The following is a 115343-nucleotide window of genomic DNA, read 5'->3' as shown; positions in this document are numbered from 1 at the left end:
GGCTGCAAGGCGCCGACATGAAGGGCCGTAGTGTTCGAACGGCTTCACCGCCAAGCACAGCCGCTGCGAACACCCTCAGTGGTCGTCACGATCGCCGGTTTGGCTAACCGGCGATCGTGGTCCATGTTGTGCGCCCCCACAGGTAGATTCACGGACGATTGCCAACGGCTGTCCCGTAACTGCCGGGGGGTGACAGCCGGGCTCAGACTGCGTCGTGGTCTGCTGCGGCGGCCCATCGACGGATGTGCTGGTCGGGATGGGCCTGGGCGGACGCGAGTGTACTTTCAAGTAATTTGTGCAGGCGTGGCGGGTATGCCGCGCGGGAGGTCGGCAGGCCCAGCAGGACACGGTGGCGCATCCGCAGATCGGTGGCCTCGGCGAACACCCGCATTGAGGCCTCCAGCCAGGTGTCCTTGATGTCTTGCGACTCGTCCAGAGCGGGATCACGTACCCCACCGGGTCCGTACGCTGGGGACCGATCTGCATGCAAAGGCACATGGGCGCAGTACCAGGCCCGCACGGCACCCGCTCGCTCGGCATCCGTGCCGATCCGTAGATAGTCGACCAATGCTGCCATCACACGGCGGCGTCCGAATGCGTAGACCGCTGGCTCGACGAACCAGCGGCAGAAGCTGGGATCTGGGTCGTATACGGCTGCCGCCATCAACGGGGAGAACAACTCCGCGGGCAGACTTGCACGTTCGAGCAGTGGCTTACGCACCGCATGGGCGAGGTGGCGGGCATGCCGGTCCTTCGGCTTGATGGCGACGTCTTCGACACCCAGCAGCCGAGCCACCTCCGTCGCGCACATCAGGAATGAACACGGTTCTATGCCGCTCTGTTCGTCTTCGGCCACGACAACATTCTGGACTGGCCACATCGGCAGGCACAGCACCGTTGGCCACTGACCCTTGCACGAAGGGCACTCGCTCGGCGTGCTTCCTGGGGTGGAACGATCACGGTGTGGCTGGTGTGATCACGGCGTCGGCGCCGTCCTGGATAGCTCCCTTCACCGGGCTGAGCCCGCGCCGCTTTAGCGAGTTGGTGACCGCGATACGGCGCGAGCAGGCCACCGACCCGCATCCCGGTCGCCCGTGGAGCCTGTCGCTTGAGGACCGCGTCTTGCTGGTCACGGCCTACTGGCGAACGAACTTGACGATGCGGCAGCTTGCCCCGTTGTTCGGGATCTCCAAGTCGTCCGCGGACCGGATCATTGACCACCTCGGACCGATGCTCGCTCTCCAGCCGCGGAAGCGGTTCCGCAAGGACACCCTGCTCATCGTGGATGGCACCCTGGTGCCCACCCGCGACCATACGGTTGCCGAGCAGTCGAAGAACTATCGGTATTCCACTGCTCATCAGGTGGTCATCGACGCCGATACCCGCCGCGTCGTCGTGGTTGGCCGGCCGCTGCCCGGCAATCGGCACGACTCCCGAGGGTGGGAGGAGTCCGGTGCCAAAGCCGCCGTCGGCAACACGATGACGATTGCCGACGGTGGCTATCAGGGCACCGGTCTGGTCATTCCACACCGTCGCCGCAAGGGCGAAAAACTCCCGTCCTGGAAGGTGGAACACAACCGCTCCCACAAGCAGGTTCGCGCCCGAGTCGTGCACACCTTCGCCCGCATGAAGACCTGGCAGATCCTCCGCGACTGCCGACTCAAAGGAGAAGGAGTCCACCATGGCATCCTCGGCGTTGCCCGCCTGCACAACCTCGCCCTCGCTGGATAGATGCGCGCCCGGATGGACGATGAGCCGTGTCCCCACCCGTTCGAAGATCACTTACGGGACAAGCCTTGGCCGCGACCTGTTGCAAGGCGCAGGTGAATCACCGTATTGTCTCGCAGGCGATGATGATCGCGACGGGGATTCCGCCGGCGGGCACCGCAAGGTCCTCGGGCTGATGGTCGGCGACAGCGAGTCGAAGCCGTTTTGCACCGAGTTCCTGCGCCGTCTGCGGGCCCGCGGCCTGGACCACGTCCAGCTGGTGATCTGCGACTCGCACAGCGGCCTGGTGGCCGCGGCCATCCGCACGATCTTCGCCCAGGCCGTCCGCAATCAGCTGGACGTGGTGGTCGACATGCTCACACGGCAGTTTTCCCCTCGGTCAAGGCCATGCTGCTGGAGGCAGCCGGAGACATCACAACGTTCGCGTACTTCCCAACCGCGCGCTGGAAGATCTGGTCGACGAATCCACTGGAGCGCCTGAACCGGGAGATCAAACGACGGACCGACGTCGTCCAGGTCTTCCCCAACCCCGCCGCCCCTGGACCGGCTCGCCGCCGTCCTGATCGAAACAGCTGCCGTGACTACACCGCCCAGCGGGACGTGACCGTTGAGTCGGCAGGTCAAGCCCGTACCGGGGGCTCAGCGCCGGCAGGACAGAGTACGTCGTGTCGAGAGCTGTTCCGGAAGGGCGTGCTGGTCACTTCGCACACCGAACAAGGAGAGATCTTGCCCACCCATCCGCTCACGTCAGACGGCAGTGAACTCAGCTCGCTTCAGCATGATTTGCCGTTCGACCCCACCTACGGCTACGACCTGCCGCGCCTCCTTGCGGTGGGGGCTCCGCCAGGCCCGGACGGCTTCGCCGACTTCTGGCAGGAGCGCTACGCGAGTGCGCTACGCGTCGACCCGGCGCCTCGAATCGAGGGACCTTGGGCCACGGTGGACGGCGTGCGGGTCGCCGACGTCTCGTACACATCCGCCGACGGCGTCCGTATCGGCGGGTGGCTGACCGTCCCTGCCGATGGCCGCGTTACGCAGGGCTGTGTGGCGACACACGGATACGGAGGCCGGGCGGCCCCGGCCCCCTGGCAACCCCCGCCGGGGACTGCGACCATCTGGCCCTGCCTGCGCGGGCTCGGAACGCGAAGCCTGCTGCCCGGCGTTCCCTCGCACTCGGCGGGGCACGTTCTGCACGGCATCGGCGCCCGGGAGTCGTACCTCATCGGCGGGTGCGTGGCGGATGTCTGGTGTGCGGCCACCGCACTGCTGCGGCTGGTGCCGGAGGCTGCCGGGCGGCTGACGTACCTGGGCACGAGTTTCGGCGGCGGCATCGGGGCGTTGGCGCTCCCCTGGGACGACCGTTTCCATGCCGCCGGCCTTACGGTGCCGACCTTCGGAAACCATCCGCTCCGGGTGACACTGCCGTGCACGGGCAGCGGAGAGTCGGTGCGTACGCGGCTCGCCGAGGAGCCCTCGGTGCTGGACGTCCTGGCGTACTTCGACGCCGCGACAGCGGCCCGGCACCTTCACATCCCAGTGCATGTGGGTGCTGCCCTGTTCGATCCGGCGGTACCCCCACCGGGGCAGTTCGCGGTGCACAACGCACTGGCCGGGCCGCGCGAACTCTTCGTTCTGCGGGCGGGGCACTTCGACCACCCGGACGAGCGGGCCGAAACGGCGGCCCTGGAAGAGGTCCAGCGACGCTTTCTGTCGGGGGCGGACTGAGTGGTGGTATCGCGCCCTACCGCTTGACCGCCTCCCGCGCGGACGCGGTTACGGGGCTCAGCACGGTCGGCGTGACAGCGGTGAGGAACAGCTCGCGTCTTCCCGGGGGAAAGGGCCCGCCGGACGGGCAGATGGGAGAGCACAGGTCCGATGCCTGCACCACGGAAGTACCCCGACGGGCTGCGCGAGCGGGCCATCCGCGAGGTCCAGGCCTCCGGCCCTCCGGCCCTCCGGTCGCCCATGTCGCGAAGGACCTGGGCATCCACAAGGAGACCCCGCGCGGCTGGGTTCACCAGGCCGAGGCGCTCAACGGTTCCTTCAAGGCCACGAAACTCGGGGCAGCTCAGACTGCCCGGTGAATGCCGGCAGTTCCGCGACGTCACCCGCGTCTGGCCCGGGTGACGTCGCGGAACTGCCACTGTCGCTGATTTCAGGTACGGGCGTCGATCACGCGCGATATGCTGATGCAGATTGTGCAAGCGATTTGCAAAACGAGGAGGGTCATGGCTACGCGGGCGACTGATGTCGGGACGAACCAGAGCGTCGAACGAGCGGTCTCGGTGCTGCGCGCACTCGACTCCGGTCGGGCCGAACTCCGTGTCTCCGACGTCGCCGAGCTCACCGGACTGGGCTCGTCGACCACCTCTCGCCTGCTGTCCACCCTGGAACGCCTCGACATGGTCGAACGCGATCCGGTCAGCAACCTCTACCGGCTCAGCCTCGGCCTCCTTCCCCTCGCCGCCACCGCCACCAACCGCCACCCCGTGCACCGGGCCGCCCGCATGGTGCTCCAGGACCTCGCCACCCGCACCGGGCTCGGGGCCAACGTGGCCGTACGCCGCGGTACCGAGCTGATGTTCCTGTGCAATTTCGAGGGCCCGCGCGCGCCCAAGTCCTATACGCAGGCCGGACACACCGCCCCGCTGCATGCCACGAGCATCGGCAAGTGTCTGCTCACCGGTCTCGCCCCCAAAGAGCGTCGCAAACTGCTGGGAGAACCTCTCGACGCGCACACCGAGTACACGACCACCAGTCACGACCTCCTCGACACCGAGATCGACACCGTCCGGCGCACCGGTTACGCCGTCGAAGCCGAGGAGCGCGCCCTGGGCCGCGCGTCCCTGGCCGCGCCCGTCCGCGACGCTTCGGGGGACGTCGTCGCCGCCATCTCCCTGTGGGGCCCGACCTCGCTGCTCGGGGACCGCTCCGATACCGAGGGGCAGCGCCTCGCCCTCGTACGCGAGGTCATCGAGGCCGCCGACGCCATCAGTCAGGCACTTGGCGCGCTCTGACGTACATGGCGAAGGGGTCCGGTGGAGGCTGATCAGCCTCCACCGGACCCCTTCGCCATGTGGCTATGCGCCGTACGCCTTGAAGGCGATCACGTGCGCGTGCCGTGCCCCGTGCGTCGCGTCGACCACGAGCCGTAGTGCGTCGGTGCGTACGGGGCTGCCGTCCGCGGCCTTCAGTTCGTGTACACGGTGGCGGCGTCGGTTGTCCGTCACCGTCAGGAGTGTGTGCCAGGTACCGGCGGCGTCGCGGCTCTGGATGCGGTAGTCGCGTACGAGTTCCGGCATGACCTCGTACGGGGTGCGGTGGCGGTGCAGGTTGTTGAGGTATTCGTCGACGTCGTCGTCGAACACCAGGCGCGTTTCTGCGAGTTCTTGCTCGTTGTGCCAGTCGAGACGGAGCCACTCAGCGGCGTCCTCCGGCGCGGAGGACCACATGTGCGGGCCGCCGTAGGGACGTTGGTATCCGCCTACGGCCCGTTCGGGGTGGAATGCCGTGGTGTCGGGGGCTGCCCGAAAGGCGAAGGTCTGGCGGCGCAGGCCGCGGGCCTGCCATTCCAGGACCAGTTGTCCGTCTTCTTCCGGGATGTCGTGGTCGACGGCCGCGTCTCCCTCGGCCTTCCTGCGCAGGGCGAGGACACCGTCGGTGCGTTCGGGGAGGAGGATCAGGGCCGTGTCCGCGCAGGCTCGGACGATGAGGATCGCGTTCTGGGGGGTGTCGGGGTGATGGTCCAGGCGGGCCGTGACCCAGTGGGGGCCGTCGGACGGGACGGTGACAGTGGTCGTGAGGAGGTGATCGGCGGGGACCGCGTTTTCGGGGTGGCCCGTGCTCCACAGTTCCACGGTGAGTTCGCGGGACTGGCCGTTCGGGGCGCCGTGGACGAGGAGGTCGACCGTGTCGAGTGCGGGGTCGACCGGAAGCAGGAGGGCCAGGTCGCGGGTGAGGGGGTACGGGGTGCCGGGCGCGGCCGGTGTGGGTTCGGCGGCCAGACGGGTCAGGTGGGAGGAGGCGGTGACGCGGGCCGTGCGCGCCAGGTTGTCGGGGTCGTCGTCGGCGAGGCCGATCACGGAGGCGTCCTGGCGCAGCAGGGTGCTGCGTACCAGTTCCGGTCGTCTGGTGGCGAGTTCGCGCGGCGTGAGGCCCTCGGCGACGCACAGGGCCGCGGCGGTGCCCGCGGCCTCGCCGAGTGTCGCGCAGGTGGCCATGACGCGGGTGGCCCCGAAGGCGATGTGGGTGGCGGAGATGTTGCGCCCGGCGAAGTGCAGGTTCGTGACGTTCGCCGAGTACAGGGAGCGCAGCGGAATGTGGAAGATGCCGTCCGCGTATCGTTGGCGGGCGCCGGGCTCGTCGGCGTACATGCCCTGTACGGGGTGGAGGTCGACGGACCAGCCGCCGAAGGCGATCCGGTCGGCGAACTGGCGCTGCTGAAGGATGTCCTGCTGAGTGAGGACGTAGTCGCCGAGGAAGCGACGGTACTCGCGCTTGCCGGGGAGACTGCCGACCCATTCCAGGGTGAGGTTCGCCGCGTCGGGGAACTGGCCGGAGTTCTTGATGTGGTCCCAGATGCCCATGATCACGGCCTGGAGCTCGTCGCGGATGCGCTCGTTGTCGTGGACGGTGTCGAGTTCGCCGCCCCACTCGATCCACCAGTAGTCGCAGCCGTTGTCCCCGGTGCTCAGGATGCGGTTGTGCAGGATGGGCGTGGTCGACAGGTCCTTGGCGTAGGCGGGCGGTACGAACTTCGTCGGCCGGCCCGTGTCCCTGGTGTGGAAGAGGATCGTCGAGCCGAGCAGCGCCTGGTCCGCCTCGGCCGGCGCCCAGGGCTCGTCGAACTCGGTCCGTGCTTCGCGGCCTATGCGGTAGCGGGCGCCGGCGAGGTGGCCGAGCAGGCCGTCACCGGTGCAGTCGAGGAACTGGCGCGCATGGAAGGTGATGCGGCGCTCCGAGCCCACCATCCAGCCGGTGCAGGAGTGCACCTCGCGGCTGTCGTCGGGGCCGCTCGCGTCGACCTCGCGTACGTCGGTGTTGAGGTAGAGGTCGATGTTCGGTTCGGCACGGACGGCGTCGAGGACGACCTGGTCCCAGTAGTAGGGGTTGCCCTCGGGGTTGCGGTACTGGTTCTCGGTGTACAGCTCGCCCATGATTCCGGTCTCGCGGGCCCAGCGGTGCACGCCGTGTGCGGTGGCGCCGCAGACCCAGACGCGGATCTCGCTGCTGGCGTTGCCGCCCAGGACGGGCCGGTTGTTGACCAGGGCGACGCGTCGGCCGAGCCGGGCCGCGGCGATGGCCGCGCAGGTCCCCGCCAATCCGCCGCCGATCACGGCGATGTCGTAATGGACCTCTTCTTCCCGCACGGTGCGGCCTCCTTGGTGTGAAGCTCGGATACTCCCCGCCGCAGCGGAGCGCCTTGAACGTACATCACATCCATATTGTGCAACCACTGTTCAGACAGTGGGATTCGTTGTAAGTTCCGGTTACGGTGACCGACCTGGCTGTCGCGAGCCGAAGTTCAAGTTCCGGGCAGGTGGGGCGAGTTCGCCGGTCCTGCACAGAACCGGCGATTCACCGACCTAAAGGGTTGACGCCATCGCACGATATGGAGAACGATCCCGCATGCTGCAACTTGTATTCACTGGAGCATGGATGGCGTTCACACAGGGCCCCGGCGCTCCCGCCCCGTTTGAGAGGACACACCCATGAGTACGGCCGCACCTCCCCAGAAGGCGCCCCCGCCCCGTCAGCAGACCGGCGGACGGCTCTCCAACGGTGCGTTCGCCCTGCTGCTGACCGCACCGGGACTCGCCCTGTTCGCGGCGATCATCTTCTACCCGCTGCTGTCGGCGCTGTTCACCGGCTTCTTCAAGCAGGATCTGCGGCTGCCGGGCCGGGAGTTCGTCGGCCTGGAAAACTTCACATACTGGCTGGACGGCGAGTTCCTCACGATCCTCGAGCAGACGCTGGTCTTCACCGTCGGCGCGACGCTCGTCCCCTTCGCGCTCGGCTTCGCGCTCGCGCTCGCGCTGAACACCGGCCTCAAGGGCAGCGGCTTCCTGCGCGGCCTGTTCCTGTTCCCCTGGGTGATCCCGGGCGTGGTGGTCTCCTTCCTCTGGATGTGGATCTTCAACGCAAACTACGGGGTGCTCAACGGCGTCCTCATGAAGACCGGATTCATCGACGAGTCCGTCGCCTGGCTCGGTCAGCCCGGCACCGCGATGCTCGCCGTCATCGTCACCAAGACCTGGGCCAGCTTCCCCTGGATGATGGTGATGCTCCTGGCCGGTCTGCAGACCGTGCCCAGGGAGCTGCACGAGGCGGCCTCGATGGACGGGGCGGGCTCGATCCGGCGCTTCTTCGCCGTCACCTGGCCGCAGGTCCGCGGTGTCGCCTCGATCGTGCTCCTGCTGGAGTTCATCTGGAACTTCCAGCACTTCGACACCATCTACGTCCTCACCGGCGGCGGACCGGCCGGCACCACCGAGACGTTCGCGACCGCCGTGTACCAGACCGCCTTCAAGGGCTTCGACATCGGCCGGGCCACCGCGCTGGGCGGACTGTGGATGCTGCTCCTGCTCCTCCTCGTCGCCGTCTACCTCAGGATCACCGAGCGGAAGGGCGACGCCTGATGACCTCCACCACCTCCACCGCGCTGTCCGCCGTCGACCGGCCGCGGCCGTCCGCCACGCGGGCTGGGCGCAGCGCTCGGCGCCGTATACGCAAGGACCTGCTGCGCTCGCGGATCGCCGCCTGGAGTGCGGTCGTCGTCATCGGCGCCTTCGGTCTGCTGCCGGTCTACTGGCTGCTCGCCACCGCGCTGAGCACCCCCGAGTCGACCTTCCGGTTCCCGCCGAAGCTGATACCCACCGATCTCACCCTCAGCAACTTCACGGCCCTCGCCGAGAACGACCAGCTGATCAAGTACATGATCAACTCGCTCATCGTGGCCTCGATCACCGCCGTGCTGAGCGTGGTCGTCGCCACGTACATGGGCTACTCGTTCTCCAAGTTCCGCTACCGCGGGCGCCGGTCGCTGATGCACCTGGTGCTGGCCTCCCAGATGTTCCCCCAGGCGCTCCTGCTGGTGACGCTGTACACCGTCTTCTCCAGCTTCGGCATGCTCAACACGTACACCGCCCTGGTGCTCTCCTTCACCACGTTCACCATGCCGCTGTGCGTCTGGATGCTGAAGGGCATCTTCGACACCATCCCGGACGCCCTGCTGGAGGCGGCGTCCATCGACGGCGCGTCCCGGTGGCGGACGCTGCACTCCATCGTGGCGCCGCTGGCCGCGCCCGGGATGATCGCCGCCGGGCTCTTCGCCTTCGTACGCGGCTGGAACGACTTCATCTTCGCGCTGACCCTGGCCGACAAGGAGAAGCAGACCCTGCCTCCCGGCCTCGTCTCCACCTACATCGGCGAATTCCAGACCGCCTGGCCCCAGTTGATGGCGGCCTCGCTCATCGTGTCCATCCCGGTGGTCGTCGCCTTCATGTTCCTGCAGCGCTACCTCGTCGGCGGCATGACCGCCGGTTCGGTCAAGAGCTGAACCCGCGGGATCAACCCGCACCCTCACGTACCTCCCCTCCCGCTCACTCCCCCATGGAGAGATCATGACCACCTCTGGCATCAGCCGGCGCGGCGCGCTGCGCATGTTCGGCATCGGCGCGCTCGGTGTGGCCGGCGCCGGTGTGCTCGGCGCCTGTGCACCGTCCGGCGCCGGCAGCGCCTCCAACGGCGGCGACCCGAAGTCCAAGAACTTCGACTTCACCTCCTGGTCGCTCAACGAGGAGGCCGCCAAGCCCTCGATCGAGAAGATCATCGCGGCATGGGAGAAGGCCGAGAAGTCCACGATCCGCGCGGTCTCGTACCCGTACAACGAGTACCTGAGCCAGCTCACCCTCAAGCTGGGCGGCGGGGAGACGACGGGTGCGGTGCACCTCGACATCGCCTGGCTCGCCGCGATAGCGCAGATGGGCAAGCTGGCCGACCTCGGATCGGTGGCCGGCAAGGGCGGCTACACCGACGTGGCGCTGAACAGCGGCACGTACGACGGCAAGCAGTACGGGCTGCCGTGGAACACCGGATCGATCGGTGTGATCGCCAACTCCCAGCTCCTGGAGAAGGCCGGGATCAAGAAGCACCCCACCACCGTTGAGGAGTTCGAGGCCGCACTGCGGGAGCTGAAGGGGCTCGGCGGCGGTGTCGTGCCGTATGCCGCTGCCACCAAGGTCGCGCAGCTCAAGGACATCTTCCCGTGGATGCAGACCTTCGGCTGCAAGCTGCTCGACGGTGGGAAGGTCACGATAGGCGACGACGCCTCGATCGACGCGGTCACCTGGTACAAGAAGCTGCACGACGAGAAGCTGATCGCCGCCGACGTGGACCGCTTCGACGCGCGCGCCCTGTTCGGGCAGGGCAAGGCCGCCTTCTACGACGACGCGATCATCGGCAAGGGCGTGACCTCCGCCCAGTCCAAGGACAAGACGCTGGCCAACGCCATGCAGCCGATGGAGCGTCCGGTGCTCAAGGCCGGGGACACGCCGCAGGCGCTGCTGTGGGGCGGCGTGATCGCGATCGTGAAGGGCAAGGGGCAGGACGCGGCGACCGAGTTCGCGCTGCACACCACCACCGACCAGGCCACCACCTCCGAGTACTTCGCCGCGCGCGCACTGCCGCCGTCCACCACCGCGGGTCTGGCCGCCCCGGAGGTCGCCAAGGACACCTTCACCACGGAGTGGACCGAGAAGATCACCAAGACGGCGACCGGCAGCCCGTTCTGGCAGTTCGCGCAGAATGCCCAGATCGAGGAGGCCGTCGCCAAGCAGGTGCAGGCCGTCCTCGTCGGCAAGTCGAAGCCGAAGGACGCGATGAAGCAGGCCGGCGAGGAGGCCGCCGCGCTCATCAAGCGCTGAGGCCGAGCGCCGTAGTCCGGGCCGGGCGAACGTCGCACGACCCTCGCCTGGCCCTGCTCCGTACCCCGCACGACGACCGCGCCGGCCGGCCCTCGGGCCGCTGCCGTCCGCGTCACCTCCACGCCCGCGCACGCACCCGCGAAGGAGCTCATCTTGCGACGTCCCACGGTACGCACGTACACCGCCTCGGCCACGGCCCTGGCCGCCCTGCTCCTGCCCGTCCCGGCCGCCCGGGCCGACACCGCGCAGAGCACGGCAGCCGCGGCGACGGTGATCGAGAAGGTCCCGTACGCGATGGACTCGTCGAACCAGGCCGCTTGGTGGACGCCGGTCGCCACGTACAAGGGCCGCGGCCAGTACACGTACTTCGCCTTCAACGAGCCGGGCTCGACGGCCGCCACGCACCGGCCCGCCATCGCGCGGCGCGACCCGGACGGGGTCTGGAGCCTGCTGCCGCTACTCGACCGGAGCGGGACGCAGGCGGAGTTCCCTGACGACAACGGCCACAACCAGCCGTCCGTCGCGCGGGACGGCAACGGACGTCTGCATGTGTTCGCCTCCATGCACGCCGACGCCTGGCGCTACTTCCGTACCGAGGCTCCCGGCGGGGACGTCACCGACCATGCGGCCGAACTGCCCGACCAGGGCCAGGGCATCACCTATCCGATCGTCGCCACGGCGCCCAACGGCGATCTGTACCTGGCCGCCCGTGTCGGCGCCGGCGCCGATCAGCGCCCCGGCAAGCTCTACCGCTGGGACAACGCAGCGGCGCGCTGGAGCGTGGTTGCCACGTTCGCCGGCGCGCTGAACCGCTCCGTGTACCCCGACGACCTGACGGTCGACGGCGAGGGGCGTGTGCACCTGCTGTACGAGTGGGCCAAGGCACCGGCGACCGGGTTCCGCCACCAGCTCTCCTACCTGCGCTTCGACCCGGCGACCGGCGACTTCGCCGACAGTAAGGGTGCGGCGCTCACCGTCCCGGTGACGCCCGACACCTCCGACGTGATCCAGCAGCTGACCACCGGCGAGGAGTGGAGCATCGACAACGCGTACGCCGGTCCTGCGGTGCAGAGCGCCAAGCTCACCCTCGACGGCTCCACCCCGAAGGTCGCCTACCGCTACCGCTCGGCCGACAGCGGCGGCAACTTCCGCGTGTACTACGCCTATCCGAGCGGCGGCGACTGGGTCAGCAAGACCGTGTACGCCGGCGGACAGACCGCGGCCGCCCTCGGCATCACCTGGGACGAGACGGACACCAAGCGGATCTACTACGTGACCACCTCGGGCACCGACCGGGTCTTTGCCGCGACGCAGTCGGCGGACGGGGCCTGGACCGCGCAGTCCGCCGCGCCGGGCGTGAGCGCGGACCGGCTCGCGGTGCGGCGGGACTCGGACGGTCACGATGTGCTCTATCTTCCGGACACCGTGCACAACTCCCTCTACTACGGCTTCCGTTGAGGCCGGTGCGCCGCCCGCGCCATCTGTACGGGGACGAAGCCGTCCCCGTACAGAACCCGCAAGTGGTCAGGTCGCGGACTTGCTCGCCAGGTACTCGTCCAGCCCTTCACCGGTGAGCGGGTAGTAGTCGGAGAGCAGGCCACCCTCGTCGAGGCGGCGGCGTGCGAACGCCTCACGGTCCTGGTGCAGGAGCGAGTCCTCGGCCAGCGGAACCGCGCGGTCCTGCGGTACGACCACGGCGCCGTCCTCGTCGGCCACGATCAGGTCCCCCGGCGTGACCAGTGTGCCGCCGACACCCACCGGCACATTGAACGCGGAGGGGAAGAGCTCCGTCTGCGAGGCGTAGTGCGGGGTGACTCCGGTACACCAGATCGGCACGCCGAGGGCCCGGATCCGGGCCGCGTCCCGCACCCGCCCGTCCACGACGATCCCGGCGCCACCGCGCAGCTTGAAGTAGCGCACCAGCATGTCGCCAAGACAGCCGGTGAAGTGGCTCGCCTGCGCCGAGATCACCAGCACGTCGCCGGGTGTGATCGACTCCAGCACCCCCCACAGCGGGGTCTTGCGCTCGATGTCCTCCTGTGCGGCGCCGTTGAAGACGTCCTCGCGCTGCGGCAGGAACTGCAGGGTCACCGCACCTCCGGTGATCTTGATGTCCGGTTCCCGGTGCAGCGGCACGGGCCCGTCGATGAAGGTCCGGGTGATGCCCATCTGGTGCAGCTTCGCGCAGGCGGTCGCCGCGCTCACGTCCTCAAGTGCCTCCACCATCCGCCGTGTCGGCCGCCGGAAGGACGAGGTGTGGACCGGCGACCGCATCGACTCGTAGGTCAGGGTCTCCCCCGCCGTCGACGTTCCTTGATCCCTGCTCGGGTTCATTCACGTGCCTCTCCGCGCGCTCCCCGCACGCAACGCCAGTGACATCATCGTCTATCGATGGTAGATAACCTCCTATCGATTAGTGCTGTCAATCCGTCAGGAGTCTTCCGTGCCCACTGCATCCAGCGGGTGGTTCGAGACCGCGCGCTTCGGACTGTTCGTCCACTTCGGCCTGTACAGCCTCGCCGCGCGGCACGAATGGGTACGCAGCCGGGAGGCCATGTCCCAGGCGGCATACGACCGTTACCTGGAGCGGTTCGACCCCGACCTCTTCGATGCACGGGAACTCGCCCGGGCGGCAAGGGAAGCAGGGATGCGCTATGCCGTGCTCACCGCCAAGCACCACGACGGATTCTGCCTCTTCGACTCGTCGCTGACCGACTACACCTCGGTGCGCGCGGCCGGCCGGGACCTGGTGGCCGAGTTCGCGGAGGCGATGCGCGCCGAGGGCCTGCGGGTCGGGCTCTACTACTCACTCCTCGACTGGCACCACCCCGGCTTCCCGGTCGACGAGCACCATCCGCTGCGCGGCTCGGAGGGCGGGCGGGAGGCGGAGGACTTGGCGCGCTACCGGTCGTACATGCAGGGCCAGATACGTGAGTTGCTCACCGGCTACGGACAGGTCGACCTGCTCTTCTTCGACTTCACGTATCCAGGTATGGGGCCGGAGCAGTGGGGGGCGAAAGAGCTCATCGAAACGGTCCGTGAGCTGCGGCCCGACATCCTCGTGAACGACCGGCTGGGCGTACCCGGTGACTATGTGACGCCCGAGCAGTACCAGCCCGACCGGCCGCTGGAGCGCGACGGCGTGCCCGTGCTGTGGGAGGCGTGCCATACGCTCAACGGGTCCTGGGGCTACGACCGCGACAACCACGACCACAAGGACCCGTCCCAGTTGGTCCGCATGCTGGTCCAGTCCGTTTCCTGCGGCGGAAATCTGATCCTCAACGTCGGCCCCACCGGAAGGGGTTCACTCGATCAGCGGGCGCGCGACACCCTGCGGGCCATCGGAGAGTGGAGCGCCCTGCACGCCCGCGCCGTACACGGTGCGGGACCTTCTCCCTTCCGGCCGCCGGCGAGCGCCCTGTACACGCAGCGCGGCCGCCGCCTGTATCTGCACCTGCTCGCCTGGCCGTTCAATCACCTTCATCTTCCTGGCCTGGCCGGGCGGGTGCGCTATGCCCAACTGCTGCACGACGGCTCGGAGATCGCCTTCCACCATGTCGACGGCGCCCGCCACGAACACAACAACCTGGCCCCGCCGAGCCAGCCGCCGGGCACCCTGACCCTGACCCTGCCCACCTCGCGGCCCGACGTACTGCTTCCGGTGGTCGAACTCTTTCTGGACGACGAGGAGTTGCATCCATGACAGGGCCGCTGAGTGAACGCCTGGCCCCCGTGAGGGAATCGCCTGCTGGTGGGTGGGGGCCTGCCGCGTCCTGGCGATCCTGGACCTCCTCGCGCAGACCGGCGGCGACGCGCTCGACGCGCGTGACCTGCCGCTGGGGTGCGCGGCTCGGGGAGGACGGGAGCAAGCGGTTTCGGCAGCACCCTTGAACATGCGAGATGCCGCCCATAGCATCAGTAATCGATAGGCGATTATTGCGAGCGCCTACCGGGACCGACCGCACCGTTCGGACGCGGCACCCCTTCCCCCTCTTGCCGAACTCGAACGAACGCCTGCACTTGCACGTCAGCTATCGATTATTCACGACTATGCAATGGAGCGTGTCCGATGAGAACCATGTGGCATCGAGCCTCCGCACTCGCCGTGGCTCCGCTCGTGATGGCATCCGCCGTCGCCTGCGGGGGAAGCGGGTCCGACGGGGCCGCGGAGGGTACGACTCTCCGCATCATCGTCAACATCTCGCCGAACCTGACGGAGCAGTACTGGAAAGGCCTCTTCGCGAAGTACGAGAAGAGCCATCCCGGCGTGAAGGTGAAGCTGGAGCTGACGGGGACGATCTCGGCCAACGCCAAGCTCACCCAGGACCTCGCCGCCGGCGACCCGCCCGACATCGCCCAGCAGATCATCCCGGCCCCCGACACGACCAAGCTCTTCGCCGACCTGTCCGACCAGGCCTGGACGAAGGACACACCGCTGGTCGACCAGTACACCGTCGGCGGCAAGACATACATGGTCGGCGTGGGCGAGCAGATCCAGTCGCTGGTCTTCTACAACAAGGCGGCCTTCGCGAAGGCCGGCGTGGACGCGTCGAAGATCCAGACGCTGGATCAGTTCACTGCCGCCATGGGCAGTCTGAAGTCCGCGGGCTACAAGCCGCTGCAGACCGCGGGCCAGTGGGTGACGGGCGGGCAGTTCTCGATGATGGCCGACGCCGGTGTGCTCACCGAGAACCCCCAGTGGATCAAGCAGCGCAACGACGGCAAGGTCTCCTTCGCCGACAGCGGCTATGTGCCGTACCTGAAGCGCTACGGGCAGTGGATCGACAAGGGGTACCTCGAGAAGAGCGCGCTGGGGCTGACGTACGCCGACGGGCAGACGGCCTTCCTCAACGGCAAGTCGGCGATGTACATGATGGGTTCCTTCTTCGTGCCCGCGGCGGACGCGGCGAATAAGAGCGACGAGATCGGTGTCTTCACGATGCCGACCGACGGCGCCTACCCGTCCGGCCAGTTCGGCAACGTCTCGAACCCCTACGCCGTGGTCAACCAGTCGCACCACAAGGACGAGGCGATCGAATTCGTGAAGTGGCTGGTCACCGACAAGGAAGCGATCAAGAGCCAGCTCGCCGCTGACGGCAATCTGCGCACGGGCTTCAGCTACCCGATGTCCAGCCTCAGCACCGCGGTCCAGAAGATCCTCGACAAGACGCCGTCGGTGCTCGTGAAGTCCGGTGAGAACCAGCCGATCGCCGGGTTCAGCGACGAGCTCAACAAGCAGATCCAGTCCCTGTACACGGGCACCTCCGCGAAGGATGCCGCGGGCGGATTGGACAAGTGGTGGAACTCGCAGAACTGACGCAGCCGGGGCGGCGCTCCGTCGCCGCCCCGGCGGCCCCCGGCTCCGGCCGCAGGCGAGCCCGCTTCCGTGAGGCGGCCGTCACGTTCGGCATGATGGGCCCGGCCGTGCTCCTGTACACGGTGCTGACGATCGTGCCCGTGGGCGTGGCGATCTACCTCAGCTTCACGGACTGGGACGGCTTCTCCACCGCGAACCTCATCGGGTGGGAGAACTACAAGCACCTCTTCGACGACCCGAGCTCGACGGACGCCTGGTACGTGACCGCGCTGATCACCTTGGTCGGCACCGCCCTGATGGTCGGCGCGGGCCTGGTGTACGCACTGATCCTCAAGGGCCGGTCGCGTACGAACTCGTTCTTCCGCGCCGTCGCCTACTTCCCGCACGTGATCAGCGCGTTGATCCTCGGCTATCTGTGGGCGGCGATCCTCGGCACGAACGGGGCGGTCAACAACACCCTCGCCAAGTTCGGCATGGAGCCGATCGGCTTTCTCTTCGACGAAAAGTTCGCGCTGTACACGCTGATCGGTGTCATCGTGTGGGCCGGATTCGGCTTCAACGTCGTCCTGTTCGTGGCCGCCCTGCAGACCGTCCCGGCCGAGCTCCTGGAGGCCGCGGCGATCGACGGCGCCAGCAGGCGGCAGATCAATCTGCGCATCGTGATCCCGATGATCGCGCCCGTGGTCACCGTGGCGACCGTACTGAACCTGGTCGGCCTGCTGAGGGCGTACGACATCGTGGTCAGCCTCACCGGCGGCGGTCCGGCCGGCTCGACGCAGACCTTCACCTATCTCATTCTCGCCCGGTCCTTCGAGGGCACCAAGGTCGGTTACGCAACGGCCCAGGCGGTCTTCCTGATGGTCGTCTCCGCCGTGCTCGCCCTCGTCGTGACCGCGCTGCGCAACCGCCAAGACCAAGCTGCGACCGGTTAGGAGCCGATGGTGGTCGCCACTGAACCAAAGGTCCACGACAGACCGCGGATCGCACCGGTTCCCGCCCCGGAGGTCTCTCTGACGGAACAGCGGGAGTCCCGCTCGCCCCTGCGCTGGGTGCTCCTCGGCCCGCTGTTCGTCGTCATGATCGTGCCGGTGTACCTGCTCGTCGTGAACGCCTTCAAGTCACAGCAGGACATCCTCGACAGCCCGTTCTCGATCCCCCTGAGCGGTCTGACCTTCGAGCACATGTCCGCCGCCATCAGCAATCCGCAGTACAACGTCATCGGCGGCTACGGCTTCACGCTGTTCCTCGTCGTCACCGTGGACGTACTGTGCATCGCGCTGGCGGGACCGGCGGCGTACGCGATCGCGCGCAGCCTCAAGAAGCGGACGCAGCTGGTGCTGCTGTACTTCCTGGCCGGCACGTTCATCCCCGGCGCAGCCGTGATCATCCCGGTGATCTACGTACTGCGCGAGGTCGGCCTCGCCAACACCGTGACCGGTCTGGTCGCGCACGACGTGGCCTCGACGCTGCCGGTCAGCATCTTCCTGTTCGTGGGCTTCATCCGCACGATCCCGGTGGACATCGACCATGCGGCGACGATCGACGGCGCGGGCCGCTACCGGACGTTCTGGACCATCATCTTCCCGCTGATGCGTCCGGCGGTCGTCACCGTCCTGATCCTCAACTCCATCGGGATCTGGAACGACTTCATCTCGCCCCAGATCCTGCTCAGCCCGTCGTCCGGTCACTACACGGTGACGACGGCGATCTACGCAGGCATCAGCCAGTACTCCACCGATCTGACGAAGGTGTTCCCCAACCTTCTGCTCGCCGTCGCGCCCGTGATCGTCTTCTTCATCTACATGCAGCGCCACATCATCAGCGGTCTGACGGTGGGCGCGGTGAAGGGATGAGCGGGCGGATCGTTCCCCTCCAGAGAAGAAAGGACCATCCAGTGTCGAGGAGATGGTGGCCACGCCCCGGTAAGGGGTCGTGGTCCGCAGCCGCCCTGCTCGCTTCGCTGTCCGTGGTGGCGGCCGCCGTTCCGGCCGCCGCGCACCCGCACAAGCCCCAGGCGGGCGCGGTCTATTACGTCGCTCCGTCGGGCCGGGACTCCAACAAGGGCACCACCACGGGTCAGGCATTCCAGCACATCCAGCGGTGTGCCGACGTCATGGAGCCCAAAGACACCTGTCTGATCCAGTCCGGTACGTACGCCGAGACCGTCGCGCCGGCCCGGTCGGGCACCGCCGGGCTGCCGATCACCTACCGGGCGGCGCCAGGGGCGAAGGTGACGCTGAGCGGGACCGCGCCGGTGCGCGGCTTCTCACCCGTCACCGGCGCGGACGTCATGGAGATCGCTAAGAGTGATCCGTACGCCCAGAACTCGGCGTTCAGCGACGCCGTGGCGGCCGGACACGTCTACAGCACCTCCGTCGACCTGGGCTCCGATGTGACGACCGTGCAGGTCTTCACCGACAAGAAGGCGGGCGTCGAGGCGCAATGGCCCTACCCGGGGCTCGACCTGCTCGACCCCACGCTGCAGTACGCGGGTGCGGGGAGCGCGGAGGCGACGATCGCGGACGAGGCCCTGACTCGGCCCGCCGGGTACTGGGACGGCGCGCGGGCCCTGACCGGCTACTGGTACATCTCGGCGACCGGCACGGTGAAGAGCTCCGCCGTCGGCTCGGTGACGCTCGACGTGGCGCCCCCGTGCGTGCACAAGGTCGTACCGAAGGAGACGCGGTACGCCCTCGCCGGAAAGATCGGTGAACTCTCCCGCCCCGGCGAGTGGTTCTACGACCCGGTCGCCAAGCGTCTGTACCTCTACAGCGAGGACAGCCCCGCCGCGCACACCATCGAGGCGAAGACCCGGGCGCTGGCCTTCGACCTGACGGCCGCGAGCCACACCACGGTGGCGGGCGTCGGACTGTTCGCCTCCACCATCAAGACGGGCCCGACCAGCACGGGCGTGACGCTGGACGGGATCAGCGGTACGTATCTGTCGCACTACACCGACATCACGCGCGGCGCGACGGACTGCGGCAGCACGGTGACGCGCGGCGTCGGCGACACGGGCATCGTCCTCGACGGAACGTTCAACAAAATCGTGAACAGCAATCTGTCGCTGAGCGCGGGCAACGGCATCGCGCTGCGCGGACAGAACAACACCGCCACGAACAACGTGATCCACGATGTCGACTACATGGGGACGTACGCGGCGGGCGTCGCCGTACAGGGCAACAGCCAGACGGTCACGCACAACACGATCAGCCGCGTCGGCCGAAGCGGCATCAACCTCCAGTGGAACACCGTGGAGGGCCTCACCCCGGGCAAGGACCTGATCGCGTACAACGACATCTCGGGGTACGCCCGCCTCAGCCTCGACGTCGCCGCGATCTACACCTGCTGCAGCGCCTCCATGATGGGGACGTCCATCGATCACAATGTGCTGCACGATCCGGAGCCGGCCACGACGCTCACCACGTTCGGGATCTCGGGTGTCTACGCCGACAACGGGCAGAGCGACCTGGTGATCGCGAACAACGTGGGCTGGGGCAACCGGGAGGGCACGGTGATGCTCAACGGTCTGGGCACCGGCTCGCACAACAACGGTGTGTACAACAACACCGGCGGAATGACGCTGTTCTACGTCAAGGAGCCGGGACAGTCGACCGGCACAAAGATCTACAACAACATCGGCACCATTCGCGGTCTGACCGGTGCCACCGATGGCGGGCTCGTGCTCTCGAACAATCTGCCCGCCGAAACCGATCCGCTCTTCGTCGACGCGGCCGGGCACGACTACCGGCTGACCGCCGACTCTCCTGCGCGCAACCGGGCGATCGCGCTGCCGGGCATCAATGACGGCTCGACGGATGCGACGCCGAGCCTCGGCGCCTACCAGTACGGGGCACCGAAGTGGACAGCGGGCGCACGCCGTTAGCCACGACCGCTTCCCCGCAAGAAGGCCCGAGCCGGATGTCCGGCTCGGGCCTGTGGCTCTGGGGTGGTGCTCACTTCTTGGCTGCGGCCTTGCGCGGCTTCCTCTTCACCTCGCGCGCGTCCGGGACCGGTCCGCGGCCGGCCGCGTGGTCTGCGAACGCCGTGGCCGCCAGCTCGGCGTCCCCGGACCGCAGCAGTCCGACGAGCCGGCCGTGCTCCTCGGCCATGGCGCTCCAGTCCCCCTCGAAGAGGGGGTCGGAGATGGCCCGCAGGGTCCGCAGGCTCGGCTCGATGACCTCCCACATCCGGGCCAGGAACGGATTGCCCGCGATCTGGCTGACCACGGTGTGGAACTCGATGTCGGCGTCGCGGAACAGGCTCACATCATTCGCGGCGACGGCTTCCCGCATCCGCTCGACCAGCGCGTCGAGCTCGCGGAGGTGGTCGTCGGTGAGGTGTTCGGTGGCGAGCTGCGCGGCGAGTCGCTCCAGCGGTTCGCGTACCTGTCGGGCGTACTCGGCGTCCTGCGCGGAGATCTCGACGACGAAGTGGCCGCGGCGCGGGACGTGCATGAGCAGGCCCTCACGGGCCAGGCGCTTGACCGCCTCCCGCACCGGGGCCTGGCTCACCCCCAGGCGCCGGGCGATCTCCGACTCGACCACGCGCTCGTTCGGTGCGAGATCACCGTCGACGACGGCCTGGCGGAGCAGCTCGTAGACCTGGTCGGAGATCAGGGTCTTGCGGAACCGGTCCTTGTTGGTGGCCAGCGTGGAGACGAATCCAGACGACGCATTCGATGCCATGAATTCTCAATCCTGCGATGGGAGGGCCAGTTGTGTCATGGTACGCGCTCATCGTCTATCGATGGAATCTCGGTGGGGGCGCAGGAGGAAAGGATCCCGAAAAATATCAGGCCGCGCTGTTCAGCTGCTTGGCCAGCCACTCCAATTTCACGACCTCATGGGTGGGGCCGCCGCCTTCGTGATCATTGAACGGATAGGCGCGTATGTGCTTGTCGGCCTGGTCCACCTCGCCTTCGGCGCCGTAGTGGTTGAACGCCGCATACCCCGTCGAGGGCGGGCAGATGCGGTCCATGAGTCCGACCGAGAACAGGGTCGGCGCATTCGCCCTGCGGGCCAGGCTGACGCCGTCGAAGTACGCCATCGTGCGGGCGACCGTGCCCGCGTGCGCCCTGTGCAGCTTCACGAACTGCGTGACTTCGGCGTACGGCGGCTTGTCGGTGATCGTGGTGGCGCGCGGGAAGTGGCACAGGAACGGCACGTCCGGCATGACGGCGACGAGGTCGGGGACCAGGCCCGCCGCGGCCAGCGCGACGCCGCCGCCTTGGCTGGTGCCGGTGACCGCGACGCGCGTGGGGTCGACCGCGGGGTGGGTGCGTACGGCGGCGACGGCGCGTACGGCGTCGGTGTACAGGCGGCGGTAGAAGTAGCGCCGCGGGTCGAGCACGCCGCGGGTCAGGAAGCCGGGCGAGGCGATGTCGCCGGAGGCCGGATCGAGGTCGGGTGTCTCGGCGCCCTGCCCCCGGGTGTCCATCACGAAGTGCGCGTAGCCGGCGCATGCCCACAGCCGCTTCTCGTGCGGCGCCCCGCGTCCGCTGCCGTATCCCAGGTACTCCACGACGGCGGGCAGCGGTCCGGTGCGGGTGACGGGCAGTTGCAGCCAGCCGCGTACGGGGTGCCCGCCGTATCCGGCGAACGTCACGTCGTACGTGTCGATCGTGGCAAGCCTGTTGTGGACCGGTTCGAACGTCGCGGTTGGAGCGAAGTCCCCCTGTTCGCTGAGGGTTTCGAGCCAGAACGCGTCGAAGTCTTCGGGCTCGTCCAGAGCCGGGCGATATCGCTCCAGATCTTCCAGGGGCAGGTCGAACAACGCCATGTCGCATCTCCGCGGAGGTCGGGGCCGGTTGGGCCCGGGCAGTTTTCATCGCCTATCGATCATCGAAGGAATCGAATCAGGGTGCTTCGACGACTGTCAACCACGCAGTCCGTACACCCGGACGGCGTTGGTGTGCAGGGCCCGCTCGCGCTCGTCGTCCGAGAGCCGGTCGAGACCGCGGCAGGACAGCTCCAGGGAGTCGGCGCGGCTGCCGCGGGGCAGGCAGATCGGCCAGTCGGAGCCGATGAGGCATCGGTCGGGGCCGAGCGCGCCCACCACATGCCTGACCAACTCCGCGGTCCGTTCGGGCGGTACGCCGTGCTGTTGGGTGAGCAGGCCGGAGATCTTGACGACCACGTTCGGCACCGAGGCGGCCCGCTCCAGGTCCCGGTACCACTCCCCCGGGTCCGTACGGAGGTTCGGCGGGTTGCCGAGATGGTCGACGACCACGGTGAGCCCGGGGTGCCGGGTCGCCGCCTCGGCCGCCGCCCGCAGCGCCCCGGAGCCCAGATTGAGCTCCAACACAAGCCCGGCCGCAGCGAGTTCGGGCACCAGCACGTGGGCGGATTCCGGGGTGTCCGCCCAGCTCGCACCGCCCAGGCGCATGCCGTTCGGGCGGCTGTCGCCCAGATCGCGCAGCAGGGCGCGGAAGCGCCGGGGGCCGCCGTCGCCGTGGACGTGCAGGTTTCCCACGTACCCCGCGACGAGGTCGGGGCGGCTCATCCGCCATGCGCGCAATGCAAGTGTCTCGCCGGCGTCGCCGCGGGACGCCTCGACCAGGATCGCCCCGGTCACGGCCGCATCCGGCCTCGAGGCACCCAGGTCGTCGATGCGGAACGCCCTGTGATGGACGCTTCCCGGGCGGATCCATGGGAATCCCGACGCCGGGTCCCACAGGTGCACATGGCAGTCGATCACGGTCGGGATCCTCCTGAGGTGCCGTTCCCGAGTATTGACAGGCTGGCTCGCGCCGGTGAGTCTAACCATCGGCTATCGATGGGCGATTGCGAGGGGCGGATGTTCTTGATGTCCAGGGACCAACGGACCAGCGGCTCGAACATGGGTGAAGGGGTGGGTCGATGACGGCCGTCACCGTGCCCGGTCCCCGGCTCCGGGCGACCCGCAGCATCGCCGATATGCCCCGCTGGGCCACGCTCCAGCGGGAGTTGCTCGCCTACCAGGACAAAGCCTGGCGGCTCTTCGCCGACCGCTACACCGAGGGCGACGGCCGCCTCGTCTTCCGGGACACGCTCGGCGTGGGCCCGGACGGCCGCGACGGCGTGGACGACTTCTACGAGCCGTTCTTCAACTGGCCCACGCTGTACGTCCTCGGTGGCAGCCCGGATCTCCTGGCGGCCGCACGGCGGCACTGGAGCGGCGTCTCCGCGCAGCTCACCGAGATGGGCATGCTCCAGGGCGGGTTGGAGCGCGGCTACGACTGGTTCCACCAGGGCGAGGGCCTGCTGCTCTTCTACGGCCTGTGCCTGGCCGACCCCGGCGACTCCCAACTGCGCGAACTGGCCCGCCGTTTCGCCGACTTCTATCTGCCCGGCGGTCCGAACTACGACCCCGAACACCGGGTCGTGCGCGCACCGCACAACGGTTCGGCGGGGCCGCGCCCGGGATTCAGCGACGAAGAGCCGTACTTCCCGTGGAGCCTCGCCCTGCACCCGTACGGGCTGCCGCTCGACGCTATGGACGACGTCACGTCCTTCGACCAGCTCGCGGCCGACCCCGAGCGCGCCCGCTCCTACGGCCGTGCGATGTGGGACCGGATGGGCCGTGGTGACACGATCGTCAATCTGGCCGCGACGGGACTGGCCACGAACGCCTTTCTCCTCAGCGGTGAGCAGCGCTACGCGGACTGGGTGGCCGAGTACGTCGGCGCTTGGCGCGAACGGCTCGACGGACACGACGTCGTCCCCGACAATGCGGGCCTGAGCGGCAGGGTCGGCGAATACCTGGGCGGCCGGTGGTACGGCGCACACTACGGCTGGTCCTGGCCGCACGGCCTCTCCCCCGTAGGCAGCGCCACCCTCGTCGGAGCCTCGAACGCGGCCCTGCTGACCGGCGACGCGGCCTACCTCGACCTGGCCCGCAACCCGCTCGATGCCGTACTGCGCCAGGGCGAGCAGCGCGGCGCCGACGGCCGGGGCACCCTGGGCGAGCGCTGGGATCCGCATCTGCGCGCGATGGACGCCGACCGGACGCTGATGGTCCCGCAGCGGCACAACGACTCCGGCTGGTTCGACTTCACCGTAATGCCGGGCCAACTGCCGCTGTCCCTGTGGCACTTCAGCCGCGAGCCCCAGGATCAGGAGCGCATCGAGCGGCTGCGGGCGGGCGCGAACTGGGACTGGACGACGGTGCACAACCAGCGCATCAAGGACGAGGCCGGGCACGAGGAGCCGTGGTACGAGTTCCTGCAGGGCCGAAACCCGGGCTTCCCCGAGCGCATGCTGCGCAGCGCCCTCGACTCCTGCGCCGAACGCGTCGAGGCCATCGAGAACGACCCGGTGAACCCGGCCATCGGCCCCGGCATTCTCGACATCCACCACTGGCAGGACCTCAACCCCGTCGTCACGGAGGCGCTGTTGCAGCTGACCACCGGTTCCCCTCAGGTCCTCTACAACGGGGGCCTCGCCCATATGCATCTGCGCTACTACGACGCCGTCGGGCAGCGGCCGGGACTTCCCGCGGACGTCGCGGCGCTCGTCTCCGACATCCGTCCCGACCACACCGTCGTGGAACTGGTCAACCTCGGTGGCACCGCGCGCTCGCTGGTGGTGCAGGCGGGCTCGTTCGCCGAACACGTCGTGCACACCGCACAGGTCGACGACGGTCCCGTACAGGACGTGGGCGGCCCGTACTGCCGCGTGGAACTGTCCGGAGGCACACAGGTGCGGCTGACCTTGACGATGACCCTGCGCGGCGGCCGGCCCACCTGCGACGCCCCGGTCTGGGAGGTGTCGCGATGACCGGCCGACTGCCCTTCGAAATGCCCCGCCTGGGCATCGGAACCGCACCGCTGGGCGGCCTGTTCGAGGAGGTGACCGAGGCGGACGCGGCGGCCACGCTGGAGGCCGCGGCCCGCGAGGGGATCACGTACTTCGACACGGCACCGCGCTACGGGCACGGTCAGGCCGAGGACAGACTCGGCCGCCTTCTGGCACCGGCGGGCGTCACGGCGCCGCTGATCTCCACGAAGACGGGCTGGCTGCTGCGGCCACGGCCCGACGGCTCGCCCGGCGAGGTCGTCACGGACTGGACGGAGTCCGGTATCCGCACGTCCCTGGAGTCGAGCCTGGACCGCCTGGGCCGGTCGTCGGTCGACATTCTCTATCTGCACGACGCGGACGACTTCCCGGAGGAGGTCCGGCGCACGGCCTACCCGACGCTGCGCCGACTGCGGGACGAAGGACTGGTACGGGCGATCGGGTTCGGCATGAACCACAGTGCGCCGCTCGCCGCGTATGTGGCGGAGTTCGAGGTGGACGTCGTCCTCATCGCGGGCCGGTTCTCACTTCTGGACCACGACGCGCTCGGGACGATGTTGCCGCTGTGCGTGAAGACCGGCACCTCGGTCGTCGTCGGCGGGGTCTTCAACACCGGTCTCCTCGCCGACCCCTCCCCCGGCGCAATGTTCAACTACCGCCCCGTTCCCGAGCAGACCCTGGCCCGCGCGCGGCGATGCCGGGAACTGTGTGCGGAGTACGGAGTGCCGCTCGCCGCGGCAGCGATCCAGTTCCCGTCCCTGCATCCGGCAGTCCGATCGGTGGTCGTCGGCTGCCGGTCGGCCGCCGAGGTCACGGCGAACGCGGCGGCGTCGCGTTTCCCCGTCCCGGACGCACTGTGGCGGCGGCTGGCCGAAGCGGGTTTCGTACCGCAGGAGTTGGTGCCCGCCTAGTGTCCTGCACCGGAGATCCGTTGGCAGAAGCGGGCGAGGGAGTCGAGGACCCCCTCGGCCGTCTTGGTCCAGATGAATGGTGTTGGGTTTTCGTTCCACTCCTTGACCCACGCACGGATGTCGGCTTCCAGGGAACGCACGCTTTTGTGGGAGCCGCGGCGGATCTTCGGGTCGGCGAGGAAGCCGAACCACCTCTCCACCTGGTTGCTCCAGGACGAACCGGTGGGGGTGAAGTGCAGGTGGAATCGGGGGTGTTTGGCCAGCCATGCTCTCTCTGCGACTTCTCGTCCACCGACAGCACCACCGCCCCTTCGGGCGGATTGAAGTACAGCCCGACCACGTCGTAGACCTTCTCCACGAACAAGGGGTCCGCCGACAGTTTGAAGGTGTCCGTCAGATGAGGCTTGAGATGGAACTTGCGCCAGATTCGGCCCACGGTCGACTTCGACAACCCGCTGCGGTCGGCCATCGACTTGCGCGACCAGTGCGTGGCGTTCTTCGGCATCTCCTCCAACGTGCTGACCACGACGGCCTCCACCTGGTCGACGCCGACAGTGGGCGGCCGGACCGGCCGGGGCTCGTCCACCAACCCGTCCAGCCGGGCGGCCAGGAACCGCCGACGCCACTTGCGGACCGTATCCGCCGCTACCCGAAGATCCCGCGCCACCACAACAATCGGCGGAACGTCAGGGCCTGCACACGCCAGCACGATCCGCGCCCGTAACGCCACCGCCTGCGCAGACGTCGCCCGCCGGGCCCAACGCTCCAGCACCGCACGCTCGTCAACGGACAACAACAACGGTTCCAGCTTCGGACCACGACGCGGTGCGGGCACACCCGCAGAAACACTCATACAGGAACTAACGATGGATCTCCGGCGCAGGACACCAGTTGTCCGTCGAGGCGGCGGACGGGGTTGCGTCGACCGTCTGGAGCGCCGCGAGCGCCCTCGTCGGATCTCCGCCGGGTCACCGGGTGGGGTGCCGGAGGTGATGGAGGCAACGAAGACGAACGAGTTGACTGCGGTCTCGGTCTTGGCGGTGAAGTCCCCTTCGAACACCAGAGGACCGAGGTCCACGTCGCATTGGATCCCTTCCTTCGCTTCGCGGATCGCTTCGCAGGGTCCGGTCCGTGTTCGCCGATCGCTGGCAGCCTCCACTACTCGGTGATACCGTATAGTGGTACTCGGTACTACGCAGTACCGCTAGGGCCGAGGAGGACTCGCGATGGACGACCTGACGGAGATGCTGAAGGGCACGCTCGAAGGGTGCGTGCTCGAAATCATCGGCAGCGAGGAAACCTACGGGTACGCCATCACCCGTCAGCTGAACGAGCTCGGCTTCGCCGACGTCGTCGAGGGGACGGTGTACACCATCTTGCTGCGACTGGAGAGGAACGGACTCGTCCAGGTGACGAAACGACCATCCGGGGTCGGTCCGCCGCGCAAGTTCTACGCACTCAACGACGCCGGACGCGAGGAACTCGCGAAGTTCTGGACGAAATGGCAGTACGTCTCATCACGCATCGAAAAGCTCAAGGAGGGCGGGAGATGAACTTCTGGGAGACCATCACAGGCAGCGATCTCACCAGGGAATGGAAGGCGTTCGAAGCCCGGGCCGAGGCCCTGCCAGACGAATACCGGGCGGCGTGGGAACAGATCAAGGGCCACCTCTTTCCCCATGGCGGCTTCACCGGCCGCAACCTGATCCCGATCCTCGACGCCGCCCTGGGGCTGCTCGAACAAACAGCGGCGGACGGGCAGAGCGTCCATGAGGTGCTCGGCGACGACATCCGAGGCTTTTGCACGGCGCTGGCCGGTGGAGAAGGGGCTCGAACCTATCGCGACCGGTGGCGCGAGCAGTTGAACAGGAACGTCGCAAGGAAATTGAACCGGCTGGGAGGCTGACGTGGGCATCCAGGACATCATCGAGGGCAAGAAGCAGTGGCGGGCGCACATGGCTCGAGTCAAGGCGCTCCCGCCGGACTACCAGATCGTCTACACGGAGATGCAGAAGTACCTGTTCAAGGTCGGGCCGATCGACCTGCCTGACGGGCCCCTGCTCCCCGGGATCGCCGACTTCTTCGAGGAGGGCGTCGCCGCGGGCAAGGGGGTCTTGGAACTCATCGGCACGGACGTCGCCGCATTCTGCGACGACCTGGTCAAGGACTCCCGCACCTATGCGGACGTCTATCAGGAGTCCATCAGCAGGGAACCCGGCACGGCCGAGAAGTAACCCCCGTCGCCTCATGCCAGTGGGCATAGCCCGCACGCGCGGTTCGTTCGCCTCGGCGCAGCGCGAGCAGGCGCGGGCCGACCGGCCACCAGAAGCCGCCGCAGATCCTGTCCACCGAGGTGGTCGAGCAGGCCCGGCGAGACCTGGCTGAGCCCTGCCAATGCCCCCGGTGAGCAGGTCTCCGGCGACGGGCCGCTCGACACCATTCCCCAAGACGACACGACTGACGTGTAGTCACGGGCAGTCACTCGATCCGAGTTCCGAAACAGCTTCCACTCCCTCTGTGTCTTCAGCCTTCGAAAGGACGTCACCATGCCTTCACCTGTCATGCCCACATCCAGTCAAGGCGACGGTCACCCGTCGCCGACCGCAGTCTCCGCCGTCGGGCTACGCAAGTCATACGGCGAAAAGCTCGTCCTCGACGGTATCGATCTGCGCATCCCGGCCGGGTCCGTGTTCGCGCTGCTCGGCCCGAACGGCGCCGGCAAGACCACCGCCGTGAAGATCCTGTCCACGCTCATCACCGCCGACGGCGGTGACCTGCACGTCGGCGGGCACGACCTGGCAGCCGACCCGCAGGCGGTCCGTGCCGCGATCGGTGTCACCGGGCAGTTCTCCGCCGTCGACGGCCTGATCACCGGCGAGGAGAACATGCTCCTCATGGCGGACCTGCACCACCTCTCCAAGCGCGAGGGACGGCGGGTCGCCGCCGAACTACTTGAGCGCTTCGATCTCGTCGAGGCCGCGAAGAAGCCCGCCTCGACCTACTCCGGCGGCATGAAGCGCCGCCTCGACCTCGCGATGACGCTGGTCGGCAGCCCGCGGATCATCTTCCTCGACGAGCCGACGACAGGGCTCGACCCGCGCTCCCGCCACAACATGTGGGGCATCATCCGCAGCCTCGTCTCCGACGGCGTGACCGTCTTCCTCACCACCCAGCACCTGGAGGAGGCCGACGAGCTCGCCGACCACATCGCTGTGCTGAACGACGGCAAGATCGCCGCCGAGGGCACCGCCGAGGAGCTCAAGCGGCTCATCCCCGGCGGGCACATCCGGCTCCGCTTCACCGACCCGGTCACGTACCAGTCCGCCGCTGACGCCCTGCGCGAGGTCACCCGGGACGACGAGGCACTGTCGCTGTCCATCCCCAGCGACGGCAGTCAGCGCGAACTGCGCTCCATTCTCGACTGGCTCGACTCCGCCGGCATCGAGGCGGACGAACTGACCGTCCATTCCCCCGACCTCGACGACGTGTTCTTCGCCCTGACCGGCCCAGCCAACGTCCCCAACCAGCCCAAGGAGACCGTCCGATGAGCTCCCTCGCCCTCGCCGTACGCGACTCGAACACGATGCTGCGCCGCAACCTGCTGCACGCGCGGCGCTACCCGTCCGGGACCCTGAACCTGCTGCTCACGCCGATCATGATGCTGCTGCTCTTCGTCTACATCTTCGGCGACGTGATGAGCGCGGGCATCGGCGGCGGCGGCGCCGACCGCTCCGACTACATCGCCTACATCGTCCCGGGCTTGCTGCTGATGACCATCGGCAGCACCGTGATCGGGGCCGCGGTGTACGTCTCCATGGATATGACCGAGGGCCTCAGCGCCCGCTTCCGCACGATGGCGGTCTACCGCCCTTCGGTACTCATCGGGCACGTCGTCGGCAGCGTGCTGCAATCCGTCATGAGCGTGGTCCTCGTCGGCGCCGTCGGCGTGGCCATCGGCTTCCGCTCCGCGGACGCAACCGTCCTGGAGTGGCTGGCAGCATTCGGACTCATCGTGCTCTTCGCCCTGGCGCTGACCTGGATCGCGGTAGGCATGGGCCTGGCCAGCCCCAGCCCCGAGGCGGCCAGCAACATGGCCATGCCGCTGATCCTCCTCCCCCTCATCTCCAGCGCCTTCATCCCGGCCGACACCATGCCCGGCTGGTTCCAGCCCATCGCCGAATACCAGCCCTTCACCCCCGCCATCGAAACCCTCCGCGGCCTGCTGCTCGGCACCGAGATCGGCCACAACGGATGGATCGCCATCGCCTGGTGTGTCGGCCTGATCGCGCTCGGCTACCGCTGGTCGACGGCGCAGTTCAACCGCGACCCGGAATGAGTTCCGCGACCAGTCAGTACTCGGTGCGCTGCGACGAACGGACCCCAGACCGCAGCGCGTTCCCGACACGGCAGGCGGGTAGCCATGAGCTGGATCGCACCCCTGTTCACTCTGCTGGGCGTCGTGCTGGGCGCGGGCGCCTCTGCCCTGGCCGACCACCGACGCTGGCGACGCGAAGACCACGCGTGCGTGCTCGACAGAAGGTCTGCCGACCTTAGCGCTGACCTGGTGTTCTCGGGGCGTTGTTGACATGCTCCCGAAGCAGGTTCCAGTCCCTTGGGGCCTCTTTCTCGTCTGCCGTAGGCGAGTGCGCCCCTGACGCACCGCGTCGGAAACTCGCCGTATCCGGCTCACTCTCCAGTCGGAAGCAGGTCAGACGCGCCCACGTCGCCTAATACTCCGGTAACGTTTCTCCATTTGTGGTGGTCAAAGCTTCTGTATGGAGTCTGTTGGATTGATGGGTCGTCAGAGTGGCGGCAGTTTGCGACTTGCCCGATCAGGGTGCGTACGGAGTTGGTAGCAGCATTGGCCAGCTATGGCTTGGTGGCGTCGGCGCCAGTTCGGCTATGGGAGCCGGTATTCAGGGTGTACGCGTTTTCTGTGTCGGGCCCTCCACCTTGATCATGGACACCCACCTCGACACTGGATCTTGAGTCCAGGGAGAGGCAGGGCCCCGGCGAGTTGGTGATCTGGCTGGTTAGGTGACCGGTTGTCCAAATCCGTAGATTTTGAGGATTCGGCGGTCATCGCGGCCATGGCGTCTGAGGGCGTGGGCGATGTTGGCATGGCCGGCCCCGGCCGCCTAGCATCGCCGGTCATGGACATCGCGCTTGTCCGTTCACGATGGCGGGCCGTACTCGCCATGTTCGCCGTGCTTCCGTGGGGGTTGGGCCTGCCGTTGGCGGCCCTCACAATCGGATTGGACGCCGTCGCGGGGCAGCCTGATGTGCTGGGCACCGCGATGGCCGTGGCAACCGGTGCGGCGTCCTTCGCGACCGTTCCGGCTCAGGTGCAGACTGTTAGGGCTCTGCTGTTCAGAGCCCGGCTCACCCTGGAGACCGACGCCCTGGTCATCCATGACCCCGTGTTCCTCCGCAAAGGCGCCCGCATCGCGCGCGAGCGAATCGCGGAAGCCGATCGGCTGGACTGGAAGGACGCCGAGGTCAGCTTCCGCATCGGCTACGACACGACCGAGCTGACTCCGTTCCGCGAACCGCTGAACGTGGAGGTACGGCTACGCGGCGACCACGACTTCGCCTCGGCCCGAAGGCTTCACCACGGCACCTGGATCTGGCGCCTCGCCCGCAGATCGGACCGATCCCCGCAGTTTCCGGTGCCGGGCGACCGCTACCGAAGGATCCGGATCCGTGCCAGACACCCGGTGGACGCCCTCACCGCCCTCACGGAATGGGTCACGAGCTCAGCCGCTCCTGACGCCGGGCACCCTCCTCATGGACCGGCAGGCGAGCCCTACTAGCAGGGCCCCGGAATTCAGGCGGGTTGTCCCGGTTCACGGTGACCAGTGGAGCAGGAGAGCGGGAAGCAAGCGGACACGGCCCCTTGTGGATCACGGAGGCGTCGAAGCTTCACGATCTGCAAGGATGCCGTGTCCGTTCCTCGAGCATCTCCCACGTCCGCTGCCGTACCGTCAGCGCCCCCGCATCCGAAGCCAGACCGAGCCCAGGGCGAGGAAGTCGCTGCGTTGTTGGCCGAGTTCGCGCGCATCCCCGATCAACGTGCCGAGTGCGGGCGCCGCTTCCCGCTACCGTCTCTCCTGGCGTTGTCCGTGTGCGCGCTGACTCCGGCGGGCAATGACTCGCTCACCACCGCGGCCGAGTGGTGCCAGCGCGCCACCGACGCCGAACTCGCCGCGTTCCAGCTCCCGTATGACCTGATCACACGGGCGGCTACCGTGTTCCCAGCGTGAAGACTCTCCGGCGGGTGTCGGGCCTGCTCGATCCGGCCTGCCTGAGCACCGCCGCCTTCGCCTACCTGCGCCCACTGCTGCACAACGGCGGCCGCCCCATGGACCACCCGCGGTGGGCGGAACACGGGATCAGCCCCATGAAGGAGGAGAAGATTCTCGCTTCGCTCTGATCAGGCGTCCCGCGGCGGACGTGACCGACCGAACACAAGCCGTCGGTCTGGAACTGGACGGTGAGCACCGCCGGACCGCCGTTGTAGCGGAGCACCTCGTCACCGTGGCTGCGGTGTTCGGGGGCGAGCGCGGTCGCGGCCGACAGCGGGGCGAAGCGGATCGACCAACGGTGGTCGATGTTTCTGTATTTGGTGGTGCAAGGCAGCTACGGCCAGTTGTCGCACGGGTTCGCCTCGCCGTTTCGGTTGGGCTGAGGCGGCTGCGCTGATCACCAACTGTCGGGTGGTCGAGGCGATTCTGTTGCCTGGGCATGGTGGAGTCCCGGCGCGATGGTCGGGTTGTCCGGGTCCTTCGGATCGTGGGTGGGCGGGGGACCGCAGGTCAGTCAACCGGTCGGGGCAGTGCAGCGAGGCGGTGGAAAGCCGTGGCCAGTTCGTGTCTCCAGGGCCAGGTTGCCGAGATCCGCAGGCGGAGGCGGCGTCCACCGCGGGTGAGGCTGCGACTTCCCGGGCTGAGGCGCGGGCCGCTCGCAGCGAGGCAAGTACTGCCCCGCCGGTGTCGGCGAGCAACCGCCAGGCGGTGGGCGTGGAGGCGACCGGTCCGAATACCTCGCCCTGGTCCCGCAGCACAGCCAGATCCGCTATCCCCCCACCGCCGTCGGCGAGCATCACCGCGAGATCGGTGGCGGTCCGACCGGGATCGTGCCCGGTGCCACGCGGTCGCAGCGGCCTGAGCGCAGTGGAGTAGGCGGTGGTCAGACCGGTGGCATCGGCAAGATCCGCCGGCAAACGTGCGCCCGCGTGCCCGACCACCCCCGAACCGTCAGTGGAGACGTGGAGCTTGGGACGAGAACCGATACCCTGCACGCAGAAAGTGCCTTCCGCTTGGACCGACAGAACCCCTCGACAAGGTTCATCGTCCCAGCTCAGAAGGCACGTTCGTATTTCCTCCCCGCTTCGGGCCTCATCTCAACCGAAGCGGCGGGGTTAGTCGCCGAGGACCCGCTCCCACAGCAGCCCGTCCCGCCAGCTCCCGTCGAGAAAGATCGAGGAGTGCGCGACGCCGTACGGGCTGAACCCGTTGCGGCGCAGCACCCGCTGCGACGGCAGATTCTCCAGATTGGTGGACGCCTCGGCGCGGTGCAACCCGAGTTCGTCCGTCATCACCCGGAGTACAAGCCCGACGGCGTGCCCGGCGTGCCCTTGATTCTGGGCGACGCCGGCGATCCAGTATCCGACGGAGCCGCGGCGCAGGTGCGGCTGCGGCAGGATCCCTCCGACGGTGACCTGCCCGATCACCTGGTCGTCCGCGAGCACCACGCCCGGCCAGACCGCGCCGGCCCGGTATCCGGCCAGCAGGCTGTCGATCCGCTCCGCCTGGCCCGCCGGGGTGAAAAAGTCAGCCGGCTGGGCCGGTTCCCACGGCCGGAAAGCCTCGAAGTCCCGCACCCGATGCGCGGCGATCGGGGCGGCGTCGGTGGGCTCGATCAGGCGGATCCTGGTGCTGCTGCGCATGGGCTGATCCTCGTCGCAGTGCTTCGGATGAGACGGCCAGCCTATGCGAGGGTGCCCGCGCCACCGCACCCTACGCCCGCCGGAGGATCGAGTCGATCGCGCAGCTCGTGTTCTCGATACCCTGCACGCAGAAAGTGCCTTCCGCTTGGACCGACAGAACCCCTCGACAAATTCATCGTCCCAGCTCAGAAGGCACGTTCGTATTTCCTCCCCGCTTCCGGCCTCATCTCGACCGAAACGGCGAGGTTGGACTCCGGCCCCTTGCGGCACACCGTGATCCTCGCAGTTGTCGCACACCAGGTGCACATCCAGCTCGGCGGGCACGGCCTTGTCTACCGTGACCAGGAACTTCCTGAACTCGAGGGCCCGGTGGCGGCGGTGGAGTTCGCCGATGACGGTGCCGACGCGAACGGACTGCCCCTACGCGTCGGACTCTCGGCAGCGAACACCCACGACAGCAAGGCACGGACAGGCCGTTGCCGGTGCGAGCGAGCACCTCCCCGTCCCCGTTCAACGGGGAAGCCGGCGATCGCCGCCCGAGAAATTGACCTCGGCCTGCCGTGGCAGGGCGAAAAGTGGTCGTTCCGGTTGTCTCAATCACCTGGGAAGCACAACCGCCCGCTTTCGCAGCAACTGCCCCTCGCACGGGGTTAGTTAGGCATACAGAACCATCTCCTCCATGCGGGATAGCGAAGATGACGCATCGCCTCGCGGCTGAGGAGAGAGAGCGGGAAGGTGGCGTCGTCGGCGGGTGGGTGGATCCGCGTCAGGGGTCTGGCCGGTGGGCGACGCGGGCTCATACGCGAGGGGAGCGCCTGGCGTCCGGCCTGGCAGGGTCAGAGCCGGTGCGCTGGTGAGACCCGCATTGGCCTACAGTGCCCAGGTGCCTTCGTACAGCATTGGCCAGGCAGCGGAGCTGTTGGCTGTGAGTCCCGAGACCGTTCGCCGTTGGGCCGACGGTGGCCTCCTCGCGATGGACCGGGGCGGGTCGGGGAACCGGGTGATCCACGGTGTGAGTCTGGCGGCATTCGCCAAAGAGCGCGCTGCAGGTCTGCATCCGGTGCCCGGTGAGGTGCTGACGTCGGTGCGGAACTCATTCTCCGGGATCGTCACCGCCGTCAAGGTCGACGACATCGTGGCTCAGGTGGAGATCCAGTCCGGGCCGCACCGGCTGGTGTCGCTGATCAGCCGCGAGTCAGTGGACGAGCTCGGCCTTGAGGTCGGGGTCATGGCAACGGCGCGGGTGAAGTCGACGAACGTACACATCGATCGGCTGGGCAGCCAGAACTGAACAGGGACCACTTCGGTCAGCGGCACAGCAGTGCAGCCTGCAGGTCGAGTTTATGGTCGAGGCGCGACAGGTCCCGGCCGGTGAGCAGCACGATGCGCCGGACACGGTAGTCCACCGTGTTGACATGCAGGTGCAGGGCTTCGGCGGTGCGTGCCCAGGAGCCGTTGTGCGCGAGAAAGACTTCAAGGGTCTCCGGCAGCATCTGCTGCGAGGCGCTGTGCCCGTCAATCAGCGGTCCCAGGGTGCGGGCGCTGTAGACCGCGCGTACGTCGGCAGGGGCTCCGGCGAGGATCGCGTTCAGGGTGGTGAGCAGTGTGGCTCCGGTGGACTTCCTCAGCCATTCCGCGCCCCGGTGCGGAGGAAGGAGTGGAGCCGCCGACGGGGTGCGCGCGAGGGTCCGGCCGGTCGCGCCGATGAGGTAACGGGCGGGCCGGTCTCGGGCCCGCACCGCGGTCAGGGGGTGACGTTCGACGTCGTCCGCGTCTGACGGCGAAGGCTCTTGAGGGTCCGTCATGATCCGGGTCCTTCGCACAATGCAGTTCTGAACGAGTTGTGCGAACCGATCCGGGGCCTTCGGGGTCTCCCCGGCCTCTGATTGATCTTGCTCGGGCAAAGGACCGTTTGCGAGAAGCTTTGTCGGGCATCTCGTAAGCCCGGCCCCGCCGACCAGAGCGGTGGTTGTCAGCGGGACCTTGCACATGGCACGCGCCTCCTTTCGATGACTGGCGCCCCATATACGCTTTATGAGGCTCTGAATTGCCTAGCCTCGATCTTTCGTGATTGGTCGTCAGCTTCGGCTGGCGGCCAATGCGTCGTTGTGGAGCGTGTGCGGGCATACGGGTGGCCCGATCGTCGCATCGGGTGGGCGCCGGATTCCACGGTTCCGGTCGGTGGCTCTTCTGCTCGTCGGGACGGGTTGTTGCTGGTCAGCGTGGGTTCGGGAGGGTGTCGAGCCGTCTGATCGCGTCTGTGATCACGTCGGTCCATGGCCAGTGGTGGGCGAATCGCAGGTGCCGTTGGCGGGCGGTGGTGATGAGTTGGGCAGCGGCGGAGAACAGCCGCAACCGCAGGCGGCGGGGCTCCCAGAGGCGGGGTTTGCCGGTCAGAGCGAGCATCGGCATCCAGGCGAGCAGGTCGAGGGCGAGCTGGACGATCTCCAGCCAGATCCGGTTCTGTGCGGTCTCGTGCAGGGGCAGGTTCCGCAGGCCGGTGGCCCGTGCGTTCCGAATGCGGTCCTCTGCCCTCGCCCGTCGGCGGTGCCTCAGTTCCAGGTCCGTGATCTTCCCGCCCGTCGTGTTGGTGGCGAAGCAGGTGAGCCGCAGGCCGTCGGCGTCGGTGAAGCGCAACTGGGCGCCGGGGTGGGGCCGTTCCTTGCGGACGATCAGCCGCATTCCCTTCGGCCAGCCCTTGAGTGTGTCGCCGTCGAGTTCGGCGGTCCAGGCGCCGTCGCGGATCTCGCCGCCCGGCTCGACCGCTGGGGTCCAGGCGGAGGCCGGGACCTTCAACACGGCCTGATGAATCTGCTCAGTGATGGTCATCCCGACCGAGTACGACAGCCACCGGCCCCGTTTCGTGAGCCAGGCGAGGAACTCATGGGTGCCGCCCGCGGAGTCGGTACGGATCAGTGTGGACCGGCCGCGCCGGTGACGCTTGGGGAGCTGGGCCAAAGCGAGTTGAGTGGCGGTGATGTGGTCGGCGGCGGTGTTGGATCCCGCGTTCCCCGGCCGCAACAGTGCTGCCACCGGCTCCCCGGTGCCACCGCTTCCGTGGTCGACGAAGCCCATCAGGGGGTGATGTCCAAACGACTTCTTCCAGGTCGCGGCCGCGTCCTGCTTGTCGGAGTGGGCCAGGACCAGCACTCCGTCCAGGTCCACAATCACCTGGCCGCCCCTATCCGGCGCCGCATCTTTGGCCAACGTCCAGACGTACTCGCGCACTTCGGCGCGCGCCGAGCGGATCGCGGTCAGGGCCTTGTCCCCGGCCGCGGCGAGGGTGTCGATCAGCCGGGAGACCGTTGGGTCGGAGGCCACCGGCCCGAACACGGCCGGCTCGGCCCGCAGCAGTCCCGCATCGGCCAGGCAGTCCCCGCCCAGCGCGACCGCGAGAGCCACATCCAGCAGGATCTTGCCCGGATCGTGCACCGCCCGAGGCCGCCGCCACGGCCTCAGCGCCGCCGATATCTCGGTATCCAGGCCGGTCTTACGGGCAGTCTCGACCAGCAGTACTCCGCCAGCCTGCGAGACCACCCCGCTCCCGCCGCCCTCGATGCGGACACGCGGATAGGACCCGATACGCTTCTTCACCTGAGGAGTGCTTCTTTCATGCGCCGACCTGGACCCTAGACAAGTCCCATCGTTGCAGGTCAGGAGCACTCTTCGCGTTTCCGATCACGCATCGGACACCCAGCCACGTGAAAGCCCGAGGCTAGATAGCGGTGGCGCCGGCGTCGCCGGGCTCCTGGGGTGTGACGGTTGCAGTGCGGTAGAACTCGGCTGCGGTGACGGTGGCGGGGACGCCGAGTTCGGCGGCGACCGCAGTGATCGCGGTGGCGCCGACGGCGAGGTCGGCTTGGCCGTCGGTGGTGAAATACGGTGCGATGAACGTCTCGAAGTGGGCTCGGGCTTCGTCTGCGGTGTGTCGGCCGAGGAACGCCTGGATGTGCCGCACCGTGGTGTCGGGTTCGTTGTGGATCACCTGCAGGGCGCGCCGGTGGGCCCGTACGACGGCCTGGACCGCGGGGCCGTCCGGGTGGATGTAGGTGGGGTCGACGGCTACACCTACAGTGGGGATCTGGAAGTGGTCGCCGACCCAGGCCAGCACCTGCCAGCCGTGCTCGGCGGCCATCGCCTCCGGTGCCATGGTGCTGCCGACAAGGGCGGCGTCGATCCTGCCGTCGTGCAGCCAGCGCAGGTCCATGCCGTAGTCGCCGGGTGGGCGGACGATGGTGTGGATGTCGCGGTCCGGGTCGAGGCCGGCCTGGCGCAGTACGATCCGGGCGAAGCATCCGGGTGCGGTGTGGGGGGCGTGTACCGCCAGCCGTCGACCGGCCAGGTCGGCCAGGGAGGTCAGGCCGGGACGGGCGAGGAACCAGAACAGCGGGCGGTGGGTGTTGACGTTGAGTGCGGCCCAGGGGATGCCATTGGCCAGTCGGGACAGCAGTGCCCGGCCGAGCCCGATGGTGGCGCCGTGGCGCAGCCGCTCCTCGTCCCAGGAGCAGCCGTCGCGCAGCGCGACGTGGACACCCTCGTCGGCGTAGTAGCCCTGCTGGTCGGCGATGTAGGCGACCAGTTCCTCGTGCAGGCCCCGCCCGACGTAGGCAAGATCGATCGTGTACATGAACGGTTTTCCTTGATCGTGTCACCGCCGTGCGCCCGCGCGTGCCGCGGGCCCGGCTGCTGCGGCCCATGGTGCTGAGGTGACGGTGTGCCGGATGCGGTCCGCCCGTCGGCCGGACCGGGGCGGTATGGCCCCGTGTGCGGAAGACGGCGGGGCGTCAGTACATGGCCATCCCGCCGTTGACCGCGGCCGTGGTGCCGGTCATGAAGGCGTTGTCCTCGCCGGCGTAGAAGGCAACCGCTTGGGCGACGTCGCCCGGGTGTGCCAGGCGGCCCAGGGGGGTAGCGGCCACCTGCCGCTGCTTGTGCTCCTCGTCCAACACATGCGCCATGCGGGTGTCCTCCACCGGGCCGGGCTCGACGACGTTGACCGTGATGCCCCGCGGGCCCAGTTCCTGGGCGAGGTACCGGGCGAACTGCGCCAGTGCGGCCTTGGCCGTGCCCAGTGCGATCATGCCTTCCCGGGGCCGACGGCCGAGGCCGGTACCGAGATAGATGATGCGTCCCCAGCCCTGTTCGGTCATGGCAGGCAGGACGGCTTTGGTGACCGCGAACGCCGCACGCATCTCGTCGTCGAGCTTGCCGCCCAGTTCTTCCCACGTCATGTCCTGGAACGGCTTGATCACATACGGGGTGAGCGCGTTGTGCACAAGCACGTCGATGCCGCCCCATGCCGCCTGGACCTGCTCGACCATGCTCTCGATCGCCGCTGCCTCGCGCACGTCGGCCTGCACAGCCATGGCCTGGCCGCCTGCGGCCTCGATGTCGGCCACGACCTCCTCGGCTGCCGTGCCGCTGCGGAGGTAGTTGACCACCACGCGCATCCCTCGCGCTGCCAGAAGGCGCGCGGTGGCCGCACCGATTCCGCTGCTGGCCCCTGTCACCAATGCCACCCTGCCAGTTGCCCCAGTCACGGACCCACCTCCTGCTCGTGATCGCGGGCCGTCGGCATGACCGCCCGGAGTTGTTCATCGTCGATGCCGGGTGTGCTGAGCGGATCGCCCCGTGGAGCACGGTGTCGACGGTCGCCCGCAGCAGATCGGCCGCGGTCCGATCGAGTTCGCGCGGCGACCGCGAGGAGAGCAGCCGCTCCAACGCGCCGTGGGTGATCTCACTCAGCAGCTCAGACGGCGCCGGCAGCAGTCCCCGCCGATGCCCGTCCCGGGCCCGACCCTCCATGGTGGAGGTGTCGATGCCCTTCTCGATGACGTGCAGCCCGATGCCCCGCTCACGCAGCTCGGCGCCGAAGGTGATCAGGTGCAGCACGGAGCGGGAGAGCCGGTCGAAGCGGGTGACCTTCAGAGTGTCGCCCTCGCGCAGCAGTTGCATGACGAGGTCGGGCTTCGGGCGGGACGCCTTCGCGCCGCTCGCGGTGTCGACGTGGATGTTGTCGCGGTCGATGTCGGCCCGCAGCAGGGCGTCGATCTGATGATCAGGGCTCTGGTCGGCCGTCGAGATGCGGCAGTAGCCGATAGGCACTGTCGGAACCTACCCCAAGCATCGCTCTTCGACGTTGATTTCCGACGCGGGTTGCCGACACCGCCCGCCTGCGGGCTCGTGATCACGGGGGCGAGTGTCGGCAGACGTTCGTTTCTCGACACTCCGGCCCGTGATCGCGGGTGCTCAGCATCGCCGAGGCGCTCGGTGTCACGCGCCAAGCCGTCCACAAGAAGCACGCCAAGAGGCTCATCACCGCCGGAGTCAAGCTGAGGATGCGCACCGATGACCGCGTTTGACAAGTATCTGCACGCGGTCATCGTGCGGGCGACACACGAAGCCCGCGAGGATGAATCGGCGACGATCGAGGCCTCACTCATTCGGCCCAACGAGACAGCCCGCAGCAGGGATACGGCAGTGCCCAGAAGCTACCCGGCGCACGCACGTGCCCGGGCCGGGCGATCCGTGGGCGGATGACCGGAGGATGCCAGAGAGCATCGCGACAGGACCTCACAAATGCGAGGCTGCAGACGGAGATTGCCTCATAGTTGCGATTCCATGGGCCGATGGCGGGGCATATCTTCTGGCAGCCGCCCTGCGGGCCGTCCGACCTGGGGAATCCGATGAGCCGACTCAGCTCGCCACCTCGCACACCTCGTGTACGTACCGCTTCTCTCGCCCTGCGCGGAGATGTCGACCGACCGGCCACGCTGACGGTGCGGGACCTGCGGGAGGGATGGAAGCAGCACCGAACCGAGGTTGTCTTCGACTGTGCCACCAGCGGCCCGCAGCGCCACAGCTTCGAAGGTCCACTCCTGCGCGAGGTGATCCTGAATGCCGGCCCTGCCTTCGACCCGCAACGGCGCAAGGACCGTTCCCGTTTCCTGCTGGCTGTCACCGGCGGGGACGGCCACCACACGGTGCTGTCCTGGGCCGAGATCGACGCCGACTTCGGCAACGTCCCTGTCCTGCTCGCCACGCGGATGGACAATCGGGAACTGGACGCGGTCGGTAGCCAACTCGTGGTTCCCGCCGACCGCTGCGGCGCCCGCTACATCAGCGCCATCACACAATTATGGGTCGGGGCGTGGACAGCTCCGGATTAGAACGGAATCGTCTCCCGCCCGGAGATCAGACCGCAGCCAAGGAGATCTCCGTCGACTTGATCAGCGTGACGACGGACGCCCCGGACGCAATCTGCAGATCGGTGACCGCGTCCTTGGTGACCGCGGCGGTCAGCTCGCCGCCCTCGACGGAGATCTTGACGCTCGCCGTGGCGCCCCCGGTGACGGCCCTCCTGAAAGTCGCACGCACCGTACGCGTACGGGCGGCCCTCGACGGTCCTGTGGCCACCCATCCCCGTCAACGGCACTGACATCGCGGGTAATTGCCATCTATTGGCACATGGATACGTCCGCTTCGACCACGCGCGGGCCCGGGTGAGGACCGTGAACGGCTCCTTCCCGCAACAACGGATGAGGAGCCGCCACCATGGCCAAGATCCTGTGCCTGCCGGAACACCGGCTCGGCCTGCCGCAGGGCGGCACGCACCGGGCGGGGGTCGCCGAGCGAAGCCGCGTGCGCGCTGAAGCGTGCAGTGGCCGCTTCGGACAGCCAAATGCGAACGCGGGCTCAATGCATCGACCGGTGCAGTCGCCGACTTTTACACCTTTCGGGCGACGAATCCCCACTGGTCGACCGGTTCAAGGTCCTCTTCGTCCGCTCGCCAGAGGGTGATCGACCCGAATCCGGGCTCGACCAACTCCATCCCGTCGGCGCTCGCGAGGATCTCCTCCGGCTGGCGCACCAGGTATGGCGGAGTGTCGCCCGCCGCGTAAGCCTGCTGCGCAGCCAGCGTCTGGGGCGTGGCGACCGTGTCGCAGAGGACCAGATAGCTGCCTGCCACTGTGCCGGCCATGTACTGGTGCATGAGGTCGATGCCAGCCTGGGGCTGAAGGTGTCCCAGTGTGGACAGCACCATCACGGCCACGGGTCGTGTCATGTCCAGGGTGCGCGCCGCTTCCTGGAGCACCTGCTTGGCTTCCAGCATGTCCGCGTGCACGTAGTCCGTCATCCCGTCTGGTGCACTTGTCAGCAAGGCGCGGGCGTGTGCCAATACGAGCGGGTCGTTGTCGACGTACACGATGCGAGCCTTCGGCTCGACGCTCTGCGCGACCTCATGCGTGCTGTTTTGCACGGGAAGCCCGGTCCCGATGTCAAGGAACTGGGTTATTCCCGCTTCGGCCAGATACCGCACCGCACGCGCCTGAAAGGCCCGTGACGCCAGGGCAAGTTCCCGCGTCTGGGGGTAGCTCGCGATTACTTGATCTCCCAGCTCCTGGTCCACTGGGTAGTGGTCCTTGCCGCCGATCCAGTAGTTCCAGACGCGGGCCGAGTGCGGAACAGCGCTGTGGAATCGGTCTGCGTCGTATGCCTCGTGTTTCATAACACCCTCTTCTATCACGGTTGTTAACGCCTCACGCCGTTGCGGCGGCCTGTCAGGCGGCCATGCAACCGTCCCTTTGGCTCAAGGATGAGTTCGGCACCGAGCAGGGGCGTGGAGGTCCGCACCGGAGAGGTGTCACCTGCCATCGCCCGCAGGAACACCCTGACTTCGGCTACGACCGCCCGCCCGGACCGGGCTCGGAACGTAGTGCTGGAAGTCACGGCGGGTGTGCCGGTGTTCATGGGGAAGCGCCATCCACGGCTGGACGCCGTGGAGCAGCTCCACCGCGTTCCGCGAGCACGGCACCGCCCTGCGCGGCCTCGTCGACCAGGCCCCGTCACACCTGCACCGCTGCCCAGACGCCGGGCACTTCTGCGTCGAGCTCAGCCCTGGCCCACGGGCACGGGCACGGGCACGTCGGCATGTACCCGCCCGCTTGCACATCCAATACTGCAACGCCTGGCGAATCCGACGACCCTTCTGACGTCCTTGCCACTCTTCGCACCCATGTCCCGGTCGATCTGACCGTTCCAAGGATCCGTCGCCTCCTCCCTCACCCAACCGACCTCCCCCACCGGGCTGCTGAACTGGTCACTGGCGCAGGCACCCCCAGGCCCCGGCCTGCCGAAGCCACCACCGACAACGGCTCGCGGCCGCATCCGGCATGTAGATCACGAAGAAAACACTCACCTCGATCCGACCGGGGCGGTGCACGTCAGAGCGAAACAGCGCTCTGAACTGGTCCTGGAGCAGCAATGGTTGGTAGATGCCGAATGGAGAGAACAGCCTCCGAGCCGGAGTCTGCCGGCCCTCGAGACCATGCCTCCGGCGTACCGCTCGGCAGGGACGATGGCAGCCCTGCTGGGTGGGCTGCTTCTGCTCCGGGCCTCTGGCTCAGCCCACCGCCACCGGTGACGATCCGCCCGCCGCGGCCACGCGGGGTGCCCCCGTGCCGTCTGCGGGGACGGTCCAGATGTCGCTCGCCCGGCCGGCCGCGCCCGGCAGCGCGTAGGCAACCGTGCTGTCGTCCAGCCAGGCCGCCTGGTCGTCGACGCTGCGTGTCTCGGCGAGCGGCGTCTCACGCATGGTCCGCAGGTCGAGGACGTACAGCCGCCAGGGCGCGGCCGGGTCGTCGGAAACCTTCTTCTTAAAGGCGATCCGGGTGTTATCAGGCGACAGGGAGGGGCACTCGGCGTTCTTCCGCAGCGCCTTCGCCGACCAGTCCCTCATGTTCCCCTCGACGAGGTAGGTGCGGCCCTTGGTGGAGACGGTCGCGTAGAAGCGGTTGTCGTCGCGGGCGAAGGTCACCCCCCAGTAGTTGACGTCGGGGGCGTGGTAGCGGACGCCATCGATGGTGAGGGGGATCTCCTCCATGGACTTGATGAGGTAGCCGGTGCGCAGGTCGAGGACGGCGGTCCGCGTGGAGAAGGCGGTGGTGGCGTAGGAGTCACCGGTGGCGAACACCGTCCAGGACAGCATCCGCCCGGAGGCGGAGACGCGGGCGCGGGTGGGAACGCCCGGCACGGTGATCCGGCGCATCTCGCGCAGCTGCCGGTCGAGAACGATTGCGTATGTCTTCGGCAGCACCCCGGGCTCGGCGCGCAGGCAGAGCGCGGTATCGCCCGAGGCGTAGAAGCGGTCACAGGTCGGGCCGCCGGTGGTGCGGGCGCCGGGGGGTCCGGCAAGCGGCTGATGCGCGACGCGTCCTGTGACCGAGTCCCGGAAGTACAGCGCGGGCCCACCGAGAGTGAACGAGACGTCTGCGTCGGCTCGTTGCTCCACCGACCGCTGTTCCGCGTGCAGGGTGTACCAGACGGAGCCGCCCGCGAGGAGTAGCACCGCGGCCACCACGACGGCGATACGGGCCCGTGGGCCGAGCGGGGTCGCGGCTCTCGGGAACCTGGCACTCATGCGGTCCGCCTCTCGGGGATCGGGGCTCCCGGCCCCTCGGGGGCCGGGGTGCCGGACCGGTTGCGCGGCAGCAGTACCCAGCCGCCCGCGAGCGCTGCGAGCAGAGCCGATATCGCCGCCCACAGCGCGGGGCGTGGCCCCCACACCGTCCACGCCGCGCCGAAGCCCGCGGCGGCGAGCATCCGGGCCAACGCCTGGCCGGTCTGGAGCAGGGCAAGTCCGCCCGCCCTCCCGTCGGCGGGCAGCACTGGTCCGGCCAGGGCCATCAGTACCCCGTCGGTGGTGGCGTAGAAGACGCCCAGCAGCACGAGGACGGGCACAAGGAGAAGCGGGGCCGGGCCGCCGGTCGGGGCGAGGAGCGTGGCGTACACGCCGAGTAACGCGACGTGTCCGTACAGGAACAGCATTCGTCGGCCGAACCGGTCTGCGATCCGGCCCGCCGGGACCGCGAGCAGCAAATAGCACGCCGCCGCGCCGAGCGGCAGCAATGGGAACCAGCCGATGGAGAGGCCGAGGCAGCGCTGGAGCAGGAGGTAGACGAAGGCGTCACCGACGGTGGCGGTACCCAGCAGAGCGGCGGCTGCGAGAATCCGCCGGAAGGCGGGATCACGGAGTGCCCCAAATGTCTTTCGTGTAGGGGGAGTCGAGTTCGTGAGTGGTGCCGGGTGACCACCGGGAACGTACAGGACGAGGATCAGTACCCCGAGCAGGCCGACGCAGAAGCTGACGACGAACACCGCGTCGTAGGCGTCGGCGGTCGCCCAGAGCAGGGCGAACGCGGCGAGCGGGCCGAGCAGGGCGCCCGTGGTGTCCATCGCCCGGTGTACACCGAAGGACCGGCCGAGCGCCTCGGGTCGGCTGCTCAGGGTGATCAGCGCGTCACGGGGCGCCGTTCGGATGCCCTTGCCGACCCGGTCGGTGGCCAGGGCGGTCGCGATCCCGGCGGTGGCACCGCCCGCGAGCAGCAGGCCGAGCCGGGAGCAGGCGGAGAGGACGTAGCCGATGCCCGCGACCCGTTTGTGCCGGCCGCCGCGGTCGGCGGCGTGCCCGCCGAGCAGCCGCACGACGGAGGCGGCGCCGTTGAACAGGCCGTCCAGGAATCCGAATTGGAGAGGTGAGAGACCGAGTCCGAGGACGAGGTAGAGCGGCAGCACCGCGGTGACCATCTCGGAGGAGATGTCAGTGACGAGGCTGACCGTGCCGAGTGCCAGGACGGTGCCGGGGACGCGTCGGCCCGCCCCGCCGGTGCGAGGCGGGGCCGGCGCGTCCCGGCGGCCTGTGGTCGCCAGATACATCAGTGGCAGGCGTACTTCGGGCTGGTGTCCTTGGTCTTGCCGTCGGTGCCGACGTAGCTCCAGCTGTAGCCGGAGTCGGTGAAGTCCATTTTCAGGACGCCGTATTCACCGCTGATCCGCTTCTGGCTGTTGGGCTGGACGTTCTCGATGGGGTATGGCTCGGCGCCACCCATGCCGCCGACGATCTCGGTGATTCCGTCGGCGGTGGCCTCCCCATCGGGGCTCTGTGGGGCGAACCGCTCGTAGTGGTGGTCGTGCCCATTGAGCACGAGGTCGGCCTTGGCCCCGTACAGGATCTTCCAGACCGGCCTGCTGACCGGGTCGTTGCCGTGCCCGCCCGAGGAGTACAGCGGGTGGTGCCAGTAGGCGGCGATGCACGCCTTGCTGTTCCTGGCGAGGTCGGCCTTGAGCCAGTCGATCTGGGCGCTCTGGTCGAAGGAGTTGGAGTCGAGGGCGATGAAGTGCCAATTGCCCTCGTCGAAGCTGTAGTAGCTCTTGCCCTGGGGGTATGCGATCATCCCGAAATACGTCTTGTAGCCGACGAGCGACCCGGCAGGATCGTACGTCTCGTGGTTGCCCGGTACCGGATGCGTCTTGTCCTTGAAAGCACCCCAGGTCTTGTCGTAGTAGGCGCGGAAGTCGGCGATCCGGGCGTCGTCGTACTGACTGTCGCCCATCGTCAGATAGAACTTCGGATTGAGCTTCTGGGCCAGTGCGGCGGTCTTGGGGTGGGCGCAGTCACTGTCGGAGGCGGTGCACTGAGCGGCGATGTCACCGGCGGCGACCACGGTGAAGGCACCGGTTTGCGGGGGCGCGCCGTCGAGAATGCCGTACACCTCGACCTCGTGCAGCGAGTAGCCGTAGGCAGTACCGCGCGCGCTGCCGTACACGCGCAGGTAGCGGCCCTTGCCGGAGAGGGCAGACCAGTCGTCGGTGCCGCCGTTCCCGGCCGTCTCGTTGGCGAGCCGGGTCCAGGTGGTGCCGTCGGCGGAGATCTCGATCCGGTACGCCTTGGCGTACGCGGCCTCCCAACTCAGCTCCACGCGCGTGACGTTGGCGGTGACACCGAGGTCGACACGTATCCACTGCGGGTCCTCGCCCTCGGCGCTCGCCCAGCGGGTGGCCGGGTCGCCGTCGAAGGCGTTCTGCGGGCCGAGGCCGGAGGCTTCACTGGAGGAGGCGGTGGCGGGCTTGCCATGCGAAATAAGGGGGTCGGCGGCGGCGTCGGCCCGGTCGGGGTAGGCGAGCAGCAGGCTTCCGACGAGGAGGAGTGCGGCGGCGATGACCACGCCCACCGTACGGCGCCGCGTCGTCGTGAAGAGCGGAGCTGAGCCGTTCAGGTACATCCCTGGACTCCTGGCCTTGGGGGTGGCGAGAGCTGGGCATTGGTGCGTGACTTCGCGCCCCGACCCTCGCGCGGGCAGGAGGCGGCATCATGGTGGCCGGGCCAGAGCTCTCACTGAGCGCGTCATGCCTACGGGTGTCAGACACCGCGCCAAGCCACCGCCCGGAATGCTAGCGAACAGTAAACTTTCCTACCAGTCCCCCAACTCCCTTTGCTCTGTACCCCGTTAAGCACCCAGCCACATCCGGCTACCCACCCTGCAGCGACCTCGGTGAGGGATGAGCCGCACCCGGCCGGCGATTACGGTGTCGGCGTAGAGGCCGCACAGGGCCGTGACGGCGCAGAGCGGCTCGACGGATGGCCGGCCAAGTGCCCCATCCCTGGGGGTGATGGAGCCGGTCGATGACCGCACCCGCATCCTGCGCAACGGTTCCCGGAACCCGGACCATCTCGTGGTGTGGGTCGCCGCGTTCGGCTTCGAGTTCGAGATCCAGGAACCGCCCGAGCTGGGGGCGCACCTGCGGACGCTCCGACATCACCGAGCGGCTGGCGCCGCTACTCGGAGGTGGCCGGCGTCGTCTATACGGCGGGTCTGCGCGCCGACCCCGACAACCACCTGCTGCGCACCCTTCGCCTGCTGCGCGACCTCGACATCGGCGTCACCAACGGCAACCACGAGTTCGACGGTGCGCAGTTCGAGATCAATCTCGATCACTCGGAGGCGATGGACGCCGCCGACCGCGCCTTCCGCCTCAAGACCGCTGTCAAGGAACTCGCCCGCAAGGAGGGCCGCCTCGCCACCTTCATGGCCAAGCCGTTCAACGGCGCGGGCGGCTCCGGCTTCCACCTCCACCTGTCCTGCCAGGACGAGGCGGGCCGCAACGCCTTCGACGACCCGGCGGGCCCGCACGGCCTGTCCACCACCGCGCGCCACGCCGTCGCGGGCATCCTCGCCCACGCCCCGGCACTCGCCGCGCTCCTCAACCCGACCGTGAACTCGTACAAACGCTTCGGCCCGGACACCCTTGCCCCCTGGCTGATCGACTGGGGCCTGGACAACCGCAGTGCCATGGTCCGTATCCCGCCCGAGCGCGGCTCCGGCTCCCGGCTGGAACTGCGCCTGGGCGACGCCGGCGCCAACCCGTACCTGGCCATCGCCAGAACGCTCGCCGCCGCACTCCTGGGTATCCAGGCCGCCGAGGAGCCGCCCGCGCCCCTCGAGGGCTATGGCTACGACACCGCCAAGGCCGCGCTGCTCCCCACCTCACTGCCCGCAGCCCTCGACGCGTTCGAGGCGGACACCGCGCTCACGGAGGTCCTCGGCAAGGACTTCGCCGCCTCATTCCTCTCCTACAAGCGGGACGAGGTGGACCGCTTCCAGCGGCATGTCACCGACTGGGAGTTCGCCGAGTACGCGTACCACATGTGACCCGTGACCCCGGCCCATGACCTGCCACCCCTGACGCCAAGGAGACGAACCATCATGACCACCCACCTCCCCGCCCCGGACAGGACCGCCCGCGAAGCCATGACCGAACCGCTGTCGCTCAAGGACGTCGACCTCGCCGACCTCGACAACTTCACCGACGGCATCACTCCCTGGCGCATGTTCCACACCCTGCGCCACGAGGACCCCGTCCACTGGCAGCCGGAAGAGTCACCCAACTCCGGCTTCTGGGCCGTCACCCGGCACGAGGACATCGCCCGTGTCGACCGCGACGCCGAGACCTTCACCTCCGCCAAGTTCGTCAACCTCGAAGAGGTGGACGAGGACCAGATCAAGAAGCGCGCCTCCATCCTGGAGCTGGACGGCGTACGCCACCGCGCCATGCGCAGCCTGCTGCAGCGCCAGTTCGGCCAGGGCGTCATCAACAGCTACGCGGACTTCCTGCGCGGCCTGACCGCCAAGACCCTCGACACGGCCCTCGCCAAGGGCACCTTCGACTTCGTCGCCGATGTCTCCGCCGACTTCCCCATCAACGTCCTCGCCCGCCTGCTGGACGTGCCGCCGGAGGACAACCAGCAGCTCATCGACTGGGGCAACCGCATCATCGGCAACACCGACCCCGACTACGCCGACGTCCTCCTGCACAGCGAGGAGAGCGAGAAGTACCGCGACCTGCCCTTCCGCTCCCCCGCCTCGCTGGAAGTCTTCGAGTACGGCCGAGAACTCGCCCGCCGACGCCGCGGCGGCAACGGCACCGACCTGATCTCGAAGCTCGTCAACGAGACCCCGCGCGACGGGATCCCCCTCTCCGACCAGGGCATTCGACAACTACTTCCTGCTCCTTGTCGTCGCCGGCAACGAGACGACCCGGCACACCATCACTCACTCCATGCTGGGCCTCATCCAGCACCCCGAACAGCTCGCCAGGCTCCAGGCCGACCCCTCCCTCATCCCGACCGCGGTCGAGGAGTTCCTGCGCTGGGCCTCGCCCGTCTACCACTCCCGCCGCACCGCCACCCGGGACGTCGAACTCGGGGACAAGCGAGTCAAGGAGGGTGACAAGGTCGTCATGTGGTACGCCTCCGGCAATCGCGACGAGAAGGTCTTCGACAACCCGTACGACTTCGATGTCACGCGCACCAACAACGACCACGTCACCTTCGGCAAGGGCAGCCCGCACCTGTGCCTGGGCAACCTGCTCGCCCGCACCGAGATCCGCATCATGTTCGAGGAACTGACCCCGCGCCTGTCCGGCATCCGCCTCGCGGGCGACGTCCCCCGCGTTCGCTCCAACTTCGTCAACGGCATAAAGAAGCTCCCGGTCGAGGTCAGCCTCGTCTGATCACTGAGCGGGGACTGCACGCGGTGCGGACAACGCGCCAGGCGTCGCCGGCAGGTCGTTCTGCGGCCACCCCTACCGCAGAACGTCCCTCCCCTCATCCGGGCAACCACCGAATGAGCCAAGACCGTCCTCCCTTCTTGCCCCGGCTGCGCGAGCCATGCGCAGGGTTGGCTCACCGAGGGGTGTCGGGTGTGGCTTCAGGACCGTTTCAGTCGGCGGCTTGGGACACTCGGCCGCTCGACACCCCACGACGACTCGGCCGCTGACTGGGATGTGCGAGCGATTTAGCCGACATGGTTCGCTCGATGCCCCACCTGCGGCGTCCCAGTCGTTCGCTGGACCCGATCCTTCTGCGGTCCATGCGCACGCCTATACGTTTGGGTGGTCAGGCAGGTGTGGCGCAGGACGTACACGCGCTTGCCGACGGGGCTCACCGCAGATGATCCGCGCGCCGTAACGGGCGCCCCGGTCCGGCCGGCCCCCATCGATCAGATGCCACTCGAAGGAACGACCCGCCCCACGCAGGGCGACAGTTCGGCCGTCAGCCAGCGGAAGACATGCCCCACCTGACGTTTCCACAGCCCAGTGGTGTGCGGCCCGCTCACCTCGGCCACCACCACCCGCGTCGGAGGCGCTGCCGCCCGCCGCAGCGCGAGGCCGTCACGGTAGCCGTCGTTGCGCCCGCCCGAGAGGTAGAGCGAGACGCACGGCGGGGTGGCGGCGTGGCGCAGGATCCACAGAGGGTTGTTGACCCGCCGCAGCTCCGGGTCCCGGCCCGTGAGGGAAACCCGCTCGGCGGCCGGGTCGTTGTAGCCGGAGAGGCCCACGGCGGCCCGGTACCGGTCGGGGTGGGAGAGCGCCATCTTCACGGCGCAGTGTGCCCCGGCCGAGTACCCGGCCACCGCCCAGCCGCTCGCACGGCTCTGCGCGCGGAAGGTATCGGTCACCATCTGCCGGACGTCCACGCTCAGCCAGGACTCGGCGTCCACGACACCCGGCACATTGGCGCACCCGGTGTCCTGACCCGCCAGCAGATTGGTCCGCGGCTCCACGAGGATGAACGGGGCGATCTCCCCCCTCCGCATCCCGGCTTCCAGCTGCGACTGCACGCGCAGGCTGCCGAACCACGCCTTCGCCGATCCGGGGAAGCCGCCGAGGAGCTCGACCACGGGGAACTTCCGGTGCCGGAAGGCCGGTTGGCCGTACTGCGGCGGCAGCCATACGTACACCTCTCCGCGCACCCCTGACACCCGACCGCTCAGCTGGGTGACGCGGACGCCCCGGCCCAACCGGGCGTCGTGCGTCAGGCTGAAGTCCTGTGCGACCTTCGACTCGTTCGCCAGGTGCTTGTGATCCCCGAGTCCGTCGCGCCCGAGGTCGGGCGCGGCAACAATGTGGTGTCCGGTGCCGAGCAGGTCGGCCCAGCTGTCGTACAGGCCGTTGGTGTTGTTGACCATCACGAAGACGCTCAGCACGGCTGCCGCCTGCGCGAGGACGACCATCACCAGGCGGACCGCGCCGCGCACCACGGCAGGGCCGCGTACCCGACCCCACAGCAGCAGGGGAAGCAGCACGGTGACCACGGCCAGCGCGATCGTGGCCAGGAAGAAGGGTGTCCCCGTCAGGCTCATCACGCTTGAGAGGATGCCGCATGCACCGCGATGGTTTACCCGCCTTTCCACCTTTTTACGTCGGACGCCAGAGACCGCGGGACGCCGTGCTACTGCCGTTGCCACCCGCCCTCGCCCCCGGCAAGGCCTCAAAACTCCAGGTCAAAGGCTGTCTCAGAGGTCGGCGGAAGCCTGGACCTCGCGCACTGCAGCCTGATCGAATAGGGGATGACATCATTCTGGACTGGCAAGCGAGTACGACTGCGCGGTATCGAGCCCGCGTCGGCGCCACTCGCGCCCGGCGCACGAAGGGCTCGGAAGCGGTCCACCGCTGCCGCCAGGCACATCCGTCTGTGTCATCGAGGTCGCCGACGACGGCCCCGGCATCCACACCGACGAGGCCCCTCGCGTCTTCGACCGCTTCTACCGGGCGACACCGCTCGACCCGCCCGCCGAGACCGGTCCCGAACCCGGCTCGGGCCTCGGACTCACCATCGCTGCCGCCCACAGCGGACGCCTCGAGCTGGACAACCGCCGCGGCGAAGGCTGCGCCTTCCGCCTGCTCCTGCCCGAACCGACCACCGCGTCGAAGGACGACACTGATGAGGCTCACCACCGTCCGAGTCACACGTGACCGAACCGCCGCCCGAATCGACAAGAAGCACGTACGGCACGGCTGGGTAACCACCGAGCCCTGCTGAGTTACCGCCACCAGGCTCCTCTTCGACCTCCCCGAGACCACGACGGAGTCCCGGTTCCACCACCCCTTCATCTACCCCGCGGGCATGTGCGCCCTCTTGGAGACAATCGGCCTGGTCGGCACCCACGTCCTGACCCGTCATCGCCACGCCGCACCGCTGTGCACACCGGCCCCGCACCTGCCCGGAAGTGACAGCACGGCACCGAAACGTCCGTGTCCACACCCCGCGTACACTGCCGCCCGCCCCACGCGTGTTCGCCCACCGTTCGCGCGCACGTTGTCCAAGAGTCGCTCCAGACGCTCCCCTTGTTGTGAATCAAGGCCATACGATGCGCTTGCGAAGCGCGCGCCGCGCACAGGAACACGGGGGGAGGCGCGATGTCCGGGAGACCGCATGACGGCATATCCGACGCCATGCCGGGCGGAGCGTGGGGCACGCTCCCCAAGGGTGTGGAGCTGTACCACCTGAGGCCGGACGGAGGCATCGAGCTGGCCGACCGCGAGGGCGCCCGCGAGCTGGGACCCGAGCGCGAGTTCCTCCGCTTCATTGATGACGGGCAGTTCGCCCACTACCTGGTGGGCGACGCGGCAACCTCGCCCGAACGTCCCTCGAACGCCACAGTCAAACTCGGTGTCGTGGGGCCGCGCAGCGCCTTCACCCCGCATGCCCACGGCGGTGAACACTTCGTCCTCAGCCTGGGCCATGCGGCGTGCGGCCTCCACGACGCGGACCGCGACCGGGTCACCGAAGTCCCGCTGACTCCCGGGATGTTGATACGGATTCCGGAGATGATGCCCCATTCCTTCGCGAACAGGGGCACCGATCCGCTGACGATCCTCGCAGCCAACACCGGCTACGGGATCGACCACGAGGACTACGCGATAACCGCCGGGGAGGCGGAGCGCCGCGCCACGGACGACACCCCGACGGCCGGCCAGGTGACCGTGGCCACCGCCACCGATTACCGCGCACTCGCCGCCGCGCTGCGCGACATCGAGCACCTTCAGCAGGACCGGGGCATCGCCACCACCACCGTCCGCGAGCGTCTGGCCGAACGACTGCGCCGTGTGGCAACCGCACTGGAGGTCCGCCGGTGATCTGTCCGCATTGCGAGAAGAACTTGCTCCGCAAGGAGCGTCCCAACAACACCTGCTCCCACTGCAGGCGCACGTACGCGCTCGACCCCAAGACCAACTCCCTCGGCCTCAGTGACCTGCGGGTGCGCAGGATCCTCGCCAAGGTGACGGAGGAGGGCAGGATCGCAGTGGCGCCGGACCAATTATGGTACGCGCTCTCTCGTAAGCGCCTCAAGGAGAGCCAGTTCGCGCCGGGGTGTGCGGGTGCCTCGCTCGGCGCGGGCCTGTTCGTCGGCGTTTTCGCCATCTTCGCCGAGATCGCGTACCTCGCCCTCATCTCGGGCGCCCTGTTGCTCGCCTCCGCGGGCTTCGCCTTCGCACGAGCCGCCGGTGTGAGCCGGGGTTTCCCGGTCATGAGCCGTGCCGCGTTCCGTTCGGAGGCGCTCGCGCCCTGGCGGAACGTGTACGGCGGGCTGCCACCCGGGGTGGTCGACGACACCCCTCCCGCTCCCTCTCGGGCCAGAGCTCGTGCGCCCTTTGACGCTCAGCCCGGTGCCGTACTCCTGTGCCCCGACCGCTCCATCACGGCGTTCCTGATCGCCGATGGCCTGCCCGCCCGTTACGGGATCGCGCCGGCAAAGGATCTCGACGCGGTCCGCGCCCTGCCCACACAGGGCCCGGTGATCGTGCTCCACGACGCCGACGCGCACGGAGAGCTCCTCGTCCGGCGCGTCCGCGAGAGTCTGGGGCAACGCACGGTGATCGACGCCGGACTGCCGCTGCGCACCGTCCGCGGTCTCGCCCAGGCCGTGCCCTACCGCGACCGAAACGGTCGGCCCGACCGGGAGACCATGGCGCGGCTCACCGCACTCGGCGAGTTCACCGAGGAGGAGCTGAAGTGGCTGGGAAAGGGCTGGGGGTTCCCGCTCGTCGGCATGCCCCCCGCCCGGCTCCTCACCGCCGTCACCCGGATCGCCGAACAGGTCACCAGGAACGTCGATCCGGAACGGCGCCGCGCCGCGTCCGTGGGATTCATGACCTGGCCCGGCCCAACGGCCCGGGACCGGGCGGGTGAGCGGTGATCTGCCCCGGCTGCGCCGCCTCGCTCACGGGCAAGGAGCGCACCGGCCGGGTGTGCGCGCACTGCGGGAAGCGGTTCGCACTCGACCCTGCGGTCCACGGCATGGGCATGCACGACATCCGTATCCGGGGCATCGCGGAGCACGCCACCGACCACGGACGCCTGAAGATCACCCTCACCCAGCTCTGGTACCTGTCCCGCACCCGCAACTACGCGTGGGCCGAGCAGGGTCCGCAGGGTGTGCCGACCGGGATCCGCTGGCTCGTGGCTCTGCCGGTGGCCGTCGTCCTCCTCCTGTGCGCGGTCCTGACCGACGGTGTCCTCGCGTTCGTCGCCGGAGCTGCCGGGTGCGTCGTCCTCGTCGTTGCATCGGCCATGCGCTATCGCCCCGGTCGGCCGCCCCGTTCGCAGATCATCCCCTCCGAAGAGATCTTCCGTCAGCTGATGACGGGCGCCTGGCCTGCGGCGTACGGCCGGTTGCCGAAAGGCGTCGTCGACGATGTGCGCCCCGTGCCCCGGCCACGCAGCGCAGACCGTTCCCGTACGTCTGATCCGTTGTCCCGGCCCACGGCCGTGATCCTCTGCACCGACCGGGTGGCAGCCCTCTTCCTCACGACCAATGACATTCCCGGCCGTCTGGGGGCCCTCCTCCTGGAGGCCGTCGGCACGGAGGGAACCGCAGTGCGCTCCGACGTCGTGGCAGGGGCCCTCAAGGCACTCGCGGAGTACCGCAGCGCGCTCCCGGTGGTCGTCCTGCACGACGCCGACCCGCTGGGCGTCCTGCTGGCACCGCTCATCCGCGCAGCGCAGCCCGACCGGGTCGTGGTGGACGCGGGCCTCCCCGTCTCCGCGGCCAGGGGCAAGCAGGGCGTCGTACGGCTCGCCCGGCACAATCGGTTCGCCGACGCGGAACAGCTCCGCACGGTCGCTGGTCTGCCCGAGGCCGACGCCGAGTGGCTCGCCGACGGCTTCTGGAGCCCGATCGCCGCCGTGCCTCCGCGCCTCCTCGAATCGATCGTCGTACGAGCGGTGGAGCGGGCCCTGACCACCCCGCCGCCCGGCCCCCGCCACGCCCACACCCACGGCTTCCTCACCTGGCCGCAGGCATCGCGGACCCCACGGGCGCGGAACACCGGCCGACCCGGCGCCGGCACGTCCAAGAAGGAAGGCACCAGCTCCGCATGACCACGCGACGCCCCCAGGCTCCCGGAAGCGGGACCTCCATCGCCCCGGCTCGCCGATCCGGCCGCGGGCCCGGCGCCCGCCTCCTCGATCTCGCGATAACCGGGGCCGCCGCCCGCGCCGCGGGCCCCGGCGGCATCAGGTTCACCGAACGGCAGCTCTACTACGAGACCTGCCGCGTCCTGAGCCCGGCCGCGACCCTGCTCACCCGCATCCCGCGGACCCCGGCCCCTCCCCTGCGCCTGCGCACGTTCACGCGCGCCCTGGAGGCGCGGGGCAGGGAGACCGTGGAGGGCCTGCTCCCGCCGGTACCGTCGGCGCCGCCACGGCCCCCGGCCACGCCCGATTCCTCCGAACCCGACCTCTACGCCTACGCACTGCCCCGCCTTCTCGTCTGCCAGGACCGTTCGATCGCCCGCATGCTGCTCTCCAACCATGTGCATCTGGAGGCGGGCTGCCCCGTCCTCGCGGCGATCGATGCTCTGCCGCTCGCCCCTCGCCTCGTCGCGGCGCTCGAGCGGGCGGAGGGCGCGACGGTCCAGGTGCTGCACGACGCGAGCCCGGAGGGCATCGAGCTCCCGGCGCGGATCAGGGCCGCTCTCGGCCGCGTCCCCGGCATACGGGTGGCGTCGATCGGACTCGTACCCCGTCACGCGGCGGCCCTGCGACTCCCCACCGGCCGCGGCCCGGCACCGGTTCCGCCTCTCGGCCCCTGGCCTCCGGCGCTGCGGCCCCAGGAGGCCGCGTGGCTGGCGCGGGGACGGTTCGCGCAGGTCGCAGCCGTGTCACCGCCCCGCCTGGTGCGTACGGTGCTGCGCCTCACACGAGGACCCCGACCGCCCCGGAGCTCCGTGTGGACCGAACTGCGCGGGCTGCGTACCACGGGTTTCCTGACCTGGCCCGCCTCGTGATCCACCGCGTCACCCGCCCGTGAACCGCGGAGTGAACCGTCCGAGCGGGCCCTGGCTCCCGCGGCCACGACCGCCCCACAGACCCGAGGAACGCACACGATGATCCGACCTCAAGAGATCGGCTACTCCGACGAATTGCTCGCCGACGGCAGTGTCCACCGGCGCTACGAGGACGGCCGGGAGGAGTGGCGCCAACGCGAGGGATCCCACCGCGAGCTCGTGCGCTGGCACGACAACCGGAACGCCTCCGGCACCGACGAGCTCCTCGGCAACCGCATCATCAAGCGCACCCTCACCGACGGCACGGTGACGTATGCCCGGGACATCGGATACGGCCGTACCCTGTGGGGCCGCGGCGAGACGGTGTTGGTCAACCGGACATCGTTCGGCGGCAGGATGGGCGTCATGCTCGTGGGCCTGGGAGTGGCGGGCCTCGCCATCACCGCCGCCCAGCTGCCACCGCTGAGCATGAGCCCGGAGGAGGAAGAGGAGCTCCGTCAGCAGCAGGCACAGAGCCAGTCGTCGTCCTCGGGCGACTCGGGCGCAGGCGGGAGCGGTGATTCCGGTGACGGCGGGACGGACGACTGGGACGCGGGCTGGGACAACGGCGACGACGCCTGGAGCGACGACGACTTCGGCTGAGCAGGCCGCGTCGGCACTGCCCGAAGCAGTAGCCGCTGCGGTAGCAGTACGAACCAGAGAACACAAAGGAAAGGAGCCGTCCATGGCACGCTTCTGCGTCTGCCTGGCCCCGACCACCCGGCAGGCCCGGTCCCATGCCGAGGCGATGGGCGCGGCCGGGACCGGCCGGGCAGCCGTGGACGTCGCCGGGGCTGATCTGGGACTGATCGCGGACGAACCCGGCCGCGCCGAAGGCCCGTTCACGGCATACGGCCTGACTGCGGTGGGCGAGGTCACCCTCCACAACCGCCCGGCCCTCCTGTCCGCGCTGCACGCCGAGGGAACCCCCGTACCCGCCCGGTGCTCCGACGGTGAACTGCTGCTGCGCTGCTGGGCACGGCTCGGCGATGCGGGGGTGGCGCTCGCCGAGGGCATGTTCGTGCTGGCCGTGGTGGACGGTACGGACCTGATCCTGATCCGCGACCAGGTGGGCGCCCGGACTCTCTTCTACGCCCGCGCCGACGGAGCCTGGGCGGCCTCGACCTCGCTGAGGGCGCTGCGGCGCTGGCCCGCGCTCGGCACGTCGATGAATCTGTCCGCGGTCCGTTCGTTCCTCACCTTCGCCTATCTGCCTGGCGAGGAGACGCTCCTGACCGGCGTGCGGGAGGTCCTGCCCGGTCGGGTGCTGCGGCTGGCGCGGGACGGCACAGTCACCGAAGCGGTGCACTGGGAGCCCCGCGAGCACATCGCGCAGCCGGTGCCGCAGGATCCGACGGAGCATGTCCTGGCCCTGCGGGCGCTCCTGGAGCGGGCGACGGCCGACAGGCTCCCGGAGGCGGAGCCGGCTGCGGTCCTTCTCTCCGGCGGAATCGACAGCTCCCTCGTCACCGCGCTGGCGGCGAAACTGCACAACCATCCGGTACACACGTACTCGATCAGCTTCGGCAACGAACTCCCCAACGAGCTGGGCTACTCGGGCCTGGTGGCCGCCCACTGCCATACGCGCCACCGGGTCCTGAACGTGTCGGGAAAGACGGTCGCGTCACGGCTCGCGGAGGCGGCTGCGCTCCTGGACAGTCCGGTGGGCGATCCGTTGACGGTCCCGAACCTGTTGCTCGCGGAGGCCGTGGCCGCGGACGGCGCCTCGGTGGTGCTCAACGGCGAGGGAGGCGACCCCGTGTTCGGCGGCCCGAAGAACCTCCCGATGCTGGTGCAGGAGATGCACCGTGAACCGGGGGCGCCATGGGACGAGGACCGGGCGACGGCGTATCTGCGCTCGTACCGCAAGTGCTGGACGGACCTCCCGACGCTACTGACCGCGCAGATGCTCGACGCGCTGCGGGACGCCCCGCGCCCCCAGCGGTTCGTGGAGCCGTATCTGACTCCGGGTGCCGACAGCCCGCACCGCATGGGCCATCTCCTCAACCAGCTCCTGCACTGCAATCTGCGGACCAAGGGCGCGCACCACATCCTGACAAAGGTGGAGCGCCTGACGGCGTCGCAAGGCATCGAGGGCCGGGCACCGCTCTTCGACCGCCGGGTCGTCGACCACGCGTTCGCGACGCCGCCGACGTACAAACTCCGTGGCTCGGCAGAAAAGTGGATCCTCAAGGAGGCCGTGCGCGACCTCCTGCCCGACACGGTCGTCGATCGCCCGAAGAGCGGGATGCGGGTGCCGGTGCAGCAGTGGCTGACGGGTCCTCTGCGTGATCTCGGGAACGATCTGCTGCTGAGCCGGCAGTCGGCCGGCCGAGGCCTGTTCCGCCCGGACACGGTCCGCGCCTGGATGAAGGGCGAGGGCACGCTTCTGCCCCGTCAGGGCGGCAAGTTGTGGCTGGTGCTGACGCTGGAACTGTGGCTGCGATCGTACGCGTTGTGAGGAACGAGCAGCAGGAAGCGACGAGCGGGAAGCAACGATGAACACTGAACTCACCGACCCTCGCACGGGCCGTTCCCGCGGCACGGCGCCCGTCTCCCGCGAGCCCGAGGTGGCTGCGGCCGTGGCGTCGGCCCGTACGGCGCTGGGCACGTGGAGCGCCCTGACACCCAGGGACCGGGCGCGGCGCCTGGACCGGCTGGCGACGCTGATCGAGGACAGCGCGGCGGAGTACGCGGCTCGTGAGCGGGCCGGGACGGGCAAGCCGGATGCGGAGACGGCGGGCGAGATCGAGCAGGTGGCGGATCTGTTCCGCTTCTACGCGACGGCGGCACGGACCCGGACGGCCCCGGCGGCGGGCCGGCTGGTGTCCGGGCACGAGAGCTGGGTGCGCTGGGAGCCGATGGGCGTGCTCGGGGTGATCGTCCCCTGGAACTACCCGCTGATGATGGCGGCCTGGCGCTGCGCCCCGGCACTCGCCGCGGGCAACACGGTGGTGGTGAAGCCGGCGGAGACCACTCCGGACACGCTGGAACTGCTGGCGGAGCACGCCGCGCGGACCCTGGGCGAGGGCGTGCTCCAGTCGCTTCCGGGAGACCGGCGGACGGGTCGGCTGCTGGTCGAGTCGCCGGTGGACATGGTCGCGTTCACGGGCAGCGGCCGGGCGGGCCTGGATGTGGCGGCACGGGCGGGCACGCGCCGGATCAGCCTGGAGCTGGGCGGCAACGCCCCGGCCGTCGTTCTCCCGGACGCCCCGGCGGACACGTATGCGTCGCTCGCGGAGGCGGCCACGTACAACGCGGGCCAGAGCTGCGCGGCGCCGGCCAGGGTCATCACGCTCACGGAGAACTACGAGTCGACGGTGGCCCGCCTGACGCAGGCGATGGGTGCCCGGCTGGCAGGCCGCGACTTCGGCCCGCTGAACAACCCGGACCAGACGGCGCGTTACGACTCCCTCGTCGGCGAAGCGACAGCTGGCGGCGGACATCGCCGCCCCGCCCGGCGAGGAGCACGGCCACTGGCGCGCGGCCCTTCTCCTTGCGGATCTCCCGCACGACGACCCGACGGTCACCGAGGAAGTCTTCGGCCCGCTCCTCACGGTCCAGCACGCGGACACCGTGGAGGCGGCTCTGGGCCTGGCGAACAGTGTCCCCCAGGCCCTGGCGGCCAGTGTCTGGACGACCGGTCTCGGCACGGGGCTCGATCTCGCGGCCCGCCTCGACGCGGGCGAGGCCTGGCTCAACTGCCATCTGGTGCAGACGGCGGAGCTCCCGCACGGCGGGCGTGGCTCGTCCGGCCACGGCACGGACCTGAGCACGCTGGCGCTCCAGGAGTACCAACGGCCCAAGACGGTGACGGTACGGCTGTCGCCCGGCGTACCCGAGAGCTGAGGTGAAGGGCCACCGGACGACGGCGGGCGCGTGGCGTCGTATGTGATGCGGTCGTGGGCGGACATCATCCGGTGTTTCAACGAACAGGGCTTGCGCATGTCGGCGCGGCCCGCGCGCGACGGCGGGGATGCCACCGTGTGTGGCGAAACAGGTGGCCGGGTCGATCAGGAAGCGAGAAGCGCGGGTCACGAAGCCGCACCTGGTCTGACCGTCATGGACATCACCATTCACACGAGTTTCCTCCCGCATGACGACCCGGACGCGTCCCTGGCCTTCTACCGCGACGCCCTCGGCCTGTCGTCCTCCGTCACGAACTGGAGAAGCGAGTGCAGTGGGGCCGACTCCTCACGGCCCCCTCCCGGGCGTCGCTCGACCAGCGCCTGGACACGCACGCCGGTCTCTCTCATCCGCTGTGCCTGGCGCACAAGCCATAGACCTCCACAAGTACGGCGAGCATGCCGCCGAACGCGGCGATCCCCGTAAGTACGGCCACGGCCCCCACGTCCACGTCACGCCCCCACGCCGGTGTATGTCCTCGCCTCGGCCGCCCTCGCATCGGCACCCCCACATTCTGGTCACATCAACGTGGCCAGATCGTGGTTGAGTTCGACGACATTGACGCGTTCCTGCCCCAGAAATCCGAGAACACGCGTCTGGACGTGGCGGGCAACCAGCCTCTTGACCTCGGCGAGGGCGAGGTGGCGGGCCTTCGCGACGCGGTCGACCTGTTCGTAGGCGTACGCCGGGGAGATCGCCGGGTCGAGCCCCGAGCCGCCGGCGGTGACGGCGTCCGCGGGGACGGACGCGGGCGGGACCCCGTCGAAGGCGGCGACGGCGGAACGACGCTCCCTGACGGTCTTGATCAGGTCGGTATTGTTCGGGCCCAGGTTGGAGGCGCCGGAGATCGTGGGGTCGTAGCCGCCGGCGGACGGGCGGGGCTGGAACCACTTGGGGTCGGGGCGCAGCGGCTCCTTCGCGTCCTTGGGATTCTTCTTCGGCAGGGCGAAGTTCTGGCCGATCAGGCTGGAGGCCACAGGCGTGCCGTTCGTCGTCAGCAGGGAGCCGTTGGCCTGGTGGGAGAGACCGGCCTGGGCGATGCCGGTGACGAGCAGTGGATAGGCGATGCCGGTGATCACGGTGAACGCCAGCAGCATCCGCAAGGCGGTCAGATGGTGCTGGAGTACGGGGGGAATGTGTGTACGCACCGTGGGATCGCCTTCTTCTCTCGTCGGGCCGTCTGTCAGCGCAGGCCGGGGATGAACTGAATGAAGAGGTCGAGCAGCTTGATGCCCACAAAGGGCAGTACCAGCCCGCCAAGCCCGTACATCCAGATGTTGCGGCTGAGCAGTGTCGCGGCGGAGGACGGCCGGTAGCGCACGCCGCGAAGCGCCAGCGGGATCAGCGCGATGATGATCAGCGCGTTGAAGACGATCGCGGAGGCGATCGCCGAGGTCGGGCTGTGCAGGCGCATGATGTTGAGCTTGTCCAGGCCCGGATAGACCATGGCGAACATCGCCGGAATGATCGCGAAGTACTTCGCCACGTCGTTGGCGATCGAGAACGTCGTCAGCGCGCCGCGGGTCATCAGCAGCTGCTTGCCGATCTCGACGATCTCGATGAGCTTGGTCGGGTTGGAGTCCAGGTCCACCATGTTCCCGGCCTCCTTGGCGGCCGAGGTACCGGTGTTCATCGCCACGCCGACGTCCGCCTGGGCGAGCGCGGGCGCGTCGTTCGTACCGTCGCCGGTCATCGCGACCAGCTTGCCGCCCTGTTGTTCGCGGCGGATCAGGGCCATCTTGTCCTCGGGGGTGGCCTCGGCGAGGAAGTCGTCCACCCCTGCCTCCTGGGCGATGGCGCGCGCGGTCAGCGGGTTGTCACCGGTGATCATGACCGTCTTGATGCCCATGCGGCGCAGTTCGTCGAAGCGTTCGCGCATGCCTGCCTTGACGACGTCCTTGAGGTGGATGACGCCGAGGACGCGGGCGCCGGGCGCGTCGCCGTGCCGGGTCACCTCGCCGACGACCAGCGGGGTGCCGCCGCTCGCGGAGATTCCGTCGACGATGCCGCCGACCTCTGCGGTGGGGTGGCCGCCGTTGTCACGGACCCAGCGCATCACTGCCGTCGCCGCTCCCTTGCGCAAAGACAGGGTTTCCTGAGGATCGTTGAGGTCGACACCGCTCATCCGGCTCTGGGCGGTGAAAGGTACGAACTGCGCCTGGGCGAGTTCTCCTTCGCTACGGCCACGAAGCGCGTACTGCTGCTTGGCGAGGACGACGATCGAGCGGCCCTCGGGCGTCTCGTCGGCGATCGACGACAGCTGGGAGGCGTCCGCGAGCTCCTCGACGCTCACCCCATCCACCGGCAGGAACTCAGCGGCCTGGCGGTTGCCGAGGGTGATGGTGCCGGTCTTGTCGAGCAGGAGGGTATTGACGTCGCCCGCGGCCTCCACCGCGCGCCCGGACATCGCCAGCACGTTGCGCTGAACGAGCCGGTCCATGCCCGCGATGCCGATCGCCGACAGCAGCGCGCCGATCGTCGTAGGGATCAAGGCCACCACGAGGGCCGCGAGGATGACGATGGGCTGCTCGGCCCCCGCAAAGATGGCGAAGGGCTGCAGGGTAGCCACCGCGATCAGAAAGATGATCGTGAGGGATGCCAGCAGGATGTTGAGCGCGATCTCGTTCGGCGTCTTCTGCCGCGCGGCCCCCTCCACGAGTGCGATCATCCGGTCGATGAAGGTCTCCCCCGGCTTCGAGGTGATCTTCACGACGATCCGGTCCGAGAGCACCTTGGTGCCGCCCGTGACCGCCGACCGGTCGCCGCCCGACTCGCGGATCACCGGCGCCGACTCGCCCGTGATGGCCGATTCGTCGACGCTCGCGATGCCCTCGACCACATCGCCGTCGCCGGGGATGGTCTGCCCGGCCTCGACGACGACGTGATCGCCCAGACGGAGGTCGACGCCCGGAACCTCCTCCTCTGCGACGTCGGTCGCGCCGGGTCGCCAGCCGCTGAGACGGCGGGCCGTTGTCGTCGTCTTGGTGCGGCGCAGAGTCTCCGCCTGGGCCTTGCCGCGTCCCTCGGCCACGGCTTCGGCAAGGTTGGCGAAGACCGACGTCAGCCAGAGCCACGCCGTGATCACCCAGGCGAAGACACTGGGCGCCCTGATGGCCGACAGCGTGGTCAGCACCGCCCCGACCTCCACCACGAACATGACGGGGTTGTGGACCATCGAGCGCGGATCCAGCTTGCGCAGGGCGTCGGGGAAGGACGTCAGAAGCTGCTTGGGATCGAGCAGTCCGCCCGAGACCCGGTGCTGCTGACGCCCGGCGCCGGGCGGGGTGGGAGCGGGAGTGGTGGTCGTGGACATCAGTGCAGACCCTCCGCGAGGGGGCCGAGTGCGAGCGCGGGAAAGTACGTCAGACCGACAACGATGAGGATCACTCCGGTCAACAGCCCGACGAACTGCGGCCGGTGAGTGGGCAGGGTGCCCGCGGTGACCGGAACGGGCTGCTGCCCGGCGAGCGAGCCGGCAAGTGCCAGGACGAACACCATCGGCAGGAACCGGCCGATGAGCATGACCGCACCAAGTGTGGTGTTGTACCAGACGGTATTCACGCTCAACCCCGCGAACGCCGAGCCGTTGTTGTTCGCAGCCGACGCGAAGGCGTACAAAACCTCGGAGAAGCCGTGCGGACCGGAATTGAGCATGGCCGCCCTCTCCCCCGGGAATGCCATCGCCAGCCCCGCACCGACCAGCGCGAGTGCGGGCGTGGTCAGGATGTAGAGCGAGGCGAACTTCATCTCCCGGCCCCGGAGCTTCTTGCCCAGGTACTCGGGCGTACGGCCGACCATCAGTCCGGCGACGAAGACCGCGACGATCGCCAGGATCAGGATCCCGTAGAGCCCGGAGCCGGTGCCGCCGGGCGCGATCTCCCCCAGCATCATGTTGAAGATCGTCATTCCGCCGCCGCCCGGCGTGTACGAGTCGTGGGAGGAGTTGACCGCTCCGCACGACGTGAGGGTGGTGGACACCGCGAACAGGGCCGAGGCCCAGATCCCGAACCGCGTCTCCTTGCCCTCCATCATTCCGCCGGCCGCGTGACCGGCGGTGCTGCTGACGCTGTGCAGTTCGTTGGCGGTCACGATGGCGACCGATGCGGCCCAGATCAATGCCATCACGGCAACAATCGCGTAGCCCTGTCGGTTGTCGCCGACCATCTTCCCGAAAGTCCGCGGCAGCGAGAACGCGATGACCAGCATGAGGTAGATCTCGATCAGGTTGGTGAAGGCGTTGGGGTTCTCGAAGGGGTGTGCAGAGTTCGCGTTGTAGAAACCGCCGCCGTTGGTGCCCAGTTCCTTGATGGCCTCCTGGGAGGCGACGGGGCCTCCGGTCACGCCCTGGTGCCCGCCCGCGATGGTGGTGATGTCGTGGATTCCGTGGAAATTCTGAACGGTACCGGCGGCCACCAGAACGATCGCGAAGACGAACGCAAGGGGCAGCAGAACGCGAAGCACGATCCGGGTCAGATCCACCCAGAAATTCCCGACGCGATCAGTCTGCTTCCTGCTGAAGCCCCGGATCAGCGCGGCCACGACGGCAATACCCACAGCCGCGGAGACGAAGTTCTGCACCGCGAGGCCCGCCATCTGGACCAGATGGCCCATGGTCGACTCGCCGGAGTACGACTGCCAGTTGGTATTGGTGACGAAGGATGCCGCGGTGTTGAACGACTGGTCCGTGGTGACCGGCTTCATTCCCAGGGACAGCAGGAGATGGTTCTGCAGGCGCAGAAATGCGTACAGGAACAGTACCGACACTGCGGAGAAGGCCAGGGTGCTGCGCAGGTAGACCGACCACTTCTGGTCGGCGTCGCCGTTCACTCCGCCTGCCCGGTAGATCAGGCGCTCGGCCCGCCAATGGCGGTCGGTGGTCAGGACGCGGGCCATGTAGCCGCCCAGCGGGCGAAACGAGAGACCTAGCGCGACCACCAGGGCGAGTACCTGGAGCCATCCCGCGAGGGTGTCGTTCATCCGGACCTTCTCCTAGAACTTCTCGGGGAAGATCAGGCAGATGACCAGGTAGATGACGAGGCACGCGGCAACGATCAAGCCAACGATGTTTTCCACGCTCACAGGCGTCCGACCCCCTTGGCGGCTAGGCCGATGAGGACGAACACCACTACCGTGAGGCCGATGTACGCGACGTCCGACATGCGCGAAGCACCCCGCAGAGTCATCATGGGCAGGCTTGTTCAGCCTTCCCGGTTGGCATATGGGGTTGATCTGGAATACAAGGCTGATTCATTTCTGACGCTATATCAGTTGGCTTCGAGAATGCCTTGCCGCCCTGTGCGCCGATGGGATGACGGTGGAGTGCGGGGATTCACTCGACGCGGCCCGATGTCGCGCTGCCGCCCGGCGCGGAACTCGGAAGAGTGAGCATCGCCGAGAAGGCGGGGCCCTCATTCGTCGTCTCCACGGCCCCGTCCATCGCCTCGGCCAAGTCGCGCGACAGCCTCAGAGCCAGGCTCTCGGCCCTGGTACCCGGAGCCCGGGAAGCCGCAGCGCTCAGATCCGGACCTCGGACGGGCACGCCGTCCTCCACCCGAATCTTCACGCGGCCGGCCTGGACCTCGGCGGTGAAGACGGGGGGCCGGTCCGGCGGACTGTGACGCAATGCGTCGGCCCCCAGTGCGGCCAGGGCGCGGGTGAGGAGAGCAGCGTCCGCGATCACATCAGGCAGCTGTTCCGGCAGACGCAGAACGATCGAATGGCCGCCGGGCCCGAGGTCGTCCAAGGCAGCGCCCAACACCTCGTTGAGGTCGACCGGGCGGAGGTAGAGATCCAGTGCCCCGGCGTGCAGACGACTCACGTCGTCGAGATCGGTGACCAACTGCGCCGCACGGTGCACCGCCGCGCGGGCAGCGTCCAACAACTGTGCCTCCTCCGAGGCAGGCGCGTCGGCACGTCGACGCCGCAAGCGCACGAGCGCCGCTTCAGCGGTGTACAGCGGAGCGCGCAGATCACGGCCTGCCGCGAGAAGCAGCGATGCCCGGGTGCGTTCGGCGTCGGCGAAGGTGTCCATGCCGCCGGAACGCCCGGCGATCCGCCCTCGAACATGGGCCAGCCCCAATTCGGCGGCGCATGCGGCGAGGACGCGCTGGTCCTCCGTGCTCAGTCCTGAGCCGCGAGCAGCCAGCGTGAGATTGTCGTCGACGGGGCTTTCCACATCCGCCTCGTAGGGCTTTTCCGGCGGCCGCTCCCCGGCGCTGGCGACCACGTACCAGCGGGGCACGGGGGATGCTTCCGGATCCCTTTCGAGCAGGCTGATCGCACTGAGGCCGAAGTTCTCCCGGATCTGCTCCACCAGTGCCGTCAGATCCTGGCCACGCATCATGGCGGCAGCCAGGCGGCTCAACGTCCTCGCCTCCGATGTCGCGCGTACGGCCTGGTACGTACGCTGCGCAGCCGTTCCCGCTGCCGTGCCGACGAGAGCGGCTGTGGCGATGAAAACCACGAGCGCGGTGATCTCGTCCGGGCGCTCAATGGCCAGCGAGTGCATCGGTGCGGTGAAGTAGTAATCGGCGAGCAGTGCTGCGGCAATCGCGGCGAACAGCGCGGGGTAGAGCCCGCCGACCAGGGCGACCACGACGACGGCGAGCAGATAGATCACCAGGTCGCTGGAGAGGTCGAGATGACCACGCAGCGCGGTCAGCAGGAGCGTCAGTACGGGCAGCAGCAGCACGGCGCCGGCCAGCGCGGCCCAGTACCGTCTTGGGCCCGTGCCACGGATCGGATGCGGAATCCTCACCACAGCAGACCCTGCAGCCTCCCTATGGGTGACGATGTGCACGTCAATGGGGCCGGACCCCTTGATCGTCCGTTCTCCCACACCCGCTCTCAGGAGGGAGGCGAGACGGCTGTGCCGACTCGCGCCCAGCACGATCTGGGTGACGTTCTCCGCCTCGGCGAACTGGAGCAAGGCGTCGACCACGTCCTCGCCAGTGGTCTGGTGGTAGCTGCCGCCGAGCGACTCCAGAAGGGTGCGCTGGGTGTCCAGTACCGCCGGGTCGACGTCGGCGAGCCCGTCCTCCGGGACCACGTGGAGGGCCAGCAACTCGGTGCCGGGGGTACGAGCGCTGACCCGCGCGGCGCGGCGGATGAGGGTCTCGCCCTCCGGCCCGCCGCTCAGGGACACCAGGATGCGCTCCCGGGTCTCCCAGGGAGCGACGATGCCGTGTTCCGCGCGGTAGCGCTGCAGCCCCTCCTCCACCCGGTCGGCGAGCCACAGCAGGGCGATTTCGCGCAGGGCGGTGAGGTTGCCGACCCGGAAGTAGTGGGTGAGGGCGGACTCGATGCGGTCAGGCGGATAGATGTCGCCATGGACCATGCGGCGGCGGAGCACCTCCGGTGGCAGGTCGACCAGTTCGATCTGGTCGGCCCGGCGGGCCACCTCGTCGGGCAGGGTCTCCCGCTGCGCCACCCCCGTGATCTGCCGTACCACGTCGTTGAGGGATTCCAGGTGCTGGACGTTGAGCGTGGTGACGACATCGATGCCGGCTGCCAGGAGCTCCTCCACGTCCTGCCATCGCTTGGCGTTGCGGGCCCCCGGAACGTTGGAGTGGGCCAGCTCGTCGACCAGCGCGACCTGGGGACTGCGGGCCAGCACCGCGTCGAGATCCATCTCGGTGAAGAGCGCACCGCGGTGGCGCAGCGTACGGCGGGCGATCGTCTCCAGACCGTCGGCCATGGCCGCGGTCGGCCGACGCCCGTGCGGCTCGACGAAGCCGACGACCACATCCGCGCCCCGTGAACGCAGCCGCTGCCCCTCGGCGAGCATGGTGTACGTCTTCCCGACCCCGGGGGCGGCCCCGAGGTAGATCCGCAACCGTCCACGTGCCACCGGCGGACTCCTGCCCAGGTCACCCCCTTGTCGTGCTCGCGCCCTTCCATGGTGCGCCCTTGAAAGCCGTTCCACTCGACGACACCGGCCCGGAGCCCTCAAGGGCACCCTCGGGGTGTATCGCGTCCTCGGCGGCGGACGTCACGGAACTCACAGAGCTACGGAGATCACGGAGCGAGAAGGTGGCCTGCGGCGACCGCCGAGGCCACCGTCCCTCCGGCCACCACCGCCGAAGCCGCGAGCAGTGGAACCCTCGCCGTCCACGTCCGCAGCGTCCGCGAGCGGGAGACACGGTCCAGCAGCGTGTCCCGGCCGCGCAGCACGATCAGGCCGACGCCGGTGAGCGTAAGCGCCATGCCGAGGCCGAAGGCGACGACCATCGCGAGGGCGATGCCGACCTTGCCGGTCAGCAGGCCGGTGAGCAGGACGAGGAAGGCTGACGGCGAGGGCAGCAGGCCGCCCGACGCGCCGAGAAGCACGAGGCCTCGCCAGGTGAGGAGGGACGGGGCATCCGGGATGTGATGGCTGTGCCCGTGATCGTGCCCGTGGTCATGCCCGTGGTCATGCCCGTGCTCGTGATCAGGCCCGTGATGGGGTTGGTGGTGCCTCCGGTGGCGCAGATGCCTCCGCAGCAGGCTCACCCCCACTCCGGCCACCACCAGCGCCGCGATCAGCTGGAGCCACCCCGTCAGCGCCGCGATGTCCGGCGTACTGTTCGCCGCCAGCCACCAGCCGACCGCCAGGGCGGCGACCGAGAACGTGTGCATCACCGCGACGACCCCGCCCAGCCACACCGCGTCGCGCGGCCTGCCCCTGCCGCCCACCAGATACCCGGCGGCCAGCGACTTCCCGTGCCCCGGCGCGCAGGCGTGGAGCGCCCCCACGGCCGCGGCCACGAGCAGAGCCGGCGGGAGGGCCGCGCCGTGGTCCAGCAGTGAGGTCAGGTCGGTTGTCCAGGCCCCCCACCCCGAAGCGGCCGGTGAGGCCACGGCGGCGGTCCCCGCGGCCACCGGTTTCAGGGTCAGCGTCCGCGTCGGCTGCTGCGCCGTGTGCAGCCCGCCGGAGCCCGTGCCCGTCACCGACAGTGTCCGGTACGCCGGGTCGACGTCCGTCAGCGCCGTAACCGTCAGTTCGATGCGGTCCACCTGCCGAGAGCAGACGAAGTGGAGCTTCACGCCGTCCGCCCGGTCCACACGGCACGGGCGTCCGTCCTGGCGTACGACGATGTGCGAGCTCAGATAGCCCGCCTCGTCACCGCCGGACTCGTTCTTCAGGACGGCGATGTCGTCCCGCTGCGCGGACCAGGTCGCGTCGACGGCGGTGCCCGCCGCCTCGATCTTCACGACGGGAGGGGTTCCGAAGGGGTGCGCCTGCGCCGTCCCCGCGCTGCCCAGGAGCAGCGCGAGGACGGCAGCCAGCAGGAGCAGCACCCCGTTGCGAGGTGATCGCACGCTGGTGCTTCCCTTCTACTTCCGGCGTGCGGCGAGGGCGTGGACCGTGCCGTCGTCCGTGAGGGCGAAGACCCAGTCACCGCTCACGGAGAGGGCCGAGGCCACTCCCGCGCCGAGGTTGTACGAGGCGACCTGCGTCCCGCTCGCCCGGTCCAGGACGAGCAGACGACCGTCCCACGTCCCTACGTACACATGGGACTTCGTCACCAGCGGGTGCATGGTCGGCGAACCGGCACCGGCCGAACAGCCCATGGCGACCCGCCACTTGTCGTCCATCGGGCTCTCCCCCACCAGATAGCCGGACTTGGCCTCCCACGCCGGCTTCGACGGATCGGTCGCGCTCGTGTCGTAGGCGCGTACGACACCGTCCCGGCCCGCGACATAGGCGGTGTCGCCCCACACGGCCGGGCTGGTGAGCGGGGCGCGCCCCGGCTCGCAGGTGCTGCCGCCGCCCAGCTTGGACTCCCAGGTCACCGCGCCCGTCTTCGGGTCGTGCCCGCGGACGCCGTACGCCGTGAACGTCACCAGTTTCGGCTCGCCCGTGGCCGGGTCGGTCAGGACGGGCGAGGAATGGCTGTCGATGTCGCCCGCGGTGTCCTTCACCCACAGCTGGGTGCAGGTCGCGAGGTCCATGGCGATGACGGTGTTGCTCGACATGGATTGCAGGTAGGCGGTGTTGGAGCCGGGCTCGCGGATCACCGTGCTGTGGGCCTGTCCCCAGGAGAACGCGGCATCGAAGCCGCCGGGCAGCATCCCGCCGGTCTCGGCGTCCCGGCAGCGGACCGTGTAGGCGTCCTGGTAGACGGCGACCGAGCGGCGCTCCGCGCCCGCCAGCGCGAAGACGCTGACAGGTCCGCCCGCGCGGCCGTAGCGGCGCACGGTGTCCCCGTGGGTCTCCTCCCGGTCGATCGACTGCCAGACGATGCGGCCGCTCGCCGCGTCGAGCGCGTAGATCCGGCCGACGCCGGTGGTCAGATGGACCATGCCGTCGTGGAGCGTCGGTGCCGACTCGGCATCGCCGTCCAGGTACGTACGCCACAGCTCACGCCCGGAGGCGATGTCGTACGCGAGCATCATGCTGTACGGCGAGTCGAAGGCGCGGGACGAGACGATGAGCTTGCCGTCCGCGACCACCGAGCCGTTGAGGTTGAACTGCTCGCCGGTGTGGCGGGCCCACCTGAGGTCGAGCTTCGCGCCGGGTTCGTCGCCGCTCGCGGTCCGCCCGGCCTCGTCGCCGCCCTGCCGCAGCCAGTCCTGCCCGGTCCTGGGCTTCGCGAGCTCGGCGTCGCGCACGATCTCGAAGGTGTTCTTCATGGCGGGGAACTGCTTGCCCCGGGTGTCGTACGCGACCGACTCGGCGGTGTACGTGCCGGGCCGCAGCCCGTGCAGTGTGCCGCTCGCCCGCGTCCAGGCGCCGCGTGCGTCGGGGCATGGCTCCGGCGTGCCGCCGGGCGGGGTGTAGCAGTTCTCGATACCGGGGCGGGACGCCCCCTTGCCGAAGCGCACGTCCTGACGCTTCACCAGGTGCCCTCGGCTGTTGCGGACGGTCAGCACCGCTTTGGCGGGCGTGCGGCCGTCGTCCTCCGCGTACACCTCGACGGGCACTGCGGCCTCGGCGCCGTGCACGCTGCCCTGCGCGGGGCTGACCAGCGCGGCGTCGTCGTCGATGTCGAACTGCCGGTGGATGCCGGTCACATGACCGGTGTCCTCATTGAGAGGCGTGCGCGGATCGTCCGTGATCGCACTGAAGTCGAGCACCTTGTAGTCGGGGTGGGCACCGTCGATGCCGTACGTGCCCTGGTTGTTGATCTCGACGGACCGTTTGAAGGCACCGCGCCGGAACTCGGCCTGCTGGTTGTGACCGGCGGCGACCATCCGTACGTCGTACTTGGCGAGCTCGTCGATCGTCGGTTGCATGCCGGCGCCCGGGCCCCACTGGGTGAACAGAGAGCGGTGGGCGAAGACGAACACCTGCTTGCCGACCGCGTGCCGGGCAAGGTCCCGGCGCAGCCACTCCAGCTGCGGCTTCAGCCCGCTCGCGTCGTAGTTGTCCTCGAGGACGACGATGTGGCGGCCGTTGCGGTCGAAGCTGTACCACTCGGGGGCGAGGTTGCGGCGGTAGTACTCCATGCTGCCGGCGTATCCCTGGGAGGTCGCCGTGCCGCCGAAGTCGTGGTTGCCCATCACCGGATAGAAGGGGTGACCGAGCCGCCCCTCTTCGAGGCCCTTGCTGAACAGGTCGTACGCGCCCTGGCGGCGCGGCTCGTCGGCGTAGTCCGTGACGGTGAGGTCGCCGGTCGCGATCTGCATCGTCGCGCCGTCGACCTCGGACATCGCCTGAACCTGGCCGGTCCACTGGGGCAGCGCGCGGCGGGCCTCGTCGTCGGTGCGGTTGCCGACCTCGGGGTCGGAGTTCATGACCCACTTCTCGGTGGGGTTCGAGGCGTCGCGGTCGGGTACGAGCGCGAAGTCGACGTCTCTGCCGCCGATCTCGGGGACCTTGTGGAAGAACTGCGGGATGTAGTCCTTGCGCAGCGCCGGCGTGTATCCGTCGGGCGAGACGATGCTGACGAGGTCGGTCTCGCGCCGCTTCGGGTCGATCTGCAGGCTGTACGAGCCGTCCGCACCGGTCGTGGTCCACACGGCGCCGTCGGTGACGTCGATGCCGGGCATGGGGTACTCACCCTTGTCCCGCTCGCCGTTGCCGTTGCGGTCCTTGAAGACGGTGCCCTCGACGGTAACGGTGTCGACCGGATCCGCGCTGTCGTCGGCGAAGGCCGCCTGGGGCGCGAGGAAGGACAGCGCGACGGCTCCGGCGGTCGCCAACTGCCGGCGCCGCCGGGTACGACGCAGTCCGCGGACGAGGTACGGCAGTCGGCAGACGACGAGCAGCAGCACGACACCTGCGGCCGTGACGAGCGCGACGGTGAGCCAGGGGAACGACGGCAGGGCGTGCGCGCCGTGGACGTCGACGAGCGGGGTGGCTGCGAAGGCGTCGACGGCCGTGCCGTCGAACTCGACGACGACCTGGGTCAGTCCGCCCTTGTCGATGAGCGGGCTCAGGTCGAGCGCGTCGACGTGGCAACTCCACGCCAGCTCGATGACGACGCCGCCGGGCACGCCGCCGTTGTCACCGGGCACGCCCGAGCCGGTGGCTGGGCAGGGGGCCGAGAGCAGCCCGGCCGCCCACGCACCGGCCTGCTCGGGAGCCACGACGGCGTTGTGCACGATGAGGCGGCCGCTGGTGACGTTGTCACCGGGCGCGACTACGAGTTCCGCATGCTCGCGCGTGACATGCGCGGACGCTGCCTGGGCGCCGATGCCCAGCACGAGAAAGAGCAGCGCGAGGGCGAGCCCGGCTGCTCTGCATATGTGTTTCATAAAGCGGACGTTAATGATCCGCTGTTCGGTTACCCGTGGGTCCTGAGCGACTTCACGGAGCCGCCCGGAAATGTTCAGCGTCCCGTTCATGGCTGTTGGGTCACGCGGGGCCCTTGAGCCCGACAGAACCGGGTGCACATCCAACGGCTACTCGTTCAAGGGCACCTACGTCCGTGGCCTCGGCATCCTCAACAAGGAACTGCCGGACCGTCCGTACAGCGCCCACCTGGACCGTCAGGCCGCCACCTTGTACGAGAACCAGCGAAGCGCCCGGCGCTACGTAACAACGACCAGCCTCAGACCCAAACACCCGACCGAATGCGAGCGGACGCGGATTTGACCACGAAGCGTTGGGTGGGGCCGACCGGATTCGAACCGGCGTCTTCCTACATGCCGTGAAGGCGCGACGACCACTGCGCTACAGCCCCACCCTGCTCGTGATCCTAGAGGCCATCTGCGCTCCGTGCTTCCGGATTATCCGAGGGGGTGTCATCTGACCAGCTGCTTGGCTCGCCAGGCGCGGACCGGCATGGCGCTGAGGATTGGCGGCTCGCGCCTGTGCGCTCAGCGCGCGAGTGAGCAAGGCAGCATGCGGCGGCTCCGGGCTCCAGGTCTTCCGTGCCCGGAGTCCTGCCGGTGGTCTGCGCGCCGAGGCCCGGGACCCGTCCGAATGGGCCGAGCGAGATGTGCCGGGCCCCGGAGTGGATACTCCGGGGCCCGGCACTTCCTGTCTCCGGATCAGACGGCGGTGATGTTCTCCGCCTGCGGGCCCTTCTGGCCCTGGGTGATGTCGAAGGTGACGGCCTGGCCTTCCTGGAGCTCACGGAAGCCTGTGGAGTTGATGTTGGAGTAGTGCGCGAAGACGTCGGGGCCGCCGCCGTCCTGAGCGATGAAGCCGAAGCCCTTTTCCGAGTTGAACCACTTGACGGTTCCGCTGGCCATGCCGGTGCCTCTCAGTCGATAGTCGGATCCGCACCGCGCGGACCCGGAGGTGATCGCCCTGGTTCTCAGGCACTGCACAGCAAAGTGCCCGCGCCGGAGCGCGGGCAGGTACTGCGAACCACGACATCTGCCGGTGACACTACATGGCGAGACCGCCCATCACCAGAGAGCAATGAGTCATCGGCGATCCCGAGTTGAGAATGTCCGCCGACAGTCACGAAGTAATCCGGACCCTGCCCGCGCACATGAGAGTCGCACGGCAGGAACGAGCTTGCTCTGAGCCGGAGGCCCTTCTGGCGCCAGGGGCGTGTCGACCCCCTGATCTACGATTCGGTCGGGTCGTGGAGTGATGCGTCGGCCGGCCCCCGGCAGAAGCCGGTGAACCGCACTTTCAGGCCCTCTCGCTGTGGGGAGCAGCAGAAGGGGCCGGCTGATGCTGCTGCCTCGGGTGAGAGTGGGGCGAGTCGGACCATGCGCCATGGGTCGCTGTCGCGGCGGGCCCGGATCGTCACGGCGTCGCCGTCGCGGCTGGCCCGGACGGTGATGTGACGTCCGTTCCAGTCGGGCACGGGGGCCAGGGACCAGTCGGAGTGGCCGCGGGTCACGACGGCGCCGAGGTGTAGGACACCGTCCGTCATTTCCACACCGGCCTTGATCCACGTCTGCTCGTCCACGCGGACCATGAGTCCGGCTTGGTCGTAGAGGGTGTCGAAGTCGGCGACGAAGGTCACTTCGACGGCGCTGGTGTCTGGCAGAGCGGTCAGCAGCGCGTGCCCGTCGTCCCGAATGAAGCCGTAGCTGGTGGTGCGCCAGAAGTCACTGTGGTTCCGGGTCGTGACCAGCAGTCCGGCGCTGTCGCTGACGGCGTCCAGGGGAGGGTTGAGCCAGGTCGCGTCGTCCCAGCCAATGGTGTGCTGATTGCTCATGTGTCTGCTCCGTTGTGCGGGCGAGGCGGTCAGCCAGTGTTCCGGGGCGGTGAGGAGCGCCGGCGCCGTGGTCAGGTGTGGCGCCGGTCAGGCGTCTGAGGGGCAGAGCGGTCAGGCGTCCGGCCACGCGGCCGTCTGCGCGCCAGGGCCGCTGCCTCCACCGGTGATACGGATGATGGCTTCGAGGGTGAGGGCGCGTTCATGGGGTTCGGTGTCGAGGGCACGGTGAATGGACAGTCCTTCGATGAGTGCGTCGAGCTGACGGGCCGTTGCCGGGTCGAAGTGCCATTCCAGGGCGCGGCGGCTGCGACGCATCCATTCCCGGGTCAGTTCCCGGTAGGTGGGCTTGCGCGCCGCGAGGGTGTACAGCTCGTGGGTGAGGACGAGTTCGCGCTGGTTTCCGCTGGACAGGTGGTGGATGAGGTCCGCGACCGCTTCCCGTGCCTGGCCGGGTGTGGTGGCGGCTCCGAGTCGCTCCTCGAATACGGCGACGATGCTGCTGGTGAAGCGGGTGAACGCCTCGCGCAGCAGCTCGTCCATGTCAGCGAAGTGATAGGTCATCGATCCAAGAGGCACTCCGGCACGGGCGGCGACCTTGCGGTGCGAGGTGCCTGCGACTCCCTCTTCCGCGATCAGGTCGAGCGCGCTCGTAATGATGTTTTCCCGCCGCTCGGGGTCGGTCCGTCCGGTTGCCACCGTGCTTCCTTACGCTAGATCGAACGGATCACGCGGGCCGGGTTACCCACAGCGACCACATTGGCGGGGATGTCCTTGGTGACGACGGCTCCGGCGCCGATGACGCTGTTGTCACCGATACTCACTCCCGCCAGGACGATTGCTCCGCCTCCGAGCCAGACGTTGTCGCCGATCGTGATCGGCTCGGCGGCCTCCAGCTTGTCACGGCGCGGCTGCGGTTCCACGGGGTGGGTAGGGGTGAGCAGCTGCACGCTGGGGCCGATTTGACAGTCCCGGCCGATGGTGATGGGAGCCACATCCAGGGCCGTGAGGTTGTAGTTGATGAAGGTGTCCTGGCCAACAGTGATGTGCGTGCCGTAGTCGACGAACAGCGGCGGTCTGATGTGGGCACCGGCGCCGAGATCACCTATGAGCTCCGCGAGGACGGGTCGCGCGGCCTCGGCGTCCTCTGCGTATGCGGCCTGGTACCGGGCGGCCAGGCGCACGGCTCGTTGCTGGGACGTCGCAATGTCCGGGTCGTCGGCGATGTAAAGGTCCCCCGCGAGCATCCGCTCGTGGTTGGTACGGGAATCCCCTTCGAAGCAGTCAGGCATGCGTACGATCGTACACTCAAAGCGTACGATCGTACGCACTCCTTCTCGTTGCGTCTGCGGAGGGGGTGGCAGACACCCCCGCCGTCCGGGACGGACCTGAGGTGTCCACCGGGACTACGGGCTGGGGCTGTTCGGGCTGCCCATCGGCCCAATGGGCGGGGTCACGATCTCCGGACATCTCGTGCGTCGGTAGAGAGACAGAACGGTCATTGGCGCCGGAGCCGCCCTGATCGTCGCCGGTCTCCTCGTCGTGGCCGGGGCCACAAGCCTGCCGCTGACGGCCGGGGTGTTCTGCAGGCCTGCCCTGTTCGGCTGCGGCGTGGGGCCTGCCGAGGTGGCTTTCGACATCGAGGTCGCCGCCATCGAGAGTCTCACCGGCCGCCCCGTCCTGCCGGTGCTCCACAGATGCTTCGGCCTGGGCGCCGTTGTCGGCGTACTCGTCGGGACAGGGCTCGCCGCGGCCCGGTTCCCCGTCGGCCGGCGCCTGTGGGCCGACGCGGTGATCGTCGCGTCTCCTTCGTGCCCTGGAAGACCAGTACAGGCTGGCGGAACATCGGCAGATACGTGGTGCCGTCGGCGTCCGCGTACGGCTCGCCGATCACCTCCGGGCAGGATTCGCCAGGACTCGGACGGCACTACGGCGTCCCGAGGATCACCGCTGAACCGCGCGAGTACGGCGAGCGCGTCAACCACAAGAAGACTGCCCGGGCCATGCGCCAGGTCGGCCTGGCCGGTCAGGCTGCGGCGCAGACACCGCACCACCGTCGCGGACTCGGCCACCCATGCCCTTCGCGGCGCCGTTGCCGTTGCCGTTGCCGTTGCCGTTGCCGTTGCCGTTGCCGTTGCCGTTGCCGTTGCCGCGATTCTGCTCTGGCTCCACTCGTAACCCGTAGGACAGCCCTCAGGCCCTCGGCTGGGTGAAGCGGATGCTGTTGCCGAAGGGGTCGCGAAGGCCACAGTCGGTTCCGTACGGTCGGTCGGTCGGCTCCTCGGTGAACTCGACGCCCCGGCCCAGCAGCGTCTCGTACGTCTTGCGGCAGTCGTCCGTGCTGAAGATGAGCGAGCCACCCATCGCTCCCTTGGTCACCAGCTCGCGGACCTGCTGCGCCGTCTCCTCGGACATCGCCGGGGCGCCCGGCCTCTCCAGCAGGATCTGGCGCTCCGGGTGGCCCGGGACGCTGACGGTCAGCCAGCGCATGAAGCCCAGATCGATGTCGGCGTTGACCTCCAGACCAAGCTTTCCGACGTAGAAGTCAAGGGCCTCGTTCTGGTCGAGGACGTAAATCTGCGAGTGCGTGATGGCGTTGAACATGTGCATCACGCTACCGGGCAAGCCGGACGGAAACTTATCCAAAACTGCTCAACAGACGGACGGTGCGGGCAGTGCGGACGCTCAGGCGCTCGGCCGCATCCACGCCATCGTGAAGCACGTCGGTACGCTCATGGCCGCCGCTTCCTTGCGGTACGTCCTCGGTGACCGGCCGACGATGTCGCGGAATGTGCGGCTGAAGGTTCCTGGGCTGCCGAAGCCGACTTGGAAGCAGATGTCCGTCACACTCCGGTCGGTATCCCGCAACAGGAACATCGCACGCTCGACACGGCGGCGCTGCAGGTAGCGGTGTGGCGTCTCGCCGAACGTGGCTCGGAAAGTGCGCGTGAAGTGCGCCTGGGACACGTGGGCGATCCGGGCCAGGGCCGGGACGTCCAGCGGCTGCGCATAGGCGCGGTCCATCGCATCCCGTGCCCGAAGCATGCGGCGGTTGGTCTCTTCTGCAGCGCGACTCACGGCGCCATCACACCACGGCTCACCGCCGTCCGTGGCAGATCCCGTGCCCCATCCACTCCCTCCCCCTCCCCGCACGAGGTGGCGCACCACGACGACCCGCACCCAGCGGTACTGCCGAAGTACTTCAACTATCTTTGCAGGACGGTTCGTTCACCGGCTCTCCCAGGCCGCGCCGCCGAAGTCTGCGTGGCGCAGACGCGAGGCCCGATTGCGCCGCTGGAGCGCAATATCGGCTGGACTCCGGCTGAGGTCGGTCAGTTGTGCAGCATGTACAGGATCCCGCACAGCACCTCCCGGTCCGGCAACGGCTTGCGGCCCGGTTACCGGAAGCACCAGTCGCGCTGCGACAGCAGCCGCTCAAGGCGGTCCCACAGCGCATCCGACACGATCCACGGCGACGTCCCCACACCGGGTCGGACGCTCGACTCCCCTGCCAGACATGGCCATCAAGGCCGATCCACCTCATGGTGTCAGCCGTCGTAAGCCTCAGCGCACGAGCTCGGGATCTTCTCCCTCGGGCAATTCGCGCATACTTCGAAGCGGTGACAGGAAGTACGGGATGGTACTCAACGTCATGCCGGCGGCACCGATCCACAATGTAGCTTTTGCTCCGAACACAGAGCCCGAAGCTCCCCCCAAAAGCCCGCCGAGCGGAATGCCGCCCCAGGAAACGAACCGGGCTGTCGCGCTCATCCGACCCAAGAGCCGATCTGGTGTGAGGGTCTGTTGGAAGCTCGATTGAGCTACAAAGCGGATGACTCCGCCCAGGGAAAGGGACGCGAGTCCGAGCGCAGCCACGTACACGCTCCAACCCGGATGCGCCAACGGCATCAGGACTGTCAGCGGACAGGTGACAAGTGGTGCGAGCCAGATGACCGGACCCTGCCCGACCCGCTTCGAGACCCTGGATGCCCACAGCGCGCCCAGCAGGGCGCCGCAGCCCATTCCCGACAGAATGAGGCCGATACCGAAGGACTCGAGATTCATCTCCCTCTCCAAGAAGACCAGCAACATGGTTTGATACATGACCAGGAAGATGTTGAATATTGCATCCCCCAGGATGATTGCACGCAGGACGGGACGCTTGAGAACAAACTTCAACCCTTCTTTGATGTCTCGAAGAAGTTGAGGGTGCTCACTCGAGACCGGCTTCTGTTCGCGTTTGCGGATACCGGTCGCGAGCAGACCTGACATCGCCATCCCGGCCGAACTCACCAAAAGCGTTACAGGGGCTCCGAGCCAGCCGACAAGCGGCCCTGCCATCCCTGGTCCACTGATACTGGTTAACGAGCGTATCGCCGAGAGCTTTGAGTTTCCTTCAATGAGATTGCCGCGTCCCACCAGGTGCGGCAGATAACTCACGTACGCGACATCGAAGAAGACTGTCAGCACTCCATGAACCAACGCGACTGCGTAGAGCCACCAGATCGTCAGAAGTCCCGACCACCACGCCACCGGTATCGTCAAGAGGGCCACCGCCCTCGCGAGATCAGTGCTGATCATCACTGATCGTTTCCGCATACGGTCCACCCACGCGCCTGCCGGTAGCCCGACCAGGAGTGACCCTGCCGTGGTCATCGCGGCCAGTGATCCGACCTGGAACTCATCAGCATTCAATGCCACGATCGCGACCAGAGGAAACGTGAGAAAAATGATGCGATCGCCCAGCTGGCCGAGCGCGGTGGCGGCAAACAGTCGCCCGAAGTCCGGATCGCGCAGGAGTCCGAGTCGGGAGGGTATTGACATTCGAGTGACCTACTGTCGGATTTGAAATATCGCTCTACTGGCGTCAACGGCTACGGCTGGTCGACCACGAACTCGTAGGCCACTTCCCGGCGCACGTCCGGAATGACGATGTCGGCGGTTTCCACCGGACGTCCGTCGGTGTCGTAGATGGTCCGCTCGATCTGGAGCACCAGGTCCCCGACGCTGATCCCCAGTAGGTTCGCCTGCGCCTGGGTGGCACGAGCCGGGCGCGGCAGCTCGACCACGGTCTCGATATCAACGCCGATGGAGCGCATGCGCTCAACCACCCCCTTTCCCGCGAGGGGGCCCGTCTCGGGCAGTACGATCGGCGTTCCATCCGTGATGGCCATCGGCTCCCAGGATTCGGAGAGCTGGACGGGTTGCCCGTCGGCGAGGAACTCGTAGTGCGTGTTGACGCAGAGGTCTCCGGGGCTGACCGCGAGCCGCTCGGCGATTGTCTCAGGAGCGGGGACGCGTGTCTGGCTGTGCGAATCCCAGGCGCTGGCCTTGCCCCGCTCCTTCATACCGGCGAGGGAGGGGGAGCCGTCCCGGCGTTCGCGTTGCCGCGAGCGGACCATCCGCAGGCGCTCGCGCGGCATGCGGACGTAGGTGCCCGAGCCCGCGCGTCCTTCGAGGAGGCCCTTGATGATCAAGCGATCCATGGCCCTCTGCGTGACGTTGCGCCCGACCCCGTACTCCTGGGCGAGCTGCGCCCGGGACGGCAGGCGCTCCCCGATCTCCCACTCCCCCGCGAGAATCCGTGCGCGCAGCGCGTCGGCTACTGCAAGGTACGGGGCCTCTCGGGGCATTTGTGACCCTCCGGTTGCTCTGCTGCGCGGCAGCTGGTGATTTCAGGCGGCGTTGGCAAGCTACTGCACCGGGTGAAAGCTGCTGGAGTAGAAATACGCTCGGTACTCAAGCCGCTGCGAGGGTTCGTGTGAAGCCGGTTACTGCCGCTGCTCGACGCGATCCCGCCGGTTCGCGGCCTGGTCGGGCATCCCGGCGCCGCACGAGCGGCGCTTCCACTCCGGTTTCTGGTGAGCCCACGGCCCGCGGGTCTACGAGTGGGCCCGCGCCGAGCACCGCCCCTGACACGGGCCCGACCGAGCGCACTGGGTCCTGGCCCGCCGGAGCATCACCCGCCCCCGTCTACGCCGAGCGTCTGGCCTGCGAGGGCTTCGCTGCGCTCGCTTTCGACGCCGCCTTCCAGGGCGAGAGCGAGGGCAGCCCGCGTGGTCTTGAGAACCCCTTCCAGCGCGCCGAGGAGCCCGGGGGCCGTCACCCATCTGACCACCCGCGAGGACATCGCCCCGGCCCGGATCGGCGCCCTGGGCATCTGCGCGTCGAGAGGGTACGTCCCCTCCGCCGCCCAGACCGACCACCGGATCAGGGCCGTGGGCACCGTCAGCGGTATCGACGTCCGTGACCTTCTGGTCAACGGCCCGGCCGCACACAGGGCCCCGAGTTCCTGCAGGCCATGCTCGACCAGGCCGGCGCTCTGCGCACCGCCGAAGCCCACGGCGAGGCCCCGACCACCCTGAACTGTGCGCCCGAGAGTCCGGAGGGCCTGGAGGAAGCCCCCACCCTCTACCGGGAGGCGCAGGACTACTACCGCACCCCGCGCGCCCAGCACTGCAACTCCACCAACGAGTGGCCGCTGCGCAGCATCGACCAGATGGCCCTTCAGAGCGCAGCAATGCCGGCGGCAGCACAGGCAGCGCACGCGACGAGGAGCTCCGTCCAGGCACGGCCGGTGGCCCTATCGGGTAATCCACTTGCCGAGGGTTTGGTCGGGAGACGCCGGCACAGGATGCAACGGGCAGACACGCCTCGGCACACAAACGGGGCGGGCTTGAGCTGTGGGGATAGCGGTGGGTGACTGTTCGAGATGCGTGGGTGCCGGGGCGCTGTTTCGCTGATGAGGCCCGCTCTTCCCGACAGACAGATCCAGGAGTGATCATGAGCGTTGCAGGTGAATCCGGCCGTGCCCAGCAGATGCGTGCCAAGGCGCAGGAGATGAAGGACGAGGCCGCGCGCACCTCGGACCCGAAGGAGCGTAAGCGGCTGACGGACCAGGCCCGCCGACTGCAGGAGCAGAGCGAGCAGGAGAGCCGCGGCGGCAACCAGAACATGGACCCCATGTAGCCGACCCCCGCTGAACACGCCGGCCGGTGTATCACTGTGAACGACGTGGCCTGCCCGAGCGCTACGGTTCGTCGAAAGGCAGTAAACGAGCGGCGTCACAGTTCCGGTACGCACAGCCGTCGCCAGGAAGTTGACGAGCGTTCCGTTGCTCGTACGCGAAGAGGTGGTCACCGGAAGATCCGGTGACCACCTCCGGCGTGTGGCGGATGCTACTCGCAGGTGCCCGCGAACGTCCCGCGCGTCACCACGTCCGTCGCAGCGGCCGTCGTGTCCAGCCAGACGATCCGCTGTCCGTCACCGAGCGACGGGGCCAGTTGCGAACCGGAGGAGCACGAAGCGAGGCTGAAGTTGTTCAGGCCGGCCAGCACGTCCTCGGTCGTGGAGACCTTCACCTTGGTCGGGCCGTTCCAGGCGCCGAGAGCGCCCCAGAAGTCGTACGTCGAGTAGGCGAAGTACTCGTCGCTGACCGAGAACTGGGCAACGTACAGACTCTTCGGGTAGGTCAGGCTCTTCATCTGGGTCACATCGGCGGCCGGCGTCGATCCGATGGTGGTGCTCGGAATCAGGAATCCACCGGTGCTGCGGTAGAAGACACGGTCCGAGGTGAGCTGGATGTCCGAGATCCAGTCGAACAGGAAGCCGGGGATCCGCTTGTTCTGGGTCTTCCCCGTGGCGATGTCGTAGACGTACAGGTACGTCCCGTCGCCACCGGCCCAGGCGATGGTGCCGTTCTTCATGGCGAGGCGCGAGGCCTTGGTGCCGGCTTCGGGCGTCACGTCGACCGTGGTGCCGTCGGCCCTCCGGAGCATCACGTCCTGCTCACCGTCGGGGGTGGTGCTGATGTAGGCGAGGGCGCCGTTCTCGGTGACCGGCTCGGTCTCGTCGGCGTCCGGGGTGTCGACCAGCTTCTTGATCGCGCCCTGGCCCTTGTCGCCGGCCTGGTAGATGCCGACGCTGTCGCCGGAGATGCGGGTGAAGACGACACGCTCGTCGTCGAGGGACGGGTCCATCAGGTAGGCGTCCGACTGTGCCAGTTCGTGCTGGGGCTTCTTGCCGAAGCGGCCGACGGTGATGCCGAAGGCGGCGCCGCCCTGGTCCCAGGCGATCGCGTCACCGTGGCCGATGGCGTAGACGTCGCCGTTGATCTGCGCGGCCTGCTCGTCGATGCCGCTGTAGACCTCGTAGGCGGGCAGGATGCCGGCGCCGATGGTGGTGCCGTCGTGGGTGCCGGACTTCTGCTCCCAGCCGCGCTCGATGCCGTGGTCGTCGAAGGCCCGGTCGATGGCGTCGAGGTCGGCCGCGGAGACCTTCAGGGACTTCGCGGCGAGGGTGACGGCGTTGCGCATGTCGGTGAAGCCGGACAGCGGGGTGAGGTAGTTCTGGGCGGCCCGGTAGGTGATCCGGTCGGCGAGGCCGGAGTCGATGTTCTTGCGCATGTCCCACAGCGCGCCACCGACGATGGTGGAGTTGGAGTGCACGCCGCCGTTGTCGATGTCGAGCGTGATGGGCTTGTAGTCCGTCTGCGCGTTGCGGCCGTCGTTGAGGTCGCGCAGTGCGCACTCCTCCAGCGGCTTCGTGCCGTTGCAGAGGTATTCACCGATGAGGCCGGACGTCGGGTCGCTCATCGCGACGCCCTTGTCGGCGGTCTCCATGGCGTTGCCGAAGTAGTCGGAGATCGCCTCGTTGAGGGCACCCGACTGGTTCAGGTAGACGAGCCCGGCGGAGTGCTCGGTGACGCCGTGGGTCATCTCGTGGCCGACCACGTCCAGGCCCACGGACAGCGGCACGCCGTCCATGTGGCCGTAGACCATCTTGGAGCCGTCCCAGAAGGCGTTGGCGTAGTCCTTGCCGTTGTTCGCGACGTTGACGACGGAGTAGATCGTGCCGCCCTTGCCGTCGACACCGTCACGGCCGAGCTTGTCCTTGAGGTATTCGTAGACCTTCGCCGCGTTCAGGTGTGCGTCGACCGCGCCGGAGGACGTGTTGGTGGCTTCGAACCGGTCGCTCGCGGAGGTCGCCAGGGGAATGTCCTCGGTGACCGGGCCGCCCGCCACCAGCGAATAACTCTTGCGCTGGGCGTCGTAGGTGCGTATCTGGCCGCCGGTCCGCGCGTACATGTCCTGGGTGGAGTCTACGAGCGTGTACGACCCGCCCGTCTCCTTGTTGATGTTCAGCTCCGCCTCGGAGCCGTCCACGCGCACGCCCGTCCCCTTGGCCGGCGCGGCGTCCGCGGCGTCGATGTTGTTGTACGAGAGGGCGATGCCGCCGATGTTCGCGTCGACGTACACCTCCTGGCGCACGGGGCTGCCGTTGACCTCGGCGCCCGTGACGGTGAAGTGCCAGGCCAGCTTGCCGCCTCGGGCATCCGGCAGGACGATGAGGCCGTGGCCCTCGGTCTTGGCGCCCTTGACCCGCGACAGCTTCCCGTCGAGGGAGAACATCCGCTTCTCGGCGGTGGCCTCGGCAACGCTGGGCGTGGTGGAGACCGACAGGTCCGTGTACAGGGTGCCTGTGGCGGAGGTGACGCTCTGACCGCCGTCCGCCGCCTCGGTCTGCACGGCGTATTCGGCGCCGAAGACCGGCACCCCGTTGTGCTTCTGCTGGAAGCGGACGGACGACTGCTTGCCGTCCTTGCTGGTGCTCATGGTCTTGAGGTCCGTGACCGGAACCTTGTACGTGTCCTGGTGGGCCTTCAGGTGCGCCCGTGCGGCCTGGGCCGGAGTGCCCTCACGGACCGTGTCGTCGAGACGCTGAGTCATGGCGGGCGCGACGGGCACCCGGTCGCCGGCCACGGTCGTGGTCGGCGGCGCTTCCTCCTCGGCCCAGGCCGGTGACGTCAGCAGCGTCGAGCCGGTGGCCGCGACTACCACTGCGGCAGCCAGGACACGGCGGAGCCGTCTTTGTCGTGTCTGGAACACGTGAACCCTCCCCTATCGCACAGATGCGTGAACTCGCCCAGCCGCGTGCGGTGCGGGGCCCCACGCGCTCGGTGCCTAGATGTTTCGTCACGCCAGTGGGGCGTACAAGAGATGTCCCTGGCGTGAACACGCCGAGGCGTAAATACGCCTCAACCGGCGCTGTTTTCCCCCCGGTTCGGGGTGCTTTGCGCGTCCGTCTCGTCCAGCCAGCCGCTGCACGCCGCATGCCAGCCGAGCTGGAAACGGGTGGCCGCGCCCACCTCGACCATGAGGGACTGCAGGCGGCGCTGAACGGTACGGTGCCCCATCCCGAGCTGACGGGCGATGGCTGCGTCGGTGAGTCCCACGTACAAAAGGGAGACGATCTGCCGGTCCACGGCGTCGAGTCCGGTCCCGCCGGTGTCCCCGGCCCCGGGGTCCACGCCGGAGGGCAGCAGGCGCCAGCCCCTCTCGAAGTGCGCTTCGAAGAGCGAACTGAGCGCGGTGAGCAGTCCGGTACCGTGCACGGCCAGCGCGACCGGATCGACGTCGTCGCGCTCCGGGGCGAGCGGCAGCAGGGCCATCCGCCGGTCGACGATGATCAATTTAATGGGAAGTTCGTCGACTACGGAGATGTGCTGCCCCTGAGCGGCGTAGGCGGCTGCGGTCGCTGCCATTTCGGGACGTTCGAGCCAGTCGCGCTCGATGACGCTACGCAGAGCGACCCCGCGCCGCATCAGCACGTCTTCGATCTCGTCGTGGTTGTCCTCGACGGTGATCACTGCGTGGACCTCACGCAGCGGCATCATGGTGCATACCTCGATGGTGGCCTGATCCTGCATCAGCAGGAGCCTGCGCCGGATCGCTGCCGCCCCCGACAGCACCTCGACCGGCGCTCCCGAAGCGTGGGCCTGGGCGGAACGGTGCCGTTCGGCCAGGGTAGTCACGAGCGACTCGACGCGACGCAAGGCCGCCCGGCGGAATTCCAGCAGAGGGCCGAGAGCGAGCACGGGAGAGGAGGCCCGATAGTGGAGGACGGCATCGCCCGCAGGTCGGGCGCTGGCGAGACCGCGCTCCACCAGGACGTCGAGGGCGCGCGCGACATCTTCGGCGCATCCCGTCGACTCGTCCGCGAGCGCGGCGGGTTCACTGTCGGGCCGGTCGACGAGGAGCCGGTACACGGCGTCCTCCAGCGGCTCCAGGCCGAGGAACGTGAGCAGGGATGCCTCTGCCGCATCCGGCGCGACGCCGGACGGGCGAGGGCCATCGGCGCTCAGTGCTGTCCCTCGACGCAGCGGCACCGGGAACGACCGGACGCCCGCATCGGACACACGCCGCGACATCGGAGTGCCCCGGTCCCTGCCGCATCGTCCGCCACTGACCCGCCCCTTGTCGCTGTACCGTCACTGCCGGTTGATCACATTATCCGGCTGGCTCCGTGTGCGATACGACGACTTTCGGGGCGGCCGAGAGGCTGTCCTGAGGGCGGTCCGGTGCTGGATCGCTCGGGGAACGGTCGGCCGGGGGCCGCCTACGACGCCCTGCCCGTGCGGGGTCCGTACCGCCCGGTTCGCGGGCCGGCTGCGGGGCTGGAACACGGCTGGTCCGCTGCCAGGGCACAGTCCCGCATTCCCGCCCGAACAGACGCGCCGTCACCCGGTCCGCCCCGACCCTCGCACCAGACGTGACGCCGGTCTGGCTCATGACCGGGCACCTTGGACGCGGCGGGCTCCTGGGACACCCGATCGGCGCACCGGTGAACTGGTGAAATTCGAGGTGTCACCGCCAGTCGTGCGGGCCGTCCACGGTGGCAGGCTCCACCATCGAGTCAACCGGGAGGGACGGAGAACCGATGGCGCAGGACCTGCAGGAAGCCGCGTCGGCCGAGCCGGTGGCCAACAAGCGCATCAATACCGGTGTGAGGCTCATGGGCTGGCTGACGACCACGGACCACAAGGTCATCGGCAATCTCTACATGGTCACGGCGTTCGGGTTCTTCCTGCTGGCCGGAGTGATGGCCATGCTCATGCGAGCGGAGCTGGCCCGGCCAGGGCTTCAGATCGTCAGCGTAGAGCAGTACAACCAGCTCTTCACCATCCACGGCACCACCATGATGCTGCTGTTCGCCACGCCGATGTTCGGCGGCTTCGCGAACGCCATCATGCCGCTTCAGATCGGCGCGCCCGACGTCGCCTTTCCCCGCCTCAACGCGCTCACCTACTGGCTCTTCCTCTTCGGCGGAATCATCGTGGTGTCCGGATTCGTGGTGCCCGGCGGCGCGGCACACTTCGGCTGGTTCGCCTACGCTCCGCTGAACAGTGCCGTCTTCTCGCCCGGCGCCGGCGGAGACCTCTGGACCATGGGCCTGGTGCTGTCGGGGATCAGTACGACCCTGGCATCGGTCAATTTCATCACTACGATCGTCTGTCTGCGCGCCCCGGGTATGACCATGTTCCGGATGCCGATCTTCACCTGGAACGTTCTGTTCACCTCGATCCTCGCGCTGCTCGCTTTTCCGGTGCTCGCGGCCACGCTGCTCGCCCTCGAAGCCGACCGGAAGTTCGGGGCGCATGTTTTCGACTCCGCGAACGGCGGGGCACTGCTCTGGCAGCACCTGTTCTGGTTCTTCGGCCATCCCGAGGTCTACATTGTCGCGTTGCCCTTCTTCGGAGTGGTCAGCGAGATCATTCCCGCGTTCAGCCGGAAGCCGATGTTCGGGTATGTCGGAATGGTGATGGCCACGATCAGCATCACCATGCTCTCGGCGGTTGTCTGGGCCCACCACATGTTCGCGACGGGAGCCGTTCTCCTGCCCTTCTTCTCCGCCATGTCGTTCATCATCGCCGTGCCCACCGGTGTCAAGTTCTTCAACTGGATCGGCACCATGTGGCACGGCAATATCTCGTTCGAGACACCCATGCTCTGGGCGATCGGCTTCCTCGTGACTTTTCTCCTCGGCGGCCTCAGCGGAGTGCTGATCGCCTCCCCCCCGCTGGACTTCCATCTCACCGATTCGTACTTCATCGTCGCCCACCTCCATTACGTGCTCTTCGGAACAGTGGTCTTCGCGATGTTCGGCGGCTTCTACTTCTGGTGGCCCAAGTTGACCGGACGCATGCTGGATGAACGCATCGGACGTATCCATTTCTGGACCTTGTTCGTCGGCTTTCAGCTGACCTTTCTGGTCCAGCACTGGCTGGGTGAGGCCGGAATGCCCCGGCGTTACGCCGACTATCTCGCGGCGGACGGCTTCACCCTGCTCAATACGATCTCATCCGCCGGCTCCTTTCTGCTGGGCCTGTCGACACTGCCATTCCTGTACAACGTGTGGCACACCAGCCGTTACGCGCCGAAGGTCGAGGTGGACGATCCGTGGGGGTTCGGCCGTTCCCTGGAGTGGGCGACCTCCTGCCCGCCCCCGCGGCACAATTTCCGGGCTTTGCCTCGCGTACGTTCCGACTCGCCGGCCTTCGACCTGCACCACCCCCTCACGCCAGAGAAGCCGGGCCTCGGACGAGGCGGGTCCCACTCCACATCGGGCGCTGCAGAGGAGTCGGGCGAATGAAGACCGAGGCCGTTCTCTTCGCCGGGGTCGCGGGGTTCTTTCTCGTGACCGATGTTCTCTACGCCGTGTGGTCCCGGGATCCGACAGGCACGGCGGCTCTCACCATCTCGTTCCTCATGGCGTCCCTGGTCACGTTCTTCTTCGCCACCAACTACCGGAGGAAGGGACTGCGCCCCGAAGACCGCGGGGACGGACACATCCATGAGCGGTCCGGTCCGGTGGACTTCTTTCCTCCACACAGCATCTGGCCGTCGCTGACAGCCGCAGGGATGGCCGTGCTCGCTCTCGGTGTGGTGTTCGGTCTGTGGCTCTTCGTGATCGGGCTGGGCGTGGTCCTGGCAGGGGTGTTCGGAATGGTCTTCCAATATGCGCGCGCCCAGGACTGAGGGCGGCTCTCAGTCCTCGGGCTCGCGGACCGGCTCCGGCGGCGCGGCCCGCTCGGCGATCCGGGACCGTTGCTCGTCCGTGGCGGGCAGCTCCACGCGGTCCCCGTAGTACCAGCCGCTCAATACGGACCGAAGCCGTCGCCGACGCGAGATCGGGCCCTCCGCGGGGAGCTCCAGGGGCGTCGGGACATCACGCATCAGGATGCGGTAGCGGGCTGTCGGACTCAGGCCGCGGTGGCTCTCCGAGAGGTCGCCATTCATCGACTGGGTCACCTGGCCGGTCTCCTCACCCTCGGTCAGCCGGCGGCGGTCCCGCATCTGGAGGGCGAGGCAGAGGCGCTTGGTCAGCGCGAAGGCCAGGAGCGGAGCGGCGATCAGCGCGGTTCTGAGGATCCAGGTCATGGCCTCGACCGAAACCCTGAACGAGAAGGCGACGACGTCGTTGCCGCCCGCGACCAGGAGAACGGCGTAGAAGACGATGGCCGCCACGCCGAGCCCCGTACGCGTCGGCCGGTTGCGCGGCCGGTCACACAGATGGTGTTCCCCGCGGTCGCCCGTCACCCATTTCTCGAAGAAGGGATAAAGGAACAGCACTGTGAAGACCACGCCTGGCAGCACGATCGCCGGAATGAACACATTCCACATGATGGTGTGGCCCGCAATGTCGGTCTCCCATGGCGGCATCAGCCGGAGCGCGCCCTCCAGGAACCCGACATACCAGTCCGGCTGTGCGTTACCGGAAACCTGGTTGGCGCGATAGGGGCCGTAGTTCCATACGGGGTTGATCTGGGCGAGCGCACCCAGAAAGGTCAGCACGCCGAACACCATGAGGAAGAAACCTGTGGTCTTCGCGGTGAAGTGAGGAAACGCCGGTGAGCCGACGGCGTTCTCATTGGTCTTCCCCTGACCCGCCCAGTGCGTGTGTTTCAGGTAGACCACCAGGATGAGATGAGCGGTGATCAGCGCCACGATCAGGCCGGGCACGAGCAGGACATGCACGGGATACAGGCGGGGAATCACGTCATTGCCCGGGAACTGTCCGCCGAAGACGAACAGCTCCAAGTACGTTCCGACGACAGGGATCGACCCCACGATGGTGGCCGCCGTCCTCAGGCCCGTACCGGACAGCAGGTCGTCGGGCAGCGAATAGCCCGCGAATCCTTCGAGGAGCGCCAGCACGAACAGAGTCCCGCCCACAATCCAGTTGGCCTCCCGCGGTTTACGGAAGGCACCGGTGAAGAAGATTCGCAGCATATGGACGGCGATCGCGGCGACGAACACCAGTGCCGCCCAGTGGTGGATCTGACGGATCAGCAGGCCCCCGCGCACGGCGAAGCTGATGTCGAGGGTCGTGGTGTAGGCCTGCGTCATCCTCACGCCCTGAAGGGGCGCATAGGAACCGGTGTAGACGCTCTCCATCATGCTCGGGTCGAAGAACAGGGTGAGGTACACGCCGGTGAGGAGCAGGACCACGAAGGAGTAGAGGGCGATCTCGCCGAGGAGAAAAGACCAGTGGTCGGGAAAGGCCTTGCGCAGCAACTGCCTGGCCGACTCGCTGACGGGCAGGCGCGCATCCACCGCACCGTATCCACTGACCGCCGCCTGTCCGGCCCGGGCCTTCAGCTGCGCCTTACGCCTCCGCAGGGGCATGCACCACTCTCCCGTCAATCTTCCTTCCACCCACCCCCTATTGTTCCGGTTCGCCCTTTATGGGTAACGCATTACTCGAAGGGACTACGCAGAATCGCGGGATCGGCACCTGATCGGCCGACTCGGTCCTGACGTGCAGGGTGGGGCCGCGCTGGTGCGTCGGGCCCACCCGCGAGTGATGTACGGACCCCGCCGCCGCAAGGGGTGATGCGCGTCGCCCCGTCGCCCTCGACTGCATGACTCCGTTCGCCCAACCGGCGATCTCCATAGGCAGTTGACGGAACTCTGATACATCGACGACTCCCTCCTCGGCCGGCCGTCTCCGCGCACATCCGGTCCACGTCAGCCCCCACGACGGGAACTCTCAGAACCGCGCCCCCACGGCCGCCATACCGCCGGCCTTCCACGAGCGGGATGCGAGGTGTGCGCCACCGGCGTGCAGTGACCCGCAGTCCGTCCGATTCCGGATCGCCCATGCGGGGCACCGGGCTACGGTCCGTCGACGCGGCGACCGCACGGCCGCCCCACACGTGATGACGGCCCACGAGATCGACGCCGAGCCGTCGCGTATCCGCCATCGGCCCGCGTCGTCGCCGCGGACCTGCGGCGCACCGAACCGCGCGCCATACGCAAGGAAGCCGGCCGCGTGGCCCAAGCCATCGGCGTGGCCTCCGTCAGCCGACCTGGGACACGCAGGGACAGGGGAACGACTGCCCCTCTGTCTCGTGTCCGTTGCCCCTACGGTGACACCTCCAGCCGGTACGTCGAGCACAGGCACTCCGACGCGCCCTCCACACCTGGCCGGTCGGCTCACCAGTCCCCCGCCGAGACGTCAGGCGCGCGCCTTACGGGCCGACATCCATGCGTAGACCAGGACACCCGCGAAGAGGAACAGCACGCCCTGGTAGACGGCTGCGTAGCCGGAGCCCGCCAGGAGCCACATGGAGAAGCCGAAGGCGGCCAGCGCGAGCACGGCGTCACGGGCGAGGCGAGCCGGGCGAACCCTGTCGCGCTGTCCCGAGACGAGGAAGTACAGCTGGGCCGCCGTCGCCAGGAGGTACGGGACGGTCGCGGTGAAGGTCGTCACCAGCACCAGGATCTCGAACACACCGGCCGTCCCGGCCATGTAGTTGTAGACAGTCAGCGACGAGGCGAGGACGACCGTGACGATCACACCGAAGGTGGGCACACCCCGCCGCTTCACCGCGAAGCGTGCCGGGAACAGCCCGTCGCGGGCGGCGGCGTACCCGGTCTGGGCGCTGAGCAGCGTCCAGCCGTTGAGCGCGCCCACGATCGACACCAGCGCCGCGCAGGCGACCGCCGCGCCGCCCCATGTGCCGCCGAACATGGCGTTGACGGCGTCGGTGAAGGGGGCGCTGGAGGTGAGCAGCTTGTCGTGCGCAACGGTACCGAAGACGGCGAGGGTACCCAGCAGGTACACCAGCGCCGCACCGAGAGTGCCGAGGACGGTCGCCCTTCCGACGTTGCGCCGCGGATTGCGCACCTCGCCCGCACTGACCGCCGCCGACTCGACGCCGAGATAGCTGAAGAGCAGGATCGCGGCGGACGCGGAGACCGCGCCGAGAGCGCCACCTTCCGTGGCCTGGAAAGGACCGAGGTTGTCCGGGTCGAAGAAGAACAGTCCACCGATCGCGACCAGCAGCAAAGGCACGAACTTCAGCACGGTGGAGACGAGCTGCACCGCGCCGACGTAACGGGTCCCCGCGAGGTTGGCGAGAGCCGGCAACCACTGCACGACGAGTGCGGCGGTCATCATCAGCCACGGCGAGTCATGCAGGGGCAGCAGCACGTCCAGGTAGCCCACGGCGGTGACGGCGAGCGCCGCGTTGCTCACCCAGGAGGTGATCCAGTACGACCAGGCGGCCAGGAAGCCCGCGAAATCGCCGAAGGCCTCGCGCACGTAGACGTACGGCCCGCCGGTGCGCGGGTCGCGCTGCGCGAGACGCCCGAACACGAGAGCGAGCGCGATGGCGCCGACGGTGAGCACGCCGAAGGCGACGAGGCTGATGGTGCCGTACGGGGCGACGGACACGGGGAGCAGGAAGATGCCGCCGCCGATGATGTTGCCCATGACCAGTGCGGTGGCAACCGGAAGCCCGAAGCGCCGGGCGTGCCGGCTGCCCCCTTCCCGCTCCGGGGACGGAAGGCGTCCCGTCCGGGCGGAGTCGGGGCCTTGGGTCGGGGCCGGAGCCGATTGCGAGACGGTTCCGGTGTCGTGCATGGGGATCGTGCGCCTTTCATCGTGCTGGGTACCGTCGCCTGCCCCGCGAGGCAGTGCCACGACCCCCGGTCCGTGCAGCGGCGGCCCAGCGTGCGGGCGCACGCCTGCTACGGGAACCGCCGGGGGAAGCTTCCATGCTCGGTTATCGGACACCGCACAACAAATCACCGGTGAATGTTCACCGAGGTACTGGCCGTGACCGAAAATCGGACGGAACTGAGCCCACGCGACCGCGCATCCTTCTCCATGGGCTCAGAGGCTCCAGCGCCCACTGCGGCCGTCGATCACCCTCCTGACGGGCCTGGAAGGCCCTGCGCCGACGACGAGTTCGTCCCGCGAGACGAGGAATCGGACAGCGGCTTCCTCGGCTTCTGGATGCGGCAGGGACGTGCTCGTGACCGCCGCCGGAATGAACCGCCCCAAGGAGCTGCGATCGGCGCGCATGCTGATCGAGCGCCGTATTCCCGTAGCCGCCGAGGCGCTGGCGTCACCTGCCACCGACCTGCGTCCCCTGAGCAAGGCGCCTGCAGCGTGCCAGCCCCTGGGGACGGCCGGCGCAGCCGACTCTCGGACTCCGGCGGTGACTCCGGACGTGCCACCCCAGCAGAACCATTTCAAGACTCCGTGTCGAGAGCTCGGTGTCAGGCGCCTTCACGGTTGAGGTCTCAGAGCAGGGCGACGGCGGCGTGCGTAGCAGGGTGGGGGGCATGCCGGCGCCAGATGAGGTGGGCAGGAACGGGTCCGGCGTCGCGCAGGGGCCGGTAGACGATGCCGTCACGTCGGTACTGGGTGGCGGTGGCCTGTGGAGTGACGCCGACGCAGCGGCCGGTGGCGATGGCATGGTGACCAGGCAGCGCGGGTGCCGCAGCTCAAGCTCCGCATGACCATCCATGCGCCAAGTGTATAGATGGTGTGTCCAATGCATTTTGCGTATGCATCGTCGTGGCGGATGGTCGTGTCATGGCAACCGATGCTCGTACGGAAATGACAGCCGGGACCGCACCGCCGACGGCCCCGCCCCGACTGTCCGGGATCGCCCTGATGCTGGGCAGCGGTCTGTCCAATCAGGTCGGAGCGTCGGTGGCCGCCCTCGCCTTCCCGGTCCTCGGACCGGTAGGCGTCGTGGCGGTGCGCCAGTGGGTGGCCGCCGCAGTGCTGCTGGGCGCGGGCCGGCCGAAGCTGCGGTCATTCACCACCGCACAATGGCGGCCTGTGCTGGGCCTGGCGGCGGTGTTCGCCGCCATGAACCTCACGCTGTACATGGCGATCGACCGGATCGGTCTCGGTCTCGCGGTCACCCTGGAGTTCCTCGGCCCGCTCACCGTGGCCCTGGCCCGCTCCCGCCGCCGCACCGATCTGGTCTGCGCCCTCGCCGTCGCCGCGGCCGTGGTGGTCCTCACGCGCCCCCGGCCGAGCACCGACTACCTCGGCATCGGTCTGGCCCTGCTCGCCGCCGTCTGCTGGGGCTGTTACATCCTGCTCAACCGCACCGTGGGCGAGCGCCTGCCAGGTCTGCAGGGATCGGCCGCGGCCGCGGCCGTCTCCGGCCTGCTCTACCTGCCCGTAGGCGTCGCGGTCCTGTGGCTCCACCGCCCCACGGCCCCCGCTCTGCTGTGCGCGCTGGCCGCCGGAGTGCTGTCCTCCGCCGTGCCGTTCCTGGCTGACCTGCTCGCGCTGCGCCGGATCCCGGCCCACTTTTTCGGGATCTTCATGAGCGTCAACCCGGTGTTCGCCGCCCTGGTCGGCCTGCTCGTGCTGGGCCAGCACATCGGGATGGCAGCGTGGCTGGCCATCGCCGTGATCGTATCCGCCAACGCCCTCGCCGTGGGCACAGTCGCTCAGCACCTCAAGGAGAAGACGGCCCCATAAAGGTACTCACCGATCACACCCACCCGGAGCCCGCCTCGTTCAACGCCGCCCTCAAGGGCACACCATCCGATGACCGGCCGTGGCTTCGACGGGCTCCGCCGACAGGGAAGGGGGCCCGGAGGATGGAGTAGCTGTAGGTGCGGGCCTTGTCGTCGAAGGACTCGAGACGCTCGACGATGACGCCGCCGTCCTCGTTGGCGAGGGTGCGGACGCGTCCGCCCTCGCTGAGTTCGCTGGTGGGGATGTAGGGCAGCCAGTCGGGAAGGGAGTCGAAGCCGCCGATGAGCTGCCAGATGCGGTCGGGCGATACAGGAATGTCGATGGATGCGGTGGTTGTGGCCACGGAATCTCCTGGGGAACTGAGTCAGGGGGAACGGTTTAGGCGGCGGGTGCGGGCGCGGAGTCGTCGATCAGCTTCTTCGCCATCAGCGACGACGAGGCCATCGCCCTGTTCCACGGCATCTACACCGAGGGCCTCGCCGCACTGCACCGGACACTCACCGTTGAAGCCGACGGTTGGGCGTCATGAAGGTCTCCTCCTTCAGTACCTCCATGCAGCGGTTGCACCCATCCGTGAGCATCGATCCAGTACTTGAACGCCGGGCGCCGATACCCCGAAGCGGGGGCCTCGGTGCACTCGTTCACAGGGAGCCGCGGGACGGTTCACGGTCGGGCTCTACACCCTCAGTCCGAGGGTGCCGAGCCGACCGGTGAACGAGACTGTCCGCGGCTGCGGCGACCGCCTGAGTCCGGGCCGCGCGGCAGCGACCCAGTACCGCCTACTCGCTGCCGGCCGCCCAACCCTCGGAAAGTGCCGCGCGCAAGCGTTCGCCCGTTGCGGCAGCCTCCTCGTCCGTGAAGGGCAGCACGCCATTCTCGGCCATCAAAGCGTGAAACTGCTGTTGCCGGTACGGGGTTCCCACAGGGAGGCCGGCGATATGCCAATGAAGATGTGAATTCCCCTGCTGACTTCCAAGGGACAGCAGGTACGTACGTTCGGGTTTCATCACCGCCTCCACCGCCAAGGCCACCTTCCGGACCACCGACATCAGCCGCAGGTAAGCAAACTCGTTCAGATCGCGAACAGCGTGCTCGATGTGAGCCTTTGGGGCCACGAGCACCTTCCCCGGCACTGTCGGATACCGGTCAAGGAAGGCGACGTGCTGGTCGTCCTCATACACCGTGACATGCGCAGAACCAGGGACACCCGCCACGAACTCGCACACAAAGCACGGGCCGCCGCGCACCCTGGCCTCGTAGGCTTCAAGGTCATGGGATTGCTGCTCCGGTGACACACTCTCTCCTCTCTGCCGATCCGCTGAAACGGCAAAGTGCGAATCGCCAAACGCGGGGTCCGTGCCTCGGTAGACGCGGTCCCGCACGAGGGCCGACAGGCCGGCACCCGGGCAGAGCCCGAGCACCCGCCAGTCGACATACTCCGGCTACAGGGCCACACCGCCGGTCATCAGGTCGAGGGAGGCCGGGCCGTGCGAGTTGCCCTCATCGCCACTATCGAACCAGACACGGGAATCCATCGGATCCGCTCCCTCGAGAAATGCCTGCTCACGACAGAGCACGTCCTTCCGCCCCGAAAAGCCGGCAGCTGAACGCTGCGCCTTCGATCAGCGGCAGCGACCTGCCGTTTCCGATCGACCAAAACGACTGTCAGCCCGCACCTGTCCAGTGTTCCGCCGCCGAGTGGATCCGTCAGTCGCAAGAGCCCGCACCCTGTGGTGACCACGGTCGACGAACAGCATCTCCAAGGCCCCGTGCCTTCAGGTCGAGTTCACCCAGATCGACTACATCGAAGTTGTTTTGCGACCTCTGCCCCGAGTGGCGGGCTACCTGACATCCTTGTGCCAGCATGCCGTTGCCGCGAAGGAGTTCATGCTGATGAAGACGGAGCCCTTGAAGGACTGGTCGGAGCACAACCGTGAGCAGCACTTCCACGAAGTGATGCGCGGCGGGTGGGCACGCTTGCGGCCCCATGCCCTGACGTTTCTCCTGACGGGCCTGGTAACGGAAGAGACCCCGCTCGCCAGGAAGGACATGACTCGGTTTGTATGCAGCTCGTCAAACCCGGACGGGGATCTGAGCCTCTCCTGTTGGGAGGACCCCTCGACTTGGGACGAGGACGAGCAGGCCGAGGTGCGCCGGCAGATGGCCGACGCGGCCCGATATGCCGCGTATTACGGACTGCCTCCACTCCAAACCAACGACGACGTGATCACGCTCTTGGTAGCGGCCGACGTCATCCACGAGATCCCCGACAGGGACGGTGTGCTGCGCCTGCATCCTGCGCACCCGTTGCCCGCGCCCGCCGATGTCTTCCCGCTGGCCGAGGAGGAAGCCGCTATCCAGCGCCAGTTGCGCTTCGAAGCCGCCTACGAAGACGCCTCCTACAAGATCATCGACTTGTTCCATCCCGATGGGGACCGGCAATCAGAGCTCACTACCAGCCTTGAACGGCTTGCCCGCGCCATCGACGGGGACCCTCACGACGCCCGCCAGGCCGTCCAGCTGCTTCTGAACGAAGGCGACTTCACCGCCAGTCTCGACATCACGGACCTGCCTCCGCACAAGGTGTTCCGCTTGTGGTGCGACTGGACCCAGTTCGACGCCACTCGCATCGGTATCCACAAAATGACTGACGAAGGGCAGATGGAAGTCACCCTCCCGACCGATTTCCCGGGCCCAGAGGGCGAGCCCGCACCCCGAAAGTAGCGCGCCACCAGGTCACGATGCGCGTGGTCCGGGCCGGGACGCACATTCCCGGACGATACGGCTGGCGCGGCATGCCCCGGGTATGCGAGGGACGACCGATGAACATGTGGGCGGCCTGCCGGTCCAGCCCGCCCCGGGGGTGCGCGAAGGATGACCGTGAGGTCTCGCGCGCCCCGGTCCTGGACTTGACCGGGTGCAGCTGCCCAGGTGTTGATCCGTTCCGGCCCCGCGTGCCCACGGCGCGGGCATGCATGGGTGGGTGCAGCTTTCACATCGACCGGTGGCGGATCTGGAACCGCGGTGGTCATGAACTGCTGCCATCGCTGATGATCAGTCTCAGGCCTTTCGGCCATCGGCCGCATCGCCTTGGCCGACCATCCATGAGGCTGGTTCATCCGCCCTCGCACCCACAGCGAACCACGGGAATCACAACCCGGCCAGACACCTGACAAAGCCCTGGTTCTGTCCTGCGGATCAGGCCGCAGACTCATCAGATGAGCTGATCCCTCAGCTTCCCAGCACTGCTTGCATCACGCGCTTCGCGATCGGTCCGCCCAGCCGTCCGCCCGAGATGTCCGAGCGGGAGATGTCCATGTCCGTCGGGTCGATGAAAACCGCAACCGCCACCGACGCACCGTCGGCCTTCTTGCCGTACGAGACGAACCAGCCGTACGGCACCTCTTCATTCACATCCACACCGCGCTGCGCCGTACCGGTCTTGCCACCGACCGTGACGCCGTCGATCAGGGCCCGTTGGGCGCTGCCCTCCTTGGCGGTGAACTCCATCATTTCCTGGACCTTCTTCGCCGTCTCCTCAGAGACGGCCTGGCTCTTGAGTTTCGGTTCGTGCTTCTCCAGGGTCGACACGTCGGGGCCGCGCAGCTCTTCGACGATGTACGGCTGCATCAGCTTGCCGTCGTTGGCGAGAGCAGCGGTCACCATGGCCATCTGCATCGGGGTGCTGGTGAGACTGCCCTGGCCCATGCCTGTCAGCGCGGTCCCCGGCTTGTCCAGTTGGCTCGGGTAGAGGCTTTTGGTGGCGAGCATGTCGCCGAACTCGTCGGAGTAGACGTCGGCGTTGAAGCCGAACTTCTCCGCTGTCTCTCGCATCTTGTCCGCGCCGACCTTGGAGGCCGCGTCGAGGAAGACGTTGTTGCAGGAGTACTGCATGGCGGTCTTCATGGACGCCTTGTTGCAGACCGCGTCGCCGGCTTCACTGCTGATCTTGTTCGAGGAGAGTGGCAGAGGGTACGGGGAAACGGCGCCGGACGCCGCGTCGACGTCGGTGACCACACCGTTCTCCAGGGCGGCGGCCGCCGTGAGGATCTTGAACGTCGAGCCGGGCGGGAAGGTCTCGCGCAGCGGGCGGTTGGCCAGGGGCTTGCTCTTGTCGTCGACGAGGTCCTGGAACCTGTCGCCCTCCTTGAACGAATTCCCGGCGAAGACGGACGGGTCGTAGGAAGGGGTGGAGACCAGCGCGAGTACCTTTCCCGTGCGCGGGTCGAGGGCGACGACCGCGCCGCGGGCACCGAGGTCGGTCAGACCCTTGTAGCCCGCCTTCTGCGCCTTCGGGTCGATCGTGGTGATCACGTCGCCGCCGCGGCGCTGCTCGCCGGTGAGAATGTCTTTGGCGTGCCGGAAGGCGAACCGGTCGTCCTGGCCGCTGAGCACGCTGTCGTACGTCTTCTCCAGCAGGGACATGCCCTGCGCCTGTGAGGCGTACCCGGTTACCGGAGCGTACATCGCGCCCTGTTTGAAGGTCCGCTGGTACTTGAAGTCCGTGCCGGAGACCGCCTTCGAACCGGTGATCGGGTCACCCCCCACGATGATGTCACCGCGCGGGGTGGCGAACTGAGTGATCTTCACCCGGCGATTGTGCTCGTCAGTGGCAAGAGCATCGCTCTGGAAATACTGGAGCCAGTTCGCCCGGAGCAACAAAGCCAGCACCAGCAGTCCACAGAAGACGGCTATATGCCGCAACGGCCTGTTCATCGTTCTCCCGCTTCCCGAACCATTCGATCTTCAACAATGGAGATGCACCTGCAGACCGCATGGTTGCACCGAGGCACCTTCGCTGCTCCTGCCCGTGGACCGAACTATTGGGGGTTCTCCGGGCGGAAACCCTGTTCGTCGAGGTGACGGTGATTCTGGCCGGCCGAGGGCGTCCATAGCGATGAGCGAGAAGTGACCGTGACCGGGTCGAGGGGCGGTCTTCCCAGACGGATCCGACAGGCGTTCGGGCAGGTCATCGCAGAGGACAGCCGCATCTACCGTTTCGATCTCCTCTACCACCGGGGCAGGCCGGCGGGGCACGCCAGGTGGACGTGCCGGCGGCCGTCGCCCGGCGGCTGACCGCGGACTTGACCCGGCTGCGGCCGGAACTGGGCCCGCTCGCCGGGGCGTCTGCGGCACCGCTTGCCGGGCCGTCGGGGTGTCTGCGGCGCCGGTCGCCGCCGACGGCGGATCCGCTGCGCGGGCTTCCACCCCGCCGAGATCATGCGCCGGCCAGCAGCACCTCCAGCGCCATAGCCGTATCCGGATGGCGACCGGCCAGTGCCGCGCCTGTGAGGCCGGGGTCCACCGTCTCCCACGTCCCGTCACAGCCCAGCAGGCTCGCCACCGCGTCGCACGCCGCGGGGTGGGCAGCGAGCAGCGTACAACCGCGGCTGCCGTCCGCGCGCCGCGCCGTATGCACGGCTTCCGGCTGTGCCCGCCACGGCGGTACCCACTCGTCCAGCGCTGCGAGCCGGCCGGGGAAGATCCGCCCGGCCTCACGGATCAGCAGCGGGGCCAGCTCGGCACCGCCCGATCGCAGGGTGGTGATCAGGGCCGGCAGCCAAGGCAGGAGTACCGGGTCCGGCAGCCGTCCGAACGCGTTCGAGACTGCCTCCACGACAAAGTCGGTGAGGCCCGGGACGGGCTCCAGGGCGTGTACGAAGCCGCTGAGGTAGCGCGGATAGGCGGGTACCACCAAGGGATTGCCGAGCAGTTCGTCGCACCTGGCCCGAAGGTCCGCGCGGGAGAGGTGCCCGAGCTGCACCTGAGCCGCCCACAGCAGCGCTGTCTTCGGCGGGTCCTGCGGATGCGACTGGGCGAGCGCCAGCTCGAGTTGGGTCCGGTCGCAGCCCAGCGACAGCGCCAGACTCTCCATGCTGAACAGGAAGCCCAGCATCGCCGCCACTTGGCGAACGGTGGCGTCGTCGTCGGTGAACGCAGTCGGCAGCAGGGTGCAGTAGTGCGCGTATCCGGTCTTGACGAAGGACTCGATCCACGGCGGCAGCACCGGCTCGCTGGTGCGGTAGTACGCCAGCAACCGTCTTACCCGGCGCAGCACTTCCGGTGCGCCGTCCACGCTGCGTTCGGCCGACAGTACCTCCAGGGCGCGTGTGCCCAGCTCGTCGGCGAGGCGGCGGCTGCGCAGGTACAGCGTCGCGTCCTCGACGGCTTCCAGGACGGTCGCCGCGGTGGCCTGCGGGCCGTACACCGCACGGCGCAGTCGCTGCTCCAGGACCTGCTCGATGCTGACGCCCTCGTAGCCGAGTTCGATGAGCGCACGCTGGTGAGTGCCCAGCGCCAGGTCCCACGACTCCTGGATCGGCCGCTCCCCGAGTCTCCGCTCGCCCATGATCGGCCGAGCCGCGCCCTGCGGCATCAGGAAGCGCAGCGTCCACAGAACGTCGGAGCAGCGCTCCAGTTCCGGCTGGGAGGCGATGTCCAGCAGCGCCCGTTGCACGCCGCGCTGCTGGAGCTTCAGGTTCAAGGGCGTGAGCCGGTCGTGCACGTCGCGGGCCAGGGGTGGCAGCGCGTCGTAGCCGACCTGGCCGACCCGGTCGCCGCCCATCATGATCTCCACGAGGCGGCGCACGTCGCGCCGGCCGGGCACGGTGTCCTTCTCGATGCAGGTGACGGCCGCATCCTGGAAGTCGTACGGCGTGGGTCTGGCCCGGTCACGCATCCCGGCCAGCAGGATCGACGTCTCGAACACCGCGATGGCGTCGGCGGTGGAAGCGAGGTAGCCGCCTCGGCGCGCGGCGCGCACGATCTCCACCGACCAGCCGAGCAGTTCGGTCTCGTCCAGTCGGTCCAGGACGGGCGGTCGCTGCAGGAAGCCGGTCAGCTTGTCCGAGGGCTGAACCGCCGGTACGGGAGCCGCCGCGGCCGCGGTCTTCTTGGCCTTCGTTTTCTTCGCACCCGCCTGACCTGCCAGGCGGTACGGCTCCACGCGCGTGCGCCTGACGTTCTTCGCCCAGACCGTCGCGGCGATCGACACCGAGCCGGCGGCGAGGCCGAACTGCGCCTCGATCGCCGCGTGGCTGGACGGAATCAGGCCATGCTGCCACTTGGTGTCACTGCGCGGGCTGATCTCGAAGGTGTCGGTGCCGTGGACGCCGAACTCTCCGACGCGACTGGCCGCGTGGAAGGCGCCGCAGATGTAGAGGCAGTCCGCAGGATCGGTGCCGGTCGCGGCCAGGTGCTCGCGCATCCTGGTCCACATATAGCGCTCCCGGTCCTCGTCCACGCGCACCCGGTGGGGGTCGCCGGGTGCGAGGCGCCGGAAGAGGCTGCCGATCAGGAGCATGACCTGGCGGTAGGTGTCGTGGTCGCTGTCGCCGAGCGGCAATTCGACGTACTGGTGCCACCACTCCGACCAGTGCCGCACCCTGCCGTGGTGGAGCAGGTGTTCCTCCAGTTCGGCGAAGCGCGGCCGCAGGTCGCCGAGCTCCACGCCGACCGCGTCGCCGTGCAGCGCGGCCTCCTCCTGGGCGGGCGGTGCGTCCGGATCGGCTGGGTCGTCCGTGTGAGTTTCGCGCGCGTCCCACTGAAAGACGTGGTCCGAGGAACGGTCGACGAGGACCAGTTCTACGCCCGGCGTGTCCAGTGCGTAGGCGATCGCCTGGTATTCGGCCGAAGCCTCGGTGATCGGTGCGACCACCGAGAGCGGGGACCACTCGGCCGGGAAGCCGTCGACCTCGGCCGCGAACGCCTGGAGGGCCACCGGCAGCTTGCAGTTGCGCAGTTCGGTCAGGAGTGACGCCATGTCCTCGCACAGCTCCAGGTACACGACCTTCGGTTGCTTCTCCCGCAGACGGCGTGCCATCGCAACCGCCGAGGCGGGCGAGTGGTGGCAGACGGGGAAGATCTCCAGTGGCTCACGCACCGCGCGATCGACGTCGTCGACGATTCCGAGGAGGATGCCCTGCAGGGCGTCGGGCCCGTCGGCGAACGTCGCGGCGGCCTCCTGCAGCTGCGCGCGCAGTGCTTCGAAGGGCCCCTCGTGCGTGCTGCTCATGACAGGGTGGCGATCGCGTCGCGGCCGCCCTCCAGGAACTCCGGCCAGGATCCGCCCTCTTCCTTGCTGCGCGGCTCGACGACGCCGTGCAGGTACTTGTTGAGGATGGCGAGGTCCTCGGGCTCGCGCCGGGCCAGTGACCCGACGAGCGAGGAAGCCAGCGTACGGGCGGTCAGGGCGCGCTCGCCGAAAAAGTTGCTGTGCAGGATCGCGTCCTCGAGCACGCCGATCTGTTCGGCGGAGGAGAGAGCGGACTCCAGCTTCTCGTCGTCGCTGCCGGCCGCGGCCGCCGAGGCGCGCAGGTCGGCGAAGCTCTGCAACAGCACGTCGAGCAGCGTCGGCGGCACGTCCAGCTCGATCTGGTGGCGACGCAACAGCTCCTCGGTGCGGAAGCGGACGATCTCCGCCTCGCTCTTCTTGTTCGTCACCACCGGGATGCGGACGAAGTTGAAGCGGCGCTTGAGTGCCGAGGACAGGTCGTTGACGCCCCGGTCACGGCTGTTGGCGGTGGCGATGACCGAGAAGCCGGGCTTGGCGAACACAATGTTGTCGCTGTCCAGTTCCGGGACCGAGATGTACTTCTCGGACAGGATCGAGATCAGCGCGTCCTGGACGTCGCTGGTGGAGCGGGTGAGTTCTTCGAAACGACCGATCGCGCCGGCCTCCATCGCGGTCATGATCGGCGAGGGAATCATCGACTCCCGCGACTGGCCCTTGGCGATGACCATGGACACGTTCCAGGAGTACTTGATGTGGTCCTCGGTGGTACCGGCTGTGCCCTGCACGACCAGCGTGGAATTGCGGGAGATCGCGGCGGACAGCAGCTCGGCCAGCCAGCTCTTGCCGGTGCCGGGGTCGCCGATGAGCAGAAGCCCGCGGTCGGAGGCCAACGTGACGATGGAGCGCTCGACAAAACTGCGGTCGCCGTACCACTTCTGCGGGATTTCCCGGTCCAGGCCGTCGGAGCGCTCGGAACCCAGGATGAACAGGCGGACCATCTTCGGGGACAGACGCCAGGAGAAGGGCTTGGGGTTGTCGTCGATGGACTCCAGCCAGTCCAGTTCCTCGGCGTACTTGATCTCGGCAGGAGCGCGCAACAGATCGGACATAACAGGGCCTTTCTAAGCGAGAAACGTCTTGAGTTCGTGGACGAGCTTGCGAATGTGGCCGGAGAGCACCGGCGTACCGAGGGCCTTGAAGCGTTCACGGAACCAGGGGTTGACCTCCTGGCGGCCGGAGCTGGTGACCGAACCGACGGGGATGAACTTCACTCCGGAGCGGTGGACGGCCTCGATGCCCTCGAACAGCGGCTGGGAACGGTCGAACTCGTAGAAGTCGGAGATCCACACCATCACGGTGTCTTTGGGGTCGGTGATCTTCGGACGGGCCATGGCCATCGCGACGGGACCGTCGTTGCCGCCGCCGAGGTTGGTGCGTAGCAGGGCCTCGAACGGGTCGTTCACCCAGGGCGTCAGGTCGATGGCACGCGTGTCGTACGCGATCAGGTGGACGTCCACCTTCGGCAGCCCGGCGAAGATCGACGCCAGGATGGTGCAGTTCACCATCGAGTCGACCATCGAGCCCGACTGGTCCACGACAACGATCAGCCGCTGGGGCGTCGTCTTGCGGGCGGTGTGCCGGTAGTAGAGGCGGTCGACGTAAAGTCGCTCCTCCTTCGGGCTCCAGTTGGTGAGGTTCTTCCAGATCGTGCGGTCGAGGTCGAGGTTGCGGAACACCCGCTTGGGCGGGACGGAGCGGTCCAGGGCACCTGCCGTGGCTTTTTCCACCTGGGTGCGCAGCACCTCGGCGACCTCGTCGACGAAACGGCGGATCAGGGCCTTGGCGTTGGCCAGGGCCACACCCGAGAGGTTGTTCTTGTCCCGCAGCAGCTGTTCGATCAGTGACATGCTCGGGGTCAGCTGCGCGGCGAGCTTGGGATTGGCCAGCACCTCGCGCAGGCGCATCCGCTTGACGAGGTCGGCCTCGATGGCGCCGAGTTCCGGGCCTATCGCAGGAATCAGCCGGCCGAGATCGGGCGTCGCGCCCAGGCCACCGGTGCCGGTCGGGCCGACGCCCGGTCCTGCGACGCCTCCCCCGGCCCCACCGCCGGTGCGGCCGCCACGCAGCTCGCCGGGCTTGCAGCCCAGCGCACGCTCCAGCCAGCCGGCGTCGGACTGCCAGCGCGCCAACTGCCCGGCGGTGACCATGCCGGAGCCGGAGGCGAAGACGTTGAGCAGCACCTTCGAGACCAGCGCCGCGCGTCGCACTTCGGCGGCCCGGTCGCACGCACCGTCGTCGTCGGGCTCGGGCGCCATCAGACCGTCGAACTCGGCAGCCAGCTCCGGGTGACGCTGGACGATCGAGTCGACGGATGCCTGCGGGTCCAGCAGCGCGGACGGCAGACCGATGTCATCGACGACGGCGAGGCTCGCCGATTCCAGCGAGGCCTGCTCCTCGTGGTCGAAGAGGCGGGCGAGGAGGCGCCAGTACAGGACCTGACGGCGGTTGTCGTGGGGGTCCGCCTCCGGATTCTGTGAGGTCGCGTGCTCGGCCGGTTGTTGGGTCGTGTGCTCCGTCATTTCCGCAGCAGCCTCCCCGCGCGCTCCCGCAGCACGGCCACGGCGTCGGTGGCGGCCTTCTCGGCCTTGACGCCGGCCTTGTCGGTCGTGCCCCCGGCCCATCCCCCGGCGTGGATCGCGACAGCCTTCTTCCGCACGGTCGTCTCGACGGCCAGAGGCTGGACGCGATACGTTCCGGCGTCCCAGCGGAGCAGCCCTATGCACGCACCGGACGCCGCGACTGCGTCGGGTGTGAGCGGTCCGGCGGTCGGAATGCGGTCGGTGTCGACAGCGAGAGGGTGTCCGGCGACAGTGAACGTCAGTGTGTCGTCGTCCTTCTGGGTGGCGTAGCCCTCCAGGAACACGGGTACGGCGATGCGTGCCGGGTGTCGGTCCAGGGGTGCGGTCGCCGCGTCGGTGGCAGGGGGCAGGGCAACGCGGGCAGTGGCGAAAGCGTCGGCGGGCTCGCTCGGGCGTGCGTGCTCGTCGCTCCAGACCAGGTCGCCCTCGGCGGTGACCGGCATGCCGACGAGGTCCATTGAGCGGCCCTCGCTGACGGCCGCCAGCAGCGACATGTGGGGGCGGAGCAGCTGCCAGACGCCGGCTCCGACGACCGTGTCGGGCTTCGGCACCGACACGCCGGCACGCACCAGGCGGGGCGCGGCGCCGTCCGCGGGCTCGAACACCGCGTGGACCTGGGCCTGTGCGGCGGTCGCGTGTTCCTGCAGGTCGACGCCGAGGGGCAACAGGCGGCCGGTGGCCGTACCGGTCATGGGCACGTCGGCCGCACCGGGCAGCGTCAGCAGCATCGCACGCGACCACAGGTCTGCCCAGCGGCATGCCGGGATCCTTTCCAGGGCCGCCCCCGGGCAGCATGCGGCGAGTTCGGCGGAGAAGCCGTCGAGGAGCGTCGCCAGGCGGCGCAGTGCCGGGTCCGGAAGCATCGTGGAGACGACTTGCGCCGCCCCGGAGACCATGTCGTGGTCGATGCCCTGCCACCCGGAGCGCGCCAGATCCGACAGCCAGGAGCGTGCGGCGGCGAGCAGGTTCGCCGTTTGCTGCCCGCCGGGCGCCGGGACGGTCTCCTCGCTGCCGGGCCGACCGGTCGCCTCCTCGACGCGGGTCATCAGTGCGTCGTGGACGGAGCCGAGCAGTGCAGTACGGGCAGCGGCGAGGGCGACGAAGTGGTCTTCGTTCGCGACTCCGTCCGCCGCCTTCTCGGCCGCCTCGGCGACCCTGGCGGCCAGCGGCGTCCCCTCGACGGCGCGGGCGAGCTCTGTCAGGCCGGCGGCCTGGGCCGGTTGGGGGCGGAGCAGGCCGGCGGCGAGAGCCCGGTCAAAGGCGTCTACGGCTGTCAGGGCTTCGTCGAGCCCGGCGATGGTTTCGCAGAGCAGGTCGGCGCGCATCACGCCACCGCCCTGGTCGGCGGGAACCACTGCATCTCCGGCAATGGTGCGGTGGTCGGGGCGAGTTCCAGGTAGGCCAGGTGACGCAGGAACCTGCTGAAGACCGGCGCGGCGGCCTTGGTGTCCCCCTGCGGTGGACGTGTGTTGCTCATGTCGGCGGCGATGCTCTGCGCGCTCGGCTCCCCGTCCACGAGCTCGACCCTCAGGTAGCGGGCGACGCGCTCGGCGCCGTACTGCAGCACCGCGTCGTTGATCAGGGCCCGGATGTGATTGCAGAACGAGCCCCGCGCGCCGCCGCAGGGCCGGTTGTTGTTGGTGCTGCAAGCGAACGCGTAAGTGCCGGCCGCGACCGACGAGACATAGACCCGCTCAATGTCCGAGCCGCTGGACACCACGCCCTGCAAGCGTCCGTCGGCCAGCTCGACGAACGGAACCTTGGCGAGCTTGCGCGGCCGTGCGGGTGCTATCACCCGTGCCGTGCTCGACCTCTCCCAGTCCGACAACGCACCATCTCCTATGCACCAAGAGGACTTCCGCGCCACAACGGCGGGACACGACTGAACATACTTGCGACCACTGACAACGCCGATCGCGGACGCACAGCCGCGTCACGCACCGTTCCTGGAGCCGGCAGCCCTACCGCTGGGCGTACGGCGGAACTCCGCTCAAAGCCGCATGAGCCCCGCGGTAGTCGGCCGGAATTCGCACTGTGCGTAGTACTCCAGCCGTAAATCGTGATCTTCACGTTCGAGCGGCTTGCCGCCGGTAGTGGCTGGTCTGGGATCGGGCCTGGTGGCAGCGTCGCCAGTCGGACCAGCTGAGCCGGTGGACCGGGTCAAAGGCGGGCCGGATGACGAGCGTGATGAACAGCCGTTGGATCTCGTTGCAGGTGAGCGGTATGAGGGCGTCTGGTGCGGGATCGCGGTCGTGTTCGTTCGCGCGGACGACGGCGAGGAAGGCGTGCGCGAGCATGGCCAGGGTGACCCAGCGGGACCAGGACGGGTAGCGGCGGACCTGGTGCTCGTCCAAGGCCGCCAGGCCCTTGCCGGACTGGAAAAACTCCTCGACCCGCCACCTTGATCCAGCGACGCGCACCAGGGTGGTTAGCGGCACTGCGGCGGCCGGCGAGTAGCAGCGGTAGTACGCGAGTTCGCCGGTGCTGCGGTTGCGGCGGATCAGCAACTGCCGGCTCCCGGGCCGGGGGGCGGTGAGGTCGATGACGGCCCAGTCGTAGAAGCGGTGGCCCTTGGCTCCGCTCCCTGCGGACAGCTTCTGCCAGGCCCTCTTGGGCACCTTCCTGGCCAGCGTGTCCGCGCGGAACTTCCCGGCGCCTGTGGTGACTTCGTGCGAGCAGGCCACCGCGAGGACGTAGCCGGTGCCGCGTTCTTCCAGCGCGGCGCGTAGCGTCGGGTTGCCGCCGTAGACCTCGTCTCCCGCGAGCCAGGCGGCCCGGTGGCCGGCGTCCAGGAATCGGGTGACCATGCGGGCGGCAAGCTGCGGTTTGGTCGCGAATTCGGTCTTGTCACCGAGTCCGGCGGCCCGGCAGCGGTCGGGGTCCGAGGTCCAGGAACGCGGAACGTACAGTTCCCGGTCTACCGCGGCGTGTCCGCGGCGGCCGGCGTAGACGAGATAGACGGCGACCTGCGCGTTCTCGATCCTGCCCGCGGTGCCGGTGTACTGGCGCTGGACACCGACGGTGTCGGTGCCCTTCTTCACGTCGCCGGTCTCGTCGACCACCAGAACCGCCTGGTCGTCCCGCAGATGCTCCACCACGTAGGCCCGCACGTCGTCGCGGACCTGGTCGGCGTCCCACTTGGCCCGCCCGAGCAGGTGCTGCATGCCGTCCGGGGTGCTCTCTCCGGCCCACTCTGCGATGGTCCAGCAGTTTTTGCGCGGCAGGTCCGACAGCAGCCCGAGCACCAACCGCCCGACCCGACGTCGGGGTTCGACCCGTGCGAACCGGCCCGCGATCCGGGCCATCAGGCCCTCGAACGCCTCCTGCCAGCGGGCAGGGTCTACGCTGTGACCTGCGGCCACCGCATGATCTTCAGTCTTCACACACCGATGATCAACGGTGGCCGCACCCGTCTCCACAGCGCGTCAGGGTCGCGCAGCGTCTGCCTGCCGTCATGTGTCTGGAGGACTTGTGCAACGTGGCGAAGTCTGGTGGGTCCAGTTCGACGAGCGGAGGTTGGTCGTACTGCTGTCGGGAGACGACACGTCCGGGATCCGGGTGATGCAGGTCGTCGCTCCGGCGGGCGTCGACATCAGCGGTCTGGGCATCGAAGTGACGGTCGGCGCCGGTGAAGGACTGCCGTTCGAAGGCGTGCTGCGGCTCGCGTTCCCGCGTCCAGGCTTCACCCCGTGCACGTGGCTGACCACTGTGTCCCGGGACGACCTGATAGAGCGGGCGGCCGTCCTGTCCTCCGTGAAGCTCAGCGAGATTGACGACGCCCTCCGACTCGCTGAACAAGCGCAGGAGCGGACCCCGGCCACGACCGCGAAGCTCAGCGAGATAAGGGATGCCCTCCGTCTCGGTGAACTCGGGTAGACGGAGAAGGAGCCGACGCCCGCGACGGCGTGGGCGATCTCGGGCGAGATGATCGACGCTGGCCACCTGCCGCCTCGGCGCCCCTCACCACCGAGATCACGATCTACGGCTGGAGTAGTAGAAGGATTCGAGGTGCGGCTCGTAGTCGACGTGCAACCACACGGCACCACATGTCGTGGCCTCGCGACGGACCAGCCCGGCCCGTAGTACGTTGATGGCTCCCACCGTGTCAGCGTGCGCCAGATGTCCGCAGCCTACGCAGTGGAACTTCTCCTGGGTGGGCCGGTTCTCCTTCGCGGTGAGCCCGCATTCGGGACACCGCCTGGAGGTGTTGCGGGGGTCCACAGCGATCACATCCCGGCCGGCACTCTCAGCCTGGCTCGTCAGAATCGTCAGGAACACCCCCCAACCGGCGTCAGCTACAGAGCGGTTCAGCCCGGCCTGGGCTGCGGCCCCGTTGGGCAGGAACACACCTGCCTGGTCGCGGTCCGGCTTCGGCGCGGGGGTCCCGTCGGCCTGCGCCGCATCGGCTGGCAACCTGGTTGAAGAAGCGCAAGGTCCGTGGCACACAGGCGATGGCCGAGGCAGCCGTCACTGCAGCGCATGCGCAGTACACCGCCGTGGCCGACGAGAGCACGGCCGCGGCGGTGGTCAATACCCTGGCCAGGGCGGTGCTGGCCCTGGACGAAGAGATCGCAGGCATCAACTGGCGCAGACGATCGCCACGTTCTGCGTCCTGACAGCGAGCTCGCTGACGGCCTCCTGCGCCACACGCCGACTCCGCACCCCCACCTGGCCGGGCCGTCCGCGTCGAGGCGCGCAAGGCAACCGGCCCATATACCGGCTCCGCGACGTGGTCGGCAACCGCTGTCCGCCACCGGCGCGTTCGCGGGATATACCTACATCGTCAAGTTCCTGGGCGAAGTGAGCGGGTTCTCCCAGAACACAGTCAGCGCCCTGTTCATGGCTTTCGGTGTCGCTTGTCTGGCCGGAGTGAGCATCCCCGGGGCACTGCTGGACCGCTTCCCGCACGCCACGCCGACCACTGCCATAGCCACCCAGGCGGTGGGCATGCTCGGCCTGTACGTGGCCGGCGCCGATCCTGCGGCAGCGGTGGTGTTCTTGGTGCTGATGGGTGGTGCACTCGGGCCGGTGTTCATGGCCACCCAGAACGAGATGCTGCGTTGCGCACCAGGTCGCACGGATTTCGCACTCGCGGCCAACTCCGGTGCCTACAACGCCGGTATCGCGGCCGGTGCCGCGATCGGGGGACTGGTCCTGCCGCTCGCCGACGTGCGGGGCGCCTTTCTCGTGGGCGGGCTACTGACCGTCGGGGCCTGCGTGGTGCTGCTCGGCGAGTGGCTGCTGCCCGCGGCGAAGGCGGCACGGACTGCAAAGGCCCGTCCGAACATGCGACCCCTGGCAGCGGACAGAGGCCGGAGCCCCTCGACAAGACCGCGAACGCCACACGGTCGAATAGGGCATAAACCACATCAAGCATCACCGGGCGGTGGCGACGAGGCATGACAAGCTCGCGGTGGAGCAGACGCACGGCGAGACCGGCCGGGACCAGTGGGACTGGTCCCGGACACCGGCCCATCGCCACCCGGAGCGCTACTCGATGACGAGCTCGATCGGGATGTTGCCGCGGGTCGCGTTGGAGTAGGGGCAGACCTGGTGAGCCTGCTCAACCAGCTTGCGGCCGGTGGCCTCGTCGACGGTCTCGGGAAGCTCCACCCGCAGCGTGACCGCGAGACCGAAACCCTCACCCTGCTTGCCGATGCCGACCTCACCGGTCACGGCGGCGTCACTGACGTCGATCTTGGCCTGACGGCCGACGAGGCCCAGGGCACTGGCGAAGCAGGCGGCGTAACCGGCGGCGAACAACTGCTCCGGGTTCGTGCCCTGGCCGCTGCCGCCCATCTCCACCGGGATGGCCAGCTGCAGATCCAGCTTGCCGTCGGGGGTGACGGCGCGGCCCTCGCGGCCGTGGGTAGCGGTGGCGACGGCGGTGTAAAGCGCTTCCATGAAAGCGATTCCTCTCGAAAGTCATGCCTCAGCGGCGCTGTCCGGCCGCTTCCGCTCCAGGAAAGCACACAATTAAATTGTGCACAATCTAATGGCGTGCAGGGTTATGCTGGATCCATGACCTCCATGCCCAGCCCGAGCCGCGAGGCCCCGTCCGAGGCCGACTACCTCCGCCTCGACCAGCAGATCTGCTTTTCCTTGAACGCCGCGTCACGCGCCTTCGGCAGCGTCTACCGCGTACTCCTCAAGGACCTCGGGCTCACCTATCCCCAGTACCTGGTGATGCTGGCGCTCTGGGAGCACGGCGAGCTGCCGGTGAAGACGCTGGGAGAGCACCTTCGGCTCGACTCCGGCACGCTGTCACCGCTGCTGAAGCGGTTGGAGGCAGCGGGCCTGGTACGGCGCGAGCGCAGCGCCCAGGACGAGCGGTCGGTACACATCCACCTCACGGACGAGGGCACGGCACTGCGCGAACGGGCGCTGGCCGTGCCGCGCCGGATCGCCGCGGCAACCGGCTTCGGCCTCGACGAGATCAGCAACCTGCGAGCCCGCCTCAACCGACTCACGGCAGCCCTGGACACGGCAGCACTGAAGGAGAACCCGAGCTGCGCCGACGCAGTGTCCGAGAAGTAGCGTCGTTCACCAGGCGTGGGCGGTTCTGCAGAGGATCTTCGCAGGAAGCGTGGTGCAGCGTCCTGGGTGATGGCTCTGTTGCAGGCGAGGCAGCGGACTCGGCGGGGTGCGCGGTGATCGAGATATGCGAGTGCGCCGGCCCTGCCAGTACCGGCGCTCCCGGGTGGAGCGCATTCACCATCCCTACGACGGTGGTGCCGACGTCTTCCTCTCTGTTTCCTGAAGGTCGGCACTGGATCCGCGACCGGCACGCCGACTGGCTCTCCAGCCATCCGTTCGGACTCTGACGACTCCCCGAACGGCCGTCCCCTTGTCCATGCCCCGGGCCCCGGGCCCCGGGCCCCGGGCCCCGGTTCAGACGACCAGCCGACGAAAGCAGCTGAACACCACGGCTTCGCCGACGAAGGCGCGGAAGTGTTCGAGCTCGCCGAAGGGCAATGCCGACGACAACTAGCGGTAACAAGCGGTGCCTTAAAGGAGCAGGTGGAGCAAATGCGCACAGGCGGCCTGTTCGCTCGGGTGGCGGGCGATGACCTCGTACGTACCCCGTTCGTACACACCGGTCTCCCACGCCCCGTCGGACGCCTGTCGCAAGAACAGAAAGTCCGTGGGGGTGGGGACCGGTTCGTGAACGCCCTCGATGCGGTAGTAGCCGTCGGCCACCCCTGCCTCGCTCAGCACCGCGCGCAGTTCCCGGCGTTCCACGCTGAAGCTACGCGGCGGCGGACTTGAGGTAGTCATGCTCCAGCAGCCACTTGACGTTCAGCCGCTGCCCCTGGCCCGGGTCGAGGAAGACCGCGTCGAGCTTGATCTGCTGACCGCCCCCCGGCTGCTCGAACCACGGGGCGATACTGCCCTGCCACACCCAGAAGGGCTTGGCCACCTTGTAGACGCGGTAGTCGCAAGCGACGCCTGCTTCACGGGTGTTGAGGTTCTGCGGTGGCAGCGCGCGCTCTGCGTACGCGTCACCAGCGGGTGCCAGGTAACTGCCGTACTCAGAACCGAAGCGGTCCAGACGCTGGCCCGAGCGGAGCTTGGTCGGTTCCTTGTCGATCTGGCCGTTGACCTGACCGAAGCCGTCGTTGGGCGGGTACTTCCAGCTGCCGGAGTCGGCGGGCCCTTCCCAGTACTTCTTCAGAAAGGTCTGCGGGGACAGGGCTCCGGTACGCTTGTACCCCTTCAGAAGCGGGCCCACCGGGGCCAGTCGGCTGTTCGGAAGCCACCTCGGGCCGAGCCGGGCGTCGCCGCGGAACTCACCTGTGCAGGGATCGTTCCGGGCTACGGATGCAGGCGTCCGGTCCTCCGGCTTCGCTGAGGCGCTCGCGGCAGGGGCCGTGACCAGCCCGGCAGTGATGCCAAGCACGGCAAGTACGTTGCGCATGCGGTTCATTCAGAAGTCCCCTCGGGTGCTGTTGATCAATTACAGTAGCTGACAAAGAGTAGCCTTTCGCTCACTCAGAGCGTTCACCCCGTGCCGTTTTTTGGACACGGAGCAGCGCGGCGTCCCGGCCTGGCTCTGTTCGAGGCATGCCGGGCAGAGACATCTGATGCGCACGGTGTCAGTGAACCCTTCTCGGTAACGTCTTGTGACAGTTCGTAATCTTCGTTCAGGTGGTGCGGCCGTGCTCGAGCTGGAACAGGACGAGGGCGGCCCGGGCGATGCGGGTGATGGCGGCGGGGTCGAGGCTGACCCTGCGCAAGACCTTGAAGGTGACCTTGCGTAGGGCGTTGGCACACCGGCCACACCGTGGATACCGCGTTCAACTCCGTCACCCGTGGCGAGCTGGGCCGGCCGGGTCCCGTCCAGGAACCAGCACAGGACCAACACACCCTGCTTGAAGGGGCCGAGAGCACGGGCGGCCGCAGGTGCCGAGCCGTTCGCGGTGTTCGGCCAGCAGCTTCGCGAGGGTCTCGGCGGTGGCCGTGCCGACATCGAGCACGCCGGTGTAGGTGATATCGGTCAACGCGCGAAGCCTCTCGGTGCCTGGAACCCGTTCTTCGCAGACCTGTTCCTACCAGGGGCTCGACGCGTATCTGATGTCTGGTCAAGCCCGACTGATGTCCCTGGTCAGGAAGATCCCGGACCTGTCGGACGGGCGGCACGGGCCAATACTCTGAGCCCCGTCCGCACTATCTGGGAGAGTCATGACAAGTAGGTTCACCGAGTTGGCCGTTGACTGCCACGATCCGGAGAGACTCGCGGCCTTCTGGTGCGAGGTCCTGGACTTCAAGGTGATCGACCGGAGCGAGGGCAAGGTTGAGATCGGCTCCTGGGTGCCGACCGTTGAGGATGTTCGGGCCCGCCAGATGTCGCCCACCCTGCTGTTCATCCAGGTGCCCGAGGGCAAGACCATGAAGAACCGGCTTCACCTCGACGTCAGCCCGATCGACGGCAGCACCGAGGACGAGGTGACCAGATTGCTCGGCCTCGGCGCCACCAGGACAGATGTGGGCCAAGGCTCAGACCGAAACTGGGTGGTCATGGCAGACCCCGAGGGCAACGAGTTCTGCGTCCTGCGCACCCTGGCACCGCAGAACTAGGCCGCGAGCGGGCACCCACACCCCATCACACACCGCAACCGTCACGTTGCCGAGAAGACCTCAGTGGCGTTGACGACACCTCCGGCGCGAACGGCTTCCTCAATTCCGCCGGGCGCGAGCTGTGCGGGCTGCGGGCTCTTCGCTGTAACCGGATCGGGCTCGATCTTGTGGCGGACGGTGCAGTCCGCAGCCTTGCACGGAGCGCCGGACTTCCTCGAGCGTCCACAAAGCTGCTGGCCCGTCTCTTCGAGCACGGATTCTCCTCTGCTCATTCCTTTGCCCCTCGGGGCAGGCTGTCGTTTGCAGGGCCGGGCGTGGGTGTGGGTTATGGGGGCGGTCCATGTACTGGCGGTACGGCTTCCGGCGCCGGCATCGTGGATTCGAGCGAAAGGCCGTGCGCTTCCTTGCGTTCGCCGGCATCGTCGGCGCCCTGAGCTGTTACCGCCGCATCGCCGACTGAGAGTCCCATGAGGGGTGGCCTGGCGAAGCCTTGGTTCAGTCAGCGGTGGACTCTTCGCTTCACCTCTGCGCCAGGCCGCCGCGGAATCGGTTCGGAACACAGGTGGGGCGACGAAGGTCGGCACCTACAGTGCAGCCTCGCTCGACGCCATCCACACCCAATGGGACCAGCTGGTGGGCATTCCCAACACCTCGTGGCGCGTCGACCCGAGCAGTAACCAGGTGACCGTCGATAGGTACGACGGTGCGCCCACCGCCGATCGGGTGCCCGGATCGAGAAGGTCGCCGCTGCCCACGGAGAGGCGGTGCGGCAATCCGTGTCGGCAGTCGGTTGCCCGCCCGATGCATGGCAACTGCCTAGTGCAGCTTCCAGGTGAACTTGCCGCCGCCCACCCACCGGACCTCGCCCGGGTCGTCGAGGTCATGGACCCTGATGCCTGCGGCCCAGGCGGCGTGGAGCACGTCCGTCATCGATGTTGCCGCGCTGACGACCTCCCCGTCGATCTCCACAAGACGGAAGGGCGGATCACCTGGCTGGACTCTCAGCACGGTGATCCGAGGCATCGAGATACGAGGGCTCGCACTTTCGGTCATGCGCAGATCCGTTCCACGTCACGGTCGGCAGTATGCCCGGTGGCAGGATAGGTAACGCAACTCCACATGACATCACCCCGGCGGCCGAGCCGGCTGCTCGTCGGAAGGCGGATCCGCCGACAGCAGTCCGTAACCAGGCCCAACAGTGCGCGTCAAGACCCGCTGGCTGTTCGCCTGTCACCTGTCCCGGAAGCCAGAGCCTGCCCGCGAGGACGTTGTCGAGAAACGAATCGGTCGGCTTGCACACTTCCATCCGCACGGGCGTCACCCGCCCGCCCTGCGAGTGTTCGGCGACCCCGTCGGCCGCAGCACGGTATTGCAGCTGGTCAACGCTGTGCCAGAACTTCAACCACAGGCTCGCGGGCCTGTGACCATCGTCGAGTACGCAATGCGCAAGGGCCGTGTCCACGGGACCGTGCGTGAAGACCGGTTGACCAGTCGGCCTGCTGCGCGACCGCGAGGCGGCCACCGTCGT

96 protein-coding genes, 1 tRNA gene and 18 pseudogenes are annotated in these 115343 nt (G+C 68.3%); 53 read left to right on the top strand and 62 right to left on the bottom strand.

Features of this window, described 5'->3' with window-relative positions; all coding sequences use genetic code 11:
* Nucleotides 1–202: 202 nt before the first annotated feature.
* Complete coding sequence (locus OG609_RS40425; protein WP_327277353.1) at nucleotides 203–856, bottom strand: hypothetical protein; 654 nt, start codon at nucleotides 854–856, stop codon at nucleotides 203–205.
* A 107-nt stretch (nucleotides 857–963) separates the two neighbouring features.
* On the opposite strand from OG609_RS40425, the gene OG609_RS40420 reads away from it, so the two are divergent.
* The 4 genes and pseudogenes from OG609_RS40420 (at nucleotide 964) to OG609_RS40405 (ending at nucleotide 4745) form a co-directional block, all read left to right on the top strand.
* On the top strand, nucleotides 964–1731 hold the full coding sequence (locus OG609_RS40420) for a transposase (RefSeq protein ID WP_327277352.1): 768 nt from the start codon (nucleotides 964–966) through the stop codon (nucleotides 1729–1731).
* Nucleotides 1732–1796: 65 nt separating this feature from the next.
* A pseudogene (locus OG609_RS40415) lies at nucleotides 1797–2265 on the top strand (transposase); the annotation flags it as partial.
* 189 nt (nucleotides 2266–2454) lie between these two features.
* Complete coding sequence (locus OG609_RS40410; protein ID WP_327278351.1) at nucleotides 2455–3453, top strand: acetylxylan esterase; 999 nt, start codon at nucleotides 2455–2457, stop codon at nucleotides 3451–3453.
* 503 nt (nucleotides 3454–3956) lie between these two features.
* Nucleotides 3957–4745, top strand: coding sequence for an IclR family transcriptional regulator (locus OG609_RS40405; protein WP_327277351.1), 789 nt, complete (start codon nucleotides 3957–3959; stop codon nucleotides 4743–4745).
* Between the two features lie 63 nt (nucleotides 4746–4808).
* On the opposite strand, the gene OG609_RS40400 is transcribed toward OG609_RS40405, so the two are convergent.
* Nucleotides 4809–7097, bottom strand: a complete 2289-nt coding sequence (locus OG609_RS40400; RefSeq protein WP_327277350.1) for an FAD-dependent oxidoreductase — start codon at nucleotides 7095–7097, stop codon at nucleotides 4809–4811.
* A 342-nt stretch (nucleotides 7098–7439) separates the two neighbouring features.
* On the opposite strand from OG609_RS40400, the gene OG609_RS40395 reads away from it, so the two are divergent.
* From OG609_RS40395 to OG609_RS40380, 4 genes are all read left to right on the top strand, one after another.
* A complete protein-coding gene (locus tag OG609_RS40395) occupies nucleotides 7440–8366 on the top strand; it encodes a carbohydrate ABC transporter permease (protein WP_327277349.1) in 927 nt (308 codons plus the stop codon).
* Nucleotides 8366–9286: a carbohydrate ABC transporter permease gene (locus OG609_RS40390; RefSeq protein ID WP_327277348.1), complete on the top strand. Its 921-nt coding sequence runs from the start codon at nucleotides 8366–8368 to the stop codon at nucleotides 9284–9286. Before OG609_RS40395 ends, OG609_RS40390 begins: the two co-directional genes overlap by 1 nt.
* 64 nt (nucleotides 9287–9350) lie before the next feature.
* On the top strand, nucleotides 9351–10652 hold the full coding sequence (locus OG609_RS40385) for a sugar ABC transporter substrate-binding protein (RefSeq protein WP_327277347.1): 1302 nt from the start codon (nucleotides 9351–9353) through the stop codon (nucleotides 10650–10652).
* A gap of 153 nt (nucleotides 10653–10805) precedes the next feature.
* A complete protein-coding gene (locus OG609_RS40380) occupies nucleotides 10806–12110 on the top strand; it encodes a BNR-4 repeat-containing protein (RefSeq protein WP_327277346.1) in 1305 nt (434 codons plus the stop codon).
* Between the two features lie 66 nt (nucleotides 12111–12176).
* On the opposite strand, the gene OG609_RS40375 is transcribed toward OG609_RS40380, so the two are convergent.
* On the bottom strand, nucleotides 12177–12986 hold the full coding sequence (locus OG609_RS40375; protein WP_327277345.1) for a ribonuclease activity regulator RraA: 810 nt from the start codon (nucleotides 12984–12986) through the stop codon (nucleotides 12177–12179).
* Nucleotides 12987–13095: 109 nt separating this feature from the next.
* On the opposite strand from OG609_RS40375, the gene OG609_RS40370 reads away from it, so the two are divergent.
* The 5 genes from OG609_RS40370 (at nucleotide 13096) to OG609_RS40350 (ending at nucleotide 19855) form a co-directional block, all read left to right on the top strand.
* Nucleotides 13096–14355: an alpha-L-fucosidase gene (locus OG609_RS40370; RefSeq protein WP_327277344.1), complete on the top strand. Its 1260-nt coding sequence runs from the start codon at nucleotides 13096–13098 to the stop codon at nucleotides 14353–14355.
* A gap of 366 nt (nucleotides 14356–14721) precedes the next feature.
* A complete protein-coding gene (locus OG609_RS40365) occupies nucleotides 14722–15969 on the top strand; it encodes an ABC transporter substrate-binding protein (protein WP_327277343.1) in 1248 nt (415 codons plus the stop codon).
* Nucleotides 15948–16901 (top strand): carbohydrate ABC transporter permease, encoded by a 954-nt coding sequence (locus OG609_RS40360; protein WP_327277342.1) that lies wholly within the window; start codon nucleotides 15948–15950, stop codon nucleotides 16899–16901. The genes OG609_RS40365 and OG609_RS40360 overlap by 22 nt, the downstream gene beginning before the upstream one ends.
* A gap of 6 nt (nucleotides 16902–16907) precedes the next feature.
* Nucleotides 16908–17822, top strand: a complete 915-nt coding sequence (locus tag OG609_RS40355) for a carbohydrate ABC transporter permease (protein ID WP_327277341.1) — start codon at nucleotides 16908–16910, stop codon at nucleotides 17820–17822.
* Nucleotides 17823–17863: 41 nt separating this feature from the next.
* Nucleotides 17864–19855: a right-handed parallel beta-helix repeat-containing protein gene (locus OG609_RS40350; protein ID WP_327277340.1), complete on the top strand. Its 1992-nt coding sequence runs from the start codon at nucleotides 17864–17866 to the stop codon at nucleotides 19853–19855.
* A gap of 70 nt (nucleotides 19856–19925) precedes the next feature.
* On the opposite strand, the gene OG609_RS40345 is transcribed toward OG609_RS40350, so the two are convergent.
* From OG609_RS40345 to OG609_RS40335, 3 genes are all read right to left on the bottom strand, one after another.
* Entirely contained in the window at nucleotides 19926–20657 is a 732-nt protein-coding gene (locus OG609_RS40345; protein WP_327277339.1) for a GntR family transcriptional regulator, read from the bottom strand.
* 106 nt (nucleotides 20658–20763) lie between these two features.
* Nucleotides 20764–21750 (bottom strand): acetylxylan esterase, encoded by a 987-nt coding sequence (locus OG609_RS40340; RefSeq protein WP_327277338.1) that lies wholly within the window; start codon nucleotides 21748–21750, stop codon nucleotides 20764–20766.
* A gap of 96 nt (nucleotides 21751–21846) precedes the next feature.
* Nucleotides 21847–22668: an amidohydrolase family protein gene (locus OG609_RS40335; protein WP_327277337.1), complete on the bottom strand. Its 822-nt coding sequence runs from the start codon at nucleotides 22666–22668 to the stop codon at nucleotides 21847–21849.
* 161 nt (nucleotides 22669–22829) lie between these two features.
* On the opposite strand from OG609_RS40335, the gene OG609_RS40330 reads away from it, so the two are divergent.
* Nucleotides 22830–24728 (top strand): hypothetical protein, encoded by a 1899-nt coding sequence (locus tag OG609_RS40330; RefSeq protein WP_327277336.1) that lies wholly within the window; start codon nucleotides 22830–22832, stop codon nucleotides 24726–24728.
* Nucleotides 24725–25657: an aldo/keto reductase gene (locus OG609_RS40325; RefSeq protein ID WP_327277335.1), complete on the top strand. Its 933-nt coding sequence runs from the start codon at nucleotides 24725–24727 to the stop codon at nucleotides 25655–25657. The genes OG609_RS40330 and OG609_RS40325 overlap by 4 nt, the downstream gene beginning before the upstream one ends.
* Here OG609_RS40325 and OG609_RS40320 read toward each other — a convergent pair.
* Nucleotides 25654–26510 (bottom strand): annotated as a pseudogene (locus tag OG609_RS40320) (helix-turn-helix domain-containing protein). The gene OG609_RS40325 and the pseudogene OG609_RS40320 sit on opposite strands and share 4 nt — an antisense overlap.
* A 373-nt stretch (nucleotides 26511–26883) precedes the next feature.
* On the opposite strand from OG609_RS40320, the gene OG609_RS40315 reads away from it, so the two are divergent.
* The 8 genes from OG609_RS40315 to OG609_RS40280 all read left to right on the top strand — a co-directional run bounded on the left by OG609_RS40315 (nucleotide 26884) and on the right by OG609_RS40280 (nucleotide 32090).
* Nucleotides 26884–27210 carry a PadR family transcriptional regulator gene (locus OG609_RS40315; protein WP_327277334.1) on the top strand — a complete coding sequence of 109 codons (327 nt, stop codon included), beginning with the start codon at nucleotides 26884–26886 and terminating at the stop codon, nucleotides 27208–27210.
* Entirely contained in the window at nucleotides 27207–27563 is a 357-nt protein-coding gene (locus OG609_RS40310) for a DUF1048 domain-containing protein (RefSeq protein WP_327277333.1), read from the top strand. Before OG609_RS40315 ends, OG609_RS40310 begins: the two co-directional genes overlap by 4 nt.
* A 1-nt stretch (nucleotide 27564) precedes the next feature.
* Nucleotides 27565–27891, top strand: a complete 327-nt coding sequence (locus OG609_RS40305; protein WP_327277332.1) for a DUF1048 domain-containing protein — start codon at nucleotides 27565–27567, stop codon at nucleotides 27889–27891.
* Between the two features lie 327 nt (nucleotides 27892–28218).
* Nucleotides 28219–29205, top strand: a complete 987-nt coding sequence (locus OG609_RS40300) for an ATP-binding cassette domain-containing protein (protein ID WP_385648664.1) — start codon at nucleotides 28219–28221, stop codon at nucleotides 29203–29205.
* Nucleotides 29202–29993 (top strand): ABC transporter permease, encoded by a 792-nt coding sequence (locus OG609_RS40295; protein ID WP_327277330.1) that lies wholly within the window; start codon nucleotides 29202–29204, stop codon nucleotides 29991–29993. The genes OG609_RS40300 and OG609_RS40295 overlap by 4 nt, the downstream gene beginning before the upstream one ends.
* 817 nt (nucleotides 29994–30810) lie before the next feature.
* Nucleotides 30811–31470 carry a hypothetical protein gene (locus tag OG609_RS40290; RefSeq protein ID WP_327277329.1) on the top strand — a complete coding sequence of 220 codons (660 nt, stop codon included), beginning with the start codon at nucleotides 30811–30813 and terminating at the stop codon, nucleotides 31468–31470.
* 225 nt (nucleotides 31471–31695) lie between these two features.
* Nucleotides 31696–31920, top strand: coding sequence for a transposase family protein (locus OG609_RS40285; RefSeq protein ID WP_327277328.1), 225 nt, complete (start codon nucleotides 31696–31698; stop codon nucleotides 31918–31920).
* Complete coding sequence (locus OG609_RS40280) at nucleotides 31917–32090, top strand: hypothetical protein (RefSeq protein ID WP_327277327.1); 174 nt, start codon at nucleotides 31917–31919, stop codon at nucleotides 32088–32090. Before OG609_RS40285 ends, OG609_RS40280 begins: the two co-directional genes overlap by 4 nt.
* Before the next feature lie 498 nt (nucleotides 32091–32588).
* Here the strand turns inward: OG609_RS40280 and OG609_RS40275 are convergent.
* Together OG609_RS40275 and OG609_RS40270 are read right to left on the bottom strand one after the other, a co-directional pair.
* Nucleotides 32589–32987 (bottom strand): annotated as a pseudogene (locus OG609_RS40275) (IS1380 family transposase); the annotation flags it as partial.
* A gap of 90 nt (nucleotides 32988–33077) precedes the next feature.
* Nucleotides 33078–33605, bottom strand: coding sequence for a GNAT family N-acetyltransferase (locus OG609_RS40270; protein ID WP_327277326.1), 528 nt, complete (start codon nucleotides 33603–33605; stop codon nucleotides 33078–33080).
* Nucleotides 33606–34488: 883 nt separating this feature from the next.
* On the opposite strand from OG609_RS40270, the gene OG609_RS40260 reads away from it, so the two are divergent.
* Complete coding sequence (locus OG609_RS40260) at nucleotides 34489–34896, top strand: TOBE domain-containing protein (protein ID WP_327277325.1); 408 nt, start codon at nucleotides 34489–34491, stop codon at nucleotides 34894–34896.
* A 16-nt stretch (nucleotides 34897–34912) separates the two neighbouring features.
* Here OG609_RS40260 and OG609_RS40255 read toward each other — a convergent pair whose 3' ends face one another.
* From OG609_RS40255 to OG609_RS40235, 5 genes and pseudogenes are all read right to left on the bottom strand, one after another.
* Nucleotides 34913–35410: a PucR family transcriptional regulator gene (locus tag OG609_RS40255; protein ID WP_327277324.1), complete on the bottom strand. Its 498-nt coding sequence runs from the start codon at nucleotides 35408–35410 to the stop codon at nucleotides 34913–34915.
* A 412-nt stretch (nucleotides 35411–35822) separates the two neighbouring features.
* Nucleotides 35823–37199 carry an IS1380 family transposase gene (locus OG609_RS40250; protein WP_327270970.1) on the bottom strand — a complete coding sequence of 459 codons (1377 nt, stop codon included), beginning with the start codon at nucleotides 37197–37199 and terminating at the stop codon, nucleotides 35823–35825.
* A gap of 121 nt (nucleotides 37200–37320) precedes the next feature.
* Nucleotides 37321–38232: an ABC transporter substrate-binding protein gene (locus tag OG609_RS40245; protein ID WP_327277323.1), complete on the bottom strand. Its 912-nt coding sequence runs from the start codon at nucleotides 38230–38232 to the stop codon at nucleotides 37321–37323.
* A 157-nt stretch (nucleotides 38233–38389) separates the two neighbouring features.
* The gene (locus tag OG609_RS40240; RefSeq protein WP_327277322.1) at nucleotides 38390–39145 is read right to left on the bottom strand and encodes an SDR family NAD(P)-dependent oxidoreductase; all 756 of its coding nucleotides are present in this window, start codon (nucleotides 39143–39145) and stop codon (nucleotides 38390–38392) included.
* A gap of 310 nt (nucleotides 39146–39455) precedes the next feature.
* Nucleotides 39456–39710: pseudogene (locus tag OG609_RS40235) on the bottom strand (recombinase family protein); the annotation flags it as partial.
* Between the two features lie 581 nt (nucleotides 39711–40291).
* Between OG609_RS40235 and OG609_RS40230 the strand changes: the two are divergent.
* Nucleotides 40292–40774 (top strand): molybdopterin-dependent oxidoreductase, encoded by a 483-nt coding sequence (locus OG609_RS40230; RefSeq protein ID WP_327278350.1) that lies wholly within the window; start codon nucleotides 40292–40294, stop codon nucleotides 40772–40774.
* 25 nt (nucleotides 40775–40799) lie between these two features.
* On the opposite strand, the gene OG609_RS40225 is transcribed toward OG609_RS40230, so the two are convergent.
* From OG609_RS40225 to OG609_RS40200, 6 genes and pseudogenes are all read right to left on the bottom strand, one after another.
* Entirely contained in the window at nucleotides 40800–41021 is a 222-nt protein-coding gene (locus OG609_RS40225) for a TOBE domain-containing protein (protein ID WP_382903480.1), read from the bottom strand.
* Nucleotides 41022–41331: 310 nt separating this feature from the next.
* Nucleotides 41332–42114, bottom strand: a complete 783-nt coding sequence (locus OG609_RS40220) for an SAM-dependent methyltransferase (protein WP_327277321.1) — start codon at nucleotides 42112–42114, stop codon at nucleotides 41332–41334.
* Nucleotides 42115–42188: 74 nt separating this feature from the next.
* Nucleotides 42189–42393 (bottom strand): annotated as a pseudogene (locus OG609_RS40215) (pirin family protein); the annotation flags it as partial.
* A 615-nt stretch (nucleotides 42394–43008) separates the two neighbouring features.
* Nucleotides 43009–44025, bottom strand: a complete 1017-nt coding sequence (locus OG609_RS40210) for a TolB family protein (RefSeq protein ID WP_327277320.1) — start codon at nucleotides 44023–44025, stop codon at nucleotides 43009–43011.
* A complete protein-coding gene (locus OG609_RS40205; RefSeq protein ID WP_327277319.1) occupies nucleotides 44022–45320 on the bottom strand; it encodes an MFS transporter in 1299 nt (432 codons plus the stop codon). The genes OG609_RS40210 and OG609_RS40205 overlap by 4 nt, the downstream gene beginning before the upstream one ends.
* A complete protein-coding gene (locus OG609_RS40200) occupies nucleotides 45320–46666 on the bottom strand; it encodes a discoidin domain-containing protein (protein WP_327277318.1) in 1347 nt (448 codons plus the stop codon). Before OG609_RS40200 ends, OG609_RS40205 begins: the two co-directional genes overlap by 1 nt.
* 388 nt (nucleotides 46667–47054) lie before the next feature.
* On the opposite strand from OG609_RS40200, the pseudogene OG609_RS46510 reads away from it, so the two are divergent.
* From OG609_RS46510 to OG609_RS40190, 3 pseudogenes are all read left to right on the top strand, one after another.
* Nucleotides 47055–47129, top strand: a pseudogene (locus OG609_RS46510) (hypothetical protein); the annotation flags it as partial.
* A gap of 62 nt (nucleotides 47130–47191) precedes the next feature.
* Nucleotides 47192–48094: pseudogene (locus OG609_RS40195) on the top strand (glutamine synthetase family protein); the annotation flags it as partial.
* Between the two features lie 54 nt (nucleotides 48095–48148).
* Nucleotides 48149–49454: pseudogene (locus OG609_RS40190) on the top strand (cytochrome P450).
* A gap of 289 nt (nucleotides 49455–49743) precedes the next feature.
* Here OG609_RS40190 and OG609_RS40185 read toward each other — a convergent pair.
* Together OG609_RS40185 and OG609_RS40180 are read right to left on the bottom strand one after the other, a co-directional pair.
* Nucleotides 49744–49833: pseudogene (locus OG609_RS40185) on the bottom strand (IS5/IS1182 family transposase); the annotation flags it as partial.
* A 109-nt stretch (nucleotides 49834–49942) separates the two neighbouring features.
* Nucleotides 49943–51085 (bottom strand): alpha/beta hydrolase, encoded by a 1143-nt coding sequence (locus OG609_RS40180; protein ID WP_327278348.1) that lies wholly within the window; start codon nucleotides 51083–51085, stop codon nucleotides 49943–49945.
* A 223-nt stretch (nucleotides 51086–51308) separates the two neighbouring features.
* Here OG609_RS40180 and OG609_RS40175 point away from each other — a divergent pair, with 223 nt between their 5' ends.
* The 10 genes and pseudogenes from OG609_RS40175 to OG609_RS40130 all read left to right on the top strand — a co-directional run.
* Nucleotides 51309–51698, top strand: coding sequence for a sensor histidine kinase (locus tag OG609_RS40175; RefSeq protein WP_442818099.1), 390 nt, complete (start codon nucleotides 51309–51311; stop codon nucleotides 51696–51698).
* A gap of 444 nt (nucleotides 51699–52142) precedes the next feature.
* Nucleotides 52143–52862, top strand: a complete 720-nt coding sequence (locus tag OG609_RS40170) for a cupin domain-containing protein (RefSeq protein ID WP_327277317.1) — start codon at nucleotides 52143–52145, stop codon at nucleotides 52860–52862.
* Nucleotides 52859–53923, top strand: coding sequence for a hypothetical protein (locus OG609_RS40165; protein WP_327277316.1), 1065 nt, complete (start codon nucleotides 52859–52861; stop codon nucleotides 53921–53923). Before OG609_RS40170 ends, OG609_RS40165 begins: the two co-directional genes overlap by 4 nt.
* Nucleotides 53920–55107: a hypothetical protein gene (locus OG609_RS40160; RefSeq protein WP_327277315.1), complete on the top strand. Its 1188-nt coding sequence runs from the start codon at nucleotides 53920–53922 to the stop codon at nucleotides 55105–55107. Before OG609_RS40165 ends, OG609_RS40160 begins: the two co-directional genes overlap by 4 nt.
* Nucleotides 55104–56015, top strand: coding sequence for a hypothetical protein (locus tag OG609_RS40155; RefSeq protein WP_327277314.1), 912 nt, complete (start codon nucleotides 55104–55106; stop codon nucleotides 56013–56015). Before OG609_RS40160 ends, OG609_RS40155 begins: the two co-directional genes overlap by 4 nt.
* 99 nt (nucleotides 56016–56114) lie before the next feature.
* Nucleotides 56115–56657: a hypothetical protein gene (locus OG609_RS40150; RefSeq protein ID WP_327277313.1), complete on the top strand. Its 543-nt coding sequence runs from the start codon at nucleotides 56115–56117 to the stop codon at nucleotides 56655–56657.
* 82 nt (nucleotides 56658–56739) lie between these two features.
* Entirely contained in the window at nucleotides 56740–58515 is a 1776-nt protein-coding gene (locus OG609_RS40145; protein WP_327277312.1) for an asparagine synthetase B family protein, read from the top strand.
* Nucleotides 58516–58552: 37 nt separating this feature from the next.
* Nucleotides 58553–59434, top strand: a pseudogene (locus OG609_RS40140) (aldehyde dehydrogenase family protein); the annotation flags it as partial.
* A 52-nt stretch (nucleotides 59435–59486) separates the two neighbouring features.
* Nucleotides 59487–59903 carry an aldehyde dehydrogenase family protein gene (locus tag OG609_RS40135; protein WP_327278347.1) on the top strand — a complete coding sequence of 139 codons (417 nt, stop codon included), beginning with the start codon at nucleotides 59487–59489 and terminating at the stop codon, nucleotides 59901–59903.
* Between the two features lie 213 nt (nucleotides 59904–60116).
* Nucleotides 60117–60197: pseudogene (locus OG609_RS40130) on the top strand (VOC family protein); the annotation flags it as partial.
* Between the two features lie 281 nt (nucleotides 60198–60478).
* Here the strand turns inward: OG609_RS40130 and kdpC are convergent.
* The 7 genes from kdpC to OG609_RS40095 form a co-directional block, all read right to left on the bottom strand.
* Nucleotides 60479–61108 (bottom strand): potassium-transporting ATPase subunit KdpC, encoded by a 630-nt coding sequence (kdpC, locus tag OG609_RS40125; RefSeq protein ID WP_327277311.1) that lies wholly within the window; start codon nucleotides 61106–61108, stop codon nucleotides 60479–60481.
* A gap of 35 nt (nucleotides 61109–61143) precedes the next feature.
* Nucleotides 61144–63273, bottom strand: a complete 2130-nt coding sequence (kdpB, locus tag OG609_RS40120) for a potassium-transporting ATPase subunit KdpB (protein WP_327277310.1) — start codon at nucleotides 63271–63273, stop codon at nucleotides 61144–61146.
* Entirely contained in the window at nucleotides 63273–64937 is a 1665-nt protein-coding gene (gene kdpA / locus OG609_RS40115) for a potassium-transporting ATPase subunit KdpA (protein WP_327277309.1), read from the bottom strand. The genes kdpB and kdpA overlap by 1 nt, the downstream gene beginning before the upstream one ends.
* 12 nt (nucleotides 64938–64949) lie before the next feature.
* On the bottom strand, nucleotides 64950–65039 hold the full coding sequence (gene kdpF, locus OG609_RS40110) for a K(+)-transporting ATPase subunit F (RefSeq protein ID WP_093898595.1): 90 nt from the start codon (nucleotides 65037–65039) through the stop codon (nucleotides 64950–64952).
* Nucleotides 65040–65289: 250 nt separating this feature from the next.
* Nucleotides 65290–67809, bottom strand: a complete 2520-nt coding sequence (locus OG609_RS40105) for a DUF4118 domain-containing protein (protein ID WP_327277308.1) — start codon at nucleotides 67807–67809, stop codon at nucleotides 65290–65292.
* 167 nt (nucleotides 67810–67976) lie between these two features.
* Nucleotides 67977–69260: a HoxN/HupN/NixA family nickel/cobalt transporter gene (locus tag OG609_RS40100; RefSeq protein WP_327277307.1), complete on the bottom strand. Its 1284-nt coding sequence runs from the start codon at nucleotides 69258–69260 to the stop codon at nucleotides 67977–67979.
* A gap of 15 nt (nucleotides 69261–69275) precedes the next feature.
* Nucleotides 69276–72641, bottom strand: coding sequence for an outer membrane protein assembly factor BamB family protein (locus tag OG609_RS40095; protein ID WP_327277306.1), 3366 nt, complete (start codon nucleotides 72639–72641; stop codon nucleotides 69276–69278).
* An 88-nt stretch (nucleotides 72642–72729) separates the two neighbouring features.
* Between OG609_RS40095 and OG609_RS40090 the strand changes: the two genes are divergently transcribed.
* The gene (locus OG609_RS40090; RefSeq protein ID WP_327277305.1) at nucleotides 72730–72981 is read left to right on the top strand and encodes a hypothetical protein; all 252 of its coding nucleotides are present in this window, start codon (nucleotides 72730–72732) and stop codon (nucleotides 72979–72981) included.
* Between the two features lie 15 nt (nucleotides 72982–72996).
* Here OG609_RS40090 and OG609_RS40085 read toward each other — a convergent pair.
* From OG609_RS40085 to OG609_RS40055, 6 genes and pseudogenes are all read right to left on the bottom strand, one after another.
* A tRNA-Ala gene (locus OG609_RS40085) sits at nucleotides 72997–73069 on the bottom strand.
* Nucleotides 73070–73379: 310 nt separating this feature from the next.
* On the bottom strand, nucleotides 73380–73583 hold the full coding sequence (locus OG609_RS40080) for a cold-shock protein (RefSeq protein WP_093898593.1): 204 nt from the start codon (nucleotides 73581–73583) through the stop codon (nucleotides 73380–73382).
* 323 nt (nucleotides 73584–73906) lie between these two features.
* Nucleotides 73907–74509, bottom strand: a complete 603-nt coding sequence (locus tag OG609_RS40075; RefSeq protein ID WP_327277304.1) for a DUF1349 domain-containing protein — start codon at nucleotides 74507–74509, stop codon at nucleotides 73907–73909.
* A gap of 111 nt (nucleotides 74510–74620) precedes the next feature.
* Nucleotides 74621–75205, bottom strand: coding sequence for a TetR/AcrR family transcriptional regulator (locus tag OG609_RS40070; protein ID WP_327277303.1), 585 nt, complete (start codon nucleotides 75203–75205; stop codon nucleotides 74621–74623).
* A 14-nt stretch (nucleotides 75206–75219) separates the two neighbouring features.
* Complete coding sequence (locus OG609_RS40065; protein WP_327277302.1) at nucleotides 75220–75798, bottom strand: sugar O-acetyltransferase; 579 nt, start codon at nucleotides 75796–75798, stop codon at nucleotides 75220–75222.
* Between the two features lie 509 nt (nucleotides 75799–76307).
* Nucleotides 76308–76418 (bottom strand): annotated as a pseudogene (locus OG609_RS40055) (DUF2000 family protein); the annotation flags it as partial.
* Here OG609_RS40055 and OG609_RS46505 point away from each other — a divergent pair.
* Nucleotides 76366–76719 (top strand): IS3 family transposase, encoded by a 354-nt coding sequence (locus tag OG609_RS46505; RefSeq protein ID WP_442818098.1) that lies wholly within the window; start codon nucleotides 76366–76368, stop codon nucleotides 76717–76719. The pseudogene OG609_RS40055 and the gene OG609_RS46505 sit on opposite strands and share 53 nt — an antisense overlap.
* Here the strand turns inward: OG609_RS46505 and OG609_RS40050 are convergent.
* The 6 genes and pseudogenes from OG609_RS40050 to OG609_RS40025 form a co-directional block, all read right to left on the bottom strand.
* Nucleotides 76700–77110 carry a VOC family protein gene (locus OG609_RS40050; protein WP_327277301.1) on the bottom strand — a complete coding sequence of 137 codons (411 nt, stop codon included), beginning with the start codon at nucleotides 77108–77110 and terminating at the stop codon, nucleotides 76700–76702. The genes OG609_RS46505 and OG609_RS40050 overlap by 20 nt on opposite strands.
* Before the next feature lie 81 nt (nucleotides 77111–77191).
* Nucleotides 77192–77584 (bottom strand): AraC family transcriptional regulator, encoded by a 393-nt coding sequence (locus tag OG609_RS40045; RefSeq protein ID WP_327277300.1) that lies wholly within the window; start codon nucleotides 77582–77584, stop codon nucleotides 77192–77194.
* 260 nt (nucleotides 77585–77844) lie between these two features.
* A pseudogene (locus OG609_RS40040) lies at nucleotides 77845–78021 on the bottom strand (IS5/IS1182 family transposase); the annotation flags it as partial.
* Nucleotides 78022–78070: 49 nt separating this feature from the next.
* Nucleotides 78071–79330, bottom strand: coding sequence for an MFS transporter (locus OG609_RS40035; protein WP_327277299.1), 1260 nt, complete (start codon nucleotides 79328–79330; stop codon nucleotides 78071–78073).
* Between the two features lie 50 nt (nucleotides 79331–79380).
* Nucleotides 79381–80139: a GntR family transcriptional regulator gene (locus OG609_RS40030; protein ID WP_327277298.1), complete on the bottom strand. Its 759-nt coding sequence runs from the start codon at nucleotides 80137–80139 to the stop codon at nucleotides 79381–79383.
* A 326-nt stretch (nucleotides 80140–80465) separates the two neighbouring features.
* Complete coding sequence (locus OG609_RS40025; RefSeq protein WP_327277297.1) at nucleotides 80466–80732, bottom strand: hypothetical protein; 267 nt, start codon at nucleotides 80730–80732, stop codon at nucleotides 80466–80468.
* 75 nt (nucleotides 80733–80807) lie between these two features.
* Between OG609_RS40025 and OG609_RS40020 the strand changes: the two genes are divergently transcribed.
* On the top strand, nucleotides 80808–81209 hold the full coding sequence (locus tag OG609_RS40020) for a hypothetical protein (RefSeq protein ID WP_327277296.1): 402 nt from the start codon (nucleotides 80808–80810) through the stop codon (nucleotides 81207–81209).
* A gap of 80 nt (nucleotides 81210–81289) precedes the next feature.
* Nucleotides 81290–81475 (top strand): DUF6381 family protein, encoded by a 186-nt coding sequence (locus OG609_RS40015; protein ID WP_327277295.1) that lies wholly within the window; start codon nucleotides 81290–81292, stop codon nucleotides 81473–81475.
* Nucleotides 81476–81684: 209 nt separating this feature from the next.
* On the opposite strand, the gene OG609_RS40010 is transcribed toward OG609_RS40015, so the two are convergent.
* The gene (locus OG609_RS40010) at nucleotides 81685–84393 is read right to left on the bottom strand and encodes a M4 family metallopeptidase (protein WP_327277294.1); all 2709 of its coding nucleotides are present in this window, start codon (nucleotides 84391–84393) and stop codon (nucleotides 81685–81687) included.
* Between the two features lie 149 nt (nucleotides 84394–84542).
* Nucleotides 84543–85715, bottom strand: a complete 1173-nt coding sequence (locus tag OG609_RS40005) for a helix-turn-helix transcriptional regulator (RefSeq protein ID WP_327277293.1) — start codon at nucleotides 85713–85715, stop codon at nucleotides 84543–84545.
* A 509-nt stretch (nucleotides 85716–86224) separates the two neighbouring features.
* On the opposite strand from OG609_RS40005, the gene ctaD reads away from it, so the two are divergent.
* Both ctaD and OG609_RS39995 read left to right on the top strand, forming a co-directional pair.
* A complete protein-coding gene (ctaD, locus tag OG609_RS40000; protein WP_442818041.1) occupies nucleotides 86225–87937 on the top strand; it encodes an aa3-type cytochrome oxidase subunit I in 1713 nt (570 codons plus the stop codon).
* A complete protein-coding gene (locus OG609_RS39995; RefSeq protein WP_327277292.1) occupies nucleotides 87934–88323 on the top strand; it encodes a cytochrome c oxidase subunit 4 in 390 nt (129 codons plus the stop codon). The genes ctaD and OG609_RS39995 overlap by 4 nt, the downstream gene beginning before the upstream one ends.
* Nucleotides 88324–88332: 9 nt before the next feature.
* Here the strand turns inward: OG609_RS39995 and qcrB are convergent, their stop codons facing one another.
* Together qcrB and OG609_RS39985 are read right to left on the bottom strand one after the other, a co-directional pair.
* Nucleotides 88333–89973, bottom strand: coding sequence for a cytochrome bc1 complex cytochrome b subunit (gene qcrB, locus OG609_RS39990; protein ID WP_327277291.1), 1641 nt, complete (start codon nucleotides 89971–89973; stop codon nucleotides 88333–88335).
* Between the two features lie 832 nt (nucleotides 89974–90805).
* Nucleotides 90806–92215, bottom strand: coding sequence for an amino acid permease (locus tag OG609_RS39985; RefSeq protein WP_327277290.1), 1410 nt, complete (start codon nucleotides 92213–92215; stop codon nucleotides 90806–90808).
* A 271-nt stretch (nucleotides 92216–92486) separates the two neighbouring features.
* On the opposite strand from OG609_RS39985, the gene OG609_RS46500 reads away from it, so the two are divergent.
* Nucleotides 92487–92876 carry an oxidoreductase C-terminal domain-containing protein gene (locus tag OG609_RS46500; RefSeq protein WP_442818097.1) on the top strand — a complete coding sequence of 130 codons (390 nt, stop codon included), beginning with the start codon at nucleotides 92487–92489 and terminating at the stop codon, nucleotides 92874–92876.
* A gap of 4 nt (nucleotides 92877–92880) precedes the next feature.
* On the opposite strand, the pseudogene OG609_RS39980 reads toward OG609_RS46500, so the two are convergent.
* A pseudogene (locus OG609_RS39980) lies at nucleotides 92881–93054 on the bottom strand (LysR family transcriptional regulator); the annotation flags it as partial.
* A gap of 202 nt (nucleotides 93055–93256) precedes the next feature.
* Between OG609_RS39980 and OG609_RS39975 the strand changes: the two are divergent.
* Nucleotides 93257–94084, top strand: coding sequence for an EamA family transporter (locus OG609_RS39975; RefSeq protein WP_327278345.1), 828 nt, complete (start codon nucleotides 93257–93259; stop codon nucleotides 94082–94084).
* Nucleotides 94085–94177: 93 nt separating this feature from the next.
* Here OG609_RS39975 and OG609_RS39970 read toward each other — a convergent pair.
* Together OG609_RS39970 and OG609_RS39965 are read right to left on the bottom strand one after the other, a co-directional pair.
* Nucleotides 94178–94427: pseudogene (locus OG609_RS39970) on the bottom strand (SRPBCC family protein); the annotation flags it as partial.
* A gap of 436 nt (nucleotides 94428–94863) precedes the next feature.
* Nucleotides 94864–95379 carry an HIT family protein gene (locus OG609_RS39965; protein WP_327277289.1) on the bottom strand — a complete coding sequence of 172 codons (516 nt, stop codon included), beginning with the start codon at nucleotides 95377–95379 and terminating at the stop codon, nucleotides 94864–94866.
* A 592-nt stretch (nucleotides 95380–95971) separates the two neighbouring features.
* Between OG609_RS39965 and OG609_RS39960 the strand changes: the two genes are divergently transcribed.
* Complete coding sequence (locus OG609_RS39960; protein WP_327277288.1) at nucleotides 95972–96808, top strand: DUF6042 family protein; 837 nt, start codon at nucleotides 95972–95974, stop codon at nucleotides 96806–96808.
* A 507-nt stretch (nucleotides 96809–97315) separates the two neighbouring features.
* On the opposite strand, the gene OG609_RS39955 is transcribed toward OG609_RS39960, so the two are convergent.
* The 7 genes from OG609_RS39955 to OG609_RS39925 form a co-directional block, all read right to left on the bottom strand.
* Entirely contained in the window at nucleotides 97316–98800 is a 1485-nt protein-coding gene (locus OG609_RS39955; protein WP_327277287.1) for a peptidoglycan D,D-transpeptidase FtsI family protein, read from the bottom strand.
* Nucleotides 98801–99302: 502 nt separating this feature from the next.
* Nucleotides 99303–102098, bottom strand: a complete 2796-nt coding sequence (locus OG609_RS39950) for a hypothetical protein (RefSeq protein ID WP_327277286.1) — start codon at nucleotides 102096–102098, stop codon at nucleotides 99303–99305.
* Nucleotides 102095–103207, bottom strand: coding sequence for an ATP-binding protein (locus OG609_RS39945; protein WP_114242725.1), 1113 nt, complete (start codon nucleotides 103205–103207; stop codon nucleotides 102095–102097). Before OG609_RS39945 ends, OG609_RS39950 begins: the two co-directional genes overlap by 4 nt.
* Nucleotides 103208–103219: 12 nt before the next feature.
* Entirely contained in the window at nucleotides 103220–104677 is a 1458-nt protein-coding gene (locus tag OG609_RS39940; protein ID WP_327277285.1) for a VWA domain-containing protein, read from the bottom strand.
* Nucleotides 104674–106092, bottom strand: a complete 1419-nt coding sequence (locus tag OG609_RS39935; RefSeq protein ID WP_327277284.1) for a hypothetical protein — start codon at nucleotides 106090–106092, stop codon at nucleotides 104674–104676. The genes OG609_RS39940 and OG609_RS39935 overlap by 4 nt, the downstream gene beginning before the upstream one ends.
* Nucleotides 106062–106565 (bottom strand): hypothetical protein, encoded by a 504-nt coding sequence (locus OG609_RS39930; RefSeq protein WP_327277283.1) that lies wholly within the window; start codon nucleotides 106563–106565, stop codon nucleotides 106062–106064. Before OG609_RS39930 ends, OG609_RS39935 begins: the two co-directional genes overlap by 31 nt.
* A gap of 238 nt (nucleotides 106566–106803) precedes the next feature.
* Nucleotides 106804–108042: an IS701 family transposase gene (locus OG609_RS39925; protein ID WP_327278344.1), complete on the bottom strand. Its 1239-nt coding sequence runs from the start codon at nucleotides 108040–108042 to the stop codon at nucleotides 106804–106806.
* Nucleotides 108043–108208: 166 nt separating this feature from the next.
* Here OG609_RS39925 and OG609_RS39920 point away from each other — a divergent pair, with 166 nt between their 5' ends.
* Nucleotides 108209–108613 (top strand): mRNA interferase PemK, encoded by a 405-nt coding sequence (locus OG609_RS39920; RefSeq protein WP_023547126.1) that lies wholly within the window; start codon nucleotides 108209–108211, stop codon nucleotides 108611–108613.
* Between the two features lie 189 nt (nucleotides 108614–108802).
* Here the strand turns inward: OG609_RS39920 and OG609_RS39915 are convergent.
* Nucleotides 108803–109117 (bottom strand): annotated as a pseudogene (locus OG609_RS39915) (zinc ribbon domain-containing protein); the annotation flags it as partial.
* Nucleotides 109118–109155: 38 nt separating this feature from the next.
* Here OG609_RS39915 and OG609_RS39910 point away from each other — a divergent pair.
* Both OG609_RS39910 and OG609_RS39905 read left to right on the top strand, forming a co-directional pair.
* Nucleotides 109156–109353, top strand: a complete 198-nt coding sequence (locus tag OG609_RS39910; protein WP_327278428.1) for a hypothetical protein — start codon at nucleotides 109156–109158, stop codon at nucleotides 109351–109353.
* Nucleotides 109268–110140: an MFS transporter gene (locus OG609_RS39905; RefSeq protein WP_442818096.1), complete on the top strand. Its 873-nt coding sequence runs from the start codon at nucleotides 109268–109270 to the stop codon at nucleotides 110138–110140. Before OG609_RS39910 ends, OG609_RS39905 begins: the two co-directional genes overlap by 86 nt.
* An 87-nt stretch (nucleotides 110141–110227) precedes the next feature.
* Here OG609_RS39905 and OG609_RS39900 read toward each other — a convergent pair whose 3' ends face one another.
* A complete protein-coding gene (locus OG609_RS39900; protein WP_327277282.1) occupies nucleotides 110228–110641 on the bottom strand; it encodes an organic hydroperoxide resistance protein in 414 nt (137 codons plus the stop codon).
* 117 nt (nucleotides 110642–110758) lie between these two features.
* Here OG609_RS39900 and OG609_RS39895 point away from each other — a divergent pair, with 117 nt between their 5' ends.
* The gene (locus OG609_RS39895) at nucleotides 110759–111274 is read left to right on the top strand and encodes a MarR family winged helix-turn-helix transcriptional regulator (RefSeq protein WP_327277281.1); all 516 of its coding nucleotides are present in this window, start codon (nucleotides 110759–110761) and stop codon (nucleotides 111272–111274) included.
* A 471-nt stretch (nucleotides 111275–111745) separates the two neighbouring features.
* Here OG609_RS39895 and OG609_RS39890 read toward each other — a convergent pair whose 3' ends face one another.
* From OG609_RS39890 to OG609_RS46495, 3 genes and pseudogenes are all read right to left on the bottom strand, one after another.
* On the bottom strand, nucleotides 111746–111979 hold the full coding sequence (locus OG609_RS39890) for a hypothetical protein (protein WP_327277280.1): 234 nt from the start codon (nucleotides 111977–111979) through the stop codon (nucleotides 111746–111748).
* 7 nt (nucleotides 111980–111986) lie between these two features.
* Complete coding sequence (locus OG609_RS39885) at nucleotides 111987–112664, bottom strand: TNT domain-containing protein (protein WP_327277279.1); 678 nt, start codon at nucleotides 112662–112664, stop codon at nucleotides 111987–111989.
* 372 nt (nucleotides 112665–113036) lie between these two features.
* Nucleotides 113037–113238, bottom strand: a pseudogene (locus OG609_RS46495) (IS5/IS1182 family transposase); the annotation flags it as partial.
* A 181-nt stretch (nucleotides 113239–113419) separates the two neighbouring features.
* On the opposite strand from OG609_RS46495, the gene OG609_RS39875 reads away from it, so the two are divergent.
* On the top strand, nucleotides 113420–113815 hold the full coding sequence (locus OG609_RS39875) for a VOC family protein (protein ID WP_327277278.1): 396 nt from the start codon (nucleotides 113420–113422) through the stop codon (nucleotides 113813–113815).
* Nucleotides 113816–113856: 41 nt separating this feature from the next.
* Here the strand turns inward: OG609_RS39875 and OG609_RS39870 are convergent, their stop codons facing one another.
* Nucleotides 113857–114069, bottom strand: a complete 213-nt coding sequence (locus OG609_RS39870; protein WP_327277277.1) for a hypothetical protein — start codon at nucleotides 114067–114069, stop codon at nucleotides 113857–113859.
* A gap of 220 nt (nucleotides 114070–114289) precedes the next feature.
* Here OG609_RS39870 and OG609_RS46490 point away from each other — a divergent pair.
* A pseudogene (locus OG609_RS46490) lies at nucleotides 114290–114520 on the top strand (alpha-lytic protease prodomain-containing protein); the annotation flags it as partial.
* Between the two features lie 111 nt (nucleotides 114521–114631).
* Here the strand turns inward: OG609_RS46490 and OG609_RS39865 are convergent.
* A complete protein-coding gene (locus OG609_RS39865) occupies nucleotides 114632–114868 on the bottom strand; it encodes a hypothetical protein (protein WP_327277276.1) in 237 nt (78 codons plus the stop codon).
* Nucleotides 114869–115343: the final 475 nt, after the last annotated feature.

The organism is Streptomyces sp. NBC_01224 (assembly GCF_036002945.1).
Taxonomy (GTDB): Bacteria; Actinomycetota; Actinomycetes; order Streptomycetales; family Streptomycetaceae; genus Streptomyces.
This window is presented reverse-complemented; position numbering and strand designations above follow the sequence as displayed.

Excerpts from the sequence above, each read along its gene's own strand:
- OG609_RS40405 (WP_327277351.1), top strand. The coding sequence starts at position 3,957 with ATGGCTACGCGGGCGACTGATGTCGGGACGAACCAGAGCGTCGAACGA.
- OG609_RS40395 (WP_327277349.1), top strand. The coding sequence starts at position 7,440 with ATGAGTACGGCCGCACCTCCCCAGAAGGCGCCCCCGCCCCGTCAGCAG.
- OG609_RS40390 (WP_327277348.1), top strand. The coding sequence starts at position 8,366 with ATGACCTCCACCACCTCCACCGCGCTGTCCGCCGTCGACCGGCCGCGG.
- OG609_RS40385 (WP_327277347.1), top strand. The coding sequence starts at position 9,351 with ATGACCACCTCTGGCATCAGCCGGCGCGGCGCGCTGCGCATGTTCGGC.
- OG609_RS40375 (WP_327277345.1), bottom strand. The coding sequence starts at position 12,986 with ATGAACCCGAGCAGGGATCAAGGAACGTCGACGGCGGGGGAGACCCTG.
- OG609_RS40365 (WP_327277343.1), top strand. The coding sequence starts at position 14,722 with ATGAGAACCATGTGGCATCGAGCCTCCGCACTCGCCGTGGCTCCGCTC.
- OG609_RS40355 (WP_327277341.1), top strand. The coding sequence starts at position 16,908 with ATGGTGGTCGCCACTGAACCAAAGGTCCACGACAGACCGCGGATCGCA.
- OG609_RS40345 (WP_327277339.1), bottom strand. The coding sequence starts at position 20,657 with ATGGCATCGAATGCGTCGTCTGGATTCGTCTCCACGCTGGCCACCAAC.
- OG609_RS40340 (WP_327277338.1), bottom strand. The coding sequence starts at position 21,750 with ATGGCGTTGTTCGACCTGCCCCTGGAAGATCTGGAGCGATATCGCCCG.
- OG609_RS40330 (WP_327277336.1), top strand. The coding sequence starts at position 22,830 with ATGACGGCCGTCACCGTGCCCGGTCCCCGGCTCCGGGCGACCCGCAGC.
- OG609_RS40325 (WP_327277335.1), top strand. The coding sequence starts at position 24,725 with ATGACCGGCCGACTGCCCTTCGAAATGCCCCGCCTGGGCATCGGAACC.
- OG609_RS40315 (WP_327277334.1), top strand. The coding sequence starts at position 26,884 with ATGGACGACCTGACGGAGATGCTGAAGGGCACGCTCGAAGGGTGCGTG.
- OG609_RS40310 (WP_327277333.1), top strand. The coding sequence starts at position 27,207 with ATGAACTTCTGGGAGACCATCACAGGCAGCGATCTCACCAGGGAATGG.
- OG609_RS40300 (WP_385648664.1), top strand. The coding sequence starts at position 28,219 with ATGCCCACATCCAGTCAAGGCGACGGTCACCCGTCGCCGACCGCAGTC.
- OG609_RS40295 (WP_327277330.1), top strand. The coding sequence starts at position 29,202 with ATGAGCTCCCTCGCCCTCGCCGTACGCGACTCGAACACGATGCTGCGC.
- OG609_RS40290 (WP_327277329.1), top strand. The coding sequence starts at position 30,811 with ATGGACATCGCGCTTGTCCGTTCACGATGGCGGGCCGTACTCGCCATG.
- OG609_RS40270 (WP_327277326.1), bottom strand. The coding sequence starts at position 33,605 with ATGCGCAGCAGCACCAGGATCCGCCTGATCGAGCCCACCGACGCCGCC.
- OG609_RS40255 (WP_327277324.1), bottom strand. The coding sequence starts at position 35,410 with ATGACGGACCCTCAAGAGCCTTCGCCGTCAGACGCGGACGACGTCGAA.
- OG609_RS40245 (WP_327277323.1), bottom strand. The coding sequence starts at position 38,232 with ATGTACACGATCGATCTTGCCTACGTCGGGCGGGGCCTGCACGAGGAA.
- OG609_RS40230 (WP_327278350.1), top strand. The coding sequence starts at position 40,292 with ATGAGCCGACTCAGCTCGCCACCTCGCACACCTCGTGTACGTACCGCT.
- OG609_RS40220 (WP_327277321.1), bottom strand. The coding sequence starts at position 42,114 with ATGAAACACGAGGCATACGACGCAGACCGATTCCACAGCGCTGTTCCG.
- OG609_RS40210 (WP_327277320.1), bottom strand. The coding sequence starts at position 44,025 with ATGAGTGCCAGGTTCCCGAGAGCCGCGACCCCGCTCGGCCCACGGGCC.
- OG609_RS40205 (WP_327277319.1), bottom strand. The coding sequence starts at position 45,320 with ATGTATCTGGCGACCACAGGCCGCCGGGACGCGCCGGCCCCGCCTCGC.
- OG609_RS40200 (WP_327277318.1), bottom strand. The coding sequence starts at position 46,666 with ATGTACCTGAACGGCTCAGCTCCGCTCTTCACGACGACGCGGCGCCGT.
- OG609_RS40180 (WP_327278348.1), bottom strand. The coding sequence starts at position 51,085 with ATGAGCCTGACGGGGACACCCTTCTTCCTGGCCACGATCGCGCTGGCC.
- OG609_RS40170 (WP_327277317.1), top strand. The coding sequence starts at position 52,143 with ATGTCCGGGAGACCGCATGACGGCATATCCGACGCCATGCCGGGCGGA.
- OG609_RS40155 (WP_327277314.1), top strand. The coding sequence starts at position 55,104 with ATGACCACGCGACGCCCCCAGGCTCCCGGAAGCGGGACCTCCATCGCC.
- OG609_RS40150 (WP_327277313.1), top strand. The coding sequence starts at position 56,115 with ATGATCCGACCTCAAGAGATCGGCTACTCCGACGAATTGCTCGCCGAC.
- OG609_RS40145 (WP_327277312.1), top strand. The coding sequence starts at position 56,740 with ATGGCACGCTTCTGCGTCTGCCTGGCCCCGACCACCCGGCAGGCCCGG.
- kdpB (WP_327277310.1), bottom strand. The coding sequence starts at position 63,273 with ATGTCCACGACCACCACTCCCGCTCCCACCCCGCCCGGCGCCGGGCGT.
- kdpA (WP_327277309.1), bottom strand. The coding sequence starts at position 64,937 with ATGAACGACACCCTCGCGGGATGGCTCCAGGTACTCGCCCTGGTGGTC.
- OG609_RS40095 (WP_327277306.1), bottom strand. The coding sequence starts at position 72,641 with ATGAAACACATATGCAGAGCAGCCGGGCTCGCCCTCGCGCTGCTCTTT.
- OG609_RS40090 (WP_327277305.1), top strand. The coding sequence starts at position 72,730 with ATGGCTGTTGGGTCACGCGGGGCCCTTGAGCCCGACAGAACCGGGTGC.
- OG609_RS40080 (WP_093898593.1), bottom strand. The coding sequence starts at position 73,583 with ATGGCCAGCGGAACCGTCAAGTGGTTCAACTCGGAAAAGGGCTTCGGC.
- OG609_RS40075 (WP_327277304.1), bottom strand. The coding sequence starts at position 74,509 with ATGAGCAATCAGCACACCATTGGCTGGGACGACGCGACCTGGCTCAAC.
- OG609_RS40065 (WP_327277302.1), bottom strand. The coding sequence starts at position 75,798 with ATGCCTGACTGCTTCGAAGGGGATTCCCGTACCAACCACGAGCGGATG.
- OG609_RS40050 (WP_327277301.1), bottom strand. The coding sequence starts at position 77,110 with ATGTTCAACGCCATCACGCACTCGCAGATTTACGTCCTCGACCAGAAC.
- OG609_RS40035 (WP_327277299.1), bottom strand. The coding sequence starts at position 79,330 with ATGTCAATACCCTCCCGACTCGGACTCCTGCGCGATCCGGACTTCGGG.
- OG609_RS40030 (WP_327277298.1), bottom strand. The coding sequence starts at position 80,139 with ATGCCCCGAGAGGCCCCGTACCTTGCAGTAGCCGACGCGCTGCGCGCA.
- OG609_RS40020 (WP_327277296.1), top strand. The coding sequence starts at position 80,808 with ATGCTCGACCAGGCCGGCGCTCTGCGCACCGCCGAAGCCCACGGCGAG.
- OG609_RS40015 (WP_327277295.1), top strand. The coding sequence starts at position 81,290 with ATGAGCGTTGCAGGTGAATCCGGCCGTGCCCAGCAGATGCGTGCCAAG.
- OG609_RS40005 (WP_327277293.1), bottom strand. The coding sequence starts at position 85,715 with ATGTCGCGGCGTGTGTCCGATGCGGGCGTCCGGTCGTTCCCGGTGCCG.
- ctaD (WP_442818041.1), top strand. The coding sequence starts at position 86,225 with ATGGCGCAGGACCTGCAGGAAGCCGCGTCGGCCGAGCCGGTGGCCAAC.
- OG609_RS39995 (WP_327277292.1), top strand. The coding sequence starts at position 87,934 with ATGAAGACCGAGGCCGTTCTCTTCGCCGGGGTCGCGGGGTTCTTTCTC.
- qcrB (WP_327277291.1), bottom strand. The coding sequence starts at position 89,973 with ATGCCCCTGCGGAGGCGTAAGGCGCAGCTGAAGGCCCGGGCCGGACAG.
- OG609_RS39985 (WP_327277290.1), bottom strand. The coding sequence starts at position 92,215 with ATGCACGACACCGGAACCGTCTCGCAATCGGCTCCGGCCCCGACCCAA.
- OG609_RS39975 (WP_327278345.1), top strand. The coding sequence starts at position 93,257 with ATGCTGGGCAGCGGTCTGTCCAATCAGGTCGGAGCGTCGGTGGCCGCC.
- OG609_RS39960 (WP_327277288.1), top strand. The coding sequence starts at position 95,972 with ATGCTGATGAAGACGGAGCCCTTGAAGGACTGGTCGGAGCACAACCGT.
- OG609_RS39955 (WP_327277287.1), bottom strand. The coding sequence starts at position 98,800 with ATGAACAGGCCGTTGCGGCATATAGCCGTCTTCTGTGGACTGCTGGTG.
- OG609_RS39950 (WP_327277286.1), bottom strand. The coding sequence starts at position 102,098 with ATGAGCAGCACGCACGAGGGGCCCTTCGAAGCACTGCGCGCGCAGCTG.
- OG609_RS39945 (WP_114242725.1), bottom strand. The coding sequence starts at position 103,207 with ATGTCCGATCTGTTGCGCGCTCCTGCCGAGATCAAGTACGCCGAGGAA.
- OG609_RS39940 (WP_327277285.1), bottom strand. The coding sequence starts at position 104,677 with ATGACGGAGCACACGACCCAACAACCGGCCGAGCACGCGACCTCACAG.
- OG609_RS39925 (WP_327278344.1), bottom strand. The coding sequence starts at position 108,042 with ATGGCCCGGATCGCGGGCCGGTTCGCACGGGTCGAACCCCGACGTCGG.
- OG609_RS39900 (WP_327277282.1), bottom strand. The coding sequence starts at position 110,641 with ATGGAAGCGCTTTACACCGCCGTCGCCACCGCTACCCACGGCCGCGAG.
- OG609_RS39895 (WP_327277281.1), top strand. The coding sequence starts at position 110,759 with ATGACCTCCATGCCCAGCCCGAGCCGCGAGGCCCCGTCCGAGGCCGAC.
- OG609_RS39885 (WP_327277279.1), bottom strand. The coding sequence starts at position 112,664 with ATGAACCGCATGCGCAACGTACTTGCCGTGCTTGGCATCACTGCCGGG.
- OG609_RS39875 (WP_327277278.1), top strand. The coding sequence starts at position 113,420 with ATGACAAGTAGGTTCACCGAGTTGGCCGTTGACTGCCACGATCCGGAG.
- OG609_RS39865 (WP_327277276.1), bottom strand. The coding sequence starts at position 114,868 with ATGACCGAAAGTGCGAGCCCTCGTATCTCGATGCCTCGGATCACCGTG.